Genomic DNA, 115343 nt, shown 5'->3' on the forward strand with positions numbered 1-115343 from the left:
GGCCTACCGGCAATGCCAAAAAGCTGTCGTCCATCTCCACTCCAATTGCGGTTCCCCGTGGATAGCGCACTGCACATGGCCGGTTTAGTTCAACAGCGGTTTTTAACATGTGCTGCAGTTCATTTTCATCCTTCGGCGCCATGATGGTGATGTTTGGAATATGGCGCAAATACGACATGTCAAATACACCCTGATGGGTAGCCCCGTCATCCCCAACGATTCCTGCCCGGTCAATGGCAAATACCACCGGTAAATTTTGCAAACACACGTCATGCAGCACTTGATCGTATGCCCGCTGTAGGAATGTAGAGTATATTGCCACTACCGGCTTATACCCGTTAATGGCTAAACCGGCAGCTAAAGTAACCGCATGCTGTTCAGCAATGCCCACATCAAAAAAGCGCTCCGGATAAGCGGCAGCAAATTTAGACAGTCCTGTACCGCTGGCCATTGCTGCGGTAATAGCTACAATCTTATTATCTTCTGCGGCCAGTTTAACCAGTGTGTCACTAAAGACACTCGTATATGTGGGAATGGCACTCTTTTTAATTACTTCCCCGGACACAAGGTCAAAAGGTCCGATGCCGTGAAACTTATCCGGATTTTCTTCGGCGGGCGGATAGCCCTTACCTTTGGTGGTAATTACGTGTATTAACACCGGGCCTTTTACTGACTTTGCCTTTTCCAGCACATCAATTAAATCATTGATATTGTGTCCGTCAATTGGCCCTAAATAAGTAAAACCAAGCTCTTCAAAAAGCATCCCGGGCACTACCAAGTACTTAAAGCTGTCTTTCAGCCTTTCGGCAACTTTTAGTACCTGCTTGCCCATCGGCAGTTTGCTGAGTAAGTTTTCTATTTCATCCTTGCCTCGGGTATAGAAGGGGTCTGTACGAATGCGCGTTAAGTATTTTTCCAAGCCGCCAATATTTTCGCTAATACTCATTTCATTATCATTGAGCACCACAATCAAATCCAGGCCTAAATGACCGGCATGGTTTAAAGCTTCAAAAGCCATTCCCCCGGTAAGCGCACCGTCACCGATAACCGCAACTACCGAATATTGTTCTTTTGATAAATCACGGGCTGCTGCCATTCCCAAAGCCGCTGATATCGAGGTGCTGCTGTGACCGGTGCCAAAGGCGTCATGGGCACTTTCCGAGCAACGTGGGAAACCGGAAATACCTTCATATTGACGCAGCGTATGAAATAGGTTTTTTCTTCCGGTTAATATTTTGTGTACATAACACTGGTGACCGACATCAAAAATGATTTTATCTTTCGGGCTATTAAAAACACGGTGCAAAGCCAATGTCAGTTCTACCACACCTAGATTCGGTGCCAGGTGCCCACCGTTTTTAGCTACCGTTTCAATAATTGTATGACGTAATTCTTCAGCCAGTTTTTGTAACTGTTTATCATTTAAATTTTTTATGTCTTTAGGATTATTGATCTTATCAAGAAGAGCCAAAGCTGCTAAACCACCTTTTTTTATTAACTCTTTTTATTACGCCGATTTTTCCGATAAGGATCCAATCCCATTAATTTTTCAACATTGGCCATAACTTTACCTGCAAAAAGCACTACTTTGTTAGCATTGTCTAAGGCAATTTTTTTGCCGATAGCTTTCCCGCTAATCGTTAATGAAGCAATTGACGCCGTAGTGACAATGCTCAGCAAAAATTGATCCAGCTCAGGATGCCTCAGTAAAATGCGGGCGACAATGGAAATGCCCATTGCTCCGGAAACCGTCCCGGCAATATCGCCAATCACATCACCGGCGATGTTAGCCACTTTATCTGCATTGCGCAGCAACACTACCCCTTGCTGTGCACCCAATACGCGTTTTGTCGACATAGCATGAAAGGGCGCTTCTTGAGCGGCAGCCACCGCCGTAGCCAATATGTCAGCTACAATACCGAAAAGAATGATCGCAAATAAAAGAATAAAAGCCAAAACTAAATCATTAAGCTTATGTACCAATAATTCTGAGATAACAGCAAAAAGTATTGCCAGAGAAAAAGAACCAATGGCAATAAAAAATATGTAACTTGGCGATCCACTGGTTTTATTATTGCCCAAAAATTACCACCCCATAAGTTAAGTATAATATTTGCTTTTTTGATGATATTTATCAGGAAATGTTGTTATAGTTTCGGTCTGGGTTATTTAGAATAAAGACAAAGGCTGCTTTTTTAAAAAAGCAGCCTCCCGAATTAAAGAGTATTATCCGATTCTTAAGTGACAACTTATCGAGTAAACATTGCGGCTTAGGTCTAGCAGGTTTTCCCAAAAAGCCACTGACTGTCGCCAGATCAGCGGTTTCCCTTTAAGGCTTTTTCCGGCCGTCACCGGTTCCGGGGCTAGATTGCCACTTAGTCCGCACCACAATCCCCGATAAGCCCTGAAAAACTCAGACAGCCTAGGAGTTTTCCTCGACAGAATTGGTCCTTTTCTAGCCTCTTTTGCAGTAACGGTTTCATCCAGACTATATTTAGAATGGGCCCAGACTAAATATAGTCCCTAGCGGAATTCGCCGCTACCACTCAAGGCAGGCTACGCTGCACGCAGATTCGCCACGTGCAGGTTCGTACCCCAAGCCATAGTTTGTCGTTATACGACTCCCCACGCACTTGGGCCTCCGCGGTAACAGGGTCAAGGCCCACATGCCGTTGCAGGTTGCCCTATTACCTTAACTCCCAGTACCAACCCCCAACTGGGCGTCGAAAGCCAGCACCAGGAACTTCATCGATGTGCCCTTTAACGGATTTTTAGCCCCGTCTTCGAAAAGGCAATTCTGACTAGGATACTGCGTCACTTATTTTGCTCAATAAAAATTATAGCATAATTAACAGCTACCAAACAAATACGTTTTTGGGCCACTAATTAACGGATTGAATCTTTAATCTAGCAAAATTAATTGTAGATAAACAACTCTTTGTTAGAATACTTTTTTTAAGTTTTATCTCCCTTTGCATTTAATTAATAATCTCTTTTAATGATAAAATGCATCGTGTCGCGCAAAAAATCCGCTTCTTTACCAAATATATTAAGTGCATTTACCGCATTGTTTGCTGCACTAAGGGCTTTTTCCTTGGCTGCTTTTAATCCGTAAAGTGCCGGATAAGTTGCCTTATGGTTTTTTTCGTCACTGCCCACCGGTTTGCCGATTTTATCCACACTTCCTTCCACATCAAGAATATCATCAGTAATTTGAAAAGCCAATCCTAAGTTTTCGGCATAATCGGTAAGGGCCTTTAACTGTTCTTTTGTTGCGTTGCTTAAAATAGCGCCACAGCGTACCGCTGCCCGGAACAGCGCTCCGGTTTTGCAGCGATGAATGTATTCCAATGTATCCGCGCTTATTTTTCGGTCAGCGGAAAGTGTATCTACAATCTGTCCGCCAATCAAGCCTTTAGAACCGGCGGCGTCAGCTAGCTCGCGAATAGTTTGAATAATCACTTCAGCCGGCACACCCTTTGTTTGCGTCATTAAAGCAAATGCCAGCGTCAGCAATGCATCTCCCGCTAAAATAGCGGTGGCTTCTCCGAATACTTTATGGTTGGTCGGCTTGCCGCGACGCAAATCGTCATTATCCATTGCCGGCAAGTCATCATGAATTAATGAATAGGTATGAATTAGTTCCACAGCACAGGCGGTGGGCAGTACTCGTTCAACATCTCCGCCTACGGCTTCGGCAGCACCGATTACCAAAACCGGACGCAGTCTTTTGCCACCGGCCATTAAACTGTAGCGCATTGCCTGATGAATAATTTCCGGATGATCAGTTTCAGCCGGCACCAACCGTTCTAAAGCTTCTTCAACTAACCGGGCACGCTGTTTTAACTGTTGCACGTAATCCATTGTTTTAGCCCTCCGAGTCCATCAGTTTTTTTAACGTAAACTCTCCGCCTGTACCTTCCACTAACTCGTTAATTGACTTTTCCGCTGCTTCCAATTTCCGGTTACATTGCTTAACTAATTCAATACCCTCAGCAAACAATTGCAATGCCTGCTCCAGCGGCAATTGACCGTCTTCCAGCATTTTGACCACTTCTTCCAGGCGTTCCAGTGCTTCCTCAAAACTTTTTTCATTATTTGGCATGAGAAACCTCCTCATTAAAACCGCTGCGGCGCCAATTCCGGTGTTTTATCTTTAAAACAGCCTTTCCTAACAATTTAGCTAATAAATTACAGTCAGCAGTAATCAAACCGGCTTCTTATTTCGCATCAATTCACCGGCTTGATCACTGCCTGATCATCAGTTTTTACTCGCTACTTATACTGTTTTTGACTGCCAGCTTTATTTAACTATTGTTTCTTTAATAGCCTGCTGCATGGAAATACCTTTAAGCAAATTTTTCAGCATGATCACGGTTGTTAAGCTGCCCACACCGCCAGGCACCGGAGTAATAGCTGCGGCCACTTCTTTTACGCCCTCAAAGTCTACGTCGCCTTCAATTTTGTTGTTTACCTCAGAGATGCCGGCATCTACCACTACCGCTCCCGGTTTAACCATGTCCGCCGTAATCAATCCCGGCTTCCCTACCGCTGAAAAGATAATATCGGCACTTTTGGTAAAGCGGGCAAGATCCGGTGTTTTGGAATGACATACCGTTACCGTGGCATTTTCCAACAAAGCCATATAGATTAAAGGCTTACCTACCGTTTCACCCCGACCGACAATGACAACATGTTTACCCGCCAAGCTAATACCCGACCGACGCAATATTTCCAAACAAGACAGGGGCGTGGCCGGATAAATACACTGGCCGCCGCTCAATATGTAGCCGCGGTTTACCGGATGTAGGCCATCTACATCTTTAGCCGGTAAAATAGTATCCATCACCCTTTGTTTGTCTATATGCTCAGGAAGGGGCATCAAAATCAGAATGCCATGAATATTTTTGTTATGGTTAAGTTCGTCCAGTTTAGATATCACCGTGTCTTCATCCGCTGTAGCAGGCAGTTTTTCTAAATAGCATTTAATATTTACGCTTTTGGAAACTTTATTTAAAAAGTCCGCGTAGGCTATTGATGCCGGTTCATCACCCACCAACAACAATCCTAAACAGGGATTAATACCTTTAGCTTGCCATTGTTGAACTTCTTCTTTCAATTCTTCTTTAATGGTCTTTGCAATTGCTTTTCCGTCCAATATCTTAGCCATATTATACCTCCTGTTCCACTTTATTCACGGTACAAGCTAACTTACCCTGATACAGTACCAAATTAACATTTGAACCGACAGAAACCTGTTCAGCTGATTTAATTAAATCACCTTTTTCGTCAAAACACAAACTGTATCCCCTGGCCAAAGTAGACAGCGGACTTAAGCTTTGCAGTGAGCCGGCTAAATTTCCTAACTGCCTGCCTTTATCCGTCAGCAGTAAACGCACGTTCTTAATCATATCCCTTAACAGTACATCTACGTTTTGTCGCCGAGTATCTAAAATCAGCCTTTCCGGTAAATTTAAGGCCTTTGAATGCCAGGCCTGCATTAAACGCTGTCGATAATGATTGATCTGCTGCCGTAGCGAGCGTTCAGAGCGCAACTGCAGCATCTGCAAATAGCGCTTAATTTCCGGTTTATCAGGCACCACCATTTCAGCTGCCGCAGACGGGGTGGCAGCACGGGCATCGGCAACAAAATCGCAAATGGTGTAATCGGTTTGATGGCCAACTGCAGAAATTACCGGTATTTTTGATGCCGCAACCGCACGGGCAACCATTTCAGTATTAAAGGCCCACAGTTCTTCCAGTGAGCCGCCGCCACGACCGACGATAATCACGTCTGCCCCACCCCAGCGGTTTACTTGCTCTAACCCGCGGCTTATATCCAGCGGTGCACTTTCTCCCTGGACCAAAACCGGCACCAGCACAATTTGGGCCGGCGGCCAACGCTTGGTAATAATTTTTATCATGTCTTTTACTGCCGCTCCGGTAGGAGATGTGATTAAGGCTATTGTTTTGGGATATTGGGGCAGCGGCTTTTTGCGTTCAGCAGCAAACAATCCTTCCTTTTGCAGTTTTTCTTTTAGTTGTTCAAAGGCAAGGTGCAGAGCTCCCAGTCCGTCCGGTTCCATTTCTTCAACATATAGCTGGTAACAGCCATCACGTTCGTAAACCGAGATATAGCCGCGCACCGTTACAGCCATACCGTTAGCCGGTTGAAACAACAGACGGCTCGCCCGAGAACGAAACATTACTGATTTTATACAGCTTAAGCTATCCTTTAGGGTAAAATAAATGTGACCGGAACCCGGCTGTCTTAAGTTAGATATTTCTCCCTTAACCCAGATATTGGTCAAAAGGTAATCATTATCCAGTTTTTCTTTAATGTAACGATTTACGTCCGTTACAGTAAATATACCTATCAATAATAAGCTAACCCCTTTTAAAAATCATATTCTAAATTTTCTGAAGATCTAAAAAAACACTCTACCCCTGCTCAACAGGGTGGGAGTGTTCTGTTTTTGGCTCAGGTTTATATAATTCCGGATTCTGCACTACCCTGCCTAAAATACCGTTTATAAAACGTGCAGATTCTTCCGCCCCAAAAACTTTTGCTAATTCTACCGCTTCGTTAACTGATACGGCATAAGGTATTGTTTCTTCATACATGATCTCATATAAAGCCAAGCGCATAATATTTCGATCCACTATCGCCAAGCGGTTAATATCCCAACCTTTAGATAAGCGCTTAATAATCCCGTCCAACTCTTCTTTATGATCCAGTACGCCTTTAACAAGTTGTCGGGCAAATGCTTGTGTTTGTGGCTTAGCGGCAAACTCTTCAAAAACGTGGCGGAAAGCTTCTTCTACGTCTATTTTCCCCACTTCTACGGCATAGATAACTTGTAGTGAAGCTTCCCTAGCTTTCCTTCTGCTCAAAATTAGTTTACCTCCTGAAAAATACCGAACATGATTAGTTATTATTATTATCGGCCTCGAAACAATCTATCAAAAATGTTTTTGATATTCGCATTGTCATCTGCTCTCTTGCCTATTACATAGCCAACGGCAATGCATAAAGTAACGAACAGGGTTTTAAAAAGACCATAGCATATCGCAAACCAACCAAATGCCAAACCAAGCACTACTCCCAGCGCCTTACCTTGATGATGCGTCAGTATTTCCTGCATGATTTGCTTAAAACCCCCCACAGTCTACACCTCGCTACATTTATTCCACCCGGGGACGGTTGGTTGATATATTTTCTACCATTACTTTGACACTATGTACTGAAATTCCTGTTACCTCAAAAATATAATCTTTCACATGGTGTTGAATTTTCTTAGAAACTTCCGGAATGTTGATATCAGGAGTAACTGTTGCCCGAATGGCAATGCCAATTCCTGCCTTTGAGGAGGTTATGCGTGGTTTAATGTCCCGTACACCTTCTATTTGATAAGCCGCTTTTTTAACCAATTCTTCAATGGCCGGCAGTGTTATGTGCACTTCACCCAGAGAAAATTCATGAACCACCGAACGCTGCTCGCCAATTGGGCGCACTGCCGCGTACAAAAGGCGCAAACCCGCCAAAATAAGTGCTGCCATTGCAACCCATAAAACGGCACTGTCATCGGAAACAAAGGGCACCCTTAGCAGTATATCCAACGGTTCCGACCACCATCCCATTAAGACGGGGACAGCTGCAATTAACAGCACCGTCACAATCAGAGCATAAACTGCTAACAAACCACGGTCAAATAAGCTCACCGGCACACCCCCATAATAATATGAGCTCTAAGTTCTAATCAAACAAGAAGAGAAGTGGGGTGATAATTCTCCCACTTCTTGTCTCACTGTCGTGTTTAATTCTTAAGAGATATTATTTTACCCGCGCAGGTTCTTCTTCACGCCCCTCACTGGGAAATGCTACACCTTGTACATGAATATTTACTTCCACCACGGTGAGACCGGTCATTCCTTCAATGGCTTGTTTCACGTTGTTTTGAATATCGGCGGCTACTTCCGGAATGCGCACGCCAAATTCAACGATCACATATATATCTACCGCTGCTTCTTTTTCACCTACTTCAACCTTAACGCCTTTGGAAAGGTTTTTGCGGCCGAGCATTTCAGCAATTCCGCCGCCAATTCCGCCGCTCATGCCGGCTACACCTTGAACTTCGGTTGCCGCCAGGCCGGCAATTATGCCCACAACTTCATCGGCAATGCGGATTGACCCCAGTGACGTCCGATCATAATAAACATCCCTTTTTTCCAATGCTTCTACCTCCATTAAATATTATCAATTAGCTGATTTAGTGGTTTGATTATACCAAACAATACCAGTTACCGCAACTTTAGATCATCTTCAGCTAAAATTCTACGCTGAATGAAATTGGTGTATACTTCACCGCGGCGATAAAAAGCATTGGATAAAATCCGCTTATAAAATTGTATAGTAGTAGGAACACCTTCGATAATCAGCTCATTTAAAGCACGTTCCATACGGGCAATTGCTTTATCCCGATCAGTATCCCAAACAATCAACTTGCCAATCATCGAATCATAATAAGGTGGCACGCTGTATCCTTGGTAAATAGCGCTGTCAAACCGCACTCCCGGCCCGCCGGGGGCAAAAAAGGCAGTTATGGTACCGGGACGCGGCATAAAATTATTACTGGGATCTTCAGCGTTAATACGGCATTCAATTGCCCAGCCCTTTATTTTAATATCACTTTGCTGATAGCCCAGCTCTTCGCCGGCAGCAATGCGAATTTGTTCCTTAATTATATCAATTCCGGTAACCATCTCGGTTACAGGATGCTCTACCTGCACGCGAGTGTTCATTTCAATGAAATAAAACTTATTGTACTTGTCCAATAAAAATTCCACTGTTCCGGCGTTGTAATAATTTACCGCTTTAGCCGCTTTAATTGCCGCCTCACTCATGCGGCGGCGCAGCGAAGGTGTTAAGGCAACGGAAGGTGATTCTTCCAACAATTTTTGGTTGCGGCGCTGAATAGAACAATCACGCTCACCCAAACTGACTATGTTGCCATACTTGTCGCCTAAAATTTGAAATTCTATGTGCCGGGGTTGTTCAACATATTTTTCAATATAAACCCCGTTATCACCGAAAGCGGCCTGGGCTTCCGCTTGGGCTGCAGCAATGGAGTGCATTAAATCATTGCGGTTATGCGCAATCCTCATGCCCCTGCCGCCGCCGCCGGCAGAAGCTTTAATCAGTACGGGGTAACCAATCTCATCGGCAATTTCCGCCGCTTCCGCCGCATCCCTGATTACCCCTTCGGAACCGGGAACCACCGGAACACCGGCTTCAATCATCGTCCGGCGGGCTAAAGCTTTATTGCCCATTTTTTCAATTGCTTCCGTTGAGGGGCCGATAAAGGTAATACCGCAGCTCTCACATATATCTGCAAAATTGGCATTCTCCGCTAAAAAGCCATAGCCGGGATGAATAGCCTCGGCCCCGGACATTTCGGCAACACTGATAATATTGGTGATGTTTAAATAACTTTTATCGGGAGAAGCCGGACCAATACAGTAAGCCTCGTCAGCTAAACGCACCGGCATACTGTCCCGGTCAGCCTCTGAGTAAGCAATCACAGAGCGGATGCCCATTTCCCGGCAAGCACGTATAATTCTTAAAGCTATTTCTCCTCGGTTAGCAATTAGTATTTTTTTAAACATATTGCCTCCTAATTATTGCTTCTTAATTAAGAACAACGGCTGCCCATATTCAACCGGTTGGCCATTTTCTACTAAAATATCGATAATTTGACCGGATACCTCCGCCTCAATTTCGTTCATGAGCTTCATGGCTTCAATAATGCACAGCACCTGACCGACTTCTACCTGTTGACCGACTTCTACAAAGGGATCGGCATCGGGAGCCGGCGCCCGGTAAAAAGTACCTACCATAGGTGCAGTAACGGTTTCTACATTTTCCAGGTCTGTTTCTTCGGTTTTTGGCGGTGCCGCAGGTGCGGTTACTGCCGGTTTTTCGGTAGCTGCACCGCTGTCAGTTACTTCCGCTTTGCTAACGGTAACGCCTTCGCGGTTAGCTCCTTTTTTAATAGCTACTTTCATGCCGTCACTTTCCAATGACAGCTCAGATATATCAGTTTCATTTAAAATCTTAATCAGTTCTTTTAAATCTTTTAAATCCACTTTTTTAACCTCCTTGGGAGCATCTTTATTCCCCTCTTTTATTTCTTTGCCGTTTACCTTCATAATCCTTGCCAGTTCTTCTTTCGCTCTTTCTGCAAGTTCTCCTCTTGCTCTGGCCTGGAAAAATCGGCGGGCAATTTGGGGGAACAGAGCATAAGAAATGACATCTTCTTCCGATTGTGCCAAATCTTTGATCTCTTCTCTTAGTTTATCCATTTTGGGCTCTAACAAGTCTGCCGGACGGCACTTGATCATTTCCCTGTCACCCAAAACTTTGCGAGAAATAGCAGGGTCAATGGGGGCCGGCGGTTCACCGTAATACCCCTCTACATATGCTCTCACTTCTCCGGGAATTAATTTATAACGCTGGCCGGTAAGTACATTTAATACCGCTTGTGTACCAACTATCTGACTGGTTGGTGTTACCAGCGGGGGATAACCCAATTCCTCACGCACTTTGGGGATTTCCTTTAATACATCATTTAACCGATGCAATGCTTTTTGTTCTTGCAACTGGCTAACTAAGTTGCTAATCATGCCTCCGGGCACTTGGTGTTCAAACACCCGCATATCGTTAATGCGTGTTACCCCACGTTGATAACCTAAGCGCTTGCGCAGGTTTTCAAAATAATCGGCCACTTCAAAGAGTGCCGGGAGTGACAAGCCGGTGTCATAAGGCGTGGCCTTCAAAGCTCTTACCACGGTTTCTACCGGCGGTTGAGATGAACCAAAAGCAAGCGGCACTGATGCGGTATCAACCACATCCACCCCGGCCTCGATAGCTTTCAAATAAGTACCTACTGCCAAACCGCCAACATAGTGACAGTGTAGCTGTATCGGCAGACCGATTTTTTCTTTAAATAATTTTACCAACTCATAGGCCTTATAAGGGGCTAATAAGCCGGCCATATCTTTAATACAAATAGAGTCGGCACCCATTTCCGCTAATTGCTCGGCAGTTTGTAAATAAAGTTCTGTGGTGTGCACCGGGCTGACGGTATAGCTAACCGTAGCCTGTGCATGAGCACCGGCTGCTTTAGTGGCTCTAATTGCCGTTTCCATATTGCGCACGTCATTTAAAGCGTCAAATATTCTGATAATATCTATACCGTTTTCCACCGACTTGTAAACAAAAGCTTCCACAACATCGTCGGGATAATGGGTATAGCCAACCAACGACTGCCCTCTTAAAAGCATCTGTAAAGGAGTATTTTTAACTACCTTTTTAATTTCACGCAATCTTTCCCAAGGATCTTCATACAAATAACGCAGGCAGACATCAAAAGTTGCCCCACCCCAAACTTCCAGCGAATGGTATCCCATTTGATCTAATTTTTCGGCAATGGGCAGCATATCTTCAGTACGCATACGGGTAGCCCACAAACTTTGATGGCCGTCGCGCAACGTGGTATCCGTGATTTTAACCCGATGTTTTTTCATCAACTGTACCCCCTAATTATAAAGCAAAACTTAGCTTGCGCTAAGCATTTTAATTCAGGCAAAAAGTCAAGGACAAAACTATTATATTATAACTATATTTTATTGGGAACCGTTTCGCTGTAAGTATACATAATATTTAAAAAATATTTAAAAACTGTTTTTATTTATAATCTGGGAATAATTACTATATTATTTAGCGATATCCCGGTATTGCGGCTAACTATTTCGGCAATTCTGGCTGCCTGCTCGGTAGTTAAGCTCTCCGCCTGAACGACAACAGTCGCTCCCTGCTCTTTGGTTAAAACCACTGCATCACGAAAACCTTTGGCGCGAATCAAATTTTCTATCTCCATTTCTTTGCCAATATTATGGGTTATGGTGTATAAATCTTCCTGGGCTTTTTGGCGTGTTTCCGCATCGGTGTTGGGATCATTGATAATTTCCCGCAGCAACTCTACTTGTTGACCACGTGTCCGTTCCCTTTCCAAACGGTATTCAATAAAGAAATTCTCCTCTTCAGCGCCAGCCTCCTCTTCTTCCGCTTCCTTTTCCGCTATGTTATTTTCTTCATATTCCTCAGTAATGCTGGCCGTGGTGGTTTCGGTAGCAGGATAATCCCCGATTCCCTTATAGCCGATAGCAATTAACGTCACTGCAAAAATCAGCAGCACCAATAAAAACATTCCCCGTTTCGGCATGATTATTTTCACCGGTATTCACTCCCCCCAGCATCGCGGATTTACTTTCTAGGCAAGATCAGGATTTTTTGGGCTTCTACACCCAAGCCTACTTGAACCGCTCTAAAAAGCTTGGCTTTGGTTTCCGGCTTAGCAGCCCCTTCTGCCACCACCAGCACGCCTGACACTTTAGGAGCGGTTTCCTGCTGCAATACCGGTATTTCCGTGCCGTCTTTGCTTTGAATCAGCACTAATTGATCGCTGTCGTTATCCTCGGTCAATACGCGCGTTCCACCGGCCTGATCTTTCTCTTGGGTAGTTTTGGTGTTGGAAGTAGTGTTTATGGCATATTCAGCGCGGGATGAACTTTGCAGACGCACGGTTACTTCCACCTTTCCCGCTCCTTCCACTTGCTCCAGCATTGCTTTCAGTTTCTCGGCTAAATAACGTTCTTCCTCAGCTATACTGGGCTGTGCCGTTTGTATGTCTTTTACTTGCTCGTTGCCATCATGTGGAGTCACCGGCAGCGGGTCAGCCGGCTTTTCCGACGTATCAAAGGGACTGCCGCCAATTAAGAAAAACAAGCCTACCAGCACGGCAAAAGCAGTAGCTAACCACCTTATTTTTTCTTTTTCTCCGCCCTTGAAAAAATCTTTAAACAAAGCACTTACCTCCCCACTTTATTCCCCATTTTGATATATTACCTGCACTTGCTCATGAGACAGGTTGTAAAAATCAGCAACCGTAGCAACCATTTTTTCTACCGCCTCCATGGTTTCTTTTGTCAGCTTTATTTCTTTTTCCGGCTGTTCCTCTTCGCTCACCGCTATTTCTACCGGCGGAATGGTGCTTATTCCCTCCGATGTCGTTTGCTGCGGCTGCACAACTAACTTAATCATCTGCAGCTGACCGAAGCTTTCTCCTTCTTCGGTATTTACTTCCACCTCGGCCGCTGTTACTTTCACCTGTTGATTTAAGTTGGCCAGGGCTAAAACTTGTTTGCTGATTCCCTGACGGTAGTCTTCTAATGATTGGTTTTTATAATGTTCCGAAAGCTGTTCAGCATCGGCCTGAATTTTTTCCCATGTGTCAAGGGAAGTGGCAGATATTTCCGGTACCTGCATGTTGAAATCCGTACCAATAAAGGCAAACACCGTTTCCAGTACGGCAATCAATACCAACAGCCCCATTACCATCTTGACATAACTCTGCATCGTGCTTGAAGGCAGCAGCAGTTCTAAAAACACCGCCAACATAACGATGATTACCAGGCTTTGCACTAATTGGCGCAGTTCCTCCAGCTTGTGTCACCTCCTAGCGCAGCATTACCGTAAGATTGCCCATCCCCACCACTATGGCAATGGCAAAGAAAAATAAAATACCGACCGTTGCCACTGCACCGAACACGCCAATTAAGCTGTTACCCAGTGAGGTCAGGCAGTCGGCAATTTGTCCGTCACCAATGGGCTGCACTAATGCTCCCGCCAAGCGATATATAAAAGCAATGGCTAATATTTTTATTACCGGTAGCAGGGTGATTAATATAATAATCACCACTCCGGCTACACCGACGGCATTTTTCATTAATAAAGCGGTGCCCATAACAACTTCCAACGCATCGGAAAGCATGCCGCCCACTACCGGGATAAAGGCATCGGTTGTAAACTTAGCGGTTCGCAGGGCCACACCGTCAGCAACTGCCCCGACTACACCCTGCACTGCCAATATTCCGAGGAAAATCGTTGAACACAATCCCAACAAGGTAAAACCGATCGTTTTTAATAAATCGGCCATCCGTGAAACATTAAACTTAGCGGAAACTCCGTTTAAAATGCTGAGCACCGCCGCAAAAAAGAGCAACGGCAGCACGATATTTTTGATCACCGTACCGATAACCGCAATACTTCCTAAAATAACGGGATGAAAAATTGTCGCCGAAGTAATCCCCCCCATCGCCGTCAACAAGGTCAATAAAACCGGCAGCAGCGCCTGCATAAAGGAAACCATATCATCAACCGCCTCACGCCCGATATTAATCGCCAAAGTAAATGAACTTACCGCCAAAGTAACTAAAACTAAGTAGCAAACAAAATAAGCCATCTTACCGGTAGTAGCCTTTTCAAAGGCACTCATTAAGTTTTGCAGTACCGCAGTAATGATGGCCAATACGACAAGCTTGGTCAGTAGTGATACATTGGCCACTACTTCATTAAAGATAAGCTGTAGTGCTCTTTTAAAAAATTCACTAATACTCCACTCCAATTCACCTTGAGCAAATTTTGTCACTAAGGTGCGAAAATCCGTACAGGGCAGCGCCTGCTGAATGGCATCATCAAACTGCTGCACGGCTTCCTCCACTGCATTTAAGTCCAACAGCGAGGTATCAACGACCGTTTCCACAGGTTGTCCGCTTTCAGTTTGCGCTGCGGCCAAAGGTATTTGGGGCAGCGCCGCTGTTAAAAGCAAAATCAAAAAAGTGAACAAAATTGCTGACTTTTTCATATCATCACACCTTAAGCCGGTATAATTTTCAATAAAGCCTGCATCACCGCAACTATGATGGGAATGGCCAATACCAACACCAAAATTTTGGCGGCAAATTCCACTTTAGATGCCAGCGCCCCCTCGCCGGCGTCACGGCAAATTTGCGCCCCAAAATCGGCTATATAAGCGATACCGACAATTTTCAAAATGGTACCCAGGTAAGCCATGCTTATATTTGCCTGAGCGGCTAAATCTTTCAGTACTTGGAAAACTGAGCCAATTGGGCCGATGATAAGGAAGAAGATAATTAAACCGGTAGAGAGAGATATAAGTACACCAAAATCTTCACCAAAATCTTGATGACCGAACTTAATCACACCGGCCAAAATCGTAGCCACCAAAGCTAAGCCAACTATTTGAAAAATTTCCATAAGCTCCACCCTTAAGCGGTTAAAATAAATTAAATACCGACTTTACTTCAGTAATAAACTGATCCAAAAACTGCACAATCCAAATTAAAATCAGCACTACACCGCCTACGGTTGCCCAATGGGCATACTCCTCTTTACCCGCATGTTTTAAAACGGTATGCAGTGCCGCTACAATAATGCCCACACCGGCAATTCTAAAAATGATGTCTATCCCGCCCATGTGTGTCCCTCCCAAGTCTATTAGTTAGATAAAAACAATTACAATAGATAGGCCACCTAAAAAACCTAAATAATTATACAGCTTGACATTTTTGGCAGCTTCTTCCTCCGCCTTTGCTATTTCTATTTTTAACTGCTCTTGGGCTAAATGCAGATGTTTAATTTGATCTTCGCGGTCAGAAATACCTAAACTCATCCCTAACGCCCGCAAAATGGCTGCATCCCCCGCATTAATGGCGCTGTGAGTGTAAAATTTCTTTAGCGCCCGTTCCCACGCTTCACCGGCAGTAACCCCCTCACCGCTTAACAGTGCCTCTCTGGTTTGGCTAAAGAGTTCAGCTACTTCTTTGGCACAACGTGCCGCTACCAGTTCCAAAGCATCGGGAAGGGGTGTGGCACCGTATGCTATTTCCGTTTCCAACATTTGCAGAGCAGAGCGTAAATAATGAAGTTCTCTCGGACGGTTGCGATATTTTTTTGCTATGGTAAAACCGGCATAGCCGCAACCGCTGATAATTAATAATGCACCGATAAGTTTTAGCATTTTTACACCTCCAGCGAGCGATAAGTGTGGCCGTCAATTATTTGTTCCACCGTACCTACCCCTCGGCTGCGCCCTAAAATGACAAAGCGCTCAATTACCCGTAATTTCAACAGTTTATGTAATGCCGGGCGACGCTTTAATTCTTCCAATGACGCCCCGTGCACAGTAGTCAGTACCTTAACACCGGCATTAAACACTTCTTCTAATGCCGCCACGTCTTCATTGCGCCCGATTTCATCGGTGACTATCACCTGCGGCGACATTGAGCGCAGCAACATCATCATGCCGGCAGCTTTCGGGCAAGCATCCAACACATCAGTACGCACTCCTATTTCCAATTGAGGTACCCCGCGGTAACAGCCGGCAATTTCCGAGCGCTCGTCCACTACCCCAACGCTCACGCCGGGAAAGCCCAATTTCGGAACACCGTTGGATAATGAACGCACCAAGTCACGCAGCATGGTTGTTTTTCCACAGCGAGGCGGCGAAATGAGCATTGTATGATAGACTTCACCCTTCGGAGACAATAAGTGTTTAAGCAGTTTATCGGCTGCTCCAAAAACCTGCTTAGAAACCCGAAGGTTAAATCCGGAAATATATTTCATCGTTCTCACTGCACCGTTTTCTGAAATAACCTTGCCGGTAATACCAACCCGGTGACCGCCGGGTAAAGTAATATAGCCGTTTTTCAATTCTTCCTCCAGCGCATAAATTGAGGAGTTGCTTACCAGCTGAGTTATACAGCTAATATCGTCGGCATTAACAACGTAAGCCTGCTCCGGGTAACGGGTCAATCCTCCCTCAATATGCATAAAGTGATCACCGGAATCTGTACATATCAACAGCGGCCGGTTCTGGCGAAGGCGTATTTCCTCTATACTTTCCAATACTTCATTGGGCAACTGTTGAAGCATTAAACGCAAGTGGGAAGGTATGACATTCAGTACCCCAAGCACCGGGGCCAGCAAGTTATCGTGTTTAAACTTTTGTTTGACTAACTCATTTACGGCAGCCACAAGTTGTCCCTCCCTCTCAAAATATATCTATGGCTGCCAATGGCAATTTATGCTATATATGCTGCAGAAACACCGGTTAATAGACACAAAAAAAGCGTGTCGCCAAACTACTTTTGGTAGTTAGCGACACGCTTTTTTAATTTATCCTATTAGTGGTTCGACTGACCTACAGGCTTGGTAGGTTTAACTGATTAAATTATTTTCTTTTAATTTCCAGATCATAGGGCCACATGTTCAGGCCGCCTTCCATTAATTTTACATTTTTAAAACCGGCACCTTGCAGAATTCTGGAAGCATCATAAGCACGAATACCCATTGGACACATGGTAATAATTTCCTTATCTTTTGGCAGTTCAGCCAAACGCTCCCGCAAATCGCCCAAGGCAATTTGTTTTACCCGTTCATCTTTAATGTGTTTCGGCGCAAACTGTTTTTCGGTGCGCACGTCTAACACAATTAAGTCATCCCCGCGCTCCAGCTTTTCTTTTAATTCTTCCGCCGAGACAGTGGCAGCCAGCCCTTCTATCTTGTTGCGGGCTACGTTAGCGTTATGCTGAATGACGTCAATCGGTGAAGAAAAGGGAGGTGCATAGCCTAAATCCAGGTTGGATAAATCCTCCAGCTTTGCTCCTAAGCTGATGGCAGTGGCAATCACATCAATGCGCTTTACCACGTCTCCCTTGCCTAAACCTTGAGCACCTAATACGCGCCTACTGTCGGCATCGACAATCAACTTAAAGTGGGTTACCCCGTGGCGCGGGTGGTAGTGAGTGCGATCCAAACCGGAGCTAATGGCTGTAACTACATTGTAGCCTGCCTTTTTCGCTTGGGTTTCACTTAAGCCGGTACGGCCGACATTCATTTCAAAAACTTCCGCCACACCGGTACCTAATACACCCTTAAAGGTACTTTTACCGCCGGTGAGATTATCGCCTACTACCCGGCCCTGTCTGTTGGCGTATGTTGCCATGGGAGTATATACTTTTTCTCCGGTAATTAAATGGGTATTTTCTATGCAGTCGCCGCAGGCATAAATATTAGGATCTGATGTCTGCAGATACTCATTTACTGCAATAGCGCCGGTAGGGCCAATTTCCAAACCTGCGTCTTTAGCCAGTTTGACGTTGGGGCGTACACCCACGGCAACAACTACCATCTGACATTCAATGCGGCCGTGCTTTTCCGTAACTACCCCTTTGACTTTACCTTCTTCGTCCCCTTCTATTTTCAGCACCTTGTCGCCCAAGCACAATTCGACCCCTTGATCATACATATGGCGCTCCAATTTGGCTGCCATGTCAGGATCAAGCAAAGTGGGCAGTACATGCTGCTGCAGTTCTACAATTGTTACATCTACCATTTTGTTAAACAAAGCATCTGCCGCTTCCATGCCTATTAAACCGGCACCGATTACTACCGCCTGTTCTACATCACCGGTATCAACCGCTTTTTTTATTTTTTCGGCATCCTCAGGATGGTTTAAGCGGTAAACACCCTGCAGGTCTACTCCTTCCATCGGCGGAACAAACGGTGAAGAACCGGTGGCCAAAACCAGCTGATCATACGGGAATTCCATTTCCGCACCGCTGTCTAAATTAACTGCCTTAACTATCTTTTTCTCCCGATCAATGGCCGTTGCCTCAGTGCGGGTGTACAGCTTAACGGCTTTTTCCCGGGAAAAATAATCTCTATCACGGGCTACGCCGTAAGAAGTGGTAAAAAGCTCTTCATAACTGTGCACTTGCCCGGAAATGTAAAAGGGCATGCCACAGCCGGCATAAGAAGTCAATGAACCTCGTTCAAGCATAACTATTTCGGCATCAGGATTGCGGCGCCGGGCACGGGCAGCTGCCTTCGGGCCAGCTGCTACCCCACCGATAATTACAATTTTTTGCTTACTCAAACTTCTATCCCTCCCAAGTTTTCATAATGGTATTTGGATATTTTCGCAAATACTAGATGTATCTTTTTACAAGTACTATTTTATTGTAAAAAGATTATATATTCAAGAGCCGTCTACAAAATTTGTCAATGTTATCGTATTACGTCGAAAAAAGGGATACGATTTTTGTCGTATCCCTTGCTGAAAGTTTTTACAAATCTTCTTCCTCATCATCACTATTGTTTGTAATGTCATTAGTATGAGTAGCTTCTAATGGTTGTTCATCGTTTATAAAAACTATTTCATCACAATTGGGGCAAATTACTTCTATTACATCGTCATCTTCCAAAATGTCGGAATTAAACATCACCGTTTCACCGCAGCCCGGGCAGTCTACTTCTACAAAATCATCATCATCATCTAGCATAAGAGCATCATCATCTTCATCACAGTAATGTAATTGATCATCGCAATATACTTCATCTTCCAATTCATAGAGGTCTTCATCCAGTGTCTCTACGTAATCTTCCAGCTGCTCGTGTTGGTCAGCAAGTTCAGATACTTCTTCAGCAAAATCAGTTAACACATCAATAATCCCGTGAAGCAGTCTGCCTTCTTTGCTTTCAGCGGAAAAATCCAAGCCGCTGGCCAAACCCTGCAGGTAAGCTACTTTGGCCCTTAAGTCACTCATTCTTTCATCCCCCTTTGAGAGCTGATACCATTATTGGTCAATGCTAGTATATTGTTTCTCAAAAGGGGCTTTTTTAGTCAAAAACATCTCCCTTGCACAACGGGAAAGGCCGCAGCAGCGAAGGATAGCAATAAGCAATCATAAAATTTACGGGCAATAATTAAAGGGGTATCACCAATGACACCCCCAATTGCAGTTTTATACTCTTTTAATGTATTCGCCGCTGCGGGTATCTATTTGCAGCACATCACCGACTTCAATAAAGAAAGGCACGTTAACTACAGCACCCGTTTCTAAAGTAGCCGGTTTGCTGCCGCCGGACGCGGTATCACCTTTAATTCCCGGTGTGGTATCTACAACTTCCAGCTCAACGATGTTTGGCAGTTCCACACCAATAGATTGGCCTTTAAACATTAAGTTAGTAATAATCATGTTTTCTTTTAAGTATTTCACAGCGTCACCCAACTGTTTAACACTCATACCAAATTGATCGTAAGTTTCCATATCCATGAAGTAGTATTCTTTGCCGTCATTATACAAGTACTGCACTTCGTGGCGTTCAACACGGGCTCTGGGGATTTTTTCCCCGGCGTTAAAGGTTTTATCTATTGTAGCCCCGGTACGCAGATTTTTCAGTTTGGTACGCACAAAAGCAGACCCTTTACCCGGTTTAACATGCTGAAACTCCACAACCTGGTAGACATCATTATCCAATTCGATTGTTAAACCTGTTTTAAAATCATTAGTAGATATCACTGGATTTTCCCCCTTATAACAAATTTGTTTAGGTGCAATTGGTTTGTACTTTATAAAACCGGTAAGCTGTTTTTGGGTGTTTGGGTTAATATTTGATAACCGTTTTCTGTAACCAGCACGGTATCTTCAATGCGCACTCCACCCCATCCGGGCAGATAAATACCCGGTTCTATTGTTATTACCATTCCAGGTTGCAGAATCAGCTGTTGTTCCCGCCAAGATACCGCCGGCCCTTCGTGAACGGCTAAACCTAAACCGTGGCCGGTTGCGTGACCGAAATAATCTCCATAGCCGTACTTTTTAATGACATCCCGGGCAGCTAAATCAACCACTGCAGCCGGAATACCCGGGCCCACCGCTTCTAATCCGGCAAGTTGAGCTTCCAGGACAATTTGATAAATTTCCAATTGCCTTTGATTGGGCGGCCCAAAAATAAAGTTTCTGGTCATATCAGAGTGGTAACCTTGATAAACAGCCCCGCAATCTACCGTAACCAACTCGCCCGGTTTTATTTGCTTGTCGGAAGCTACACCGTGAGGCAAAGCCCCTCTTTCCCCGGAAGCGACAATAAAATCAAAGGCTCTTCCTTCCGCACCCCGGCGGCGCATTAAGAATTCTAATTCCAGTGCCAGTTCCTTTTCAGTAATACCCGGGCTAATTTGCTCGATCAGCTCTGCCCAAGCTTGATCAACAATATCTACAGCCTGCTTGATGGCTTGTATCTCTTGTTGGTCTTTAACCATTCTTAAGTTTTCAACAATGTTTTTCACCGCAGTTAACTGCACACCGGTTAACTTTTCGCAGTGTTGCTGATAGTTTTCATAGGTAACGTAATCTGCCTCAAAACCAAGCTTTGTTATATTATGCCGCGTTAAGCACTGCATTAATTTTTGGTAATAATCATCGCCGATCTGCACAACGGTAAAATCGGGGCACTGTGCTTTAGCCTGCTCCACATAGCGAAAATCTACAAAAATGTAGGCATTGTTGCTGTCAATCATCAGTCTGGCGGCAGTACCGGTAAAACCGCTTAAGTAACGGCAGTTTTCCGGCTTAAAAACCAGCATGGCTTCAATGTTATGCTTGCTAAAAGACTCCCGCAAGCTGCTTACCCGGTTAATCATCAATTTGCCCCCTCTTTTGGGCCATGGCTACTGCCGCCCGCAAGCCCAGTAAATAACTGTGCACTCCTAATCCTGATATTTGGCCGACAGCCACCGGTGCAATCACCGAGTGACTGCGGAACTCTTCTCGGGCGTAAATATTAGATAGATGCACTTCAATCACCGGTATATCAATAGCGGCAATGGCATCACGCAAAGCCAGGCTGTAGTGAGTAAAAGCACCCGGATTAAAAATAACGGCAGCAAAGCTTTGCCCAGCTTGCTGGATTTTGTCTATTAGTATACCCTCATGATTAGATTGAAAGCATTCTATCTCAACATTTAACTCTCCGGCCAACTTATTTAATGCCTCTTCAATATCTTTAAGCGTATTGTTGCCGTAAATATGCGGTTCACGGGCACCTAACATATTGAGGTTAGGCCCGTTTAAAACCAATATTTTCATATTAGTGCACCCACCTATTAAACCGAAAATATTTTACCATAATATGCAAATGCCTTCAATAAAATAATCATTGAAGGCATTTGTTTACCGTATTTAAGATTTACCGCTGATTGTCATTTGGGCAACACGTATTGTCGGTGCGCCTCTGCTGCCGAAAAACTGCAGGTCACTGCCCACCGCATCAATCGACTTTAATAAGTCAATGATGTTACCGGCAATAGCAATGCCGCGCACCGGCTTAGTTAATTTACCGTTTTCAATCCAAATTCCGGCTGCACCCAGAGAAAAATCACCGGATATGGGGTTAGCAGTATGCATGCCCATTACTTCCGTTAAGTAAAAGCCTTTATCAATGTTGAACAATTCATCGGGGCTGCTCTGCCCCGGCTGAATATAAAAATTGGTAGTACCCACTTCCGGTGTTCCCTTAAAAGAACCGCGCACGCCGTTTCCGGTAGACTTAACTCCCGCCTTTGCAGCAGTATAGGTATTATGTAAATATCCCTGCAGTACACCGTCCTGAATGAGCACTGTTTTTGACGTTGCCACGCCTTCACCGTCAAAGGGAGCAGAAGCAATACCACCGGGGCGGGCACCGTCATCAATAATGGTAATATTTGATGCCGCCACTTTCTGACCGATTTTACCGGCAAAAAGTGACTTCCCCTTTTGCACCGCCTCACCGGTTAAAGCCGGTCCAATTACGCCCAAAAAGTTAGTGACTATATAGGGATCAATTACCACCGGCACCCGCTGAGTGGAAATAGGTTTGGCCCCCAGCATTCGCACTGCTTTTTGGGCGGCCAAACGTCCTATTTTTTCGGCGTCAAGTTCTTTGTATTTTAAACTGTAGTCAATGGCAAACCCGGTTTGGCTGTCTTCTTCCTCACCGGCCACCAAGGCCAAGTATAAGCCACAGTAACCGCCTTTATAACTTGTCGATAAGCCGTTAGAGTTAACAATAAATACCTCCGCTTCACCGTCCTGATAGGTGGAGCTTTCAATAATCTTTACTCTTTTGTCGTAGGCCTTAGCTACTTTTTCCATTTCAACGGCCAGCTTTATTTTATCTTCCACCGTAGTGGCTTTGAGCTCCGGATCGTACAAGTCTAGCTGCGGATATGTACCGGACCTTTGTGGTAATTGATTGTATTCATCCGGTTCAGTATTTTGGGCATTGCTCAGTGCTTGCCCAACCAGCTTTTGCACTCCTTCAAGGGTCAGCTCTGTACTATAAGCAAAACCAACCCGGCCATCCTTAAATAAACGCAGCCCTATGCCGCGTTCCTCTGCTAATTTCATTGTTTCTACAGCAGCATCCCGCACTTCAATGGTTAATTCCTTAGAGCTGACTATATAGGCCTCGGCAGCGCCTGCTCCCTGTTTAACAGCATTTGTAATGGCACTTTCAGCTATATTCATTAATTTTTCACCCATTGGCCCTTCACTGCTCCCTTCTGCCGCCATTTAATATCTCTTTTCTTTTATTTCCTTTTTAAACCTAATTTCCCTCTTTATTATAACCAGACAATATAAAAAACCATCCACAACTTAGGATGGTCAATGTACCGTGACATTTGTCGTTAACGCAAATAATTTTTGAGCTGATACCGGTGAAAGTTCTTTAATGGGGGCTTCAACAATTAAGTTTGGATCCAATAAAGCTAAAATTGCTACCCTTTCCCCGGTGTTTTGGTTGGTGTAAAAACCCAATACACAAAATTTCATATCATCTCCATAAACCTTTTTCGTAACAATATCCCCTACTTTCACCTTCACACCCCCAAACTATATATTAAGACACCTTAAGCGTTCAGCAAAACCATTCTGATGTAACATATGTTACGGGGGCATCAAACGTGTATGGAATAGCTTTGTTGTTTCTATGGATAAAACTGGGTGGGGGGATTTTGAGAGTATACCCGCACACAATTACCTTTTGAGCCACGAAATAATATTTTAAAAAAACGTTCAAACTCTTCTTTTTTCATAGAAATTGGCTGACCGGGCGTTGTTAAAACATTATTGACATAAAAATCAAAGTGCACGTAATGCTCACTTTCCAATACTATAGATAGAACATAACTATCCACAGATTCGCACCACCCTACAGCAAAAATATTTGACTTATTGAGGATTTTTAATGATAAACAACCACCATTTATAAAAAGTATGGATAAATTATTTTTAACAAGGGTTTCCCTAATTAATTAATTCTGATACAATTTTACTAAAAAATGTAGGAGGAATAAACCTATGTTGGCATTCCTTATTTTCTTATCTGTTATTGGTGCTGTTGGCTTGCTCAGCTTTTTTGTCGGCTATATTGAAAAAGGTTACAGCCCTGATGGTTATCGGGATGGCCAAACACTGCGCGGCTAACAGGCACACAATACAAAACCCGGGTTTAGCCGGGTTTTTATATTTTGTTGAATAAGCAAAAATCGATAAGGGCATTGTAATAACAATGGCATAATAATATTCTGCCCTTAAAAATCGCCGGACATAAGGTTCGGTATTTTTTTAATTGCTTTTTTCTAGTATAATACAGTGCAGGGTGGTGAGTATTAACAAATGAACACTATGCAAATTTTTTTTATTGTTTTATTAGTAACGGCAGCCATCGTCAGTTTCTGCGCGGGATACTTTTCAATTAAAAAGAGACAAGAAAAAAGAAATTAGTTATAATTACTGTCTTCTAAATATATCTTAATTCTAAGGGGGGATTTTCGATGTTATCTCCCAGCTTAGAAGATTATTTAGAAGAAATTTATCGCATGAGCCAACGGGGTGAAACAGTGCGAGTAACTGATATCGCCGCTTGCTTGAATGTCAGCTTGCCTTCTGTTACTAAAGCACTGCATAAGTTAGATGAAAACAAATACATTAATTACCGCCGTTACAAGGACATCGTGTTAACCGATCGGGGTAAGAAATTGGGCCATTTTTTAGTGGAAAGAAACCGCATCATCAAAGAATTTCTTACCCTGATTGGTTCAAAGTGCAATATAGATGCCGAAGCAGAAGCCATGGAACACTATCTTTCCCTACCCACCTTATCGGCAATTATCAATTTAGTTAAGTTTATCGAGCAGCATCCTGCTTGGTTGGAGGAATTTAGAAAATTCTGTGCCGAACAAGAAAAAAACTCCTAACTTGCTCCGTTGTAGTCCACTAATACTTTACTTCCTTCCGTTCTGCGCAAAGCAATAATTGCCCCACGAATTTTATAGGCCTTCGGATCTCCCGCCGGACTAATCCGTACAGCCGTCACACGTGTACCCGGAACCAGACCTAAATCCATCATCCTGCGGCGCGTAATTCCTTCTGCCAGTAAGCTACTAACCACTGCACTTTTCCCAATCGGCAGTTCACTGAGGCTTATTTGCATGACCACCCCCGCCTTTTTTAAACTTTGTCAGCCAATGTTACTTTGATATCATCATATGGGCGGCATGCAGCAATTGTTACAGACTTCTAATCCTTTCAATTTGCAGTTTTTTTCAATATCGCCCAGTACCACCAACTGCTGTTTCCGGAATACGCATTGTCAGTTGGGCAAATGACACTCCTGTATTGATTACCTTATTAAAAGCAATAAGGGCTGCTGCTCCAGTCCTATACGCATCAGCCCTTATTAGCACTACTTAAACTTATGTTCTAAAAAGGTATGAAAAACGGCAATAAATACACCCAGCCAAAACAATAGATCGGAAAACAAAACGGGTATAGGCAAAAGGTATGCTGATATGATTAATATAAAAGCAAGCTTTGTCAATGTCTTTTTAAATTGAACAATATTAGAATTGACTGTCGACCACTGATTAATTTTTAATTTGATCTCATCTAAATTTAGCAATGGCCGTACTTCCCCTTCCTTATCTCCCAGGTAAAAAAGCCTTGCTGTGAAATAGAAAGAGTCCTTGCTCCAGGTGGAAGTATTTTATAAGCCCGGCAAATATACCGGCTAATGACATTTACCCACCCTATATTTTGTAAATAATAATTGGCTTGGGGTCAAGATATTCTTTCCAAACACTGCCGGTATATGCTCGCAATTCCACTATAACAAGAAACTTTCTTAAAGCAATTAATACGCTCAATTATTAGCAAAATTACTATTTATCACAGAGAGAATATCAAAAGGGTGCCAACGGCACCCTTTTTTATAGTCTCCTAATTTTATTTTTCCTGCTTGGCTTATCTAAAGTGTATCTTTTAATCTCTCCATTTGGTGATGTTGGCTGAGCGGTGCCGCCAACCACTATTTCCGGAATACGCATTGTCGGTTGGGCATCGTTACCAATAGGACAACTACCTATACTTATGATGCCTAATACAAAGTTTTTCTTCTGCTTATCACAGCATCTATGGCGATGCGGTTTTTCTTATCATGGTATACACGCATTATTGTAGAAAGCGTTTACAGGGCTGAATATAATTGCAGAGGAGCTGAGCCAGCTGCACCGCCATCATCTGCAGAGTCTCGAACTTCTGGCCCTGATGCAGGTGTTCGCCCTAACCCAACTGAAAGCCCTCCCGTAAAAACTTTTCAATTTAAAGTAAGAAAACGCGGCAAGGATTTTGAAACCTTAAAGAAGATCTTTGTCCATCCCTGGCGGGTAGTGCGCATACTTGCAAATTTCATATTGTTTACCCGCAGGGATGACAATACCCTGGTCCCTCATCAACAAACTCAGACCGTACAGCAAACACTGAGCCATGCTGCCAACAGCTAAAAGCAGCAGAGGTTCATCTGGTATACCCACAACACTAGGTATAATTATTTTATTCGGGTACATAACAGTAATACCCTTTTTTCAATTATTTTATTTTTCATCTTTTCTTCACTATTATTTTTATACTTTTTAAACATATTAGGATTGTCTATCGCATCATCTAAATATTTTATTAATTTATCCTCATAATATCTGCTGCTTGGTATAATTTCATTTACAACCGCTTTATAATCGGAAACCCTTAATTTATAAACATTTCCACGCTAGCTACTTATCCTTACTCTTTAGGCTCCGCTAATTGAGAATATATTTATAATTTATTATTATTAATCTTCATTGCTTCCAACATTCTTTTTATTTGTTTTATCTTTTCATCATTTGAGCTTTTAGTTTCAATGTAAATTTTCTCATCTATATTAGGAATGAGTCTTGGAGCAACAATAGCTCTTTTCCCAGTTTCCGCATCTTCTATCTTTGCTCCATTAAAAAGTTTATCTAAATTATAATTCGAAGCATCTTCTTTTATCGCTGAAAATTTTTTAGGATCTTTTTTGTATAGCTCAGACATTAAATTGAGCAATAAATTTACCATTTTATCAGAAATTTTGTGTTCTTTATCATTAAATTTATATTTGGTCACTTTGCAGAAAGCAAATGTATTCCCTGATTTTATATCTTTGCTTAAATTAATCCATTTATAATCTTTAATTTTATAATTATGACGATCGCCTAATTCTTTTCTTGTATTACCATGATTTAAAGCTGTTCCAGTCATATAAGCAATTTTATTTAATAAATCTAATTCATTATTGTTTACTTTTTCTTTTCTTTTTAAAACTTTACATAATGTCACCATAAATTTTTTATTTCCTCTCGATTTTCCTCTAATTCAAGTTTATCAATCATTTCATCAAACCCTGTTTCTGTGTTGCCCGAAATAATACCATTAAAAAAATCTACCGTAATATTATGATTTTCATATGTAAAAATATAGTCATATACTTTTTCATAGAAAAATTGTAAACAAAGAACTGCAAATAACAGTTTTTGTTTATAGGCATCCTTAAGATCATTTTTATATATTAAATTTAAAACTAAAAACGCATTTATAATACGTTTAATTGCTCTTGGATTGTAACCTATTGAATTGATAATTAATTAGTGACTTATATTCCTCAGACCCTTCTGTTAGGTTCATATCTTTTAATAAATTGGCAATATAGTCTTCTAATTTGAAATTTGCTACCGGCATTTTGAATGGCACTTGAATAATTAAAAAATTTTGATTCAATAGATAATACTATTAATGCATTAATTGATTCATTAAGAAATAATGTTAAAATTACATGTTTTTCTAAGGAACTTTTTAGTATGCCTATGTGGAGCCATTATGCCAATAATCACAAAGGATTTTGTATAGAATATGATTTTACCCGATTAAGTTAAGATTGTCCTTTAAATCCTACTGCCATTTATCTAGGTGTGAATTTTGATAAAAATGAAGTACATTCTATAAAAGAAAAATTGAAAATACTTGATATACCTATCTATGCACTAAAAATGAGTAACTCTAAGTTTTTTAGAATGGATTTTGTATCAATCAATTAGCTCCTGCTCCTTCCCGGTGTGGGATGGTGGGATGGCTATAACTAGAAAACAGCTTACTTACTGACTAATTTATCGAGGGAAGGGCATACATGTTTAAGGAATATACAAAATGGATCATTTCAACTTTAATACGTTGCTGTAGGATCTTTGAACCTGTAGTTTTATTTTTTTTAAAAAAAAAAAAGAGCTGTTTGCACAAGAACCTATTGGTTCATTGTGCAACAGCCCCCTTGCTTTATTAGCTATATCTCAAGCTTTAAGAGCAAGGACAGAACTGGGTAGCACCATTAACCTTCATTATTGTTTCTTTACTGATAATAACACACGCTTTAATAGTTGCTGTGACTAATACACCAAAGGTTGCTACATCATCAATCACCGGAATTGCTGTAGCGGTTAAACTTTCTAGTTGCAAATCATGCTTTTGTACGTTGATTGTGCCGTCTGGCACAACGCCGGGGCAAACGACTTCCCCTGAGAAGGGTATTGCCGGTATAGCTACTTCAATCGGAATGTCTACACCAAGAAGTGTAATAGTTAATGCTGCTGGGACTGTACCAACGTTAATGACTTTGCCATCCAAAACTTGTATGCTCTCAATTGTAGGTGCTCCGGTGGCTACTACATCAATGCTGGCAATATCCTCTAATGCTGTGATACCAGCAACCGGGATGGTGACTGAACCTGTTTCCTGGACGCATTCTGAGCAAAGAACCTTTAGTACCTTAATTTTTTGGTTAACAAAATTGTCTGATAGAACCTGATTAACAAAAGCCATTTAAATTACCTCCTTTTGTAATTTAATACAATATATTCCATGAATGTTAAAAATGTGATAATTACAAATTATTTTTTTAAATTTACAATAAATCAAGCCCTTTATCTTTCTATGAGAAGCAAGGGCTTGATTGTTAATTGTATTTATTTGGTTTAAGCAACACAAGTTTTAAGGGCAGGGGCAAAACTGGTTGGCAGCCTTAATTTTAAGAATTTCTTCTCGACTAATAATAACACTTACTTTAACAATCGCTTTTATAATAAGATTTAGGTTTAAAGTGCACTCTTCAGCATTAAATAATCTAATTGGTGATATGACAAGACCTTCTACCTGTAAATCGTGATTTTGCACGTTAATACTACCATCTGGTTCGGCACAAGAACAATCTACGATAATTTGGAAGGGTACTTCTAGCAACTGACATGTTACACAGTTATCAACCAGTAGACGAACAGGGACTATACCCATAATTACTACTTTGCCCATTAGTACTTTAATTGTTCGAATTTGAGGCTCCCCAACAAGTTCTAAAGATACCGGAGCGTTAAGCAGGCCGGTTTCTGGATCAAGGGTTAGGTTTGCAGGGGCAGGAATGGTAATATCACCGGCTACCTGCACACATTCTTGGCAGCATACCTTCAGCAGTTTGACCTTTTGTTCGACAAAATTATCTGGGTTAACTTGGTTAATAAAACCCATCTTTAAAATCCTCCTTCTGAAAAAATACACGATAACTAATTAATTATCACATGCTAGGACAATTATATTTTCCTTTCTAGATATAATTAACTTAACTTCAAGAACTACTTTGATGGAAAAATTTATTCTTTGGGCAGCAGATTTGGGCAAATTATTATCAGGAATCCCGATGACGCTGATAGATTTAATATGCACCTTTTCTTCAATATCATCATCGGTGCATATCCCCTCAATTTGATGAACCGTTTGGATGGGTACAGTAGCTTCTTTAGTAATGCATTTTCTTTCATCACAGTATGGTTCAGTATCTGAAATGTAAGCAATTATTTTTACTTTAACGAACCCTTCATTAATAAGTAGGTTATTTACTATTTTGGGGGTTAATATTACTTCACCCACCGGTATAACTTCTACTGGCACCGTTAACTGGCCGCTTTTAGAATCCATTTTTACGCCAATTGGAGCTGGTACAACACATTCAGCGCATTTTAGAATTTTTTCTTTGTGCAGTACAACCAAAGCTTTTATTTCTTTTTTGATTATATTATCACCAGAATGGAAGTGCTGGTGTTCTGGTTTATTTGCAATTGCAGGTTTAGATTTGGCTTCGATATTTGTGTCTTTATTATACATGCGAATTAAATCATCAAAGAATATTGGTGCATTGCTACCCTTGTTATATAGATCATTAATGAATTCAAAAATACTATACAAAAAACCCCCTCCTTTCACTTTATACCTAGACGTTAATTGCTACTTTATATTATTCCATATTATTAAATGTGTTAATGAAACATTTAGGTATCGTTAAAATCGGTAACTCCTCTTGATTACATAAACAAAAACTTTTTCATCAATGCAGCAAATCCGAACTTTTGGATAAATATAATTTACAATTTAATAATTTTTCTGCAATAATAAAGATGCTACAACGAAAAACAATTTCGTTGTAGCATCTTTATTATGAAAGAAGAGCGTGACATATTAAAAAAAGCAGTGGCCATCTTCTCAAAGTTGCTGAAAATAAGCTGGACTGCCGGTTTGTTGCACTGAACCCAACCATATGTAAGTTGCCGATATTACCTATATACCTACCGGTGAAGGTATGGCTGTAACGCAAATCGTACATACCGACAACTGCTGAGTCGGCATGGAATGATCTGTTCTATGAGCAGGAGAGACAGCTACTGGGATAATACCGTAATGGAAAACATTTTCCACTGAACTGATTAACCAGCGGCAATATAAAACACGTGCTCAAACACGTCGGGAAATATTCGAATACATAGAAATATTCTGCAGCCGTATAAGAATTCATTCATCATTGAATTATATAAGCCCGGAAAAATATGAGAAACAGAGAAAAATAGCTTAACTTACTGTCTAATTTGTTGGAGGAAGATCCCATAGTGGAACTAATTAACTTATACTACTCTGAATCAGGCAGTTTATTTAATGCTTCCTGCCATAGTGCTAAAGCTTCCATTAAACAGCCATTTTCCATAACTACAGCAGCAGCTTTTAAGGTGCAAATTAAATTTTTAAGTCTAGACTGGAATAACTTTTTCTCGTAAGATAGTTAACTTAATTTTAAGAACTACTTTGATAATCAAATTTGCTTTTTGACCGGTAGATTTGGGTAAGGAGTTGTCAGGACTGCCCATAACGGTAATAGTTTCTACTTTGATATTTTCTTTTACTTCATCACCTGGACGTAGACAATCGATGGGGTGTACTGATTGAATTGGTACTACAACTTCTTTATTAATGCCTTTTCTTACATCAAGGCATGGCTCTGGATTTGGTTTTTTGAAAAGCATCTTTATTTTAACGAATCCTTCGTTAATTAATAGCCCTCTCTCTACCTTTGGTGTTAAAATCACATTATCGGCAGGTGCAATTTTTATAGGCGTCATTATCATCCCGGTATTTTGGTCAATCTTCACACCGATTGGTGCTGGTATAATTATTTCACCAACTTTCATGATAGTTGTTTTATAAACCACCACTAGGGTTTTTATTTCTTTTGTTTCTTTAGAATCTTTTTTTTTATCACTATCCATAACGACTCTCCTTTTTGCTAATTTCTAACTTTCTACATAATATACTCTTTGTATTATAAATGTTACTAAGTTGCGCAATTAGGCTGCAGGTAAAATATCTCAAATCTTATTAGAACTAATAAAGCAATGCTCTTCCCCCGGTTTGGTAGACAGCTGATTAAGAGTGTATAGTATAGTATAAATAAATGGGGTGCTGAAAACATTCGCTTCCGGAAATGGTTTAAGAACCATAGCTAAAAATTTGAATGAACGCGGCTGCCGTACTAGAAAAGGATGTATGTGGTCTCATACAGTTATTCGTAATATGCTTGTAAATCCTCAGTATGCCGGCTATATGGTTTGGAATCGTACGCAAAGAAAAGGAACAAAAACAATAAAAAGAGATAAAAGCGAATGGATAATCTCTAAAGGAAATCATGAACCTATAGTAGATAAAAAAACATTTGATGCAGTACAATCTCTTTTAGAAAGTCGGGGCAAAATGTCTATGCGAGAAGCCAGCAGCGATTATGTCCTCAGCGGCTTGGTATACTGCGGCCAATGCGGCCATAAATATCGCGGTTGGTATAAAAATGCTAAAAAGCCCGGAAGAAAAGTTCGATATTACCGCTGCGGAGGCTATAATCAATTTGGTACAAGCTGTAAAAATCCTAGTATACAAGCTCCTGAACTTGAAGAATATGTTTTGCAGGAATTAGAAAAATTAGAGCAGAATGAAAGTGCCCTATTCCATGCTTATAAACATTTTCAAGAACGTGATCTTGGTAAAAAAGAAACTCTTGCCGTTTTATTAAAAGAAACTAAACAAACTTTAGCCAGTATCGGTACTAGAAAACAAAAATGGTTTAATGCCTTTGAACAGGGCATTTTAGAAGCCAATGACCTTAAAGAAAGAATTAATCTTTTAAATAATGAAAAGGAAGAATGTGAAAAACGTTTAGCAGAGTTAGAAGCATCATTGGCCAATATTGAAGCCAGGGAAATTAGTATCAGTAATGCTTTGGAAAGTATTAAAAATGTTCGGCAGCGGTGGAATTTAGCCAGTACCCAGGAAAAGAAACTTTTAATACGCTCAATTATTAGCAAAATTACTATTTATCACAGAGAGAATATCAAAAGGGTGCCAACGGCACCCTTTTTACAGTCTTTTGATTTTATTTTTCCTGCTTGGCTTATCTAGAGTGTATCTTTTAATCTCTCCATTTGGTGATATTGGCTGAGCGGTGCCGCCAACCACTATTTCCGGAATACGCATTGTCGGTTGGGCATCTGATACCGGCACGCCCTGGCCGTCTTTGCCGCAGGTACCGATGGCAAAGCCAACATCACTGCCTACCATGTCAACTATTTTCAGCACTTCCGGACCGTTGCCGGTTAAGGTGGCTCCCCGCACCATTGGCCCGACTTCTCCGTCGCTGATTAAATAGCCTTCGGCTACATCAAACACAAAATCTCCGGTGGTAGTATTTACTTGGCCGCCGCCCATTTTTTTCACCAATAAGCCGTATTTTGTTTCTTTAATTATTTTTTCCGGATCTGTTTTGCCTGCGGCAATGTAAGTATTGGCCATTCTGGGAATCGGCTTGTGCTGATAAGACTGACGCCGGCCGTGTCCGTTGGGTTCTACCCCCTCTTTTTTAGCGGTAAGCCGGTCGTAAAGAAAGTCGGTCAGCACGCCGTTTTTAATTAACTCCACTTTTTGCGAAGGCACGCCTTCATCATCAAAACTGTATGAACCGTATTTATCCTGCAGCGTTGCATCATCAATTACAGTAATCAATTCTGATGCCACCTGCTTGCCTTTTCTGTCAGCGTAAACTGACAAGCCACGCTGTACTAAATCCGCTTCCAGACCATGACCACAGGCCTCATGCACCATGGTGCCGCCTGCTTCTCCGGCCATGACACAGGGCATTTTGCCGGCAGGTGCCGGTTTAGCTTCCAGCATATTCACAGCTCTAATGGCCGCCTTTTGGGCAAATTCTTCCGGATCGAAGCGGTCAAACAGCTCAAAGCCGCACAGGCTGCCCACCGCATCATAACCGGTTTGTATCGTCTCCCCGTCAGAGGCTACCGCATTAACCACCAGTCTGGTACGCATACGCAGGTCATCTACATAGTTGCCGTTGCTGTTAGCATACAGCACTTGCTGCACGGTGTCCCCATAACCGACAATCACCTGCTTAATTCTTTCTTTATCCACTGCCCGTGCCGCTTTTTCTGTTGTCTTCACAATATTAACCTTTTCTTCAGCCGCGACATCTTCAGGGTGTTTTTTAAAATCAAAAGTAACATTTGGTTGCATTTTGGTTAAATCAAGGTTGTAATCCTGTTTGCCGCCGCGGGCGGCATGGCTGACGAGTTTCGCCGCTTCAATCAGCCCTTTAGTGCTTAAATCATTGGTATAACCGTAAGAAGTGTTTTCTCCGGATAACACCCTGATACCCGCCCCGGCCTCATATCCGGAACTGACCCGTTCCACACGCCCGGCTTCCATTCCGATACCGGTAACCTTTTTGTATTCGACAAATATATCGGCAAAATCACCGCCGTTGGACAAAGCCGCTTCTAAAACTTGCTGAAGTACTTTTTTATCCATCACTGTTCACCTCATTTTATTGTCCGCCGTTAGCAAACAATTTATACAAAAATTGCCATTAATATACCGGATACTTTTCCTGTACTTTATATAAAAATCTCGGCAATAAATCAACCATTGTTTGCTCATATGTAAAGGTAAATTGATTCTTAATATCTATCGACGCTGCCACGATTGCCCCGGTTATCGTAGCCATGTTTGTGACAACTAACTCATTTAAAGCAAATGCCAGCAGGGCAACACGCTGCTCGTAAAGATTGTCTTCCTTTCCTAAAATTATATTATTTCCCGATATCAGGCATAGTACCGCCTGTTTATTGTTTTGGCCAATACTGCCGTTACAAGTAATGTCTCCGGTTGCAATGATTGTTATGTGGTTTGAGTAGTCGCCTTCAATCTCTACCGAACCGTTGACAAAATATGTACCGCTTAAATTATCTAAGGTAATGCTTTCTGAACCGGAAATCACCTGCACACCGGGCAGATTTTTATATTCCTGAAGATCATCTAAGGTTAAAGTAATATTGCTGCCCATATTAGGAAAAATTTTGCCGCTTATCTCAACATGCTCCTTGATTTCAGCATCATCTTCGGCCAAGTAAAGATCGGAATTAATCACCGCGGTAGCGCCAATTTTAAAATTCTCGCCGGTGCCATAAATATACATCCCTTTATCAAAATGCAGCCTGTTGGCTATTGTCGTTTGATAATCTGCAATCAATGTTTTGATTACCCCTTGGTGTTCAGCTACCGATGTAATTGTACCGCCGGTATCCCTTGCTTTTACGTCCAACTGCTTAATTACGCCGCCGGCAAAGGGTATGGCGTTTTCTATACCTTGCCAGTTGGGATCTTTTTTCAGCATATTAAGGGCCAGTGCGATACCTGCCTCTGCCGTATAGTAAGCCTGCATTTCCCGTTGATATAAGGTACTTTCTGATTTGGCTTGATAAGCCAGATAAAGGAAAGTGGCAGCCAGCACAATCAGCCCGGACATGGCCATAACAGCAAACACCAGCACATTGCCTCGTTGACTGTTTACTGCCAAGCAAACCAACTCCAATTGTTGCGAATGGCCACCGATGTAAACAGCTTGTGTTCATTAAACCGATACAAATTGTTTGTCTCATTGTCATCAGTGCCGCCAATTAGTTCAATCTCCACCCTGACTACTTGCGCTGCTTTAATGTCATCTGCGGCAGAAACTTCACGGCCATCATAATCATAATACCTAAAGCTAATGTCCTTAATGTTGCTGGCCACCGGCAGCGGTGAACTGGCATAACCGTAACCGCCATTAGGAAGTTTTTTCTTAGTTTGCCTGGTTAATTCCTGCTGATTTCGGTCAAGAGCGTACCGTACCCAGTATTCTGTAGTTCCGTCACCGTCTTTTTTAGTTAAAGAAAATGTCAGCGATTGTTCGTCTACCGCCAACAAACCATTGCAGGTTCTGATTTCTTTTGCCATACGTTCAACGGCAATAGCTGCACTTTGCTGCAGATCTATTGCTTTTTTTCCCTGTTGCCACATAATGTTACCTTGAAAACTTAAGGCAACAATCACAGTCATCAGTAAACCGAAAACAGTAATTGCCACCGTCATTTCAATTAAAGTAAAACCCCGACAGTCTTTGACGGGCATTACAATCATCGCTCCTTAATCATCTCTAAGGTAACTTTTTCTGTCCGGTCTGTCTGGGGATAGCACACTGTTACAATCACTTTTACAAAATTTCCGGCCTCAGAAGCCACAAATTCTCCGGCTTGTTGATCAAATTCTACAATAGTTGTTTCCTGCCGGTACGACCAACCTTCAGCCGGCTTTATCCGCTCCCATTCCACTTGATGCCCCGCCCGAACAGTCTCCATTATTCCTTGAGCCAACGCCGCAGCCTGCAGCCCATTATGCCCGGCAGCAGCTTGCTGTTGGCCGGAAATAAGCATATTTGTTAACGGCATCAGTAAAAGGGAAACGATTACCATTGCCATAACTACCTCTAACAAGGTAATGCCTTGCTGATTACGCAGTATTTGCAAAACTATCACCTCAGTAACCGCTTTCGGGCGGCGTATCGCTTACCCGCACCCGGCCGACAACCGAAGCCACAATCACATATTTCTTTTGTTTTGTGTAGTTGCTTTCTAATGTAATGGTACCGCCCACTACCGGTAATCCGGAAGTGCGAAATTGCAAGCGGTTATCGCTGAAATTCGTTTGTACCAGGTTGACATCACGGTAAAATTTAATTGTCTTGACAAGCTCTTCCCCTTTACTGATTTGATAATAGCTCTCTCCGTCAACTTTAAAAAAACGGATGTAATAAAGGGCTGATTCTTCCGCCTGCGCCACCTTTTGGGTATAACGAATATCACTCAATAACTGATAGGCCTGTGCCTCTAAACGCTGCCGATGGTAATAACTTAAATAATTGGGCAACACCACCGCAGAAATAACGGCAATGATTGTCATTACTACCAGTAGCTCCAACAAGGCAAAGCCATGGCAATTGTTTAATCTTCTCATTAATATCACCGACTAAAGTCAGCGCCCGTCTGCTGCAGAACCACCGGCCCGCTTGCTGTTTCGCTGTAGACATCAGCTGCGGCAAAAGGATTGGCTTTACCAAACTGCCAATTTTGCATCTCGCTTAACGCCAGCTTTCCCTGTGGAGAATGATGTGAATATACCAGCAGTGTAAATTTTGCCCGCACATCACCCTTTGCCAGTATAAAACCATCCGCATCTTCACCGGCGGATGTCAAAGTCAAATGGCTTATTTCCGTCAAATTTGACTGGTTCTCCAGAAAATCCAGCACCTTGATGATATTAAAATAATTGCCGCTCAGTTCTATATCCAGCGGTAAAACCAAATACAAATTTTGAACAATAATTTTTTGGGGACGGTAAGTCAATAAAACAACTCGCTGCTCTCTAAGATATTGACCCAAGCTAACTAAAAACATCCCGTCCAGCATTTGGTTAGAAAAAGTCTTATTTATATCATTCCACTCTTTTTTAGCAATTTCATATTGTTCTCTCTCTTCTTTTTCAGAGGCAATCTCCGCATTGGCAGCAGTAATTTTGGCTCTCAATTCAGCTATCTCGGTTAAGTTATCTTGATACCGGCTAATTTGGGGGGCGACTAAATATAAGTATAGGTAATAAAAGACAGCAAAGCCAATGGCCAACCCTAAAATTAACAGCAGCAATTTTTCTCGCCCGTTCATCATCCGCCGCCCCCTTTTAGTTCCGCGGTGATGATAAAATTAAAATAATTACTGCCATAAGCGGCCTTTATTTCAATGATGTTAATACTTTGAAAGTGTTCCAGCATGTTTAATTGATACACAAATTTACCGATATCATCAACAGTTGCACTTTTACCCTCAATAGTAATCAGATTGGGCATAGAGACCAAGTGTTCGTCCGCCTTCCCTTTGCCTCCCTCATGATCTGCCGCCTCTTTTTGCTCTATCACCATGTTTGTAAACCAAAGGTTTTGCGGCACACACTCATTGATATCGGTAATCAGCTGCGGCCAAGTTTTTCTTGCCGCAATTAAATTTTTTAGCACTGCGGTATCCCGCTCAAGTTTAATTCTTTCCGCTTTCATGCCGGCAACGGCATCCGCCAACTGCTTTTTTTCTACATATTCCCTTTGTAAAGCAGCCAGTTCTTTTTTGGCCTCGGCTTGTTTAATAAACAGCAACCAACCCAAATAAAAACAGCTGCTGAGAATTACTGCCGCTGCCAGTATGGCAGCAAAAATCTTATACAACCGCATTAAGTCAATTTCTCTTTCCTGCAGCTCGGGAGGCAGCAAGTTAACTTTATGGTTCAACGTAACACCTCCCGCAACGCCAAGCCAATGGCAACAGTAAAGGCTGACGAGTATGTTATTGCCTGCCGCTTTCTGCCCAGTGGCAGTACCGGATAACCTATCGCGGTGCTAATCCCCAGTGCCTGTTCAAATAAACCGGTCACTGCAGGCAGTTCGTTTAAACTGCCGATTAACACCAAATTCTGCAAACGTCCTTCCTTATTTTGCAGTTGATAAGAATCTAACGCACCTTTAATTGCGGCGATTAGATCCTGCATTCCGCTATGATTCATAAAATCGGCAGCTCCTGTACCGGTGGCTGACGTACTCAAACTTTGCACAATATTACCGGCGCCTACCGAAAGTACATGTAAATAACTAAGATGCCGGTTATTTATCACGATTAGCTGGCTGTTTGCAAAACCAATTTGTAATACAGCAACACTTTCACTGTATCGAGGTGAACAATAACCGCGGGCAAAAACCCGCCACAGCGCCAAAGCTGGTAGGTCTAAGGCGACAAGTTTTAAATTGGCCCGGGCAAAAACTTCGTAATAAGTATACACCGTTTCTTTGGGTACAGCCGCTAAAAGCACATGATACAGTGACACATCATCTTCCACTGTTTCACCCAGAATCACGTGGCGCAGTTCCAGTTCTTCCAGCGGCGTCATCAAGAGCTTTTCCGCTTCCCAGCGTACCGCACCGGCGATTTCTTGTTTAGGGATTTTTGGTATCTTCAGCTGTTTTAAAATTACCTTGGACCCGTTCACAGCTGAAATCACTTTGCTTCCGGCGATACCGGCACTATCTGCCGCAAATTTTAAAGCATCCGCAACCGCTGCTGTTTCTGATAAATCCGACCCAAAGCCGGGAAAAGCGGCAACCCGGCAATCTAAGCACCTACCCTTTTGGGTAAGGGTAGCAATTTTTATCTCTTGTTCATCTAAATCAATCGCGTTAACTTGCTTATTTCGCCAAACTTTAATCAAGGTATTCACCTTTTTATAAAGTAAGTTATAAATGAACCCGACCTTTTATCAGTCGGGTTGTTAGTTGGTTGCCATTAGTCGGTTAGCTATTGGGTGATTAGTTGTTAAGTGGTTAGTAATTTTGGAAGGTTAAAAGTTATTTTTCTTCTGAATTATCGACAATGACTAAATATACGGTAGTAGGATCATTTCCATCGTCATACCGCACTATTCCACTATCATTATCATCATTGTTTCTATCCAACTGTTTTTCTAAGTTTTTAGCTGCCTTAATCGGAACACCGGTTAGTTGAATATAACTGTCGTTATCAATATCTACAAATCTACTCTCTTTAACACTTAGCGAAATACTGCCTCCCCAAGCATTCTTTTCCGGAAAGCTGTCTAAATATCCCGGTACCAACGCCTCTCTATCTCTTGGCCAATCGTTGTTATCAATATAATAAGCCATTACCGCTGCTTTAATGGAATTATATTCTGCAACGGTAGCGGTAACTTTGCTTTTGTCTACCGAACTAAAGGCTTTAGGTGCCACGATGGCAGCTAATACGCCGATAATGGCAACAACCACAACCAGTTCAATCAGCGTGAAGGCTTTTTGGTTTTTAACGTATTTAAACACTTTCCTCACCAACCGAACAGTTTATTAAGTTAATTCCAGGCTCATACTTTGCATCAGCGGCAAAAGAACGGCCAAAACAACAAACCCTACAATTCCACCTAACAGCACAATCAGCACCGGCTCAAGCATGCCGGTCAGCCTGTCAGTCATTAAATTTACTTCTCGGTCATAAAAGTCGCCCACTTGGGCTAAAAGTATATCTAAGTTGCCGGTTTCTTCGCCAATCGCAATCATTTTTACCACCATGGGAGGAAAAACACTACAGCTCTCCAATGGCTCAGACAATGTGCTCCCCTGCTGCACATTTTGCTGGGCTTGATTAATTGCGGCAGCAACTACGCTATTGCCGGTTGACTTTTTTACAAGCTCCAACGCGGTTATAATCGGTACTCCGCCTCGGTAAAGGGTAGCAAATGTGCGCGCAAAACGAGCAATGATTATTTTTTGCTTAAGCAAGCCAAAAATGGGTAAACGCAAGTTTATCCTGTCAATAAATTGCTTGCCCGCCGGCCATTTCTTTAGTAAAAAGCCGGTCAAGCACAGCAATAAAACCGCCAATATTATCCAATACCAGTAATTAATTAAACTGTTGCTTAAAGACATTACTATTTTGGTTGGCAGCGGCAGCGGCATCCCTATACCTTCTACAACACTGATGATATTGGGCAGTACAAAAGATAATAAAAAAATCACTGCCAATACCGTGAAAGCCAGCACTATTTTGGGATAGGTTAAAGCCGCTTTAATTTTTTCATTCATTTCATATTCTCGTTCAAAATGCCATGCCATACGCTGCAGTACTTCATCCAGCACACCGCCTACTTCTCCCGCTTCCACCATGTAAATAAATATTTCCGGAAAAACATTGCGGTGTCGGGCAAAAGATACTGCCAGCGTACTGCCCGCTTTCAGGTTTTTTTCCACATCCTGCAGGGCCTCACGCAATGCCTTGTTTTCCGCCTGTTGAATGATAATGTTCAAGGCGCCGATCAAGGGAATACCGGCATTAATTAAGGTAGCTAACTGGCGGCAAAAAACAGCCAGTTCTTTTAGCTGTACTTTTCTTCCCGTTAATGACAAATTAATTTCTGTTTGGATAAGACGTGCCCATATGTCAGTTTTAGGCTTGATATCAATGACATATAAGCCCTTATGGCGCAAATTTTCAGCAACATCTTTATCGGAAGCCGCTTCCACGGTACCGACATACAGCTTTCCCTTGATATCCCGTGTTCTATAGGTGTATACCGGCATTTTTTTACACCACACGAGTTTTAAGCTTGATCATTATTATTAATATTGGGAAATTATAGAATATAAAGTATATTTAAACTATATCCTAGCCAGATTTATAAATTTCGTCAACGGAAATGTTGTCGAAGTTTAATATTTGCCGGCAAATTGCATGATATCCGTGGCCTTTAATCTTGCGGTTTCCGCTGTAATAATATTATTTTTCAGCAACTTTTTTAAACACATGTCCATCGTCTGCATGCCATATTTCGTCCCGGTTTGCATATGGGATACAATTTGATGGATTTTACCCTCACGAATTAAGTTTCTAATTGCCGGTGTAACCACCATAATTTCCAAAGCTGCTACCCGCCCTTGCTTATCCCTGCGGGGAAGCAGTTGCTGACAAAGCACTCCTTGTAGGGTGTTGGAAAGCTGCATTTTAATTTGTTGCTGCTGATGAGCGGGAAAAACATCGATAATCCGTTCAATGGTCTGCACGGCACTGGTTGTGTGTAAAGTAGCCAAAACTAAATGTCCCGTTTCGGCAGCGGTCAGTGTAGCCGAAATAGTTTCTAAATCACGCATTTCACCCACTAATATCACGTCGGGATCTTCGCGCAACGCTGCCCGCAGTGCTGCACTAAAGGATTTAGAATCTTGGCCGATTTCCCGCTGGTTTACCAGTGACTTTTGATGATTATGTATGTATTCAATCGGATCCTCCAGCGTAATAATGTGGCAGGCTTGTTCGCTATTAATTTGGTTAACCATCGCCGCCAGGGTGGTAGATTTACCGCTGCCGGCCGGCCCGGTAACTAAAACCAACCCGTGTGGTTTTCTTGTCAATTGAGCCACTGTATCCGGCAGGCCCAACTCAGCAATGGTTGGAATATTGTCGCGAATTAACCGCACCGCCATCGCCACCGTACCCCGCTGCTTGTAAACATTAAGCCGGAACCGACCCACACCGTGGATAGAAAAAGATAAGTCCAGCTCTCCTGCATCACTGAATTTCTGATACTGAGTTGGACTTAACAATTCCTGAGCCATGTTTTCAATTGCCTGTGGTGTGAGACTTTTCTTCAAATCATCGCTAACTTCCAACTTGTCCAGCGACAGCAAGGTACCGTCTATTCTAAGAGTAGGCGGTCGACCGGAAGTTAAATGCACATCTGATGCATTTGCCGCTGCCGCAAATCTTAAAATTTTTTCTAACTCGCCCACTTAAAAAGCCCCTTTCTTTGGCAATTAATCATCATCTTGATAGCAGGCGCGCATTACTTCTTCTACGGTGGTAATTCCCTGCAATACTTTACTAATGCCGGATTCTTTTAAAGTAATCATTCCGTTTTTTATGGCTTGAACCTTTATTTCTGATGAACTGCATTTATTCTTGGTCATTTTTTTCAATTCCGTGTCAACAGCCATTACCTCTTGAATGCTGGTTCGTCCGCTGTAGCCTAAATTGTTGCAGGCGGAACAGCCAACCGCCCGATATAGTTCTATATCCTCATTTACCGGCAGACACATGAACTCTCTGGCCGGATCATTTGGCGGCAAAGAATATTTTTGTTTGCAATGGGGACACAGTATTCTCACTAAGCGCTGAGACACTACGCCTAAAACCGAACTGGCCACTAAAAACGGTTCCACACCCATATCTACCAAGCGGGTAATCGCTCCAGCCGCATCATTGGTATGCAGCGTACTAAACACTAAATGTCCGGTAGATGCCGCTCTGACTGCTATTTCCGCAGTTTCTGTGTCCCTGATTTCTCCAACCATTATAATATCGGGATCCTGTCGCAGTATTGAACGCAACCCATTAGCAAAGGTTAGCCCTGCCTTGATATTAACCTGAGTTTGGTTAATACCCGGCAGTAGGTATTCCACCGGATCTTCTACCGTCACAATGTTCTTTTCGTTATTGTTTAATTCAGATAGCGCTGAGTACAGGGTAGTTGTTTTGCCACTGCCGGCCGGTCCGGTAATTAATATCATGCCGTAAGAATGCCTAAGTAACCGCTTAAACCGACTTAAGTTATATTCGTCAAAGCCTAGCTGCTCTATTTTCCGCAGTGATGCATTTTTGTTTAGCAAGCGCAATACAATTTTTTCACCATGTACTGTAGGTAACGTAGAAACCCGCAAATCTACCTCATCGTGGTTACATTTAAAGTTAAACCGACCGTCCTGCGGCAATCTTTTTTCCGCAATATCCATTTGGGCAAGAATTTTTATCCGCGTGACCAGTGAAGGCAGAATATTTTTCGGCAGCGTCTGCACCGTATGTAAAATACCATCCACTCGGAAGCGTACGCTAATGTTGCTTTCCCTGGGTTCAATGTGTATATCACTGGCCTTTTCATTTACCGCCTGCACCATGATATTATTAACAATTCTTACTGCCGGTGACTGTTCAGTATCAGCGGTATCGAAAGCAAACCGCTGTATGCCGTCATTTGTATGATTGGGGTTAGCTGTGGTATCCATCAAGCGCTGCTGCCATTCTACCGGACCGTATTTAGAAAGGGGCATTTGTCATCCTCCTTAACTAATCAATAAACATCTGCAAATACCAATTAATGATTTCTTCTCCCCGTATTAGGGCGATCATTGCCGCTGCACCTAAGTGAGGGGCAAAAGGCATTGCCGACTTAATACTCTTTTTTTGCCCAAACATCAGCACCATACCGGTGAGCGAACCGATAAAAAAGGCCAGCATTAAAGCTAACAATATCTTGGGCCACCCCAGATACAGGCCCAATACCGCCGCCAGTTTAACATCGCCGCCGCCCATACCGCCGCGGGAAATAATTGCAATTGCCAGCAGCACTGAAAAACCTACCATACCGCCAATAAAGCCCGACATTAAAAGCTGCTCTGACTGCAAGGCTAAAAGAGCTGTTCCGGTCAGCAGCATTAATAAAATTACTTTATCCGGAATAATTTGATACTCAAGATCAATTAGTGAGCAAACCATTAAACCGCAGAAAAAAATCACTTCGGTAACCAATTGGCTTGTCCACCCCGAATTCAAATATAAGCAGAAAAACCCCAAAGCCGTTAACATTTCTACCAGCGGATAACGGGCGGATATTTTGCCGTGGCAATAGCGGCATTTACCTTTTAAAAGCAAATAGCTGATAACGGGTATTAAATCGATTATATGCAAGCGATGATTGCAGTGGATACAGCGGGACGGAGGATAGACAACTGATATTTCCCGCGGGATACGGTAAGCACAGACATTTAAAAAACTGCCGGCCACCAATCCCAATACAATTACTAAGGGTGTCAAACTATTCACTTGCCCCTCCTGCCCATATAAGTGCCTCATGTATAATTTCCGGCGCGGTATCTTTGAACAAAATTCCGTGACCGATACGATCAATTAATGCCAAATTAAGGCGCTCGTCAATCACTTTTTTATCTTTGTACATGGCCGCTAAAATTTGCTGCGGTTTTAATGAAGCCGGTATCACAGTTGGTAAGCCGGCCGCCGCAATTAGCTCTTTAATTTGCTGCCGCTCAGCCGTACTGATCAAGCCCAGCATTTCCGCAATCCGGGCTTCCGTTACCATGCCGATTGCGACCGCCTCACCGTGCCGCAAACTTCCGTATCCGGTCAACATTTCTAAAGCATGGCCCACGGTATGACCGAAATTTAAAATTGCCCGCAAGCCCTGCTCAACTTCATCAGCGGCCACCACTTCCGCCTTAATGCGGCAGGAAGCTTCCACGATATATACTAAGGCCTTTTTTTCTAATGCCAGCACCTGAGCAATATTACCTTTCAACCAGTTAAAAAATGCCTCATCACTGATAATGGCAGATTTAATCACTTCGGCCAATCCTGAAAGCACGTCTCTTTGCTTAAGTGTACTTAACGTATTGATATCCGCCAGCACCAGTTTAGGTTGATAAAAAGCACCAATGATATTTTTGCCGCGCGGATGATTTACTGCCACTTTTCCGCCCACACTGCTGTCTACCTGTGCCAGCAGCGTGGTGGGTATTTGAATAAAAGGTACACCGCGCATATAAGTAGCGGCGGCAAAACCCGTTAAATCGCCTACTACGCCGCCGCCCAAAGCCAAAACCCCACTGTTCCGATCCAAGCCAAAATCAAACATGGCATTATATAGTTCTGATACCTGCTCTAAGGTTTTTGCCCTTTCACTGTCGGGAACCTCAATAACCAGTACTTGATAACCACCGGCTTTAAGGGACTGCAGCAGTGTTTGCAGATAAAGTTTGCCAACCGTTGGGTTGGTCACTACTAAAAGCTTTGTACTCAAGCCCAGCGGCTTTAAGTATTCAGCCACCTGCCGATGCAGGTCCCAACCGATCACGATATTATAACTGCGTTCCGCTAAATTAACCGGTAGTACTGTCTGCACTTAAATACTCCCTCTCTTTTAGATACTGAATAATTTGCTCGACAACCTCATTCACGCTGTATTTACCGGTATCAATGCTAAACTCGGCAACATTATAAGCTTCCGACCGTTCTTTTAGCAGCTCGTTAATGCGTTCTCTTAAGTTACCTCTGTTTAACAGCGGTCGATTGCGCTTGCCTTTTACCCGCTGATAAATAACCTCCGGATCAGCGTAAAGATGAATCAGTACCCCATCCGCTTTTAACAGCGCCACATTTTCCGGGTTAAGCACCATGCCGCCGCCGGTAGAAATAACCAAATTCCGCCGACCGGCCAGTTTGCGAAGCAGAAGGGTTTCTTCACTGCGAAAACGAACTTGACCGTCTTTAGCAAATAACTGCACAATTGATTTTCCGGTAATTTTCTCAATTTCTTGATCAGTATCAATATGTGTTAATTGCAGCATCGATGCCAATTTTCTGCCCACTACACTCTTTCCGCAGCCCATAAATCCAATTAACACTATGTTGCGCAATATCTACACCTTCTTTACATACTCATTATGACTTTGCACCGCTTGTTTTAAATCTACCATATTGTCACAGCCAAACTTTTCTATAACCGCCGCTGCCAACTCAAAAGCAACTGCCGCTTCCCCCACTACAGCGGCAGCGGGCACGGCACATACGTCCGACCTCTCTACTGAAGCGGTAAAAGTCTTTTTGCTGTGTAAATCAACACTGTTAAGGGGTTTATATAATGTGGGTATGGGTTTCATTGCCGCCCGCACTACAATCGGTTCTCCGTTAGACATTCCGCCTTCGATGCCGCCGGCGGCGTTCGTTTGGCGGTAAAATCCCCTCTCCGGATGATAATATATTTGGTCATGTACCTGCGAGCCGGTAAGCTCTGCCCCTTTAAAGCCATAACCTATTTCTACGCCTTTAATGGCTTGAATACTCATTAACGCTTTAGCCAAAGCACCGTCCAACTTGCGGTCATAATGCACGTAACTGCCTAAGCCAAGGGGTACGTTGTAAGCATGAATTTCAAACACCCCACCCAGCGAGTCCCCCTCTTTTTGGGCACGGTTAATTTCGTTAATCATCTCTTGTTCAGCTGCCGGATCGGGACACATTAACTGAGACTGAGAAAGGATTTTTTGCAGTTGTGGATAGCTTAAGTCAACATCTTTTATCGCAGTACGGCCAATTTGCCGGACAAAACCAATAATTTTGACGCCCAGTTCCTCCAACAATCGGCGGGCAGCACTGCCAACCGCTACCCGGGCGGCAGTTTCCCGGGCACTGGCTCGTTCCAACACGTTGCGAATATCACTGTGGCGGTACTTGATGGCCCCCGTTAAGTCAGCATGGCCGGGACGCGGCCTGGTAACTACCCGCCCACCGTCAACTGCCCCAGGCGCGGGATTCATCACCTTTAACCAATTAACATAATCTTTATTTTCAATCAGCATTGCTACCGGACTGCCTAATGTCACGCCGCCCCGCACACCGGCCAATAATTTTACGGTGTCTTTTTCTATCTGCATGCGGCCGCCCCGTCCGTAACCTTTTTGCCTGCGCGCAAGATGGTAATTGATATACTCTTCCGTTAACTCCAGTCCGGCCGGCAGGCCCTCTATAATAGCGGTAAGTGCCGGACCGTGAGATTCACCGGCTGTTAAAAATCTAAGCATTTCGACCTCCGATTTGCACCGTTAATGCCTCTCTCATTACATCAACCGGTGCTTTGGTTTTAGTCCAAAGCTCAAACGCTAATACACCTTGATATAACAGCATGCCCAAGCCGTTAACAGTTACCGCCCCGGCTGATTTAGCCAGCTGTAAAAACTTTGTTGCCACAGGATTATAAATTAAATCACAAACTACTTGATTTTTATGTAAAGCGGCATCAGGTATTGGCAGGCATTGTTCCACATGAGGATGCATGCCCACTTTGGTGGCCTGCACAACCAAATCCGCCCCTCTTAACACCTCTAACAGCATGGTTTCCTGTTCAAAGGTGAGCACCGACACCTTAACATTGTGCCGCTGCAACAAAGTTTTTGCTAAATTTTCCGCACGACTCAAGCTGCGGTTTACCACCGCGATTTCTTTTATTCCTTCAAAAGCCAGCTGCACCGCTACCGCCCGTGCCGCTCCTCCCGCACCTAAAATAACGGCGCATTTGCCTTTTGGGGTAAAACCGGTTTCTTCCCGTAGGGCTTTGGTAAAGCCGGCGCCGTCGGTATTGTCGCCTATTAGTTTTCCCTTTTCATTTATAATAACATTTACCGCACCGATGGCATCAGCTGCCGGTGTCAATTCATCTAGGTACGGCAAAACCTCTTGTTTATGCGGCACAGTCACATTCACACCGGCTAAGTTCAGCGCCCGCACCGCAGCCACTGCTTGCTTCAAATGTTCCGGAGGAACATTAAAGGGCAAATAAACCCAATTTAAATTCAAATCTTGAAAGGCAGCATTATGCATTTTCGGTGAAAATGAATGAGCCACCGGGTAGCCAAATAATCCACAAAGGGTGGTATCTGCGGTAATCGGCAAACTGCATCACCCACTCCGTTATGTATAATGCTTGCGTTTAAAGCGGCGCAACACCAGCTTTTCAAACTTGCGATTTATCCGTGTACCGATAAATTCATGGCTGCTGAGCGGCCTCACTAAAATAGTGTATAAGCCCAAACGATTAGCGCCCAATACATCAGTAAAAATCTGATCTCCTACCATTGCCACCTCATTCGGACGCACGTTTAATTTGCGCATCGCCTGCCGGAAAGCTCGCCGACTGGGTTTTGCCGCTTTATGAATTCCCGGTATGCCCAGCCGACTGCACAGCTTACTCACTCTGTTTCTGTTGCCGTTGCTGATCACACAGGTTTTAAATCCGGCATCACGCAGCTTGACAAACCACTGCACCGTATCATCAGTTAAATCCTCACTGCCCCAAGGTACCAGTGTGTTATCTAAATCAAAAAATAAGGCCTTGATACCCTGTTTTTTTAACTGATCGAGATTTATGTGTTTTAAATTGCTAACATACATATCCGGGTAAAATATCCGCAATTTTATGTCCCGCCTTCAATTAATTTTTTCGCCAAAGCGAGTTCTTTAGGAGTATTGACATTGTAAAATACCAGCTCAAGATCCGTTACCGATGCAATTTCTTCTTCGCTTACACATTTTACCTTTACCTCCGGAAAAATGTCAATCACGCGCCGCTTGCCCTGAGCAATACATTTTTCTATCACCTTAATGCAAGGTTTACCGTAAAGGGCAAAAAGCGGTTCATAATATCCGTCTACTTTGGGAACAACCACGTCAAAATCGCTTGCTATATTAATCATATATTGCGCCAGCTTGGCATCTATAAAAGGCATGTCACAGGCTACTATCAGCACCAAGGGATTTTGAGCATGCACTAACGCCGAGTGTATTCCCGAAAGCGGACCATAGCCCGGTAAAATATCGGCAACTGTGCGCACATTTATATCATTATATACTTCCGGACTGTTGGTAATCAGCAGCACATCGTCACTTACTTGATGCAGTTCATTTAATGCATGATCTATTATTCGACAACTGCGCACTTCCAGCAATGCCTTGTTTTTACCCATGCGCGAACTTTTGCCGCCGGCCAGTATGGCAGCAGAAACTTTCATTAAATTTCCTCCCACTGTTACTCTTGCTGTTACCTATTCATTATTTCATTCATTTTCTTAAATATCCTGCAATTGCGCTAATTTATTCTATATCTAATACGAAAAATAAAGAAGACCCTGCACAAAAGGCGCAGGGTTTTCCGTCGGCAACCGGTGTAGTTTACAAAGCACCATTTTCACCGTTCCTACTCTTTTTCCGATTTTTTTGAGGTTTTTTATTATTTTCGCTAAGCTCTTCCGAAACTTCAAAAGCCAGTGCCGTACCGGGTTGTCTGTAGGCAGGAAATTCCGCTGCTTTAATCCGTACCTTGACTCTCTCTTTGACAAAACCATAAACTAAAGCCCCCAAAAGCAATAATCCGGCAAAGCCTACAGCCGGGAAGAGCGTACTGACAAGGTTGGAGAAACCGAACTGGGCCAACCCAAAGGCAACAATACTGGCACCAATGGTGTACCATTTATATTTGGCTGTCCCTTCCTTACTCAGTCTGGCGACAAATCCGTACAAACTGCTTACCGCTGTAGTATATATTTCAGCCAACAACACGACAGTATAGCCAACAGCAATGACCGGTGATATTGTTGAAGCTATATAAACCATAGGAATTTCATAGCCTGAAGCTTGACCAATATGAGTAAGTATCGCCAAATTAATAAGTACAGCTCCTAAACCTAAGCCAATACCACCGAGAACGGCTCCTTTTTTTAGTTTTTCCGGGCCGGCCATAGTTCCCAGGGGCGCCAATATTGCTACCGCCAGTACCAAGTTATACGAAGCAAATAATAATGCGGTTAACTGCCAATAGGGCAGTGGAGCAGATGTAGGATTTGAATACCCGCCTAAGGCGGCCAATAAAGAGCTGTAATCAGTAGCGATCACATAACCGGCCACACCCAGTACGGCAACCAATAAGATTGGTACGACAAAGCTGATTGAGCTCACCACACCACTGATACCAAATAGAACGGTGCCCAAAGAAATAACAAGCATCAACAGACCGCCCCACAAGGCGGAAAAACCGAACTGTTCAGTAAAAATGGCCCCAGCACCGGCAACCATGGTAACCAGGCCGCCAAATAAGAAGAAGGTAATCACCCAGTCAATAATTGATCCCAGCCATTTACCGCCGGCATATCTTATTACAGGCAAATGCGAATCAGCTTTAAGCCTCCTTCCCAATTCTAAAATCATATACCCAAAAACCGCAAAAAGTACTGTAGTAACGCTTATGCCAATAATGCCCGCCAGACCAAAATAACTAAAAAACTGCAGTATTTCCTGTCCGGAAGCAATACCCGCTCCGACAAGTGTTCCGATGTAAGTTGCCGCAATTCTAAAAACGGACAGTTGTTGTTTATTTGTTTTTTCTCCTGCCATGTTCTTAGTGTGTAAAGTTTCGCTTAAAGATACCCAGTTAACATTTTCATTAATAAACTTGCTTTGGCAGTAATGTTATCAAAAAGTAATACAAAAAAGAGATGTTAGTCCTAAAAAAATTAAGACTATATTTTCATATAAAAAAGTCGGATTTTTGGGGAAAGTATAGTATAATGTATTAAACTTAATGACACAAGACCACCGAGTCAAGTGCTCCCTTCCTCATTGTTCTTCCCTTATAAAACATGTTTACAGATGCTAAAACAGCATGCAAACAAAAAGGCCATTTTTGGTCTTTTTGTTTTTGGCTATAATGATTCTACGTAAAGCTATATGCACCGCAATTTTATATATAGTAACAGGAGTTTTTTAATGTTCTAAAAGAATGGCGTTTTTTTTCAGTAAAAAAACCCGCGGTATCAGTTGCCCTGGCTGTATTAAATGCTTTAAAGCATTTACAGAGCGTAACGGTGAATTTTCCCGTTATCAATTGATTAAACAGCTCTTTAGTTTAGAGGGCTGTTTTTTTATTGTCTCCGGAAAACAATTGTTCTGTAAAAAGTTAATTATGTTTTAGTTCTTAAGCCATACCGCAAATAAAAAACTGCAGCGGATTCTTTTGACTCCGCTGCAGGTTAGATTTTATCTCGGTTCTAATTCTACTTCTTTGTAAGTAGTCAAGGGCAGTGGTTCCTCAAGATCCCTGCCGGGTTGATATTCAAAGAGATTCTGTATCTTACTGCTCATTACTTGGAACAGAGTGCCAATCGGAATATTGCTGGGACATGCCGCTTCGCACTGCCCACAGCCTACACATGATGAACCCATGTGATTGACACGGGTTAAATGAAACAGCAGTGTATCAGTAGGCATTTCAATACGGCCTTTCCGATCTGCCAAAGCCAAATATTTTTGAGCATCATATTGGAATGTCGGGCTTAAAAATACGCATTCGCGGCAGAAGCAAATCGGACATGCTTGACGGCAGTTACTGCATTTTAAGCAAATGGAAAGCTCCTCCGTCAACTTATCCATGTTATTAAATTTATTGCCAAATTCAGTGAATACTTTTTCTTTTTCCGAAGCACGCTCTTTCTTTAGACGTTCGATAGTGTCCATACGCTGGGTTGATTCGTTGGTTTCCGTCAAGCCCAAGCCTTTAATCCCTTCAGCCAGCTCTTCATTCACACTAATTAACAATTCAGCATTAGCATCTACGCCAACCCAACCAATGTGTATTTGTGCATGTTCGGTAGTAATATGATCGCAAATTTGACAAGCCTTGCGGACATCAAAATTATCTATGGCAGTTTGCCCCACTGCCGCCTTGGCAACCCAATTAGTCGGTTGTAACTTTCCATCGTTAACTAACTGTTTGTAATCGGCAGGATGGAAAGTTCCCAGGCAGTCTACACCGATAATAACTATGTTGTCTATGTTGGCCTGTTGCAGCTTAACCAGTTCAATCAGTGCCCGTGCTTCGCAAGAACGCAGTACTACACCGACCTTTTGTTCAAGGCCGCGGTAAGTAAGGTCAGCCACTAAACGCGCTGCATTCTGCAAACTGATTGGTGCCAGAGGGTTGACATCGGCTACCGCATCCGGATCTTTAACCAATGTTTGAACGGCAATTTGCCCACTGCCCATTTGCTGCACCATAAGTGCATCGACAACACCTTCAGTCAGTAAACCTTTCATAAACGGAGCCAGGCTGGCTGCCGGGTTATTATTTTCAACCTTTAAAGCAAAGTATTTCACGGTTACCTCACCTCCTTAAGTTTGCCAGTTTTTGCGCATTTTATTCGGCCCCAGCTGTTTCAACTTGTCAACCATTTCCGTAACCGTTTCACCAAACTTAATACCCTCTGAAGCACTGATAAACCTAAACCACAAACGGTCTTCTTCTATACCGTACTGTTTCAATACTTCTTTAGCCATCGCAATCTTGCGACGGGCTTTGTAATTGCCACTACCATAGTGGCAGTCACCGGGGTGTCAGCCACCCACCAGTACACCATCAGCACCTTCTAGCAGTGGACGCAAAAGATACATCGGGTCAACGGATCCGGTGCACATTACCCTAATTATGCGCACATTGGGTGGGTACTGAACACGAGAAGTACCAGCCAAATCCGCACCGGTATAAGCGCACCAGTTACACATCAAGCCGACAATTTTTGGTTCAAACTGGGCGTCTTTTTTTTCTTCCGGAATGCTCACAGTTGCAACCCCCTTTAATCAATTTGTGTTTCTTCGATTCAAAAGATTATTAGCCTAACGCAGCATCAAGCATCGCAATAATTTGTTGTTTTTCAAAGCTATTTTGTTGGCTGGCATTACTGGGGCAGGCAGCAACACATGCACCGCAACCCTGACACAACACTTCCCGCACACGAGCTACCTGTTTGCGTTCATCAATATAACGGGCATCGTATGGACATACTGATACGCATACCCCACAGCCTTTACACCATTTTTCATTTACCGTAGCTACGATACCCAGACTTTCCAGGCGATCCTTTGAGAGCAGGATCGACGCTCTAATTGCCGCAGCGTTAGCTTGGGCTAATGACTCACCAATCAGTTTTGGCGAGTGAGCCAAACCGCATAAATATAAACCGTCAGCAGCAAAATCTACCGGACGCAACTTCATATGTGCTTCCGAATAGAAACCGTCTGCATTTAAGGCTACCTTAAACATTTGGGACAGCTTTTCATTGTCCGCCCTGGGAACTATACCGGTGGAAAGCACCAGTAAGTCTGCATCAAGTACCAGCTGTTGTTTCAAAATCGGATCGGTAACTTTTACTTCAATCTTGTCAGCTTTTTTCGAAACATTCGGTTTGCTGTCCAGATCATAGCGGATAAAGATTACACCTTTTTCCCTTGCTTCCCGGTAATATTTTTCTTTCATACCATAGGTGCGAATATCGCGGTACAATACAAAAACATTAGCATCAGGATTATTTTTCTTAATTTGCAAAGCATTCTTCATGGCATGGGTACAACAAATTCTACTGCAGTAAGGGCGTCCTTCCTCTCTTGAACCCACACACTGAATCATGACAATGTTTTTAATATCTTTGACGGCACCGGCAGCAATTTTTTCTTCCAATTCTCTTTGCGTAACTACCCGGTCGCTTTCCCCATACAGGTATTCATTAGGTGTTGCCTGTTCTGCACCGGTGGCAATGATTACCACCCCATGTTCAATAACCTGAGACTCATCTCCGGTTTGTATGGTAGTTTGATAATTACCTAAATAACCGGAAACATTAGTGATTTCCGTGTTGGTAAATACCTTAATCAGCGATGTTTGATTAACTTTTTCAGTTAATTCCTTAACTAACTGCTGAGGATCGGAGCCCTCAATAGTATATTTCAGCTGTCTGGCATTACCACCCAATTCAGCATCCCGCTCAACCAGGTAAACACCAAAACCTTGTGCCGCCAAGTTCAGTGCAGCAGTCATTCCTGACACACCGCCACCTACAACCAGAGCACTGCGTTTTAAATCCGAGAAAGAAGTATGTACCGGTTTTGCCAGTTTAACTTTGGCTACGGCAATACGTACAAGCTCTTTAGCCTTTTCCGTGGCTGCTTGCGGATTATCTCGGTGTACCCAGCTGGCATGTTCACGAATATTGGCCTGTTCAAACAGGTAAGGGTTTAACCCCACTTCACGAATACTGGACATAAACAAGGGTGAGTGGGTACGCGGCGTACATGAGGCCACCACTACACGGTTTAAGTTATGCTTTACTACTGCCTCTTTGATGCGTTCAATGTTATCCTGTGAACAGGAAAATAAAAATTCTTCTGCATGAACAACGCCGGGTAGAGTTTTGGCGTACTCAACAACTTCCGGAACCTTTACAACTGAACCGATATTAATCCCGCAGTTACAAATAAATGCACCTACGCGAGGTTCCTCACCAAGCACATCTTTTTCCGGCGGATATTCTTTTTTCTGGGCAAGCGTACCTCTGGCTTCTGCCAAAACAGCCGCTGCTTGAGCTGCGGCACAACTTGCATCACCTACGGTTTCCGGAATATCCTTCGGTGCCACAAAAGCTCCGCTGGCATAAACACCGGGCTTAGTAGTGCCACTGGGATTAAATTCTTCGCACTTGCAAAATCCATGTTCATCCAGTTCGATGCCGACAGCCGCTGCCAGTTCTTTGTTATGCGCACTTGGTTTTAAACCGGCACACAGTACAACCATATCAAACTCTTCTTCTTTAAAAGCGCCATCGGCCGTTCGATACCTAATGATTAAATTCTTAGTTTGCTGCAGCTCTTTAATAGAAGAAATCATACATCTTTCATACTGCACGCCATACTGCAACCGAGCGCGATCGTAATATTTTTCAAAATCCTTACCATAGGCCCGGATATCCATAAAGAACACTTTTGTTTCCAAGCCGTCAATGTGTTCTTTGGCAATAATTGCTTCTTTGGTACCATACATGCAGCAAACCGCCGAACAATAACTTTGACCACGATTAACATCCCGTGAACCTACACATTGAATAAAGGCTATCTTCTTAGGCTCCTTGTGATCAGAGGGGCGTTCAACGTGACCCTGCGTTGGACCTGATGCCGACAACATCCGTTCAAATTGAATACTGGTTAGCACGTTGGGATATATACCCCAACCATATTCACCGTAAGCACTAACATCTAAGGGCTCAAAGCCAGGTGCTAAAATCACCGAACCAATTTCCAATGTTAATTCCTGATCCTGCATACTATGATCAATGGCTCCGGCATCACATACCTTAACACATTTACCACAGGCTTTAGGGTTCCTTAACTTCAAGCACTTTGCCGGATCAATAGCGTAAGCGTTAGGTGTTGCTTGGGCATACAACTTATAGATCGCCTTGCGAATTCCAAGTTCGCCGTCAAACTCACTTTTTACTTTAACGGGACACTCCTCAGCGCAGCGACCACAGGAAATACACTTATCTACATCAACATATCTGGCCCTTTGCAGTACCTTAGCCTTAAAGTTACCCGGCTCTCCTTCCAGGCCAAGAACCTCCGCATTGGTAATAATTTCAATATTTAAATGTCTGCCCACATCAACCAGTTTTGGCGACATGGTACACATGGCGCAATCGTTAGTCGGGAAGGTTTTGTCCAGCATAGCCATAGTACCGCCTATTGCCGGCTTTCTTTCAACTAAATAAACTTTATATCCGGCTTCGGCTAAATCTAGCGCCGATTGCATACCGGCTATACCGCCACCAACCACCATTATTGCACCGGTTAAATTTCCTTTTGCATTCATAAATTCACCAGACCTCCAGTCTTCGAGTTTGGTCCGGATGCCTTAGCCCATCAGGCCCAAAGAATTTAGTACTGATGTTGGGTTTACAAAATGCTGTTTAAACCATTTTTTAGTTTCTGGCAATCCAAAAGCTAACCCCATTAATTCGGTAAAATAAAATACCGGAATAGTTACATTAGCATCACGGCGTGTTTCCAAGTTGGTTTGGCATAACGGACAGGTAGTAACTATGGCATCTGCCCCAGCCTCTATTGCCGCATTCAATATTCTTCCCGTCAACCCGTAAACCACTTCTGCATTGGTAATAGATAAACTTGCTCCGCAGCATTCCGTTTTATAGGACCAAGTCAAAGGCTGTGCACCTAGGGCCTTAACTAACTTATCCATGCTTTGTGGGTTTTCAGGATCTTCAAAAGCCACAATATCTTTGGGACGAGATGTTAAGCAGCCGTAATAGCAAACCACCTTTAACCCTTCTAGCTTCTTAGTTACTTTCATGGAGATTGCCGGTATGCCGACATCATTGACAAATGCTTCCAGAGCACTTTTGGTTGTGACTTCACCGGTAAATTTATGTCCCAGTAAATTTTCCAGTTGAGCCTTGACCTTTTCACTGGTCTTTACTGCATGTTCAGCTGTTTTCAAACGATTATAACAAGCTGAACAGGGCACTATCGGGTCAAGCTTCATCCTTTCGGCAATAGCATAGTTTTGGGCAGGTAAAGCAATAGCTAAGTTGCGTGAAGTGGCATGTGCGGAAGTTGAACCGCAACAAATCCAGTCCGGCAACTCAACTAGCTCCACATCAATTGCCTTGCTCACAGCACGAATGGAGCGGTCAAATTCTATCCCGGTAGCTTCCAAAGAACAACCCGGATAATAGCCAAACTTCATAATATTTAACTACCCCCTTTCTAAATTTGCTTATAATACTTATTCATGTAAATCTACCTTATCAATGTTATTAAATATTTTGCGCAATTGATCTTTTGCCCGGACTCTACTTGGCAACAGGGGTAGCTTACCTCTGGTAAACAAGTCAAAGCCCATTTTTAAATCAGAAAACAAGTCGCCACTTTTTAATTTATAAAATCCCAACATAGAAATTTCGTGTACTCTTCCCCAGGATTTTATACTATTAATGAAATTGTTATGAAAGATTGGTATGTTCTTAACCGCTGCCGGTACCTGCTCTTTCAACGCCATCTCCCTTAATGTATCAGTAATTGCGGATATTGATATATTGTTAGGGCAGCGAGCACCGCAAGTATCGCAATTAACACAAAGCCAGATCGCTCTGCTTTTTAGTAGCTCATCCTTCAAACCAAATTGGATCATACGTATAATTTGGTTAGGAGTAAGATCCCCGTAAGCAGACATCTGGCATCCGGAAGCGCATCTCTGGCATTGAAAACACAAATTTATCGGCTGGTTGCTGAGTTCAGACACTTCCTTGGCAAAATTAAAGTCCAGTGCCTTGGTGTCACTATTTGTGATTATATTCACTATTTCTGCCCCCCTTTTGCGAAGCCTTCAAAATTAAATTTTATATTACCTAAGGAAATTTTAACATAGATTTGTCCAAAATTGTACCCCAAATTATGCAAAATTTAAAATTAGCAAAATATAATTTAACTATAGCAGAAAAATATTTTTTATATAATTTAATATTTTTAACAAAGGGAAAAAAATACACTTATTTTATCAATATATTTCGCTATATTTTTTTAACCTTGTTTGATTAGGTGCAATATTTAAAAAATTTTAGGGCGCAAAGTTTGTCGAAATGTGTCATTTTTCACAACCTAGAGTTCACCATTCAGTTGTCAAAAAAAAGACTAAAGCACTGCCAATCTTTAAATCGCAGCACTTCAGCCTTTAAAATAAATGTTTATTCTTCGTCCTTAACTAAAACATCATACTCTATATTATTTATCACTAGATTATTAGAACCTACCGAAATCCGCACATTGGAAAATGCCTTACCTATCTGCACCGGTTTGCCGGATGTCTTTATTAAGGTTTTGGCCCCCATCTCCGAACCGGCCACTTTAATTTTTACTCTTCCCGAACTGTTAATTGCGCCGCCGCGAAACACTGCATCGATAATTACATCTCCCTTAGCAATGATGTTTGTATTTATGCAGCCTTTACCGTCCACCCTTACATCGCCCGACGCCTCGATAGTGGAGTTAACTGCGTACGATACCCGTACATCCCCGTTTTTTTCTTTACTTAATATTTGCAATGATTGTATCGCAGCATTCGTACGCGATTGCAGCTTTTCAACTTCCTCAATTTTGTTAACTTTTAGCCAGCCCAAGCGCTTAAATTTAAGTTCTAATTCTCGCAGTAAATCCTCTATTTCCGTTGACACTACAAAGTGCCTTTTTCGTATCAGCGTATTCATTTTGTCTACTACAACGGGAATATTGGAGAAATTTTTGTTAATCAAAGCAACGATCATTTGCCCTAAGCTAAATTCCTTATTTAACTGTTCACATCTTTCTTTTAACACTTTTAACAGTTGAAGCATATTTTTGAAGGCTTGGTTAACATAAATTAAATTTTCTTCCAATTGCTCTAACTGCTTAGACACCCCGCCGGCAACAACAGATGAACTAATTAAATTTCTGCTTATTGTCACATTGCCAAAAGAATATATTTTGGCACCATATACCGAACCGCCAATGTCTATATTTCCACCGGCCAACAACGACATTCCTTCGGTTACATCCTTGGCAACGCGAATATCTCCGTTAAATTCTAAATTTCCGGTACTTAAATTAATTTCATCCAGTTCGATTACCGGCGTTACTCGAAAGATGTAGGTATTACCGGATTTAGACAACAGAGGGCAACCTCGCTCAGTGGCGACAACACTCATACCGTCTTGCTGTAGCATTGCTCCCGGTCCGGCTTTTAAGTTTATTTTTTTCATTTCCCTAACGGGGATAGAATTACCGTCCACACCCACACCCGGTTGTCCGGGTTGCCCGGGAATTTTAACTGCCAGTACTTGCCCCTGCTCAACGGCAATTGTCCGTTTCTTTTTATAGTCCACCCTGCCGTCTGCTAAAATTTGCGGCCGAGAATCACTTTCGGTATCAATAAGTATATTAACCGTTTCATCTACCGGCGGCTTTGGGGGGCTACCTTTAGCAACCAGTAACGGTGATTCCGATTGCGTTGCCAACAGCTCCACTATACTTTGTTCATTAATCCCATAAACAACACCGTGTTTGGTTAATTGTTCCTTCAACTGCCGTATCTCAAAGGGAAAGAATTTTTTTACCGTTGTTGTAACTTTAATTAACAAGTCATCATAAATTTTCTCTAATTCAATAGCAGGTTTTTGTTGCAGGGCTGGTTTGAGCTGCAAGTAGGCGCTTAAGCGATCTTCTGAAATGTCAACAATCACTTCAGCCGGCTTCATTTCTGACTTGGCAGTTAATAAAATTTGATCGCCCTTTTTTACTTCGCTGGTTTCCACAATCAGTTTACCGTTTACTTCACACAAAACATCTGGATGAGGAACTAAAAATAATCTGGCATCGCAATCCTCAGGAATGATAACCTTTGTATCATCTTGTAAGTAAATGTCGGTAGCAGTCATAACAATCAGTCCTTATTTAGTACAAAATTACTTTTTTTCTCTTAATAGTATCCTATATCATAAACTAGCAATAAACAAGAGTATAAGATAAAACATAAAAAGTTCGGCTCTTCTTTGAAGAGCCGAACTTTTTTATAAAGGAATTAATTTTACCTGACCGCGGACAGCCATTTTATCGCGATAAATAGCCAAAGCACCGGATACACCTTTAATTGCCAGGGCAAAATCTACCGCTGCTTGTAAATCTTCAGCGCTTTTAACTAAATTTGCCGCTGCAGTAGCTACTGCGTCTGCTAATACAGCCGAAGGAGATAAAATCGTCACCGCATCTGCCTGCCCGAAACTTAAAGAATGACCTACTGTACCGGAAGACGTACAGATGCCCAGCGGGGTTTGCTCAGGCAAAATTTCCAAAGCTATGCGCTGGCTGAAGGGAGATTCGCCGGCAAAAATACCGATCTTTCTCTTTTTGGCCGTGCGCATATATATATCTCCGCCGTTTTCAATAATAAACTCCTTAGTGTGCCGGGATAACCACTCGCCGACATACTGCGAAAAGGCTCCGGCAACGGCAGCCATGGGGCCAACGCCGGCTAAATTCGCAGCCTTTATCATATCTTTCACTATCGGTGGAGCGGCTTGAGCCGGCCGGTAAGGTTCCAAGGCCTTAACAAACTTACTGTCTTTTCTAATGTATTCTTCCAGCTGCTGCCTAAATTTTTTCACCACTTCTTCAACCCGGGCTGCCAATTCCGGACTAAATCGCTCCCGATTCACGGCAATATCCAGATCGGTTTGCTTTACAATTACCTGAAAATGCACCAAATCTTTTTGACTGTGCCATTGACGATAGTTTCTTTCCACATATTTCAAAGTTAAAAGCAAACCTCCATCGCTTTCATCGGGCAAATTTTTACACAAAGCTGACAAACTATGCATTTATCACTGTCAAATTTAACTACCATGTCCGGACGTCTAAGTGACAGTGCCCCGGTGGGGCAGGCATCTGTGCAAGTCCCGCAGTTAGTACAGCGAGTTTCATTGTTGATTACTTTTTCAGCTAACAGCTGAACTGTAATGTTTTGCTCTTTTAAAAACTTAATACCTTGCTCATAATTTTCTCCGGTTAACTCTAAAATTAAAGTGCCCTCTTTTTTGGGATTAATGCGGGCTTTGATTATATTAACCACTAAGTCAAAATCCTTTACCAAATGATAGATAATTGGTTTATCAGAAGTATCCGCTTTAAACCCTAAAATTATTTTTCTAGACATAACTCTCTCCTTTTCTATTAATCAACATCTAAAGTTTTAGCTGTGATATTGTCTTTAGCAGTCGGTATTGACTGCACCGGTTCAGTTAACAAAAAGCGACCGGCCTTTATCCATTCTTTTAACTTAACGGCTATCTCTACTGCCATTGGATAGCTGGACATTGGGGCGGTTTTTACCCTTTTACCCATCACCGTGATTTCACCGCTTTTAAGATCTGCATAGCTGACAAACCCTAAATTTTTTCCGGTGCGTTGCGGGTAATCAGTGCTGTAATCGACAATAGGCGCGTACAACTCTTTATCCGACCGGGAAGCCCAGCGCATTACTTCCTCATTTAAAATTGGAATCGGTATACCGATGCCTACCGCCAAACTACAGCCGTACCCCAACATGCTTACACCTCTTACGTAGCGTGGCTTCATTTGTTTCAGGTCACCAATGACCGCCAATGTACCGCCGGACGGATGTAGTTCTACACCGGCAGCATTAATTACTTCAGGAAAATGTTGTGTGCCGTGCCAAGCCACATAGCCAACCCCACCTCCCAGGAAAATGCGGGTACCAATACCAATAGTCATAAAATGTGGGTCTTTTAAAAGCGGACTTAACTGTCCTGACGTACTATAATGAGCATTGGCTAATTGGGGCTGCAACATGCCCATATAGGTGTATATGGTTTTATCACTTGTGTTAACCGCGCAATTATAATTTTGATATGCATTGCGAGGATTAAACATAATTGCTTCATTGATGTCATCCAAGGTGATATATGTCTTTAATTCACGGCGCGGGTAGCAGTCCGTGCCGTATGACCATGCTCTCAACTCAACCGGTTTGCGAGCAATTAAATCTTCTATTACGTGTCCGCCGCCGTAACGAAACTCTCCTGGGTAATCTTTATTTAGCGGATCATCTTCAGAAGGTTCAGTAGCACCTAAATAAGCATCGGCAGCAGCAATGCCGGCATAGGCCGGAACATTATTCAGCCACACTTTACCGATCTTCATCCGTGGCTTGGTGTGACCAAAGTTTAAAAAAACACCGGAGGAACACATCGGTCCAAAGGTACCGGTAGTCACCACATCTACTTCTTTTGCCGCTTGAGCAACACCCTTTTCTTCAACAAGGGATATTACTTCTTCTGCTGTTAATACTACTGCCTGACCGCGCCTGATCTTGTCGTTGATCTCGTCATATGTCTTTTGCACAGACATTATTCTTTTTACCTCCTCTTGGTGTGCTCTTTTTTTAGCAAACCAAATAGAAAAACCTCTTCGTTAATAAATTAACAGAAGAGGTTTCATCTACTTGCTACGCTACACCTCTTATCTGCCAAGAGATTACTCTTGCAGGAATTAGCACCAAGTCCATTAACAGAATGTAAACGGTTAATGCCGTAGCAACATTAACCTCTGTTAATGCGGTTGCCGGGTTTCATTGGGCCTGTTCCCTCCACCACTCTGGATAAGAGCACACTTTAATTATTTAATTAATATGGTAATTGGTATTTTAGCAGCTTAAAGCGGCAATGTCAAACAATAATTATGAAAAAATTTGATAATGTTTAAGGTGAAAAACCGGTCTATCAACAACATTTGACAAAATAATACATAAAATGATGTATTTGCATATAAAAAATAATAAATTTTTTAGTATATTATTTATGTCATCTTAATTTTAAAGTAAAGGGTGTAGCTAAATGGGTAAAAACAAAAAAGACATTTTAAAATGGACCTTAAGCCAAATGGTAAAAGCCATTGCCGACTATAAAATGATTGAAGACGGTGACAAGGTAGCAATAGGGCTTTCCGGAGGTAAGGACAGCAGTGCACTGCTGTACGCCCTGGCTTATTACCAAAAATATTACCCTTACAACTTTGAACTTCAACCCATTCACGTTACTATGGGTTGGGATATGGATCTTACCCCTTTACAGGATTTCTGTAATTCCTTAGGGTGGCCTTTATACCTGCAGAATGCAGAGATCGGCCGCATTGTATTTGATGCCCGGCAAGAAAAAAATCCTTGTGCTCTTTGTGCCACCCTCCGTCGCGGCGCTTTAAACAATGCCGCTAAAGAGCTGGGCTGCAATAAAGTAGCATTAGCCCATCATTTAGATGATTTCATTGAAACCTTCTTTATGGGGTTATTTTATAACGCACAAATTAAAACATTTTCCCCCCGTACTTTTTTAAATCGGACACAACTAACTATGATTCGCCCCTTTGCCTATTTAACGGAAAGAGACGTAATTAGACTGGTCAATAAAAAAAATATACCGGTAATCGAAAACCCTTGTCCGGCTAATCGTAAAACCAAGCGTGAAGAGGCGAAACAGTTTGTGAGTGAGCTCTCTCGCACCTATCCTAACATCAGGGACAATTTTATTGTGGCCTTAAAAAACTTCGACAGCAAAAATTTGTGGCCTAAGCCAATGAGATAATTATTGTCTATCAATCACCGTTTTCTTTTTCCTTGCATACTATACAGAAAGCCCAGCCACGTTTACTTTTTGCTGGATGTTTTTGCGGCTGACCCCCAGTAGGCAGCCTTTTTTTCTTGTTAAAGGGAGGATTTGGCTTGGCAGTTAAGGTATATAAAGTTTCCAACCGGCGAGAGTTTGATCTCTTCATCCGCATGCCATTGGCAATTTATTACAACGACCCTTATTGGCCACCACAATCGTTGGATCTGGCTGCAGACTCACTACTGCAGATACCGCCGCAAAATTGCACGTTACTGTTAGCGGTGAAAAATAACGAGCTAGTAGGGCGAATAGCAGGTATGATTAACCCCATGCATACCGAACATGACACCGCGTTATTTGGCTATTTTGAGTGCATCAATGACAGCACGGTAGCCGCTAAACTGCTGCAAAGATTAGAGAATTGGGCTAGGCAAAAAGAATATCGATATTTAATCGGTCCGACCAGCTACAATACAAACGACAGCATCGGATTGCTCATTGAAGGCTTTAACCGCCCCGCCCAATACAGCATGCCCTATAACAAAAGCTATTACCCCCAATTGCTTGAGCAAGCCGGCTTCGGCAAACATCTTGACTTGCTGGCTTATTTGTGGACTGCCCAGCCATTGCCGGAAAAACTAACCCGCATTGCCCGGAAAGTTATAAAAACCAAGGGATTAGTGCTGAGGACTTTAAATTTAAACAACATTGCCAAAGAAGCTGCTTTTCTGGCCAGTGTGCACAATCAAACAATGCTTGATAACTGGGGTGCAGGAAAACTTTCAGTTCATGATGCCGCTAACTATTTACTCACCTATCGTTTATTTGCCGATCCGGATTTACTTTTGGCGGTTGAAATTAACGGTGAACCGGCCGGAATTTGTTTAACTATCACCGAAAGATCTTTTGGAGGGGCGTCAAGCTGCCGGGTAGCTGTGCTGGCAGTGGTACCGAAGTTTCGCACTAAAGGTGTCGCTGCCTTATTGATGCATGAAACCGCCAACAGATTGCGACATAAAGGATACCGAGAAGCAGAAATATCATTAATACTGGAAAACAACCGCATGATGAACCGCATTTTACAAAAAACCTTCGGTTTTGAAATTATAAAGCGATTTCGGGTTTATAAGAAAACTTTGGAATAAGCCTTTGCCCAAGCATATATCTCACAGTCAAAACTTAAAAAAACCGGCAGTTAATGCACTGCCGGTTTATTTTTCTTTCGACCGTAAATAATGGCCACAACACTGATGATTATTAATATTAAACTGACCAATTGAGCCACTCTGAATGGGCCAAGCATTAAACTATCGGTACGCATACCCTCGATAAAAAATCTGCCTACCGAATACAAGCCCAAATATAAAAAAGCAACCTCACCGTTAAAACCTTTTTTATTCCAATATAAGTATAAAAAACCAAAAACAGCTAAATTCCATAGGGATTCATAAAGAAAGGTTGGATGATGGTACTGTCCGTTAATGTACATTTGATTTTGAATAAAACCGGGGAAATGTGCCATAAAACTTTCGCTTACCGGCCCACCGTAAGCCTCTTGATTGATGAAATTGCCCCAGCGGCCGATGGCTTGTCCCAAGATAACACTGGGAGCACAAACATCAGCCACCTGCCACATAGGAAGCTTTGCTTTGCGTATATAGAGATAGCCGGCCAGTATACCGCCAATTAACCCGCCATGAATAGCCAACCCGCCATGCCATACTGCAAATACCTCAATTGGGTTAGCGGCATAATTTTCCCAAGAAAAGATAACATAATACAATCTGGCTCCGACAATAGCTGCCGGAATAATTAAAATCACCATGTTAATAATATGATCGTAATCAATACCTACTTGCTCAGCACGGCGGCATGCTAAGAAAATACCAACGATAAAAGCAGTGGCAATGATTATTCCATACCAATAAATCGGCACCGAACCGATATAAAAGGCTACCGGATTGATCAAGCTCTTTTCACTCCTTAATTTTTTATTATCGACAAGAAGGAATTAAACAATAATACATAGAAGTGTTAGTAGGTTTAACAAAATTTGAGTTTTTTCTAATTATAGCACAGTATAGTAAAAATATTGCTCGATAATGTTGTAAAAATACATCACTTTTGTCCAGTGCTTATTAAGTCATTTATTTGAAGGAGGAATACTTTTGAGCAAAACAACTGTTGTCAAGCATCCGGTAGTTGAACATTGTTTAAAAATCCTCAGAGATCAGGATTCAGATATTGTTGCTTTCCGTAGCTCACTAACCCGATTGGGATTTTTTTTGGCTGCAGAAGCAACGAAAGACATTCCGACTAAAACTGTAGAAATAATAACACCGCTAAATATCTCCACCAAGGTTTCTGAAATTATCGATGACAGCGTATTATTAGTACCTATTCTGAGAGCCGGCTTAGGCTTTGTAGAAAGCTTTTTAGAGCTTATTCCGCGGGCTAAGGTTGCTCATATCGGCATGTCACGTGATCATGAAACACTGGAAGCTAAAGTTTATTTACGTACACTGCCTGACAATGTAGCTGACTATAAAAAGGTATTTGTTCTTGACCCAATGTTAGCTACCGGTAACAGTTGTGTAAAAACTTTGGAAATCTTAGTAGAGGCAGGCGTAAAACCGGAAAACCTCGTAGTAACCTGTGCCTTTGCTGTTGAAGAAGGCATTGAACAAATTAAGTCAAAATACCCGGAAGTTAAAATAATTACGGCCGCAATTGACGAAAAGCTTAATGAATTTGGTTATATTGTTCCCGGATGTGGAGATGCCGGTGACAGGTTGTTTTTAATTTAACTTTTTTTATAATTCTTCCTTTTAATTCGACAAAAAGTTTGCTATAATCTTAAAGACAACTTAATAATTACCTTTAATTTAGTCCAGAGAGGCTAAGAAGGTAGTAGTGGTGCTTTTTGCCGGTTTTTAACCGGTTAGATGGTTGGCTGTACGCTTCTATCCTCTTGGATAGAAGCTTTTTTATTTATCTAAGGGAGGGAATTGTTTTGATAAAAAGAGAAATTCAAGTAGAAGAAAAATTACCCCTATTACAAACATTGCCCCTATCACTTCAACACCTGTTTGCAATGTTTGGAGCAACCGTTTTAGTACCGTTTATTTTCCAAGTTAACCCGGCTACCATTTTATTTATGAACGGCATCGGCACCTTGCTGTATATTTTAATATGTAAAGGCAAAATACCGGCTTACTTGGGTTCCAGCTTTGCCTTTATTTCTCCGGTGACGGTAGTTTTAGCAAACGGCAGTTATGAACAAGCCCTGGGCGGATTTGTTGCCGTAGGTATAGTTTTTTGTTTGGTGGCCTTACTGATTGGTGCTGTTGGCACAAAGTGGATTGACGTATTATTTCCCCCGGCTGCAATGGGGGCAATCGTAGCAGTAATTGGTTTGGAATTGGCACCCACCGCTGCACAAATGGCAGGATTAATTTTACCGGCCGATGCTGCAGCGGATGCAGTGAGAGATCCGCAGGCCATTATGGTTTCCATGATCACGTTAGTAGTTACCGTTATCGGTTCAGTAGTATTTAGAGGCTTTTTGGCAATCATCCCTATATTAATTGGCGTAATTACCGGTTACTGCGTCGCCCTGGCTATAGGTATGGTTGACACTCAAGCGGTTGCTGACGCAGCATGGTTCAGTTTGCCCACTTTTTACACTCCTCAGTTTGATTGGACGGCCATTTCCATAATTCTGCCGGCTGCGTTAGTTGTTATTGCCGAACACGTCGGCCACTTATTTGTTACCGGAAATATCGTCGGCCGGGATTTAGCCAAAAAACCCGGCTTGCACCGCTCACTGCTGGGAAACGGTATCTCTACTTTAATTTCCGGTTTCGTCGGTTCCACCCCTAATACAACTTACGGTGAAAACATCGGTGTCATGGCTATCACCAGAGTATACAGTGTCTGGGTAATTGGCGGCGCGGCGGTTATGGCCATTATCCTCTCTTTCATCGGTAAATTGTCGGCATTAATCATGAGTATTCCCTCCCCGGTAATGGGCGGAGTAAGTTTGCTGTTATTTGGCACCATTGCCGCCTCCGGTTTTCGCATGTTGGTAGAAGCAAAAGTCGACTACGGCAAATCAACCAACCTGATATTAACCTCTGTAACTATGATTGTCGGGCTTAGCGGTGCTGAGGTAACAATGGGAGCAGTGAGCTTAACCGGTATGGGCTTAGCAACGGTAGTAGCAATTTTGTTGAGTTTATTTTTTAAACTGCTGGACATTACCGGCTTGAAAAATGAAGCATAGTCTGTAGATATAAAAAAGGCTGAAGCACGGTGAACTTTTCGTCATTGTGCTTCAGCCCCTTTTCTTTGACCTACTCCGGACGGATAATTTTGCCTCCTTCTTCCCTATCATTATTTACTTGACTGTGAAATAATTCTTCTAAGTTTAAATCATCGGGCTGATATTTTACTTGAGAAATTACTTCTTTCACCCCGCGGGCTTTGGATGCCGCTTTGATCGCCGCATTAATTTCTTCTTTGTCATCACTGCTGCCCACTAAAAACACTTTACCGTCCACACTTTTAGCCCCGATATGCTTTAAGTTTACTCTTGGGTCAGCATTTAGTTCTTCGGCTACTTCAAATTCAACGTCTCGATCGGTAATTTGGCCGTCGGTAGCTATAGAAATACCGTTTTCAATCCGCTTAATCCCTGCAACCTGCGATACGATTTCATTTAAGCGTTGTTTTTCGGCCAGACTGTCAACGATTCCGCTTAACTGCACTTCCCCGTCAATGACATCGGCCCGAATATCATAACCCTTCATATCGGTATGGCCATTTATGGCTGCTTGCACTTGCTCTTTTAGATACTCATCTTTTCTACGACCCATCTTTATCGCCCCTTTTAAAACAGATCTAATTTTTTTTATTATTCCCGCCTCCTGTTGCTTCATCGAAGTAATCTATTTCCATTACTTTAATTGCTAAATTTTATATATAATACTATTGCTTTACTTCTATAAAAATAATCGCTATATTTAATAATGTGAACTAAGGAGGTAAAAAATGAAGTACACATCTGTTTTTGATATAGTGGGCCCGGCGATGATTGGCCCATCCAGTTCTCATACGGCAGGAGCAGCCAAAATCGGTTTAATGGCCAGAAACATCTTTAATGCCCAGCCGGAAAAAATAAAAATAATTTTTTACGGTTCTTTTGCTAAAACTTACCGCGGGCACGGCACAGATTTAGCAGTGGTCGGCGGGCTGTTAAAATATCCCGTTGATGATCAGAGAATTGTCAATTCCTTAAATGATGCTGCCACACTGGGCATCAAAGTGACAATCACTACCAGCGAAGAAGAGACTGACCATCCTAACACCGTTAAAATTATTCTTGAGCTTCAAAACCGAGTTTTTGAAATTACCGGTATCTCTACCGGTGGTGGACGTGCGGAAATTGTCGACATCAACAGATTTAAAGTTAAGACTGCCGCTAACTCCAACTCCTTATTGGTCTTTCACTATGATCGCTATGGCGTAATTGCTTCGGTAGCAAATCTGTTAGCCGCACACCGCATCAATATCGGTCGCATGGAAGTAGCAAGAAAATCTAAAGGCCGTGAAGCACTAATGGTAATAGAAACGGATCAGGATGTACCAAAGGAAATTAAGTTGGAAATGGAAAAACTGCCTAACATTACCGATGTGATAATATTCAATAATTAACCTTAATACTTAGGCAACAATATACCTGGCATTTTCGGTAAGGTTTTGTTGCGGAAAAGGGGTGTAAAAATGCGCTTCACATCAATAGAAGAGCTTGTTAGCTTAGCGGAAAAGTCCGGTCTGAGAATTTCCGATATTATGATCAAGTATGAAGCTGCAGTCCAGGAAAGGGATCCCGAGCTAATTTATCAAAATATGTCAAATAACTTAACCGTTATGGAACAGGCTATCGAACGGGGGTTAACAGAAGAACTGAAATCCCGTAGTGGCCTAGTAGGGGGAGATGCAAGGCTGTTGGCCAAATACCAAAGTCAGCAACCTCTAAGCGGAGCCATAATGATTGATGCGATAACAAAGTCCTTGGCAACCGCGGAAGTAAATGCCTGTATGGGGGCAGTAGTGGCCGTGCCAACGGCAGGCTCATGCGGTATTGTTCCGGGCTGCGTATTGGCAGTGGGTTCTCATCTGAAATCCAGCCGTGATGATTTAATCCACGCACTGTTTACGGCCGGTGCCATCGGGCTGGTTATCGCCAACAACGCCTCAATATCAGGCGCTGCCGGTGGCTGCCAGGCAGAAGTAGGTTCTGCGGCCGGTATGGCAGCTGCTGCCGTTGTACAACTGGCAGGAGGTTCACCGAACCAGTGCGCACACGCAGTAGCCATTGCATTAAAAAGCATGTTGGGCTTGGTGTGCGATCCGGTAGCAGGGCTGGTAGAAATACCTTGTGTTAAAAGAAACGCTACCGGTGCAGCCATCGCCATCACCGCCGCAGATATGGCACTGGCAGGAATAAAAAGTGCAATACCCTGTGATGAGGTAATAGATGCTCTCCACAGGGTAGGCCGTTCACTGCCGGTAACCTTAAGAGAAACTTCTATGGGCGGCTTGGCCACAACTTCAACCGCAAAGAAAATTGAAGAAGAAATATTTAAATCTAGTTGAGCTAACAATAAGGCTGTTTAGCGGAACTGTAATATGTCAAAAGGCGCTCTTTCCAGCACAAACGGTAAGGGCGCCCGCATCTAAATTTAAATTACATATTTAGTTGTTGTTGCTTAAGGGCCGCTTTAGCGTAAATTCTTTCCATCAGGTATATTGTGCAAAAGGTATGATGCACTTGAATAGCTACACTTTCCACTGAATTTTCATCATCAACTAAATCTTCTTTAATAATTGTTTCAAAACCATACTCCTCTTCTAAATAAGATTTAATTTGCTGCAGCACCTCTTTCCTAACTTCGACATCACCTATTTCCCGCCAAGGCATAAAAGGGTCAATGTCTGCTTTTCCTGTCACTTTTTTCGTCAAATCTAAAAAAATATCTCGAAACTGAATAAACGAAGGTTGACGTTTATCTAAAACTTTCATTATTGTACAAACCCCCAGTAATAAATTAATTTCCAACAGCATAAGTTTATCAAAACACCTAATTTACTTTCAATATCCTTCCAAAGGATGTTTTTTACATATTTTTAGTCATTTACCATTTTCAGAATAATTAAAAATTTTTTTGTTGATTAGCAGGAAATGCAAAGTCAAGGGAGAATAGTATTTTTAAAAATAGGGCTGAGGGATTGCTGGGGGATTAATTGATTGAATATTTTAAAAACAAATTCTAAGGAGTGATGCTTTAAAAATGGACTTCTCTGAAATTATAGGTACACTTAGTGATTTTGTTTGGGGACCCTACATGCTGGTATTAATTGTAGGTACCGGTATTTTCTTAACTATTCGTCTTGGATTCATACAAGTAAAAACTCTGCCCTATGCTTTAAAGCTGGCTTTTAGCAGAAACCAAGACAAAACATCACAAGGGGATATTTCCCACTTCCAATCCCTAACGACTGCTCTCTCAGCTACTATTGGTACCGGTAACATTGCCGGTGTAGCAACCGCCTATGTGCTTGGTGGTCCAGGCGCTATTTTTTGGATGTGGATTACCGCCGTTTTCGGTATGGCCACAAAATACAGTGAGGCTATACTAGCGGTAAAATATCGGATTGTTGACGATAACGGTAATATGGCCGGTGGCCCGATGTACTACATCGAAAGAGGTTTGGGCTGGAAATGGCTGGGTTGGTTATTTGCCTTCTTTGGCGCCGTTGCTGCCTTTGGTATCGGCAATATGGTACAAACCAACTCTGTTGCCGATGTTGTACAGTCTAACTTCGGCGTATCACCGATTATCACCGGTTTATTGCTAGCGTTTTTCACTGCATTAGTTATCCTCGGCGGTATTAAGAGTATTGGTAAAGCAACCGGTTTTATCGTGCCCTTTATGGCTCTGTTCTACATTATAGGTGGTTTGGCAATTATATTTATTCATATTAACCTGGTTCCTGAAGCTTTTGCTTTAATTATTAAAGACGCCTTTACCGGCGAAGCGGCTGCCGGCGGTGCCCTGGGCACTGTAATTCGCTGGGGGGTTGCCCGCGGTGTATTCTCTAACGAAGCCGGTTTAGGTTCGGCTCCGATTGCTGCCGCAGCAGCTATCACAGACCACCCCGGCCGTCAAGCCTTGGTATCTATGACCGGTACTTTCCTGGATACTATTTGTGTATGTACTATCACCGGTTTAGGCTTAGTAATTGGCGGTATAACCGGTTTGGTTCCGGAAGGTTTAGAAGGTGCTTCTCTCACAGCCGCTTCTTTCAATGCACTGTTACCTGGTAACAACCTCGGTGCATATTTAGTTACCATTGGATTGATTTTCTTTGCCTATTCCACAGTTCTCGGCTGGTCTTATTACGGTGAAAAGTGCTTCCAATACCTGTTGGGCACCAAAGGTATTACAGTTTATCGCTGGGCTTTTGTCTTAGTAGCTTTCTGGGGTGCAACTGCAAAATTAGATGTTGTATGGGGTATCGCTGACGTATTTAACGGTGCCATGGCTATTCCTAACTTAATTGGTTTGCTGCTCTTATCCAATGTAATTGTATCTGAAACCAAAGACTTTAATAAATTGCGCCAAAAAGAACTGCAGCAATCCGCTCAAAACATCAGCGCCTAACTGTTAAAAGAAAAATCAATTTATTCTGAATAACACAAAAAAGGGCGTGTCGTTTGGCGACACGCCCTTACAATTTATCACCATTTTTTTCGGTTTTTATAAGGGCAGGAAAGCATGCTTGCCCGTTTACCATCAAGTAAACATTTCCTTTACGAGCCGGCGCAGAGACCGGCCCCACAAAATTATTTGGTAATATTATCTTTGGCCTGTATGGGTAGTATCCCGCCTTGTCCATCCTCGCAGTTTTTTAACTAGTTAACTCTGATCACTGAAAACCCGGCATCTTTTAAAGCCTTAATAACTTCCTCCGGCTCTACGGTGCTTAAACGTAGCATTACCTGCACCCGATCTTTGGTTTTTTCCGACACAGCAATTCCAATCAAATTGACATTACAATCCCTTACTATGCCGGTAATTTGCGCAATTAACCCCATACGGTCTTCAGCTTCAATAACTATACGCGTACCGACCTTTTTAAAGCCAAACATTTTAATCAATGCGTCAAATAGGTCTGTTTGGGTGATTATGCCAACCAGCGCTCCGTTTTCTTGAACAAGCAGGCAGTTAACTTTGTGTTCCCTCATTATTAAAGCGGCTTCTTCAATAGTGCAATCGGGAGAGACAGTAATCGGATCTTTAATCATTACATCGCCAACAACTAATTTAGACATTAGATCTTTCATTTCATAAACACTTAATGTGGTAGCCGGCGAAGGTGAAACGGCAAGCAATATCCGCTCAGTAATTAAACCCACTAATTTATTTTGTGATACTACCGGCAGCTGTCTGATTTTATGTTTTTTTATTATTGCCAGCGCCTCGGTAACCGGTGTTTGTTTGCGAATGGTAATCGGTGATGTGGTCATGTAATCCCCCACAAACATAAGAACACCCCCTTTTATCAAAAACACTTAACTTCGTTTACTACTTTAAATGTACGAAATATAGCATCTTATTGTCAATATATTCAGGTGATATGAAATTATTATAGTACTAGGTGTAATGCTGAAATTTATGGTATAATTATAATTATTTGAGAAAGGGGTGTAATGACCGGATGTTAGATGTAATTTGCTACCGGCTGAAAGGACATTTGCAGTATCAAGCAGAAATTGTACCGGCAGGTACACCTGTAAATGATGCTGTTGAAAATATTCAAAATGTGGAGGAAATCCTGCGTTTTACAGGGTTTGCGGATCAAAAAGAGGCGCAAAAATTTATTGACAAATTCCAATCAGATTCCAAATAACAACCTGATTGGAATTTGCCTTTTTTAAAATAAAAATCCACGGTATTTAGAAAATTTCAGTGTGTACAGCAATTATGTCTGCATCACCCTGAGATTCAATAAACTTAGTAACCTTACTTAACATGCTTTGAGCATGTGCCGTTTCATTGCTGACGCATGCTACCCCCAGTGTAGAACGCTGCCAGGCATCTTGATTTCCGACCTCTGCTATGGAAACATTAAACTTTGCTTTTACTTTATCTAATATACTCCTTAAAACCCGCCGTTTATCTTTAAGAGTGACGGACGAACCGATAAATAATTCAATCACCAGCGTGCCTACGACCACGGCTTTTCCTCCTCCCCGGAAAAAATAAAAAATAATTCACTTTATTGACAGGCAAAAAATACCTCCTTCTGTCATACGACATCAGAGGTATTTATAAACCGGATAATTATTTAATCCGGGCAGTAAAATATAAACCCTACTGTACCCGGGCCTACATGTGTCCCTACCACCGGACCTACTTGAATAGTAATGTATTCAGCAATATTTAAGTTAGCAAAGGCCTTTTCCTTCACCTGTAGCAACCCGGTTGGATCTGAAGCATGGAGAAAACAACCGACTACTTTTCTTCCGCCGCTTTTTTGTACAGCCGCTTCAATCATTTTATTAATCGCCTTATTCTTGCCGCGTACTTTTGCAAAGGGCTGAATTATTCCCTCTTTGACCGTTAATATCGGTTTAATATTTAATACACTGCCCAATAAGGCTTCTGCCTTGCCAATCCGCCCACCACGCTGCAAATATTCCAGCGTGTCCACAATAAAGTACACTTCCATTTTCCCCATTAGATCTTGTACTAAAGAAAGCACTTCCTCTTTACTACAACCGCGGGCTGCTGCTTTAGCGGCAGCTAAAACAATCAGCCCCAAAGCACCATGAACATATTGAGAGTCAATAACTGTTATATCTGCATCCGGCAACATATTGGCGGCAACTTGAGCTGTTTGAGCAGTGCCACTGAGTTTTGATGAAATGTGAATAGAAATAATTGTTTCTGCCCCATCATCAAGCAACTTTTGATACACTTTTAAAAAATCTCCAGGGGAAGGTTGGGAGGTAGAAGGCAAATCATCTGTGCTAATTAAGCGATTATAAAAATCTGTCGGAGATATATCAACGCCATCTCTAAATACTTGCTGGCCAAACAGCACTTTTAGAGGAACTACCTCAATATTGTTTTTGCTGTATAAATCCGGGTTAAGATCTGCCGTGCTGTCTGTAACAATACGAATTAATGACATATATATACACCCCGCATCAATCACTCCGCTGAAATGACAAAATGATAAAATGGCTGTCCCCCATAATAAACCTCAAACTCTATATCGCTATATTCTTTTTGTAACTTAGCCACTATATCCTGAGCATACTCATCATTCAGTTCCTCACCGTAATATAAGGTTACCATTTCTTCCCCATCGGTTATCATTTCTTTTATCAACTGTTTTAAAACTTTAAAGAGGTCATCTCCCTCAGCTACAATTTCCTCATCTGCTACTCCGATATAGTCTCCGGCCTTAATCACTTGATTGTTAATACTGACATCTCTTACTGCTTTTGTCACTTCACCCGTTTTTACTGCCTTAATCGCCTCATGCATTCGGGCAACATTTTCCGCCATATCGGCTTCACTATCTAAAACCAACAGTGCTGACAAGCCCTGAGGAATCGACTTAGAAGGAACTACCCTCACATTTTTTGACGACATAGATGCAGCCTGTTCCGATGACATAATGATGTTTTTGTTATTAGGGAGTATAATTACGTTGTCTGAAGGCACACTGTCAATAGCTTGTAAAATATCTTCGGTACTTGGATTCATTGTTTGCCCGCCGGTAACAACCACATCTACTCCTAAACTATCCATCACTTTGGTAAAACCTTCGCCTACCGCCACCGCTACTACTGCCAATGGCTTTTTAACAGATACCGCTTTTAAATCTTTGTTTTGCTGTCGCATGTTATTAATTTGTATTTCATGCAGCGAACCGTAGTTTAGGCAAGTTTCTATTACCAACCCAGGGTGGTTGGAATGAATATGTACCTTAGCAACTTGAGAGTTGCCCACTACCATTAGGCAGTCACCATACGGCCTTAATTCAGTTTTTATTTTTTCTATCGGCAAGTTATTGCCTTCCAGTATAAACTCAGTACAATATGTAAATCTTATATCACTGTCAATATCTTTAAAATTTACTTCAACCAAACGTTTCTTTTGATTAACAGCAAAATCTTGTAATAAATCAAAATCTTCTGACCTACGTATAGCATGCATAATTCCCTGTAAAATCACGAGAAAACCTTTTCCCCCGGCATCTACTACTCCTGCTTCCTTTAGTACAGGTAGTTGTTCCGGTGTTTCCTCCAGCGCTTTAGTTGCCTGACGGATAAGTGCAATCATAAAACGCACTAAATCAGGACTGCGTTCCGCTGCTTGCTGAGCGGCTTCCGCTGTCTTTCTCAGCACCGTTAATACCGTACCTTCCTTCGGTTCAGAAACAGCCTGGTATGCAAACTTAGTAGCATCTTCGAGGGCTCGAGCAATATCTTGTGCAGATGCCGAAGTCTTTCCTTTTAAGGAATTTGCGAAGCCTCTAATAATTTGTGAAAGAATTACACCGGAATTACCGCGTGCACCCATCAAGCTACCCCGAGCAGCAGCTTCCGCCAATTCTTCTAATTGACCGCTTTCTACCTTCTTAGCTTCTTTTGCCGCTGCTAAAAGTGTTAAATGCATATTGGTACCGGTATCACCGTCCGGTACCGGAAAGACATTTAATGCGTCAATTTCAGGTTTGAATCTGGCCATAAGCTTAATACTGCCCGCCAGCATATATTTGAATCCTTCGCCGTTAAGTGTATAGATACCCAAAACAACTGTCCTCCAAATCTCTATTTGCTGTAACTTTAACCTATTTCTAGATTTACTTAAGCTTTCCTGCTATATTTAAATATTTCCAACTAATTAAATATTTTTTCCAAGATTTAAAACCGTAAACTTTAAAGAGTTTCTTCCCAATATTATTTATATATATTATATTTTTTACCTTTTTATATTTTAGCATAGCTTAAACAAAATGCCCATGATCACTTCAGAAAATACATTAAAGAAGCTTAGACCATAAATCATATTTAGGTTAACCATTTTTCCAGTTTTTCCCGATCAGTAATATATATATACCTACCTTCTGTGTTAATACTTTTTTCCTGTTTAAAATTATTCAAAGTAGATGTTACCGTTTGACGCGATGTACCAATCATATTAGCCAATTCCTCATGAGTTAAACGTAAGTCTATTTTAATGCCTTTTTTAGTTTTAACACCGACCTGTTCAGACATTTTGAGCAGCATTAGCGCCAACCTGCTGGGCACTTGCCAGCATACAAACTCATGAACAAGGGCTTCTGCCTCCCGCATACGGGCACCCAATGTTTTAGCTACTTTAATGGCCAGCTCCGGTTTCATTCTTAATATATCTTCAAAGTCTTTTTGCTTTACTACTACCGCTGATACATCATTTATTGCCCCGGCAAAACAAGTTCTGTTTCCATGATAAAGTGTTTCTGCCAATCCCATTAATTCTTCCGGCTTGCGGATTGCTCCTACCGTCACTCTTCTACCGTCTCTGGCAATACGATATATTTTTACATACCCCGACTCAATCATATAAACTCGATCCGCTATATCACCGGCGGCGAAAAGTGTATGCCCCTTGGGATAATGCATTAAAACACCTTTTTGCCGGATTAATTCTTTTTCTTCCTCCGTAACCGTGAGCGCCTTTACATCGTTATCCATTAATTACCACCCTCTAAACCCGGTAACGTAATTAGTTCATTAACTTAAGCTTTGTCAATGCCTCAGATACATAGCTCTTAATTCTTTGCGCATTGGACAGGGCCAAAGTTTTAGATGCGATTCTCAGCGCATTTTCATCATCTAAATTTTTTGCTAAATTAGATAACTTGGTTATATTTTTGGCCTTAACGATAGTATTTCTTATTCCCAACCCTTTGAATAAAGGAATTGCATAAGGCAACGCCGCCAGTTCACCGCATACGGAAACATTTAGCTGATTTCGTTGTTTAGTAAGCATAATGTTTTTAAGCGCCCACAGCATTGCCGGATGCAAAGGATCTTTTAATATTACCTCACTACAGTTGTCATCAGCACCCATTAGCAATGGTAACAGCCTATCGCTGTCTACAATAAAAAAGTTAATATCATGTACTAAAATTGAAAAATTTATCACCGCTGCAGGTATTTCTATCATTATGCCAAGCGGAATATGATTGAATTTTAATCCTTCAGCTTCCAGTTGTTCTTTTACTGCATTGAACTGTTCCTTAGCCCATTTAAAATGTTCTATGTCTGCAACTCCGGGAAACACAATACTCATTTTACCATATACAGCTGACCGGAGCAGTGCTTTAAGCTGGGTTCTAAATATTTCCGGATGATTTATGCTGTATCTGATACCCCAATCACCCAGCATCGGTAGATTAGGCCCCCCGTCAAAGGTACGAACGGTAATACCCCTATCACCGGCTGCTTTTACAGCCTCACTGTAATAACGATATTGCTCTTCCTCACTGCAACCGCCTTTACTGTTACAAAATAAATGTTCTGTACGCAAAATGCCAATTCCTTCAGCGCCATTGAGCAAGGCTCGGTGTAGCTCCTCTATACCGCTTACGTCAGCCAGCACGTTTAGCTTAAAACTGTTCGCTCCCAATCCACACACCCCGTTAAACTATATCAAAAAAATAAATTTCTTGCCAGTATAGTTAATGTAATTATAAAAAACAAGCCTTGAAGCTGTATAGAGCCTCAAGGCTTGTTATAAAATTTTATTTCGGCGGCGACCTACTCTCCCAGGGCTCAAGCCCAAGTACCATCGGCCCTGCAGGGCTTAACTTCCGTGTTCGGGATGGGAACGGGTGTACCCCCTGCGGTATTGCCACCGAAAATATTGTTTTCATTCTTAGGCAGGCCTGTCTTACGGCCTGTTCGCTAGCGGTCTGCCAAGGCATTTACGCTCCGCAAACACGCCGGCACATATACTTGTACGAGCTCCGCCGCCTCCGGGTGCCTGCGGAACTCGGAGCAAAGCTCCTCGAACAGTCCTCGGCACTTACCCTCCGGCGGCGTCGCTCTTTGAATGCGCCGGCTTATCGTTTGCTCCGGCAAATGCCTTGGCGTTCAGTATCGTTGCAGGATACCATGTCTGCTGTTCCTTCAAAACTGTACAGCGAGTCAAGAAAAGCTTTCAGGTCAAGACCTCGACCTATTAGTACCGGTCAGCTAAACACATTACTGTGCTTACACATCCGGCCTATCTACCACGTAGTCTTCGTGGGGTCTTACTCTTACGATGGGAAACCTCATCTTGGAGGGGGCTTCGCGCTTAGATGCTTTCAGCGCTTATCCCTTCCGGACATAGCTACCCAGCTATGCCTCTGGCGAGACAACTGGTACACCAGCGGTCCGTCCAACCCGGTCCTCTCGTACTAGGGTCAGCTCTCCTCAAGTTTCCTACGCCTGCGACGGATAGGGACCGAACTGTCTCACGACGTTCTGAACCCAGCTCACGTACCGCTTTAATGGGCGAACAGCCCAACCCTTGGGACCTACTCCAGCCCCAGGATGCGATGAGCCGACATCGAGGTGCCAAACCTCCCCGTCGATGTGAACTCTTGGGGGAGATAAGCCTGTTATCCCCGGGGTAGCTTTTATCCGTTGAGCGACGGCTCTTCCACTCGATACCGCCGGATCACTAAGCCCTACTTTCGTACCAGCTCGACTTGTCAGTCTCGCTGTCAAGCTCCCTTTTGCCTTTACACTCTCTAGGCGCGATTTCCGTCCGCGCTGAGGGAACCTTTGGGCGCCTCCGTTACCCTTTGGGAGGCGACCGCCCCAGTCAAACTGCCCACCTGACACTGTCCTCGTACCGGCTTACGGCACTAAGTTAGAATTCCAATATCTCAAGGGTGGTATCCCACCGTCGACTCCACAAATACTGGCGTACTTGCTTCTCTGTCTCCCACCTATCCTGTACATGAAATACCGAAACCCAATGTCAAGCTGCAGTAAAGCTCCACGGGGTCTTTCTGTCCTGTCGCAGGTATCCGGCATCTTTACCGGAACTTCAATTTCACCGAGTCCCTCGTTGAGACAGTGCCCAAATCGTTACGCCATTCGTGCGGGTCGGAACTTACCCGACAAGGAATTTCGCTACCTTAGGACCGTTATAGTTACGGCCGCCGTTTACCGGGGCTTCAATTCAGAGCTTCGGGTCATTTCCCTAACCCTTCCTCTTAACCTTCCGGCACCGGGCAGGCGTCAGCTCCTATACGTCAGCTTTCGCTTTAGCAGGAACCTGTGTTTTTGCTAAACAGTCGTTTGGGCCTGGTCTCTGCGGCCTCTTCTCGCTCCGTTTGTTCTAACTTCACGATAATGAGGCACCCCTTCTCCCGAAGTTACGGGGTCATTTTGCCGAGTTCCTTAACGAGGGTTCTCTCGCGCGCCTTAGGATTCTCTCCTCGCCTACCTGTGTCGGTTTGCGGTACGGGCACCAACTTCCTCGTTAGAGGCTTTTCTTGGCAGTTTGGGATCGGCTACTTCGCTACTTTTTTTTCGCTCCCCTTCACCTCTCGGGCTTTTTGATAAGCGGTTTTGCCTACTTATCACCCTACGGGCTTGGACGCACTTTTCCAACCGTGCGCTTAGCCTACCCTCCTGCGTCACCCCATCCTTCAAACGGTCGTTGGTGGCATCGGAATCTCAACCGATTGTCCATCGCCTACGCCTTTCGGCCTCGGCTTAGGTCCCGGCTTACTCTGGGCGGACGAGCCTTCCCCAGAAAACCTTAGGCTTTCGGCGGGCAGGATTCTCACCTGCCTTTTCGTTTACTCATACCGGCATTCTCACTTCCCAACGCTCCACAGCTCCTTTCGGTACTGCTTCCGCGCGTTGGCAACGCTCCCCTACCTCTGAATGGTCCATACCATCCAAACCAAAGCTTCGGTGCATGACTTAGCCCCGTTACATTTTCGGCGCAGGGTCACTTGACCAGTGAGCTATTACGCACTCTTTGAATGATGGCTGCTTCTAAGCCAACATCCTGGTTGTCTCTGCAACCCCACATCCTTTCCCACTTAGCCATGCTTGGGGACCTTAGCTGTTGGTCTGGGCTGTTTCCCTCTCGACTACGAATCTTAGCACCCGTAGTCTGACTCCCGGGATTCAAGTGGCCGGCATTCGGAGTTTGATTGGGGTCGGTAACCGGTGAAGGCCCCTAGCCCAGTCAGTGCTCTACCTCCGGCACTCATTCCCGAGGCTAGCCCTAAAGCTATTTCGGGGAGAACCAGCTATCTCCGAGTTCGATTGGCTTTTCACCCCTACCCACAGCTCATCCGCCGTCTTTTTAACGACGGTCGGTTCGAGCCTCCACTGAATTTTACTTCAGCTTCACTCTGGCCATGGGTAGATCACCCGGTTTCGGGTCTACTTTAACGAACTATGCGCCCTCTTCAGACTCGCTTTCGCTACGGCTCCGGCATTCCCTGCCTTAACCTCGCTCGTTAAAGTAACTCGCCGGTCCGTTCTGCAAAAAGTACGCCGTCACGCTTTTAACGCGCTCCGACTGCTTGTAAGCACATGGTTTCAGGTTCTATTTCACTCCCCTCCCGGGGTGCTTTTCACCTTTCCCTCACGGTACTTGTGCACTATCGGTCGCTTTAGGTATTTAGCCTTGGCAGGTGGTCCTGCCGGATTCCCACGGGGTTCCACGTGTCCCGCGGTACTTGGGATCCCTCTTTGGTTTGCTTATCTTTCGCTTACAGGAGTGTTACCTTCTGTGCTCCAGCTTTCCAGCTGTGTTCAGCTAGATAAGTCAAATCCAATTCTTGAGGTCCCGCAACCCCGGCAATGCAAGCATTGCCGGTTTAGGCTGTACCCCTTTCGCTCGCCGCTACTTAGGGTATCGAGTTTTCTTTCTTTTCCTCCGGGTACTTAGATGTTTCAGTTCCCCGGGTGCCCCCCGTTTAGCTATGGATTCACTAAACGGTGACGGGAGTTCGCTCCCGCCGGGTTGCCCCATTCGGAGATCTGCGGATCAACGCTTGTTTGCAGCTACCCGCAGCTTTTCGCAGCTTACCACGTCCTTCATCGGCCTAAAGCGCCTAGGCATCCACCATGTGCTCTTACTATCTTGACCTGGTGAAATTGTTTCTACCTACTTCTCGCTTCTCTTACTCGCTGTGCAGTTTTCAAGGAACATTTCTATCTAATTCGCTTTATTGAAGGCTTTAATCCTTCAAAACTGAACAGTGCAAAGAGATGAATGATCGACCTAGGAGTGAGAGGTAACACCTTGTCTCCTCTCAGTTACTCCTTAGAAAGGAGGTGATCCAGCCGCACCTTCCGATACGGCTACCTTGTTACGACTTCACCCCAATCATCGACCCCACCTTCGACGGCTCTCTCCTCTTGCGAGGTTAAGTCACCGGCTTCGGGTGTTGTCGACTTTCGTGGTGTGACGGGCGGTGTGTACAAGGCCCGGGAACGTATTCACCGCAGTATGCTGACCTGCGATTACTAGCGATTCCTACTTCATGCAGGCGAGTTGCAGCCTGCAATCCGAACTGGGACCTGCTTTCTGGGATTCGCTCCGCCTCACGGCTTCGCTGCCCTCTGTACAGGCCATTGTAGCACGTGTGTAGCCCAGGGCATAAGGGGCATGATGATTTGACGTCATCCCCACCTTCCTCCGTTTTGTCAACGGCAGTTCCGTTAGAGTGCCCAACTTAATGATGGCAACTAACGGTAAGGGTTGCGCTCGTTGCGGGACTTAACCCAACATCTCACGACACGAGCTGACGACAACCATGCACCACCTGTCTCTCCGTCCCATAAGGGAACTCCCTATTTCTAGGGATGGCGGAGGATGTCAAGCCCTGGTAAGGTTCTTCGCGTTGCGTCGAATTAAACCACATGCTCCACCGCTTGTGCGGGCCCCCGTCAATTCCTTTGAGTTTTAGTCTTGCGACCGTACTCCCCAGGCGGAGTGCTTAACGCGTTTGCTACGGCACTGAAGGGGTCGATACCTCCAACACCTAGCACTCATCGTTTACGGCGTGGACTACCAGGGTATCTAATCCTGTTTGCTCCCCACGCTTTCGCGCCTCAGCGTCAGTTACAGGCCAGGAAGCCGCCTTCGCCACGAGTGTTCCTCCTGATATCTACGCATTTCACCGCTACACCAGGAATTCCACTTCCCTCTCCTGCACTCAAGCTAACCAGTTTTAGAGGCATGCTGCAGGTTAAGCCTGCAGGTTTCACCTCTAACTTAGTTTGCCGCCTACGCGCCCTTTACGCCCAGTAATTCCGGACAACGCTCGCCCCCTACGTATTACCGCGGCTGCTGGCACGTAGTTAGCCGGGGCTTTCTCGTATGGTACCGTCATTATCTTCCCATACAACAGAGGTTTACAGTCCGAAGACATTCTTCCCTCACGCGGCGTTGCTCCGTCAGGCTTTCGCCCATTGCGGAATATTCCCCACTGCTGCCTCCCGTAGGAGTCTGGACCGTGTCTCAGTTCCAGTGTGGCCGGTCACCCTCTCAGGCCGGCTACCCATCGTCGCCTTGGTAGGCCTTTACCCCACCAACTAGCTAATGGGACGCGGACTCATCTATCAGCGGTATCCCTTTCAACATCAGAACTTGTGTCCCGATGTTCGTATCCGGTATTAGCCCCTGTTTCCAAGGGTTATCCCGGTCTGATAGGCAGATTATCCACGCGTTACTCACCCGTCCGCCGCTAAGTAATCGGCAATTCCGTCCGAAAACTTCATTGCCGATCCTTCGCTCGACTTGCATGTGTTAGGCACGCCGCCAGCGTTCGTCCTGAGCCAGGATCAAACTCTCCGTGAAAAATTATCTCAGAAAGCTTTTTCCAAGCTCTGCGTTATCCTGAATTACTCATCTTCTTAAACGAGTGTTTCCTTGCATTCATCTCTTGCTCACTGTTCAGTTTTCAAGGATCTTTCTCACTGCCATATTTTGTTTGCCGCTCCAGCGCGGCAAGCTTTAGTTTATCAGTTTTTTTGTTTTATGTCAACTGGTAATTTATCTCTGCCGTTCTTAAGCGGCAACGCTTTTTATTTTAGCACTGCTGTCGGATTGTGTCAACTAAAATTTTTAATTATTTTTTTTGCTATTTTATAATGATGCAGTTGCTTTGAGCCGCCCACAGAATATTTTGGGCAACCGATTCAGCAACGTTTTATATGTTAGCACCGAGTATTAATTTCGTCAAGCATTTTTTAATATTCAATTTCATGTAATGCATTGGGGTTAAACCGAACTAAATTTTAGCCTGAATTTGTTGTTTTATAGCAAAATATTTGCTACATTATTAAATATTGTACATACATTAGGTAGGTGCCATTTCTATGACAGTAGTTGATAATATTTTAGAGACCATTGGCAAAACACCCTTGATTAGGCTGAATAAAATAGCCGCAGATTGCCCGGCAAATATTTACGCCAAAGTTGAAATGATCAATCCCAGCGGCAGCATCAAAGCCCGTACCGCTTTAGGATTGATCACCGCTGCAGAAAAAGAAGGAATCCTTAACAAAAACTCTACCATTGTTGAGCCAACCAGCGGCAATCAAGGCATTGCCTTGGCCATGATCGGAGCGGTGAAAGGTTATCGTACTATAATTGTCATGCCGGAATCTATGAGTGTGGAAAGACAAAAGTTAATTAAAGCATACGGTGCAGAACTGGTATTAACACCGGCAGCACAAGATGTCGACGGTGCAGTAAAGAAAGCTAAAGAAATTGCGGACTCTATACCCGGAGCGTGGATGCCAAATCAATTCGAAAATCCAAACAATCCAAAAATTCACGAACAAACTACTGCCATCGAGATCTTAGAACAAATAGATAGGCCTATTGACGCTCTGGTAGCAGGAGTTGGCACAGGCGGTACACTTTCCGGAACTGCCCGTATACTAAAAAAGCATTATCCTAATATGAAGGTTTATGCTGTAGAACCGGCTAACTCTGCAGTAATCAGCGGAATGCCGCCCGGCCCTCATAAAATTCAAGGTATTGGCGACGGCTTTATCCCAAAAAACTTGGATCTAGAACTCCTTGACGACTGCATTTCTGTGACAGACGAGGATGCTATCACAACCGCCCAAAACATTGCCAGCAAAGAAGGAATTCTTGTCGGCATATCAAGCGGAGCAAATATATGGGCTTCAATCCACTTGGGCCATAAGTTAGGTCCCGGAAAAAACATAGTTACCTTTTTAGTTGATACCGCTGAAAGATATTTAAGCACCGATTTGTTTGAAAAAGCCTAAGGTAGATAAAACCTAGGCTTTTTTGCATTTCATCCCGTTTTTAGAAGCAAAACGAAGTTCTTTGGCCACTCTGTTCGCCCATACTTCTGCAATTTCCACTTCTATCTCCACCCCGTCAGACTGATAATTCTGATGTAAAACACGCCCATAGTCATGCAGCAGGGTGATTAGCGAACTATTAGCAAATGGAACAAAAAATTTATAGCGCACCCTGCCTGCGGCCAGCCATTGTGCTATTAAATCAAGCAGCCCATTGATGTTATATCGGTATTTTGCAGATATTTTTATCACGTGATCAAAATATTTAGCATTAGCCAAGTATTCTAAATCTTTAGTTTGCCGGTCAATTTTGTTTAACACTAAAATCGTTGGTTTTTGGGCGGCGCCTATTGATTCCAGCACTTCCTCTACAGCTTGTATTTGCTGCTCTAAATAGCTACTGCTGGCATCTACCACATGCAATAACAAATCAGCCTCAACCACTTCTTCCAGCGTTGCCCGAAAGGCAGCCACTAAATGGTGCGGAAGATTTTGAATAAAGCCTACGGTATCTGTTAATAAAATTGTTTCATTATTGGGTAAGACAACTCGCCTGGTGGTTGGATCTAAGGTAGCAAACAATTTATCCTCGGTAGCTACAGAAGCTCCGGTTAAAACATTAAGCAGCGTGCTTTTGCCTGCGTTAGTATATCCTACTAGGCTAACCAAAGGCAGCGGTACAGCACGACGGCTTTTTCTGTGCAGTTGTCTGTGCTTTTTCACTGCTAATAATGCTTTCTTTAAATCAGTAATGCGTTGATGAATTCTTCTGCGATCAAGCTCCAGCTTAGTTTCTCCCGGCCCTCTGGTGCCAATGCCCCCGCCTAACCGTGACATTTCAATTCCCCGTCCCGTCAGACGCGGGAGAAGATAGTTAAGTTGAGCCAGTTCCACTTGCAATTTTCCCTCTTTTGTTCGCGCCCGCTGGGCAAATATATCTAAAATAAGTTGGGTGCGGTCTATAACCCTTACCCCTACTACATCTTCAATGTTGCGTTGCTGAGTGGGCGTTAATTCTTGCTCAAATATAAGTAAGTCTGCGTTTTCCTCTGCACAAACTTGAGCTGCTTCTAATATTTTGCCGCGCCCTAATATATACCTCGGATCCGGTTTGTCCTTCCTTTGAGTAACCGTACCTACCACTTCTGCTCCTGCGGTCTCAGCTAAACGACGCAATTCATTTAACGATAACAATTCGTTATTATCATCGGCACAGCCATCAATCAAACCGGCTAATACGGCCTTTTCTCCAGAAGTTTTTCCCATAGCAAACCTGCCTTTTACCCATTTATTTATTTGCCCTTATTATATTTATTTTTTCTTCCCTGTGTAAGTATCAAAAACCCTTTCAAATCTGAACATTATTTTTGTTCAAACGGAATATCTATTATTTAGACAATTGGCCGAGGGGGGCTTTTTGATGAAAAAATACTTAATTGTTTTTTTATTAATTGTTTTGTTTTTACCTTTCACCGCTACAGCAGAAGCAGCAAGAGAGCAAATTATAATTAATAAGGGAACCAATCAGTTGGCTTATTATCAAGATAATAAGTTAATAAAAGTGTTTCCCATTGCTACCGGAAAAAATATCAATTTGACACCGGAAGGCAATTTTTATATAACCAGTAAAATTGTCAACCCTCCCTATTATAAGAAGAATATCCCGGGCGGCAGCCCCTATAACCCCCTTGGACCCAGATGGCTTGGCCTTTCTATCCCTGGCGGAGCTTATGGCATTCATGGAACCAATAATCCTGCCTCTATCGGCACCTATGCCTCGGAAGGATGTATCCGCCTTTATAATCAAGATATTATCTGGCTTTTTGAACGAGTATCCATTGGCACACCGGTTAAGATCATTAGAAGCAATACCGATCTGGTAAACTTATCAGCGCCTGAAGATCTTGTGTTAACCGTTAACGGTAAATCCGTTTTAAATAATTGTCCGACAATGATAATAAATAATGACCTGTGGGTTGCCCTGCGACCGGTTGCCCAGTCCCTTGCTTACACTGTTTACTGGGACAATGCAGCGCAAAGTATTATAATAAAAAATAGCGAACATATTGTTATATTGAAAATTGGCAGTCAAGAGCTTTCGTTAAACGGTAAAGCAATAGTTTTAAGCAAAGCACCCCGTACATGGAACAACAACGTTTATGTACCAATAGATTTTTTCAACCAGGTCTTTGGCATGACGGTTTCTTGGCATGAAAAAGATAAGCGACTTGATCTGTTCAATCCTCAACAGTATTTGCCGCTTCAATAACGCAGCTGTAATTTATTCCAGTTGAATAAATTATGATTTTTGAAGCTTTCCCGCTCACATTTTTGTATTATATAGATAGAAGCTTGAGAAATTAACTAAAGTAACAACTTAAAAAACTAATGCTCACACTATTTCAGTATCAATAAAGGAGGAACAGTAATTTGGATTTAAAAACAATTCGCGAAGAAGCAAGAAAAAAGTTAAAAGGCTACTGCCGAGTTTGCCCCATTTGTAATGGACAGGCTTGTGCCGGGGAAGTTCCGGGTATGGGTGGAGTAGGTACCGGTGCAGCATTTAAAGCTAACTTAAAGGCATTAAATCAGTACCGTTTAAACATGCGCACAATTCACAATGCGAAAAATGTAAGTACCGGCACTACTTTATTTGGTCATCAAATTGATACACCGATACTGGGTGCACCGATGACCGGAACCCCTTACAATATGGGAGGAGCACTTAGCGAGCGCGAATTCATCGGCATGATAATTTCCGGCTGTCAACAGTCAGGAAGTATAGGTTTTTCCGGCGACGGTGCTGACCCGGCAATGTATATTTCCGGGCTGGAAGCGATAGCTGCGGAAAAGGGCTGGGGGATACCGATCATTAAACCGAGAGAGCAAGATGAGGTGATTAAATATCTCCGCAAAGCGGAAGAAGTCGGCTGTATTGCCGTTGGCGTTGATATTGACGGTGCCGGACTGGTAACTATGGCCCTGAAAGGTCAACCGGTAGGCCCTAAAACTAAGGAAGAATTAAAAGAAATTATTTCTGCCACTAAGTTACCTTTTATTTTAAAGGGAATTATGACTGTAGATGAAGCGGAAACTGCTGCCGAGGTTGGCGCATCTGCTATTGTAGTCTCTAACCACGGAGGAAGAGTTTTAGATCATACTCCCGGGGTAGCCGAGGTTCTTCCCCAAATTGCCAAAGCAGTAGGTAACAAATTGACAATCCTTGCTGACGGCGGTGTACGTTCCGGTGTAGATGTTCTTAAACTACTTGCCCTTGGTGCAGACGCAGTGTTAGTCGGTCGTCCGTTGGTTATCGGTGCTTTTGGCGGCGGTACTGACGGTGTAAAAGCAATTATCGATCAATACACAAATGAACTAAAACAAGCTATGATTCTAACCGGCTGCAGTTCATTGGATGATATTAACGACAGTATTATTTATCAAGGATAATATTATTATGGGGATTTTTTGAAAAAAGGTTTATACCGCAAAAAAATAGCCGACAACTATTGGCGAGGTATTAAAAAGAAGGTTTTAAATGAGAAGAACCGGTTAGTTTGCTACCGGTTCTTCATTTTGTAGCTTATTTTCCTCTGTTTTATCTGTATTTTCATCTATTTCGTTATCTTCATCGGCTTTAGTTTTGTTAGCATCACTACCGGCTTGATCAGATGCCCGCTGCTCATCCTCCGGTACACTTTTCTCTAAATTGTCAGCATCCTCAGGATTTAAATAATTTTCTTTAGGCAATAGTTTTTCTGCACTTTCCTGCATCGGTGGGGTAATTACCGGTTTTGGTTGGGCAGTACCAACCGCTATGATTTTATTTACTGCATTATAACGACTGATTGGCAGCTTATCTTCTCTGATGATCACACCGTCTTTCAACACTACTCTTTTTAAGCTGGCTACATATCCTTTGCTCCCCGCCTGTTTAACCACTTGCTGTCCCACTTTTAAATTTTCGTCCGGCTCGTAAATCACCTTGGGTTCTAAAACCTTTTCGATGTTGCTTTCCAGTATCACCTTATGCTTATGTGATGTGTCGCCAAATATTTTTATGGTTAATACTCCGTTTTGAACTAAAGTCTTTATATAAAGACAGCGTCCGGTATTATTGCGAAATTTAAAGTCCACCGCCCCATAAACCACTGTAGCATCTCGGCCAATAGGTACATAAGAAACAGGCAGCGAATGGTTACTGCGCTCCGTTACTTCGATATCGGCCAGCAAAACCGCATTATACAGTGTGGACGATACTTGGCATACACCGCCTCCCAAGCCTTCTACCATCTCGTTGTTTATGATCACACCCGCACTTTTATAACCGGCCTCCGAACTTCGCGGTCCTACAACTTCATTAAACGACACTTCCTGACCGGGTGTAACTAATAATCCGTCCAAAGCATTGGCCGCTACCCTTATGTTGTAAGCGCGGTTAGTCATTTTGGGATCAAATTTTGTGCTGTAGCTGGATAACAGGCCGGTAATACCCATTTCTTTTATTTCTTCGGTAGTGTAATCAGGCGGCACTGTTACCACCGGCAGCAATAAATTTATTTTATCAGGGGGTGTTTTGTCCTGCAGTTCTTGTAACAGATTTTTACAAAGCTGATCTACATCAACTTTACGTCCGTCCTTGGAAGGCGTAATCAACACTTGGTCATGCTCATCAACAGTAATTGTAGCATTTTGTGGGGGGACATTAATCTGATCGGCAAAACTACTTACTGCTTCTGCCAGCTTATCTTTATCGACTGTTAGCACCGGCGGCATAACCAGACCGTGCTTGGCAATATGACGCCTTTTTTGCCAACGTTCAATGATAGAGCCTTGATTGTTTAGCTCAAGGGCATTTTTTATCGTCTGTTCTTTATCAACGCGGAAATCAACGGCTTTTAAAGAAAGGCTTATAGACCGGTCTTGGTAAGATATTGTCACCGGTGTAGTCATAAGTTGCCGTTCAAGTTGTTTTAATTTATTTATCGCTTCATCAACGCTTAAACCACCGATATCAACACCTTGAACGGAGACCCCTTCTAATATTTTTCCGGCAGCACTTATGTGCATACCTCCGGCATAAGCGACAGCTGATAATACTAATATAGGTATAAGTAACAGGGCAGCAAGTTTGAGGGTTCTAAACACCAGAACACCCCCCATTCGACGCAACGTGGTCTAAATTTATTTATATATTATAATTTAAGCTTGTTTGAAATATTACATGCCGTCAAAAGATTATCTAGCCATACCGGTAATATAAAAGTAAAAGGATGCAATATGCTGCATCCTTACTGTTCTTCTTCATCTTCATCTTTTACTACCAATTGTTCCCAGGCATCGGCAACTTTCTCCCATTCTTCATCTGAATCTATCTCTACTAAAATTTCATTACCGTCTTCATCTTTATCAAATTTCAAAATCACTGCTTCGTCAGTGTCTTCGTCATTGGGTAATAAAATAGCATATTCTGTGCCTTCAACCTCAATGATATCTACAACCACAAAATCATGTTCGTTATTATCCTCATCTACTAGAGTGATGACTTCATCATTCTCGAGCAACATTATCACCTCGTTTTTTGAAAGTATTATCATACTATACCAAATGTAACCATTAGTCAAGAGTTTTATACTTTTGTGCTGCCTAGTTACGACAAATTAGATTGCTGACGATCTAAATAGCCTTGAAGAATTAATACTGCAGCCATTTTATCGATTACCTTCTTACGCTTTCCCCGACTGACATCCGCACCGATCAGCATTTTTTCTGCCGCTACCGTTGTTAAGCGTTCATCCCAAAATACAACAGGCAGGTTAAAGGCCGCCTCCAGCTTTTTAGAAAACTGCTGTACTTTTTCCCCTTGGGGGCCAATTGTTCCATCCATATTTTTCGGCAACCCGATAACGATTTTTTCTACTTGGTGTTGAACAATAATTTCTTTTAAACGCTCCAAATCTTTACTCATTGTGGTGCGGCGTATAACTTCCAAGCCTTGGGCCGTCCACCCCATCAAATCACTGAGAGCAACACCGATTGTTTTTTCTCCCACATCTAAACCCATTATCCGCAAACCAATCACCTTAAATAACTTTTATACAAAATTCCGGGCATACTGGAGCGCAATACCCGCATATACGGCATTTTTCTTTAATCACTATAGCTTTGCCGTTTTCCAACTTTAACGCCCCGGCCAAGCAGCGTTCTACACAAGCTCCGCAGCCCTGGCACCATTCTTCGATGAGCAGTTTTCTTGGCTTTCGCCGCACGCGCAAACTTAATTCTTCAGGTATTTCTTCCCCATTAAAAACTTTAATATTATAATCAACTTCATCAAAGCTTTGCATACCCACTGCTACCGCAGAAAGTTCATCAATTCCCAATACGAAATTCATCGCTTGGTCGTAGCGGGATAACAGGTTACCGCCACCCAGCGCTTTCATCCCATAAAGACCTTTACCTTGCCGGTATGCATATTTAATTGCTCTAAGCATATCCTCAACAGTACCGTCTTGAATGCCGATACCGTCGATATTGATAATCGGATGTATGACATCAATTTCCGGAATATCTGCCGCTGCCAGTACGGCAGCAACGCAGTGAGTTGATATGCCTATTGCTTTCACCGCACCGGCTGCTTTTGCCTCCATAAGATATTCAACTGCATCCCAATGACCTTTAATCGTATGCAGCGATTCTGTTTCATGGAGCATAAAAATATCTATGCATTCCCGATCCATCTGCATTAAAGCTTTTTCTAAGCTTTTTTTCATGCCCTCCCGGGTATATGCATAGCTTTTCGAGGTTATGTATACTTTATAAGGCCATCCTTTTAAAGCTTCTTTAATATAAGGATAATTATCATAGTACTCCGCAGTGTCTATAAAATTAACGCCTTGTTCCAATGCCCGGCGCAGCACCGCTGCACCTTCCCGTACCGACAAATTGGCCTGCATCGGCGCAATAGTCAATGAGCCAAAACACAGCCGAGAAACCCTCATACCGGTGCTTCCCAGTTCACGATAGTTCATAAAAATACCCCCCTTGCGGGGAAGTTTAATACCCTAGCTGTTTTTGTTTATATAAAATTTAACCAGTTCTTCCAGCAATTCGTCTCTTTCCAAATGTCGAATTAAACTGCGAGCATTGCCGTGGCTGGTGATGTATGCCGGATCCCCGGACAGCAAATATCCCACAAGCTGATTGATCGGATTATAACCTTTTTCCTTTAAAGCCTGATAAACAGACATTATGATTTCCTGGGCCTGATTTACTTCTTCAGCCTGAACCTTAAACATCACCGTGTCTTGAGAGAAATCACTCGCCATGGCACACCCCTCCTATCTGTAATATTGCCCATTTTATTATCTGTATTCGCCAGTATAGTACTCTTTTCCTTTTTATGCAAGAAATATTGTATTGCAGATTTCTGGTAACTTAATTAAGCAACAAGAACCGACACCATATAAAATGGCATCGGTTCTCATTTTTATATGGGTTATTTAATTTGTTTTTCCACAACATCATATGCTTTTTCCATGGCTTCCTTAAGTTTAGCCGGGTTTTTTCCGCCGGCTTGCGCCATGTCCGGTCGGCCGCCGCCACCGCCACCTACAATCTGCGCTATTTCTTTAATTGCCTTACCGGCATGTATACCCCTGCTGATTAAATCCTTGGTTGCCGCTGCCACTAAGCTGGCTTTGCCGCCGGTATCGGCACCCAATATCACTACACCGGAACCCAGCTTATCCCGCAGCATATCGGCCATCGTTCTTAAACTGTCCATGTCCTTTACTGATACCACTGCTGCCAAAACCTTCACACCTTTAATGTCTCGTGCTTGTTCAATAATATTGGCCGCCTCTTGCTGAGAAAGTTTACCGGTCAATACTTCCAACTCATGTTCCAGTTCTTTAATTCGGGCTTGCATGCCCTGAACACGCTTAACAACTTCCGCCGGTGAGGACTTAACTATTTCCGCTACTTTCTCAATTTGTTCTTCTTTAGCTTCTAAGTACTTCAGTACACCCTGACCGGTAACGGCTTCAATGCGGCGTACCCCGGAACCGATACTGCTTTCCGATAAAATTTTAAACAAACCTATTTCTGCAGTGGTGGTAACATGTGTCCCACCGCATAATTCCAAACTGTAATCGCCTATCTTTACTACGCGTACTTCCTTTCCGTATTTTTCCCCAAATAAAGCGGCGGCACCCATTGATTTTGCCTTAGAAAGAGAAGTCTCAAAAATTTCTACCGGCAAATTACTCAGTATGGCGCTATTCACTTGCTGTTCTACTTTTTTCAACTCTTCGGCGGATAATGCCGCATAGTGAGTAAAATCAAAACGCAAGCGATCCGGTTCTACCAATGACCCGGCCTGATTAACATGCTCGCCAAGTACTTCTTTTAATGCTTTATGCAGCAAATGAGTAGCAGAGTGGTTGCGGGCAGTGTTACTGCGCCGCCGGTAATTAATTTCTGCCTCCACTTTCTCATGGCGGCGGATTTTTCCGGCTACTACTTTACCGCGATGTACAATAAAGTTTTCCACGGGTTTAAAAACAGAAGTTACCTCTACTGCAAAATCCTTACCGGTGATTCGTCCGTAATCAGCTACCTGGCCGCCACTCTCGGCGTAAAAGGGTGTTACATCCAAAACTATTTCCACTTCTTCACCGGCATCCGCAGACAATTCTTGCAAACCGTCCTTTAATATGGCCAATACATTAGCTTCAGCCTTTAACTGACTGTAGCCAACAAAGTGGGTATCACCCAACTCCTCATGCAGTGCTTTATACATTACGCCTTGTTCAGAAAGATAATCTGTTCTCACGCGGGCACTGCGCGCTCTTTGCCGCTGTTCTTCCAAAGCCTTGGCAAAACCCTCTTCATCTACTGCCAAACCTTGCTCTCCTGCAATTTCTTTGGTTAATTCCAGCGGGAAACCATAAGTATCGTATAATTTAAATACATCATTACCGCTAATTTCCGTTTGACCGGAAGCCTTAGCTTCTGCCATCAATTGATTTAAAATTTCCGTACCCTGCGCCAGTGTTTCCAAAAAGCGCTCTTCCTCAGTTTTTATTACGCGGATAATATGTTCCTCATTTTGTTTTAACTCCGGGTAGGCTGAAGACATTTTATTAATTACTGCCTTACCCACTTGATAAAGAAAAGTGCCTTCCATACCAATTACCCGACCAAAGCGCACCGCCCGGCGCAGCAGCCTGCGAATTACATAGCCGCGGCCTTCATTGGATGGCAAAGCCCCGTCACTGATAGCAAAGGTTACCGCCCGAGTATGGTCGGCAATTACTTTTAAGGCTAAATCAACTTCTGCCTTAACCCCATATTGAACATTGGTTAACGAAGCGGTAAAGTCCATAATATCGCGCAACAGGTCAGTATCAAAATTTGAATGTACATTTTGCATCACGGAAGCAACCCGCTCCAACCCCATGCCGGTATCAATACCCTTATCCTTAAGGGGGGAGTAATTGCCCTCTTCATCACGGAAATATTGAATAAATACCAAGTTCCAAATCTCTAAAAAGCGGTCACAATCACAGCCGACAGCACATTCCGGGCTGCCGCAGCCTCGTTCTTCACCCAGATCAATATATATTTCCGAACAAGGCCCGCAAGGACCAACGCCAATTTCCCAAAAGTTGGTATCTTTCCCCATGCGCACAATTCTTTCTTTGGGTAAGCCAATCTTTTGATGCCAAATTTCAAATGCCTCATCATCATCATGATAGATCGTAACCCAAAGCTTGTCTGACGGTAATTTAAGAACTTCCGTTACAAATTCCCAAGCCCAAGGTATTGCGGTTTCCTTAAAATAATCCCCAAAGGAAAAATTGCCAAGCATCTCAAAGAAAGTATGATGGCGGGCGGTTTTTCCTACCTCCTCAATATCGGGAGTGCGTAAGCACTTTTGACAGGTAGCAACCCGTTTCACTTCCGGCACAGCCTGACCGGTAAAATACGGTTTGAAAGGTACCATTCCGGCTGCTGTCCAAAGGATGCTGGGATCATTATGTGGAATCAGCGATGCACTGGGAAGTATTTTATGTCCGCGTTCTTCAAAAAATTTTAAAAATTTCTCTCTAATTTCTTTACCGGTCAAGACGGCATTACCTCCTACTAAAAGCTTTCAAAAGCAGATTTCAAAATGCAGATAGTATATTAAAAAACCTTTCCCTCCCAGTATCCGTCTTGGGGGAAAGGTTTAAGCCCAATTTCTGCACAATAATTATACAGAAAATTCCTTACTTATGTCAAGAATTGTATTTAATCGGTAAGTACAGCAAAAATAAAGGTTAGGAGTACCCCTCTGTGACATCAAAATTCATCTAGAACAATAACCACAGAAATATACCCCGCCGACAAAAAGATAAAATTTTTATCCAACAACTACCCGGATAATTACCCGCAAAATTGCCGTCAACGGTACGGCAAGAAGCATACCTATAATACCGTACAGCTCAGCCCCAACCAACAGCGCCAGTATTATCGTCAAAGGGTGTAAACCGACGCTATCCCCCAATACCTTGGGAGCAATCACGTTTCCTTCAATTTGTTGTACAATTAAAATTGCCAATATTACCTTTAATACCATCCATTTAGACTGCATTAAGGCGATCATTACTGCCGGAATGCTGCCGATAAAGGGCCCAAAATACGGTATTAACTCGGCAATTCCGGAAATGATCCCCAGCATAACGGCATAAGGTAATCCCAATAAAGCCATGGCCGTGCCGGTCATTAAGCCAACTATCAATACCAGCAACAGATGCCCGCGAATAAAACTGTTTACCACTTTATTAATTTCACAAGTTAACACCCACAAATTAGGAAAACGCTGCGGCGGCAGCCACTCTTCTACTTTGTTTTTAATTTGTTCCCAATCTTTTAAGATATAAAAGGCCACTATTGGGGCTAAAATAAGATTAAAGGAATAGCCAACCAAGCTTATTAGCATTTCTACCGTTTTCTTGATACAACTTTGCAGCATCGCTTCTATGTTGCTAATTTGTTGATCTACTGCCTGGCGCATAACCTCAGGCAATTGTGTTTTGTAGTATGTATTTTGAATATCCCGTAAGATCGCCTCAACCTGGGCGGTATAGGTTGGCAGCATGTCTACCAGCATATGCAGTTGGGTTACCAAACGGGGAATACCGTACATGAGAAAGGCAGCGGAAACGATTAAAACCCCCAGATAAGCAATAAGAATTGCCGGTACCCGGGAAGCACCTCTGGCTTCCATTGCCGACACCAAAGGATGAATGATATAAACAAATACAATTGTAATTAAGAAAGTAACCAAAAGTCCCCGAATTAAGTAAAGAAAGGCTGCCAATAAAACAAATAATATAATATACAAAAGGTGATGAATTATTTGCTTGTTATACCTTAATGCCATGTTTTCATCCTACTCGTCTGTGTTTTGCATATAAAGAAAAGTGAGGTTATCAACCTCACTTTTTACTTACCTCATCAGTTCCCTAAATGTTCTAGAAGCTCCCCGCAGCATGCGGACAGTTTGTTTGCGCCTTCTTGGTCCCATAAAGTTGCGGCGGCGTTTTTTATCCTCGTTCATATACATGCTCATGGCAGCAGCAATCATACCTCCGGCCATCACGCCTCGCCAGAACCCGCTCATAAACGCCACTACCTCCTTTGAAAATTTTATAGCAGCATGGTTTGATTATTAGGGTCGAAGGCCACTAAACTACCGTCATCGGCCACCTCGTAAATTTGTACGCCATCTTTAGTTTTATGAAATTCCAAACAGCAATCCCAACAATAATATTGCTCCACGCCAACTCTACCTGTTGCCTTTCCACCACATACTGGACAATTCAAAGCATGTTCCTCCTTAAAGTTTAGCACTAGCAATATTGTTGCCGTTTTTTCTGCAAAAAATTCAAAAAAAGAGCGCGCGCAAAATTAATTTTAAATAGCGGCATGCTCAAGCGTTCACTACGTTTTATCGCTAATATTGCCTTTGGCCTGTAAGTTTAGGAAAACATGCCTGTCCAATCAACCAAATGCAAGGCTGTTTGTAGCGCCAAGCATTTGACCTTATGCTTTCAATTAGCCGGCTTATTCAAAGAGCATTGCTAACGGAGGATTAGCGCCGAGGACTGCTTGAGCGTTAGCGAGTTCGCTTTCATCTGATTAAAAATTAAAGATGAAAGTACACGGCCGCCCGCCCGGAGGCAGCGGAGCTCGTTCATTATATGTGCCGGCGTGTTTGTACTATCTAACTATCATAAGTACTAAGGTAGATAGTATAAGAAAACTAGAGCTTCCGTCTGCGCCCTTTTGCCTTGCCGGAAACTAAGTTTTCTTTACGTAGCTAAATGCCTTGGCGGCCTTTACCGCAGTTGCGTTTATTGTAACGTTTCTTTAAAGGACCGGCGCGGAAAGCTGTTTTTCCATTATGTTAACCAACTAACCCCTAAATACAAAAAGGGACTTAAGCACTGTGAAAGCTTTAGCTAACAGTACTTCAGCCCCTTTTAGCATGATCAACTACTTTTTCAATTGTACCGCCACCAAGCAAATAGTCGCCTTTATAGAACACAACCGCTTGTCCGGGTGTAATTGCTCTTTGCGGATTTTCAAAATGCACATGCATTTTACCGTCCGGCAACGGAGTAATTATCGCCGGAGAGGGTTTAGCGTTGTAACGCACCTGGGCCATTACTTCCAAGGGTTGAGCCAATTTTTCATATAAAATCAGATTGATGTCATCAGCTATTAAATCATGTTTTAATATTGCTTCCTCCGGCCCTAAAATTATTGCGTTTCTTTCCGGGTCAATGTCAACAACATACATTCTTTCCCCGGTAGCTATGCCCAAGCCCCGCCGCTGACCGATAGTGTAAAAGGGAATCCCTTGATGCTCGCCCAACACATTACCTTGTAAATCTAAAAAAGGTCCTTTTTCAAATCCGCTGCCGGTGCGTTCTTCTAAAAAGCCACGGTAATCGTTATCAGGAACAAAACATATTTCTTGGCTCTCAGGTTTAGTAGCGGTAGAAAGCCCTAATTTTGCAGCAATTTCGCGCACTTCATTTTTTGTTAATTCAGCTAGCGGCATCAAAGTATGGGCAATTTGATATTGAGTCATGTTAAACAAGACATATGTTTGATCTTTTTTTTCGTCCTTTGCTTTTCTAATTGTCCATCTGCCGTATTCTTGATCATAACCTAGGCGTGCGTAATGACCGGTGGCAATATAATCCGCCCCCAATGATACTGCTTTGTTCAACAAAGCCTTGAATTTTATGTAGCGGTTACAAGCAATACAAGGATTAGGAGTGCGCCCTTTTAAATATTCATCCGTAAAGTAGTCGATAACTTTGGCCTCAAAAATGTCACGGAAATTTAATACATAATAAGGAATGCCCAATTTATCGGCCACTCTTCTGGCGTCATCAACCGCATACAAAGAACAGCACCCGACATAATCATCATTTACTGCCGTTACATCCGGATCCCAAATCTGCATCGTTACACCAATGCACTCATATCCCTGTTGCTGTAAAAGAGCGGCGGTCACGGAACTATCCACGCCGCCGCTCATTGCCACTAAAACCTTTTTCTTAGCCGACAAATTTTTTCACCTACGCACCTTTTTGTTTTAAATAATTTTTAATGGCATTATGCAGTGCATCCGCTGCCAAATTAGAACAGTGCATTTTTTGCGGAGGTAGTCCTTCCAGTTCTTCGGCCACTTGCTTATTGGTAATTTTCAATGCTTCCTCCAGTGTTTTGCCTTTAGCCATTTCAGTAACCATACTGCTGGTGGCAATTGCCGCTCCGCAGCCAAAGGTTTGAAATTTGATATCTTCAATTCTATTATCTTTAATCTTCAGATATATTCTCATAATGTCGCCACAAGTAGGGTTGCCTACCTCTCCTACGGCGTCGGGACTTTCAATTGTACCCACGTTACGCGGATTAGTAAAGTGGTCCATTACCTTTTCAGTATACATAATATACCCTCTCCTCCCCTAGCTTATTGGTTCGAAATTAATTATTTTCACAGGGTGTACCGGCGTATGGGGTACAATTTTGCCCTGCTAAAGGAGACATTGCTCTTAAGCGCTCAACTATCGGAATTAAATTTTCTATAAAGTAATCTACATCTTCTTCCGTATTTTGACGCCCCAGTGTAATTCGCAAACTGCCATGAGCAACTTCGTGGGGTATACCCATCGCTAAAAGCACATGTGACGGTTCCAAAGAGCCTGATGTACAAGCAGAACCACTGGAAATGGCAATTCCTTTCATGTCTAAAGACAGCAACATGGACTCACCTTCAACATACTCAATACAGAAACTGGCGTGCCCGGGCAAACGTTTAGTGGGGTGACCGTTTAAGCGCACATTTGGAATTTTGCTTAACACCCCGTCAACTAATTTATCACGTAACTTAATCAGTCTGGCATATTCTTCTTCCCGGCGGGCTTCGGCTAATTCAACCGCTTTACCCATTCCGATAATGGCCGGTGCATTTTCAGTTCCCGGGCGACGACGGCGCTCTTGACCACCGCCATAGCTAATCGGCTGCCACCAGGTTCCGCGACGCAGATACATTACACCTATTCCTTTGGGGCCGTATATTTTATGACCGGATAATGTTAACAAGTCAACATTTAGCTCGTCCACATTAACCGGAATTTTACCAAAACTTTGCACAGCATCCGTATGGAAAATTATCTTAGGATTTTGTTTTTTCAGCATCCGGCCAATTTCTGCAATGGGCATTATTGTACCCACTTCATTATTGGCATGCATGATGGAAACTAAAATAGTTTTATCAGTTATGGCATTTTGTACATCCTCTACGCTGACTAAACCATATTCATCCACCGGCAACACAGTTAATTCAAAGCCTTCCTTTGCCAACTGCTGACAAGTTGTCAGTACCGCATGGTGCTCAACGGCAGTGGTTATAATATGGTTCCCTTTTTGTCTGTTAGCATATGCAGTGCCACGCAGAGCCATATTATTTGCCTCGGTACCGCCACTGGTAAAAGTAATTTCGCCCACATGAGAAGCACCGATTGCTTTTCTCACTTTTTCACGGGCTTCTTCAACCGCCTTTCTTACCGTGCGCCCGAAGCCATGTATACTGGACGGGTTACCGTAATGTTCGGTCATATACTTCATTACCAGTTCAGCTACTTCAGGATCTACCGGAGTTGTTGCTGAGTGATCAAAATACACTTTGCGCATTTGCTTTTATGTCCCCCCTCGTTTGTCAGGCATTACCCCTATTTCTGGATTCGTTCCACTTTTTCAGCTTCCCGGCACATATCAGCTAAAGTAATAGAATCCATTACTTCACTCATACTATCCCGAACCTTTGCCCAAACATTTCGAGATATACAATAATGAAACTGTTCGCACTGCCCGGGTTTTTCTTCATTAACACATTCCAGCGGAGCTATCGGTCCTTCCAGCACTCTGATTACATCACCGACCGTTATTTTGTGTGGCTCTCGCGCCAAAATATAACCACCTTGAGCACCGCGGATACTTTTTACCAAACCTGCTTTGCGCAACGCCGCAATTAATTGTTCAAGATAGCTTTCAGACAATTGCTGCCGTTCAGCCACAGTTTTTAAAGGTATGGGATCATCACCATAGTTCATGGCCAATTCAAACATAGCTCTTAAGCCGTAATGCCCTTTGGTGGACAGTTTCAAACAACCACCTCCCGGCAAAAAATATAATTCCCAGTAATGCACTTGGTTTTTCCACTGAGAATATCTTAGCACTGTATCAGAGTATGTGTCAATAAAAAATTCCTAGTGCAGCGGTTGGTTTTTTTGGCTTAAATAATTAAAACATTTTTACATATCTTTCCCAAGTTATGACCTTTAGATTACAAAAAATATATCATTCAATATTATTATGATTGTCATTTGTATTATTTTCTTTGCCCATATTCCTTCTCATTTTTTTCAGTAAATCAAGTTTCTCTTTCATTTTGGCTTCCAGCCCGTGATCAGTGGGTATATAATATTCCGTTCCCACCAGTTCATCAGGCAGGTATTGTTGACTTACCCAAGCGCCGGGGTAGTCATGGGGGTATTTGTAACCAATTCCGTGCCCTAATTGTTTTGCACCCTTATAATGTGCATCTCTTAGGTGCAGCGGTACCTCTCCGCAGTTTTTCTCCTGCACGTCGGCTATTGCCCGGTCAATTCCCATATATACGGAGTTGCTTTTCGGGCATAAAGCTAAATAGGCAGCTACTTCGCTTAAAATTATCCTTGCCTCGGGCAAGCCTACAAAATGCACCGCTTGAGCACCGGCCACCGCCAGCTGCAGCGCACGGGGCTGCGCCAATCCAACGTCCTCTGCAGCACTGATTACCAGCCGCCGGGCAATAAAATTAACGTCTTCCCCGCTGACAATCATCCGCGCCAAGTAATGCAAAGCGGCATTCGGATCACTGCCACGGATTGATTTAATCAGTGCAGATGCCACATCATAGTGATTGTCTCCCGATTTATCATATTTTATCCTGCGCTGCTGCAAACATTCTTCGGCCACTGCCAACGTAAATGTAATTACCCCCTGCTCATTGGGTTCAGTAGTTAACACGCCCAATTCCAAAGCATTTAACGCTACTCTGGCATCCCCGCCACTGGCTTCCACTAAATGACTCATCGCATCAGGCTCCATTATTACCTGGTAGTTTCCCAGACCGCGCTCTTTATCATTTAAAGCATTAAGTAAAATTTTTTTAATGTCTTCATCTGTTAGCGGGCGGAACTGAAATATCGTGGACCGTGAACGCAGCGCATTATTAATTTCAAAATAGGGGTTTTCTGTAGTAGAGCCAATCAGAGTGATTAGGCCCTGTTCAACATATGGAAGCAATGCATCCTGCTGGCTTTTATTTAAATGATGAATTTCGTCCAAAAACAAAATCACCGGGCTTCCCTGCCGTGCCTTTTCCGCAATGCGGCGAATATCCTTAACACCACAGGTAACGGCATTTAATCTTTCAAAAGGACGATTTGATGTAAGTGCTACTATTTCCGCCAACGCCGTTTTGCCTGTGCCCGGCGGTCCGTAAAAAATAGCTGAACCCAATCTGCCGGCCTTTATTGCTCGATATAATAATTTGTCTTTTGCTAAAATGTGCTTTTGGCCAACAAATTCATCCAGACTGCGGGGCCGCATTCTGGCCGCCAGCGGCAGATGTTCCGGATAAAACAGCACGCTATATACCTCCCTAAAATTAAGCCTGTAATTAAAAAAGCCTATACAGTAAAGAGCACGTACATATTCAGTACGTGCTCTTTAAGACAAGTTATTATGTAATAATTATAAGTGCTTTTCTACCAATTTCTTTAACTCATCTTTTTTCCGGAAACCGATTACACGTTCAATTTCTTTTCCCTCTTTAAATAAAATCATCGTCGGTATGCTCATTACTTGATATTCGCCTGCAATGCTGCGATTTTCATCCACATTTAATTTAGCAATTTTAGCTTTACCGGCCATTTCGTCAGCTAACTTTTCCACTTCGGGGGCAATCATTTTGCACGGGCCGCACCATTCCGCCCAGAAGTCAACCAAAGTTAATCCATCGCCGTTAATGGTTTCTTTAAAGTTTGTCTCATTGAGAGTTATTACATTTCCGCTCGCCATTGTATACGCTCCTTTCCGGATGAAAATTATACCAGAAGAAGTTCAGTCTATTACTGCCTGCCTCCTACATTGTCTTATTATAATACCTGCTAAAACAGCTTGTCAAATTTTTAAATTTTCGGATTTATATAGCAAATCCCGCACCACTACACTTGCTAAAATCAAGCCGGCTGTTCCCGGTACAAAAGAAATACTTCCCGGAGGCTGTCGGCGGCCTGTTTGCTTAGTTGCATAGGGTTTAACCGCCGGCTCGGTGGAATAGACAACTTTTACTCCTTGAGTAATGCCGGCTTTTTTTAATTCCCGCCGCATTACTTTCGCCAGCGGGCACACGCATGTTGCGGATATATCAGCGACTTGAAACTTTGTGGGATCTAACTTGTTGCCGGCACCCATGCAGGACACTATCGGAATGTCATTTTGCACACATCTTTTAATTAAATCCAGTTTACTGCTCACACTGTCAATGGCATCAACGACGTAATCTAAATCCGAAGTAAGCAGTTCGGTGGCGTTTTCAGCACTATAAAAAGCCTTCACTGCCCGCACCCTTATTTCCGGATTAATAAGCTTTACCCGTTCAAGCATTAAATCTACTTTAGCCTGACCGACCGTATTTTCTAACGCATGCAGTTGTCGGTTGATATTGGTAATATCAACATCATCAAAATCAACCAATACCAATGAGCCGACCCCGGCCCGGGCTAACGCTTCTACGGTGTAAGAGCCTACACCACCTAGGCCAAACACTGCCACTTTGCTGTTTTTTAGCTTTAATAAACCCTCGGAACCGATAATCATCTCCGTGCGGGAAAAACGATGTGTTTCCATTTGCCTTTACCCCATTAAAAAAGCTTACGTTATAATAATTTACCGTAAGCCTTTTGACAATTCAATATAAATTATTAAACCCCACAAATGCCGTTTCAACAAGAGTTTTTGAACCTGCTCTCACAGGTGGGTGCCCTCCTGACTGCTTCATGTTTCCTGAAAACAGGCATACAATCCACAGCCAGAGCCCAGGCTCCCTTTCACTATTTGTTGGCTCAAAACTTCATGATGAAACGGTCACAGCAGGGCGGTAAATTTCTTAATGTGAAATCTTTATTTAGCAATATGTTAGCATAATATTCATATGTTCGTCAAACCTTTTAAGACTGTTTATTATTACCTTTCTTCTGGAAGGTGCTTTTAATATGCAGTTCCCTTAACTGTTTAGCATCTACTTCACTTGGCGCCTCCGTCATTAAGCAAGCGGCATTGGCAGTTTTGGGAAAAGCAATTACATCTCTGATGCTGTTTTTACCGGACAGCAGCATAATTAAACGATCAAAGCCAAATGCTATACCGCCGTGTGGAGGTGCCCCGTACTCAAAAGCATCCAGCATAAAACCAAATTTTTCGGCAGCGTCTTCCGGCGTTAAGCCGATGGCTTTAAACATCTTTTCTTGTACTTCCCGTCGATGGATTCTGATGCTGCCGCCACCGATTTCTACACCGTTTAAAACTAAATCATATGCTTTAGCTCGCACCTTTTCCGGTTGCTCTTCTAACAGGGCAATATCTTCATCCCTCGGGGCGGTAAAAGGATGGTGCATAGCGGTAAAGCGCTTTTCATCGATGTCGTACTCTAACAGCGGAAAGTCCACTACCCAGATAAAATTATAGCTGTCCTGCGGTATTAAATTCAACCGCTGAGCTAAATGTGTTCTCAGGGCAGCGAGTGCTGCGGCAACTACATCCGCTTGATCTGCTACAAAAAGCAGCAAGTCACCGGGTTGAGCCGCCATTTTATCTAAAATGGCATTGATTTCTTCCTCATTAAAGAACTTAGCAATTGGAGATTTAACCCCATCTTCTTTTACAATAAAATATGCTAAGCCCTTGGCTTGGTAATTGGCAACGTATGCGGTTAAATCATCGATTTCTTTACGGCTGAAGCTGCCACAGCCTTTGGCATTGATTCCCCTCACCTGACCGCCGTTTTTAATTGCAGAGCTAAATACTTTAAAACCGCATTTTTCTGCTATTGGCGAAATATCCTTTAATTCCATGCCAAAACGAGTATCCGGTTTATCTGTGCCAAAACGATCTATAGCTTCTTGATAAGATATTCTAGGAAAGGGAGTCTTGATATTAACGCCAATAGTTCGCTGATATAATTCAGCAAGCATTTCTTCCATCAAGGTAGTTACATCATCTACATCCACAAAAGACATTTCGATATCTATTTGCGTAAATTCCGGCTGACGATCCGCCCGCAAATCTTCATCCCGGAAGCAGCGCACAATCTGAAAGTAGCGGTCAATCCCCGACAACATCAAGAGTTGTTTAAATATCTGTGGCGATTGAGGCAAAGCATAAAACTTTCCGGGATTAACCCTGCTAGGCACTAAATAGTCACGGGCTCCTTCCGGTGTGCTTTTGGTTAACATTGGCGTTTCCACTTCAATAAACTGATGACGATCAAGAAACTCACGAACGTACATGGCCGCTTTGTGCCTTAAAATCAAGGACCGCTGCATTTCCGGACGGCGCAAATCAAGATAACGATATTTTAAACGCAGGTTTTCATCAACAGTAATACCGTCCTCAATATAAAAGGGCGGAGTTTTAGCCTTATTTAATACTTCTAAAGATTGAGCGTATACTTCGATTTCCCCGGAAGCTATTTTCGGGTTAACGGTGCCTTCCGGGCGCAAAGACACTTTACCTTTTACTGCAATTACCCATTCATTGCGAATCCCTTCAGCCAAATGAAATGATTCTTCATCAACTTCCGGACTGAATACCACTTGCACAACTCCATAACGGTCGCGCAAATCTACAAAAATAAGCCCGCCATGGTCACGGCGGCGTTGTACCCAACCCGATAGCACAACGGTTTCGCCATTATTCTCTCGTCTTAAATTACAAAAATGAGTGCGTTTCAAACTCATACCTATCTTCCTCCTAAAACCGTAAATATTTCCCCTTGGGGTATTTCTTGCTGTTCGCCGCTAGTCATGTTTTTCAGCATTACCGTATTGTTTTGCAGCTCATTTTCTCCGATAATGGCGACAAAACGAGCATTAAGTTTGCCGGCATATTTCATCTGCCCTTTCAAACTGCGGCCGAGATAATCTTTCTCAACTGCATACCCTGATTTGCGCAGTTCAGCCACCAGTTTAACGGCGGTTTTTTCCGCCTCCGGTGCAGCCGTTGCCACAAATACATCGGGGCACGGGTCGGCGGGAAAAGCAATTCCCTGCTGCTCCATCACCATTAATATCCGTTCCAGTCCCAAGGCATAGCCAATACCAGGTGTTGTCGGACCGCCACAGGCTTCCACCAGTCCATTGTAGCGGCCGCCACCGCCGACTGAACTTTGTGCGCCAATACCTTCTGCCATCACTTCAAAGGCAGTATGGGTATAATAATCCAATCCGCGCACCAACTTATGATCTATTATGTAGTCAATGCCCATTAATTCTAAATTTTGTCTGACTTCGGCAAAATAATCTGCACAATGGTCGCAGTGGGAATCCAGCATGGTTGGCGCCCCGGCAGCAAACTGACCGCATTTTTCATTTTTACAATCCAAAATGCGCAGCGGATTGCGCTCGAATCGCCGCTGGCAGGTGGGACAAAGCTTATCCAGATTGGGCCGGAAGTAGTCCTGCAGGTTCTTTCTTAGATTAGGTCGGCATTCAGGACAGCCCAAACTGTTGATATGCAGTTCTAACCCTTTTAAACCAAGTCGGTTGTAAACTTCCATCGCCATTGCCATTACTTCGGCATCTAAGGCAGGGTTGTGCGCCCCCAAAACTTCCACCCCAAACTGGTGAAACTGACGGTAGCGGCCGGCCTGCGGGCGGTCATAACGAAACATCGGCCCAATATAATAAAGCTTTACCGGTTGGGTTCCCGCATACAGTTTATTCTCCAGGTATGCTCTTACCACTGATGCAGTACCCTCCGGACGCAAAGTAATACTGCGATCGCCCCGATCTATAAAGGTGTACATTTCCTTCTCTACAATATCAGTTGTTTCACCCACACCCCTCTGAAACAACTCAGTATGTTCGAAAATAGGGGTGCGAATTTCTCTGTAACCGTAAATACGGCAAACTTCTCTAATTATCTGCTCGATGTACTGCCATTTTTCCACGTCTCCGGGTAAAATATCGTTAGTACCACGAGGTCGGTAAGTGAGCACAAACAATCACCTTACTTTCTAAAGTTATCCCTTCGCTATAAATACATAAAACCGGCTTCCGTTCAGAGGAAGAATGAAGCTATTGATAGTATTGACCAATCAGCAAATCATTAAATAATGCGGTCATGCTTAGATTTATGATACTTTCAAATATAAAAAACCGCCCCCAGCTATGCATAAGCATACCCAGGGACGGGATTTCCCGTGGTGCCACCCTGTTTGAACCGACAGGTTCCACTTTGCGGCAATAACGGTGCCTACCGGACTGGCCTAATAGATTTAAAAATCGTTCAGCAGTCACTCTCAGGTGTTCTTCAACGCATTCACTGTAGACAAGCTCACAGTCTACGACTTGTCCTCCCTGGACAGGAAATTAACGTCTACTTTTCCTGATCATCGATTTAACATTTTTACACTAAAGTGATTTTATTAAAACCGCCGTTATTTGTCAACAATTCGCAAAATAATTTTTGCCAGTTCCCTGTCCGGTTCAATTAGTTGCCCGGCAAACAGTTGTTCTCCATAGCCGATATTATCATCTAAATTATAATAAAAGGTATATTCTTTGTCATTTTCAAGCCGCAGCCTTACAACATGAGTAACGTTAATTATTTCTCGCACGGCATCCTGTTCCTTGATTTGCGCCTCGTTAATGGCAGCGGCCAGCTGCATCAGCGTTTTGGACTCTTCACTATCAATGACATAACTGCTGCCGTCTTCTTTTATTATTATTTCTGCCTGTACAACTTCACCGGGCGGAATAGCAGCAGCCATTAAAGGCACTGTGTAAACCGTATCAGGCACTGATGAAGGGTGGCTTAACGGTTGGATTTCTTTCAACGACCGCTGATCTAAAGCAATATCTTCCACCGGCGGGGATTCAACCATCGCATCGGCATTTTGAGCTGAGTCAGTTACTGTCGTCGATGTCACACCGACCCTTTCTTGTTCGGCAACATCTTCTTTCTCACTCATCTCTCTCGGCATCTGTTCTTGTTGCTCTGCGGTCATTAATATTTGTTCACTTTTGGGGATCGTATCTTTAGACTTGGTTTCAAACCAATACCCCCATGCCCCTAGGCAGGTAACCACTAACAATATTGACACTGCCGCCTGCAACCGGCGCGGCTTCTTCAAATTAACGCTTAGTGACTTTTCAATATTTCGTTCTAAATCCGACGGAATTTCAATATTATCCGCCCACTCTTTTAAGCTGCCGACTATTTGCTGCAAATGCATGTATTCGGCCCGGCATTTTGCACACTTTTTCAGATGACGATTGACTATTTTTGCTTGCTCAGGAGGTAGTTCGCCTAACATATAATCTGTCAACAAATGATAAACTTCAACACAGGTCAATAGATTCACCTCCTGAATTATCGTTCCGGGACATGACAAATTTCAGTTTATTTAATGCCCGATGCAGGCGGGACTTTACCGTACCTACCGGTATATCCAGAGTAGCGGCAATATCATTTAACGTCATATCTTGAAAAAAACGCAAAATCACCACCACTCGATGCTGTTCATCCAACTCGGCCAGTGCCCGTCTGATATCTAATTTTGTATCACTGATGTTTTCTACCGTATCAGCAAGCCAAATGTCTTCTACGGGGGTGGTGCGCTGGCGCTGACGTAAAATATCGATACAGCGGTTGACTAAAATGCGATACAGCCAACTTTTAAACTGCTGTGGTTGGCGCAGTTTGCCGATATCACGATAAGCTTTTAAAAGGGTTTCCTGTACGGCATCAGCTGCATCATGCTCGTTTGCCAGCATCCCCAAAGCAGTGCGGTACATGCCGTCGTGAAATTGCCTGCTTAGTTTTAAAAAGGCCCGCGCATCACCCTTGACTGCTTTTTTTACCAATATTTCATTAATCATCAAATCATCCTAATCGCTTACTGATTTTAATCACCTATATGATTAGGCGTTTAATCCGTTAAAAAAGTTCTTAAAAAAGTAAATTTCTTGGATATAATAGATCAATGTAATAGTTAAATGAGGTGATATTTTTGATAACTAAAGAGCTGATCAATAGAATAAATGCCTTAGCGCGAAAACAGCGCACTGACGGATTAACTGAAGATGAGAAAAAAGAGCAGCAACAACTGCGCCAAAAATATTTAGCGGCTATCCGCCAACAAGTAATTGAGCAATTAGAAACGATTAAGGCCAGCCAAAAAGAGGAGCCAAGTAACTGCTCTTGCGGCTGCCATCATAAGCACCGTCACCACTAATAACAGAAAGGATATCACTATGTTTAAGGCTGTACTTTTTGATTTAGACGGAACCTTACTGCCAATGGATATGGAAATATTTATGGAGGAATACTTTAAGCGGCTCACGGATGATTTTAGTGATTATTACCACCCTGAAAGTTTCAAATCTTATATCGGACAAGCCACCCTGGCAATGATTAAAAATACGCAACCTGATAAAACCAACCAAGAAGTATTTATGGAAACATTTATTCCATTGGTTAATCATAGGGCTGATGAGCTAATACCAATGTTTGATCGCTTTTACAATCAAAAATTTAATGAATTAGCAGGCTATACCAAGCCAAGCCCACTGGCGGCAAAAACGGTAGCGGTTTTTGTTGCCAAAGGCTGCCGACTGGTGCTGGCCACCAATCCCCTTTTTCCCGCCGTGGCCACCAAAGCGCGCATGGGCTGGGCCGGAATTGCCCACTTTCCATGGGAGTTGATTACCACCTATGAAAACAGCCATTTTTGTAAGCCAAACCCCGCTTATTATAAAGAAATACTGCAAAAGTTAAACTTAAAAGCGGAAGAAGTATTAATGGTAGGCAATGACCCCTTGGAAGATTTAGCTGCCGGCGAGCTGGGAATAAAAACTTACTTAGTTACTGACTGCTTAGCTAACCGTATAGATTCACCTTATAAACCGGATGCCTCCGGCACATTGGAAGACTTGTATCATGCCGCCCAAAATGATTTCAAAGGCGTCTTTTAATGTTAAAAGAGCATAGACACCGCCATCTTCAATACAAAAAGGGCTGAAGCACAGCACCACGAATCTTTATACGCAGTACTTCAGCCCCTTTGTTATGCCAGGAAAGGGTTGTGTCTTTTTTCTTGTCCAATCAATGTATCCGGTCCATGGCCGGGATAAACTCTGGTTTCATCGGGCAGGGTAAGCAATTTTTCTTTAATCCCCTTAACCAACAGCCCATGGTTGCCGCCGGGAAAGTCAGACCGCCCGATTGAACCGGCAAATAACGTATCTCCGGAAAACACTGCCGTCGGTGTTTTCAGACAAATACCACCGGGAGTGTGGCCGGGTACATGCAGCACTTCCAGTTGAACCGTACCGATATCAATGACATCGCCTTCTTTTAAGATTATGTCTGCCGGCTGGATACTGATTTTCTCACCCATAAATACCGAAAGATTTTTTTGCGGATCGGTTAACATTTCAGCATCAGCACCGTGGATCATTACTTTTGCTCCGGTGGCTTTTCTAATTTCATCCACCGCGGCAATGTGGTCAACGTGACCATGGGTGCAAACTATATACTTTAGTTTAAGTCCCAGCTTTTCTGCCTTCTTAATAATCTCCTCAGCGTCACCGCCCGGGTCAATTACCGCCCCTGCATGCGATTCTTCACAGCCAATTAAATAACAGTTCACGTCTAAATGGCCAGCTATTACGGTTTCTAAAATCACAGGGTAAAACCTCCCAGCAAATTATTAAAAATTCTTCTTACTGTCCAACAGCAAAGTTACCGGACCGTCGTTAACTATATTTACCACCATGTGGGCTTGAAATTGACCGGTAGCCACAGAGACACCTAATTTTTTTACTTCTTCCACAAAGCTTTCATAAAGGGCTTTTGCTTTTTCCGGCGGAGCCGCATCGGAGAAACTGGGCCGCCGTCCTTTGCGGCAGTCTCCATACAAAGTAAATTGGGAAACAGCCAATAACTCTCCCTGAACATCTATTAATGAATAGTTAAATTTACCTTCTTCATCTTCGAATATTCTTAAATTAACTATTTTCCCGGCTAAATATTCAGCATCTTTTATCGTATCATCAGTTTCTACACCAATCAGTACCACCAATCCGCGATTGATTGCCCCAATCACTTCATTTTCTACAGTTACCGAGCCCTTAATAACCCGCTGTACTACCGCTCGCAAAATTTACTACCTCCATTTTTAATGGTGCGGTGATTGGCCGCTGGCTACCCTCCGCACATTATAAACGTCCTTTATTTTATTTATTCTTTTCTGTAAAAACTCTAACTGCTCTAAGCTCTTCAGATGAAGGGCAAGCTCAATGGTAGCCATCCTGTCTTTTCGTGTTCGGGCAGTTACCCAGTTAGTATTTATTTTCATGTCTAAAAGAACATTGAGCACATCATTTAACAAACCGACACGATCAATTCCGTACACCTCTAATTTAACATGGAAAGGTGATTTGAAGTCCTTATCCCAAGCCACCTCTACCATGCGTTCCGGTTCTGCTTCTCTAAGGCTCTGCAGATTTCGGCAATCTTCTCTGTGAATGGAAACCCCTCTGCCCCGTGTAACATAACCGACAATGGGATCACCCGGCACCGGGTTGCAGCACTGTGCCAACCTAATTAGCAAGTTATCAATTCCCTTTACCCGAATACCTTGGGTGGGTTTGCCCCATTCGGCTTTGCTCGGCTGCTTCGACACAAGATCTTCCGCAGTGAGCGGTTTTTTAACATCGATATCTAATCCTTCTTTTAACTTGCCCAGCACTTGCTGAGCGGTAATTTGCCCCACACCGATAGCAGCATAAAGTTCATCTAGGTTATAAAAACTGTTCTTTCTACCTATTTCTTGTAATTTATCTATCTTTAGTATCGCTAAATCCAGGCCTTGTTTGATAACTTCCCGTTCCAGCAATTCCTTGCCCTTGGCAATATTTTTTTCTTTTTCCTCACGCTTAAACCACCGACGAATGCGCGCTTTAGCCTGAGATGTTTTTACTATGTTCAGCCAATCCTTACTGGGACCGCTTTGTTTACTGGTAATAATTTCAACTATGTTACCGTTTTTCAATTTATAATCTAACGGAACAATGCGGCCGTTAACTTTAGCGCCAATGCAGGAATGGCCTACATCGGTGTGAATGCGATAAGCAAAGTCTATCGGCACCGATCCGGCAGGCAGTTCTACTACGTCACCTTTAGGAGTAAACACAAAAACGGAATGAGCAAATATATCCAGTTTAAGGCTTTCAATAAACTCCCGGGCATCAGGTAAATCCTGCTGCCAATCCATTAACTGCCTTAACCAGGCTAATTTTTCATCGAAGTTTTTGTCCCCTTTGCCACCTTCTTTATAGCGCCAGTGTGCGGCAATACCGTATTCAGCCGTACGGTGCATCTCATAAGTGCGAATTTGAATTTCAAAGGGTTCGCCATGGGGTCCAATCACTGTGGTATGCAATGACTGATACATATTAGTTTTAGGCATGGCAATATAATCTTTAAATCTGCCGGGAATCGGTTTCCACAGTTCATGGGCAACACCCAAAGCGGCATAACAATCTTTTACGGAATCTACTAATATGCGCACTGCCAACACATCGTAAATTTCAGTAAAATCTTTACGCTGATCCTGCATCTTTTTATAAATAGAATAAAAGTTCTTCGGCCGCCCGTGAATTTCCGCTTTAATACCAATCTGATTTAGGCGTTCACTTAAAATATCAATTACTTTTTGAATAAATTCTTCCCTTTTTGCCCTGGTAGCAGCTACCAGCTCTTTTAATTTGTAGTATTCCTCAGGATAGCGGTATCTGAAAGAAATATCCTCCAGCTCCCACTTGATTTTGGATATGCCCAATCGATGCGCTAACGGAGCAAATATTTCCAAAGTTTCTTCCGCTTTTTCCCGCTGCTTTGCTTCAGATTGGTAATTTAAAGTGCGCAAATTATGCAGCCGATCCGCAAGTTTTATTAATACCACGCGGATATCTTTCGCCATTGCCAAAAACATTTTCCGTAAGTTTTCCGCTTGGCGTTCTTCTTTAGATTTAAATTCGATTTTTTTCAGCTTTGTTACCCCGTCAACCAACAAAGCTATATCTTTGCCAAATTCCGCTTCAATGTCAGCCAAAGTCACACCGGTGTCTTCCACGACGTCATGCAGCAGGCCGCCAACCAATGTTTTTATATCCATTTGCAGATCAGCTAAAATCATCGTCACCGCAACCGGATGAGTAAAAAAATCCTCTCCGGAATTTCTCTTTTGGCCAAAGTGTGCCCACTCTGCATAACGATATGCTTTTTGGAGGAAGGCGATGTCCGCAGTCGGATTATAACTTTTAACTTTTTCTATTATTTCTGTTAAGGACACCGAAAACTCCTCCTTTGCCTACAAATAATGATTTTAAATGTCATATTGAGCAAGAGTAATTATATCATAATTACCTAACCTCGCTCTACCGTTTAAATCAGTTAATTCTATGATAAAAGCCGCACCGACCACTGTACCGCCCAGCTGCTCAACCAGCTTTTGCGCTGCAGCCACCGTTCCGCCGGTAGCCAGTAAGTCATCTACCAACAGCACTCTCTGACCCGCCTGAACCGCATCTTTATGTATTTCCAAAGCATCTTCGCCGTATTCCAACGTATATTTGGCCTGCAGCACCTCTGCCGGCAACTTGCCGGGTTTGCGCACCAGCACCACTCCGGCTCCCAATTCATAAGCCAAAGGAGCGCCCAAGGCAAATCCTCTGGCCTCGGGGCAAACAACTAAATCAACCTTTAACGGACGGCAGCGTTCTGCCAGTTGTTGAATTGTCAGTCGAAAGGCTTGCGGATCTTTCAGTAGCGTAGTTATATCCTTAAAACTAATGCCCTTCCGTGGAAAGTCCGGTACAATTCTGATGAAGGATTTCAAGTCCAATACGGTATCCCCTTTCAATTTATAGGTAAGGTAGTTTGGTAATGCGTTTTAAATCGCCGCTAACCATTATAGTAACAAATTGCAGCCCTTCTAAAGCAACATCATTTGCCCAACAATAAGTTTTAGAGATATCTAAATCCAACTTATGGTCCGGTCTGGGAAGCATTCTCACTTTATAAACACCGTTTCGATAGCTAAATTTTAATAAGCCAAGTTCACTAAAAATTCTCATTGCCAGGGCTAAAGTATAATCTTCAACTAATCCGCCGCCATCCTCATTTAACAGTTCCTGCAATTGGTCAGCAGGCAGTGCTACCGCTTTCCCCATGCCAACCCGACGGATTAAGTGTTTATATAAGGCCACCAGGCAATCCCTTTCCGGAGCCAGCGTAGTTAACACCTTGCTGGCAGAAGAAATGTCCTCGGTGCTGAACATCAGATAAAGATCACCGCCCGAACCGGCCGCTTCTGCCGCAAACTGCAAGCCCTTTGCGCTGTACGGAGGATAATACAGTATCACTTTGCCTATATTTTTGATCCCCAATTGTTCAATCAAGGCCGGCGTTGTTACCAACACTGCCCCGCTGTCCGCCTTTGCCAGCTGCCTGATGTAACTTGCGGTTTCATTCGGGAACCCTCGGCAGTAATACACAATCCGGTGGGCAAGTTCAGGCTTTCTTAATGCCATGGAATGGGCCAGTTCAATCACCTGGTAACCGCTGGTCACCAAAATAACAACCGCTTCCTCACCGATTAAATCTATTAAGGTATCAAATCTATTTGGGCATTCCCGCAAATCATGTAGGTTTATTTTGTCCCAAAATTCTACAGACATTTCTTTGGTTTCGGTTTTAACCGGACCGTTTTGTTTATAGGTCTCCAGCCTTCTAAGAATATAATCCGGGCTGGATAAACGCAGTTCCTTGTTTTTTAATAACAATTGAGAATAACGAGTTAAATCTTCTGAAAAATACTCACAATAGATATTATTGCTGCGAATCTGTGCCCGTTTGACAATATCCTTTACCTTAAGTTGTACTGAGCGTCGCCCGTTCCATTCATTTATTTCCGGTTCAAAAGCTATATCCACATTGTCCGCGGTTGCCAGCATTTCTTCATAAGCTGCCAGATTAAAGCCGATTCCGTCCACCACTTTTCTTTTTCCCCGCACTTTAATCTTTAAGTGATTTTGTTGTTCGCCTACCTTGCGCCAATTTAACATCTGTAAATCCCGACTGCCGAAGACAGGGCTGGGATTACAGTGCCCAAAGGGTGCCAGCAGTGCTAATTGCTGTACCACATCTTCTGATAATTCATCAACGGAAACAATGGCATCCAAATCTATAGTGGGAGTTAAATCCTCAGGGGTGAGCACTTCATCAGCGTAACGGTTAATTTTTTGCCGGAATTTCTCAATATCGGCTACGCGAATAGTAAATCCGGCCGCCTTACAATGACCGCCAAAATTTATTAAGCAATCTTTACAGTGTTCCAACGCATTGTATAAATGAAAATTATCTATACTACGGGCAGATCCCTTGCCTATTTCTCCGTTTATGGACACCAGCAGTACCGGACGATGATAGATTTCTAACAGGCGTGAGGCAACAATACCGATTACCCCATCATGCCAATTTTCCGCTGCTAAAAGCAAAACTTTATCCTCAAGCAGTTCCGGCTGCTGCTCAATCATTGCCAAGGCTTCTTCCAGCACTTGGTTTTCAATAGTCTGCCGTTGTTGATTATAACGATCCAGTTCCAAAGCAATTTCTTTAGCCCGCTCAGGTTCAGGACACAATAAAAGATCTACCCCCAAACGCGGGTCACTTACTCTGCCGGCAGCATTGAGCCTAGGCGCTAATGCAAAGCACACACTGCGGGTATCAATACTGCGATTTGCCACACCACTTACTTCTTTTAAAGCACTTAATCCAATATTAGGACTGTTGGCCAATTGCTCTAAACCGCTCTTAACAATAACCCGATTT

The 115343-nt window shown here is 43.0% G+C and carries 114 protein-coding genes, 3 rRNA genes, 1 other RNA gene, 2 pseudogenes, 1 riboswitch and 1 other annotated feature (2 of these 122 cut by a window edge); of the genes and pseudogenes, 18 read left to right on the plus strand and 102 right to left on the minus strand.

Annotated elements, in window-relative coordinates:
• The 28 genes from dxs to ACZ5NG_RS07795 form a co-directional block, all read right to left on the minus strand.
• Positions 1-1471 carry the 5' portion of a 1-deoxy-D-xylulose-5-phosphate synthase gene (dxs, locus tag ACZ5NG_RS07660; RefSeq protein WP_464251228.1) on the minus strand. Its footprint begins 425 nt before the window's first position, so 1471 of the gene's 1896 nt are visible here — the first part of the coding sequence; its start codon is at positions 1469-1471; the stop codon falls past the left edge of the window.
• A 23-nt stretch (positions 1472-1494) separates the two neighbouring features.
• Entirely contained in the window at positions 1495-2082 is a 588-nt protein-coding gene (locus ACZ5NG_RS07665; protein WP_464251229.1) for a hypothetical protein, read from the minus strand.
• A gap of 900 nt (positions 2083-2982) precedes the next feature.
• A complete protein-coding gene (locus ACZ5NG_RS07670) occupies positions 2983-3864 on the minus strand; it encodes a polyprenyl synthetase family protein (protein WP_464251230.1) in 882 nt (293 codons plus the stop codon).
• A gap of 4 nt (positions 3865-3868) precedes the next feature.
• The gene (gene xseB / locus ACZ5NG_RS07675) at positions 3869-4105 is read right to left on the minus strand and encodes an exodeoxyribonuclease VII small subunit (RefSeq protein ID WP_464251231.1); all 237 of its coding nucleotides are present in this window, start codon (positions 4103-4105) and stop codon (positions 3869-3871) included.
• A 198-nt stretch (positions 4106-4303) separates the two neighbouring features.
• On the minus strand, positions 4304-5170 hold the full coding sequence (locus ACZ5NG_RS07680) for a bifunctional 5,10-methylenetetrahydrofolate dehydrogenase/5,10-methenyltetrahydrofolate cyclohydrolase (protein WP_464251232.1): 867 nt from the start codon (positions 5168-5170) through the stop codon (positions 4304-4306).
• A 1-nt stretch (position 5171) separates the two neighbouring features.
• Entirely contained in the window at positions 5172-6380 is a 1209-nt protein-coding gene (xseA, locus tag ACZ5NG_RS07685; RefSeq protein WP_464251233.1) for an exodeoxyribonuclease VII large subunit, read from the minus strand.
• Between the two features lie 61 nt (positions 6381-6441).
• Positions 6442-6894, minus strand: a complete 453-nt coding sequence (nusB, locus tag ACZ5NG_RS07690; protein ID WP_464251234.1) for a transcription antitermination factor NusB — start codon at positions 6892-6894, stop codon at positions 6442-6444.
• Between the two features lie 47 nt (positions 6895-6941).
• Entirely contained in the window at positions 6942-7145 is a 204-nt protein-coding gene (locus ACZ5NG_RS07695) for a DUF2273 domain-containing protein (protein WP_464251235.1), read from the minus strand.
• A gap of 40 nt (positions 7146-7185) precedes the next feature.
• Positions 7186-7722: an alkaline shock response membrane anchor protein AmaP gene (gene amaP / locus ACZ5NG_RS07700; RefSeq protein WP_464251236.1), complete on the minus strand. Its 537-nt coding sequence runs from the start codon at positions 7720-7722 to the stop codon at positions 7186-7188.
• Positions 7723-7834: 112 nt separating this feature from the next.
• Positions 7835-8233 carry an Asp23/Gls24 family envelope stress response protein gene (locus ACZ5NG_RS07705; RefSeq protein WP_464251237.1) on the minus strand — a complete coding sequence of 133 codons (399 nt, stop codon included), beginning with the start codon at positions 8231-8233 and terminating at the stop codon, positions 7835-7837.
• Between the two features lie 68 nt (positions 8234-8301).
• The gene (gene accC / locus ACZ5NG_RS07710) at positions 8302-9666 is read right to left on the minus strand and encodes an acetyl-CoA carboxylase biotin carboxylase subunit (RefSeq protein ID WP_464251238.1); all 1365 of its coding nucleotides are present in this window, start codon (positions 9664-9666) and stop codon (positions 8302-8304) included.
• 12 nt (positions 9667-9678) lie between these two features.
• The gene (gene accB / locus ACZ5NG_RS07715) at positions 9679-11586 is read right to left on the minus strand and encodes an acetyl-CoA carboxylase biotin carboxyl carrier protein (protein ID WP_464251239.1); all 1908 of its coding nucleotides are present in this window, start codon (positions 11584-11586) and stop codon (positions 9679-9681) included.
• A gap of 164 nt (positions 11587-11750) precedes the next feature.
• Positions 11751-12296, minus strand: a complete 546-nt coding sequence (locus ACZ5NG_RS07720) for a SpoIIIAH-like family protein (RefSeq protein WP_464251240.1) — start codon at positions 12294-12296, stop codon at positions 11751-11753.
• Positions 12297-12325: 29 nt separating this feature from the next.
• A complete protein-coding gene (locus ACZ5NG_RS07725; RefSeq protein ID WP_464251241.1) occupies positions 12326-12925 on the minus strand; it encodes a hypothetical protein in 600 nt (199 codons plus the stop codon).
• Between the two features lie 18 nt (positions 12926-12943).
• Positions 12944-13543, minus strand: coding sequence for a stage III sporulation protein AF (gene spoIIIAF / locus ACZ5NG_RS07730; protein ID WP_464251242.1), 600 nt, complete (start codon positions 13541-13543; stop codon positions 12944-12946).
• Positions 13544-13577: 34 nt separating this feature from the next.
• A complete protein-coding gene (gene spoIIIAE, locus ACZ5NG_RS07735) occupies positions 13578-14765 on the minus strand; it encodes a stage III sporulation protein AE (RefSeq protein ID WP_464251243.1) in 1188 nt (395 codons plus the stop codon).
• Positions 14766-14776: 11 nt separating this feature from the next.
• On the minus strand, positions 14777-15178 hold the full coding sequence (gene spoIIIAD, locus ACZ5NG_RS07740; protein ID WP_464251244.1) for a stage III sporulation protein AD: 402 nt from the start codon (positions 15176-15178) through the stop codon (positions 14777-14779).
• A 19-nt stretch (positions 15179-15197) separates the two neighbouring features.
• The gene (gene spoIIIAC / locus ACZ5NG_RS07745; protein WP_464251245.1) at positions 15198-15398 is read right to left on the minus strand and encodes a stage III sporulation protein AC; all 201 of its coding nucleotides are present in this window, start codon (positions 15396-15398) and stop codon (positions 15198-15200) included.
• Between the two features lie 24 nt (positions 15399-15422).
• A complete protein-coding gene (spoIIIAB, locus tag ACZ5NG_RS07750; protein WP_464251246.1) occupies positions 15423-15941 on the minus strand; it encodes a stage III sporulation protein SpoIIIAB in 519 nt (172 codons plus the stop codon).
• 2 nt (positions 15942-15943) lie between these two features.
• Positions 15944-16855: a stage III sporulation protein AA gene (gene spoIIIAA, locus ACZ5NG_RS07755; protein ID WP_464253133.1), complete on the minus strand. Its 912-nt coding sequence runs from the start codon at positions 16853-16855 to the stop codon at positions 15944-15946.
• 298 nt (positions 16856-17153) lie between these two features.
• Positions 17154-18860 carry an FAD-dependent oxidoreductase gene (locus ACZ5NG_RS07760; RefSeq protein ID WP_464251247.1) on the minus strand — a complete coding sequence of 569 codons (1707 nt, stop codon included), beginning with the start codon at positions 18858-18860 and terminating at the stop codon, positions 17154-17156.
• Positions 18861-19050: 190 nt separating this feature from the next.
• Entirely contained in the window at positions 19051-19530 is a 480-nt protein-coding gene (locus ACZ5NG_RS07765) for a CD1247 N-terminal domain-containing protein (protein WP_464251248.1), read from the minus strand.
• Between the two features lie 198 nt (positions 19531-19728).
• Positions 19729-20286 carry an elongation factor P gene (gene efp / locus ACZ5NG_RS07770; protein ID WP_464251249.1) on the minus strand — a complete coding sequence of 186 codons (558 nt, stop codon included), beginning with the start codon at positions 20284-20286 and terminating at the stop codon, positions 19729-19731.
• Between the two features lie 50 nt (positions 20287-20336).
• Entirely contained in the window at positions 20337-21410 is a 1074-nt protein-coding gene (locus ACZ5NG_RS07775) for a M24 family metallopeptidase (RefSeq protein WP_464251250.1), read from the minus strand.
• A complete protein-coding gene (aroQ, locus tag ACZ5NG_RS07780) occupies positions 21403-21855 on the minus strand; it encodes a type II 3-dehydroquinate dehydratase (protein ID WP_464251251.1) in 453 nt (150 codons plus the stop codon). The genes ACZ5NG_RS07775 and aroQ overlap by 8 nt, the downstream gene beginning before the upstream one ends.
• A gap of 93 nt (positions 21856-21948) precedes the next feature.
• Positions 21949-23322, minus strand: a complete 1374-nt coding sequence (locus ACZ5NG_RS07785) for a TldD/PmbA family protein (RefSeq protein ID WP_464251252.1) — start codon at positions 23320-23322, stop codon at positions 21949-21951.
• 93 nt (positions 23323-23415) lie between these two features.
• Positions 23416-23628 carry a hypothetical protein gene (locus ACZ5NG_RS07790; RefSeq protein WP_464251253.1) on the minus strand — a complete coding sequence of 71 codons (213 nt, stop codon included), beginning with the start codon at positions 23626-23628 and terminating at the stop codon, positions 23416-23418.
• Positions 23629-23738: 110 nt separating this feature from the next.
• A complete protein-coding gene (locus ACZ5NG_RS07795) occupies positions 23739-23948 on the minus strand; it encodes a hypothetical protein (protein ID WP_464251254.1) in 210 nt (69 codons plus the stop codon).
• Between the two features lie 163 nt (positions 23949-24111).
• Between ACZ5NG_RS07795 and ACZ5NG_RS07800 the strand changes: the two genes are divergently transcribed.
• Both ACZ5NG_RS07800 and ACZ5NG_RS07805 read left to right on the plus strand, forming a co-directional pair.
• Entirely contained in the window at positions 24112-24237 is a 126-nt protein-coding gene (locus ACZ5NG_RS07800; protein WP_464251255.1) for a hypothetical protein, read from the plus strand.
• A gap of 350 nt (positions 24238-24587) precedes the next feature.
• Positions 24588-25010: a metal-dependent transcriptional regulator gene (locus ACZ5NG_RS07805; RefSeq protein WP_464251256.1), complete on the plus strand. Its 423-nt coding sequence runs from the start codon at positions 24588-24590 to the stop codon at positions 25008-25010.
• On the opposite strand, the gene ACZ5NG_RS07810 is transcribed toward ACZ5NG_RS07805, so the two are convergent.
• Entirely contained in the window at positions 25007-25246 is a 240-nt protein-coding gene (locus ACZ5NG_RS07810) for a FeoA family protein (RefSeq protein ID WP_464251257.1), read from the minus strand. The two genes, ACZ5NG_RS07805 and ACZ5NG_RS07810, sit on opposite strands and share 4 nt — an antisense overlap.
• A gap of 1658 nt (positions 25247-26904) precedes the next feature.
• The gene (locus tag ACZ5NG_RS07815; protein WP_464251258.1) at positions 26905-27450 is read right to left on the minus strand and encodes a hypothetical protein; all 546 of its coding nucleotides are present in this window, start codon (positions 27448-27450) and stop codon (positions 26905-26907) included.
• A gap of 521 nt (positions 27451-27971) precedes the next feature.
• On the opposite strand from ACZ5NG_RS07815, the gene ACZ5NG_RS07820 reads away from it, so the two are divergent.
• Entirely contained in the window at positions 27972-28040 is a 69-nt protein-coding gene (locus ACZ5NG_RS07820; RefSeq protein WP_464253134.1) for a DUF2971 domain-containing protein, read from the plus strand.
• 418 nt (positions 28041-28458) lie between these two features.
• On the opposite strand, the gene ACZ5NG_RS07825 is transcribed toward ACZ5NG_RS07820, so the two are convergent.
• The 3 genes from ACZ5NG_RS07825 to ACZ5NG_RS07835 form a co-directional block, all read right to left on the minus strand.
• Positions 28459-28980 (minus strand): hypothetical protein, encoded by a 522-nt coding sequence (locus tag ACZ5NG_RS07825; protein WP_464251259.1) that lies wholly within the window; start codon positions 28978-28980, stop codon positions 28459-28461.
• Between the two features lie 168 nt (positions 28981-29148).
• Positions 29149-29679, minus strand: a complete 531-nt coding sequence (locus ACZ5NG_RS07830; protein ID WP_464251260.1) for a hypothetical protein — start codon at positions 29677-29679, stop codon at positions 29149-29151.
• 39 nt (positions 29680-29718) lie between these two features.
• The gene (locus ACZ5NG_RS07835) at positions 29719-30393 is read right to left on the minus strand and encodes a hypothetical protein (RefSeq protein ID WP_464251261.1); all 675 of its coding nucleotides are present in this window, start codon (positions 30391-30393) and stop codon (positions 29719-29721) included.
• Between the two features lie 505 nt (positions 30394-30898).
• Between ACZ5NG_RS07835 and ACZ5NG_RS07840 the strand changes: the two are divergent.
• Positions 30899-31054: pseudogene (locus ACZ5NG_RS07840) on the plus strand (IS3 family transposase); the annotation flags it as partial.
• 172 nt (positions 31055-31226) lie between these two features.
• Here the strand turns inward: ACZ5NG_RS07840 and ACZ5NG_RS07845 are convergent.
• Entirely contained in the window at positions 31227-31742 is a 516-nt protein-coding gene (locus tag ACZ5NG_RS07845; protein WP_464251262.1) for a hypothetical protein, read from the minus strand.
• A 190-nt stretch (positions 31743-31932) separates the two neighbouring features.
• Between ACZ5NG_RS07845 and ACZ5NG_RS07850 the strand changes: the two genes are divergently transcribed.
• Entirely contained in the window at positions 31933-32922 is a 990-nt protein-coding gene (locus ACZ5NG_RS07850; RefSeq protein ID WP_464251263.1) for a recombinase family protein, read from the plus strand.
• On the opposite strand, the gene ACZ5NG_RS07855 is transcribed toward ACZ5NG_RS07850, so the two are convergent.
• The 29 genes from ACZ5NG_RS07855 to ACZ5NG_RS07995 form a co-directional block, all read right to left on the minus strand.
• Positions 32881-34344, minus strand: coding sequence for a TldD/PmbA family protein (locus ACZ5NG_RS07855; RefSeq protein ID WP_464251264.1), 1464 nt, complete (start codon positions 34342-34344; stop codon positions 32881-32883). The genes ACZ5NG_RS07850 and ACZ5NG_RS07855 overlap by 42 nt on opposite strands.
• Positions 34345-34399: 55 nt before the next feature.
• Positions 34400-35389, minus strand: coding sequence for a hypothetical protein (locus ACZ5NG_RS07860; protein ID WP_464251265.1), 990 nt, complete (start codon positions 35387-35389; stop codon positions 34400-34402).
• Positions 35380-35982, minus strand: a complete 603-nt coding sequence (locus ACZ5NG_RS07865; RefSeq protein WP_464251266.1) for a prepilin-type N-terminal cleavage/methylation domain-containing protein — start codon at positions 35980-35982, stop codon at positions 35380-35382. Before ACZ5NG_RS07865 ends, ACZ5NG_RS07860 begins: the two co-directional genes overlap by 10 nt.
• Before the next feature lie 5 nt (positions 35983-35987).
• Positions 35988-36377, minus strand: coding sequence for a type IV pilus modification PilV family protein (locus tag ACZ5NG_RS07870; protein WP_464251267.1), 390 nt, complete (start codon positions 36375-36377; stop codon positions 35988-35990).
• Between the two features lie 10 nt (positions 36378-36387).
• A complete protein-coding gene (locus ACZ5NG_RS07875; protein WP_464251268.1) occupies positions 36388-36864 on the minus strand; it encodes a prepilin-type N-terminal cleavage/methylation domain-containing protein in 477 nt (158 codons plus the stop codon).
• A gap of 5 nt (positions 36865-36869) precedes the next feature.
• Positions 36870-37571: a type 4a pilus biogenesis protein PilO gene (gene pilO, locus ACZ5NG_RS07880; RefSeq protein WP_464251269.1), complete on the minus strand. Its 702-nt coding sequence runs from the start codon at positions 37569-37571 to the stop codon at positions 36870-36872.
• On the minus strand, positions 37568-38182 hold the full coding sequence (locus tag ACZ5NG_RS07885) for a PilN domain-containing protein (protein ID WP_464251270.1): 615 nt from the start codon (positions 38180-38182) through the stop codon (positions 37568-37570). The genes pilO and ACZ5NG_RS07885 overlap by 4 nt, the downstream gene beginning before the upstream one ends.
• Positions 38179-39153 (minus strand): pilus assembly protein PilM, encoded by a 975-nt coding sequence (gene pilM, locus ACZ5NG_RS07890; protein ID WP_464251271.1) that lies wholly within the window; start codon positions 39151-39153, stop codon positions 38179-38181. The genes ACZ5NG_RS07885 and pilM overlap by 4 nt, the downstream gene beginning before the upstream one ends.
• 136 nt (positions 39154-39289) lie before the next feature.
• Complete coding sequence (locus tag ACZ5NG_RS07895) at positions 39290-39775, minus strand: type II secretion system protein (RefSeq protein ID WP_464251272.1); 486 nt, start codon at positions 39773-39775, stop codon at positions 39290-39292.
• Between the two features lie 24 nt (positions 39776-39799).
• Positions 39800-41029, minus strand: a complete 1230-nt coding sequence (locus ACZ5NG_RS07900) for a type II secretion system F family protein (RefSeq protein WP_464251273.1) — start codon at positions 41027-41029, stop codon at positions 39800-39802.
• Between the two features lie 129 nt (positions 41030-41158).
• Entirely contained in the window at positions 41159-42235 is a 1077-nt protein-coding gene (locus tag ACZ5NG_RS07905; protein WP_464251274.1) for a type IV pilus twitching motility protein PilT, read from the minus strand.
• A gap of 24 nt (positions 42236-42259) precedes the next feature.
• Complete coding sequence (locus tag ACZ5NG_RS07910) at positions 42260-43549, minus strand: GspE/PulE family protein (RefSeq protein WP_464251275.1); 1290 nt, start codon at positions 43547-43549, stop codon at positions 42260-42262.
• Between the two features lie 16 nt (positions 43550-43565).
• Positions 43566-44321: a prepilin peptidase gene (locus ACZ5NG_RS07915; protein ID WP_464251276.1), complete on the minus strand. Its 756-nt coding sequence runs from the start codon at positions 44319-44321 to the stop codon at positions 43566-43568.
• Positions 44314-45414, minus strand: coding sequence for a 3-dehydroquinate synthase (gene aroB, locus ACZ5NG_RS07920; protein ID WP_464251277.1), 1101 nt, complete (start codon positions 45412-45414; stop codon positions 44314-44316). The genes ACZ5NG_RS07915 and aroB overlap by 8 nt, the downstream gene beginning before the upstream one ends.
• Positions 45392-45928, minus strand: a complete 537-nt coding sequence (locus tag ACZ5NG_RS07925) for a shikimate kinase (RefSeq protein WP_464251278.1) — start codon at positions 45926-45928, stop codon at positions 45392-45394. Before ACZ5NG_RS07925 ends, aroB begins: the two co-directional genes overlap by 23 nt.
• A gap of 3 nt (positions 45929-45931) precedes the next feature.
• A complete protein-coding gene (gene aroC / locus ACZ5NG_RS07930) occupies positions 45932-47092 on the minus strand; it encodes a chorismate synthase (RefSeq protein WP_464251279.1) in 1161 nt (386 codons plus the stop codon).
• A complete protein-coding gene (locus ACZ5NG_RS07935) occupies positions 47085-47960 on the minus strand; it encodes a shikimate dehydrogenase (RefSeq protein ID WP_464251280.1) in 876 nt (291 codons plus the stop codon). The genes aroC and ACZ5NG_RS07935 overlap by 8 nt, the downstream gene beginning before the upstream one ends.
• 18 nt (positions 47961-47978) lie before the next feature.
• Positions 47979-48479: a YqeG family HAD IIIA-type phosphatase gene (locus ACZ5NG_RS07940; RefSeq protein ID WP_464251281.1), complete on the minus strand. Its 501-nt coding sequence runs from the start codon at positions 48477-48479 to the stop codon at positions 47979-47981.
• Between the two features lie 2 nt (positions 48480-48481).
• Entirely contained in the window at positions 48482-49075 is a 594-nt protein-coding gene (gene mobA, locus ACZ5NG_RS07945; protein ID WP_464251282.1) for a molybdenum cofactor guanylyltransferase, read from the minus strand.
• A 160-nt stretch (positions 49076-49235) separates the two neighbouring features.
• Complete coding sequence (locus ACZ5NG_RS07950) at positions 49236-50453, minus strand: YkvI family membrane protein (RefSeq protein ID WP_464251283.1); 1218 nt, start codon at positions 50451-50453, stop codon at positions 49236-49238.
• A gap of 642 nt (positions 50454-51095) precedes the next feature.
• Positions 51096-52211, minus strand: coding sequence for a Coenzyme F420 hydrogenase/dehydrogenase, beta subunit C-terminal domain (locus ACZ5NG_RS07955; protein WP_464251284.1), 1116 nt, complete (start codon positions 52209-52211; stop codon positions 51096-51098).
• 15 nt (positions 52212-52226) lie between these two features.
• Positions 52227-52616, minus strand: a complete 390-nt coding sequence (locus tag ACZ5NG_RS07960) for a hydrogenase iron-sulfur subunit (protein ID WP_464253135.1) — start codon at positions 52614-52616, stop codon at positions 52227-52229.
• Between the two features lie 106 nt (positions 52617-52722).
• Entirely contained in the window at positions 52723-55749 is a 3027-nt protein-coding gene (locus tag ACZ5NG_RS07965; protein ID WP_464251285.1) for an FAD-dependent oxidoreductase, read from the minus strand.
• A 42-nt stretch (positions 55750-55791) separates the two neighbouring features.
• On the minus strand, positions 55792-56643 hold the full coding sequence (locus tag ACZ5NG_RS07970) for a CoB--CoM heterodisulfide reductase iron-sulfur subunit B family protein (protein ID WP_464251286.1): 852 nt from the start codon (positions 56641-56643) through the stop codon (positions 55792-55794).
• Positions 56644-56682: 39 nt separating this feature from the next.
• On the minus strand, positions 56683-57255 hold the full coding sequence (locus ACZ5NG_RS07975; RefSeq protein WP_464251287.1) for a 4Fe-4S dicluster domain-containing protein: 573 nt from the start codon (positions 57253-57255) through the stop codon (positions 56683-56685).
• A 385-nt stretch (positions 57256-57640) separates the two neighbouring features.
• On the minus strand, positions 57641-59365 hold the full coding sequence (locus tag ACZ5NG_RS07980) for a flagellar assembly protein A (RefSeq protein WP_464251288.1): 1725 nt from the start codon (positions 59363-59365) through the stop codon (positions 57641-57643).
• A 132-nt stretch (positions 59366-59497) separates the two neighbouring features.
• Positions 59498-60238, minus strand: a complete 741-nt coding sequence (locus ACZ5NG_RS07985) for a UPF0280 family protein (protein WP_464251289.1) — start codon at positions 60236-60238, stop codon at positions 59498-59500.
• A 2-nt stretch (positions 60239-60240) separates the two neighbouring features.
• Positions 60241-60639, minus strand: coding sequence for an NIL domain-containing protein (locus ACZ5NG_RS07990; protein ID WP_464251290.1), 399 nt, complete (start codon positions 60637-60639; stop codon positions 60241-60243).
• A gap of 17 nt (positions 60640-60656) precedes the next feature.
• The gene (locus tag ACZ5NG_RS07995) at positions 60657-61853 is read right to left on the minus strand and encodes a homocysteine biosynthesis protein (RefSeq protein WP_464251291.1); all 1197 of its coding nucleotides are present in this window, start codon (positions 61851-61853) and stop codon (positions 60657-60659) included.
• A gap of 108 nt (positions 61854-61961) precedes the next feature.
• Positions 61962-62110, minus strand: a riboswitch (SAM riboswitch).
• A gap of 228 nt (positions 62111-62338) precedes the next feature.
• On the opposite strand from ACZ5NG_RS07995, the gene ACZ5NG_RS08000 reads away from it, so the two are divergent.
• On the plus strand, positions 62339-63082 hold the full coding sequence (locus ACZ5NG_RS08000; protein WP_464251292.1) for a tRNA 2-thiocytidine biosynthesis TtcA family protein: 744 nt from the start codon (positions 62339-62341) through the stop codon (positions 63080-63082).
• A 137-nt stretch (positions 63083-63219) separates the two neighbouring features.
• A complete protein-coding gene (locus ACZ5NG_RS08005; RefSeq protein ID WP_464251293.1) occupies positions 63220-64251 on the plus strand; it encodes a GNAT family N-acetyltransferase in 1032 nt (343 codons plus the stop codon).
• Positions 64252-64301: 50 nt separating this feature from the next.
• Here the strand turns inward: ACZ5NG_RS08005 and lgt are convergent, their stop codons facing one another.
• Positions 64302-65075 (minus strand): prolipoprotein diacylglyceryl transferase, encoded by a 774-nt coding sequence (gene lgt / locus ACZ5NG_RS08010; protein WP_464251294.1) that lies wholly within the window; start codon positions 65073-65075, stop codon positions 64302-64304.
• Between the two features lie 199 nt (positions 65076-65274).
• On the opposite strand from lgt, the gene upp reads away from it, so the two are divergent.
• Both upp and uraA read left to right on the plus strand, forming a co-directional pair.
• Positions 65275-65913 (plus strand): uracil phosphoribosyltransferase, encoded by a 639-nt coding sequence (gene upp / locus ACZ5NG_RS08015; RefSeq protein ID WP_464251295.1) that lies wholly within the window; start codon positions 65275-65277, stop codon positions 65911-65913.
• Positions 65914-66119: 206 nt separating this feature from the next.
• Positions 66120-67391, plus strand: a complete 1272-nt coding sequence (uraA, locus tag ACZ5NG_RS08020; protein ID WP_464251296.1) for a uracil permease — start codon at positions 66120-66122, stop codon at positions 67389-67391.
• 70 nt (positions 67392-67461) lie between these two features.
• On the opposite strand, the gene ACZ5NG_RS08025 is transcribed toward uraA, so the two are convergent.
• The gene (locus tag ACZ5NG_RS08025) at positions 67462-67983 is read right to left on the minus strand and encodes a BON domain-containing protein (protein WP_464251297.1); all 522 of its coding nucleotides are present in this window, start codon (positions 67981-67983) and stop codon (positions 67462-67464) included.
• 235 nt (positions 67984-68218) lie between these two features.
• Between ACZ5NG_RS08025 and sdaAB the strand changes: the two are divergent.
• Positions 68219-68821: pseudogene (gene sdaAB / locus ACZ5NG_RS08030) on the plus strand (L-serine ammonia-lyase, iron-sulfur-dependent subunit beta); the annotation flags it as partial.
• A gap of 69 nt (positions 68822-68890) precedes the next feature.
• Positions 68891-69766, plus strand: coding sequence for an L-serine ammonia-lyase, iron-sulfur-dependent, subunit alpha (gene sdaAA, locus ACZ5NG_RS08035; protein WP_464251298.1), 876 nt, complete (start codon positions 68891-68893; stop codon positions 69764-69766).
• 91 nt (positions 69767-69857) lie between these two features.
• On the opposite strand, the gene ACZ5NG_RS08040 is transcribed toward sdaAA, so the two are convergent.
• Positions 69858-70193, minus strand: coding sequence for a hypothetical protein (locus ACZ5NG_RS08040; RefSeq protein ID WP_464251299.1), 336 nt, complete (start codon positions 70191-70193; stop codon positions 69858-69860).
• A 268-nt stretch (positions 70194-70461) separates the two neighbouring features.
• On the opposite strand from ACZ5NG_RS08040, the gene ACZ5NG_RS08045 reads away from it, so the two are divergent.
• Positions 70462-71835, plus strand: a complete 1374-nt coding sequence (locus ACZ5NG_RS08045; RefSeq protein ID WP_464251300.1) for an alanine/glycine:cation symporter family protein — start codon at positions 70462-70464, stop codon at positions 71833-71835.
• A 251-nt stretch (positions 71836-72086) separates the two neighbouring features.
• Here the strand turns inward: ACZ5NG_RS08045 and ACZ5NG_RS08050 are convergent, their stop codons facing one another.
• The gene (locus ACZ5NG_RS08050) at positions 72087-72719 is read right to left on the minus strand and encodes a CBS and ACT domain-containing protein (protein ID WP_464251301.1); all 633 of its coding nucleotides are present in this window, start codon (positions 72717-72719) and stop codon (positions 72087-72089) included.
• Between the two features lie 173 nt (positions 72720-72892).
• On the opposite strand from ACZ5NG_RS08050, the gene ACZ5NG_RS08055 reads away from it, so the two are divergent.
• The gene (locus ACZ5NG_RS08055; RefSeq protein WP_464251302.1) at positions 72893-73084 is read left to right on the plus strand and encodes a hypothetical protein; all 192 of its coding nucleotides are present in this window, start codon (positions 72893-72895) and stop codon (positions 73082-73084) included.
• 46 nt (positions 73085-73130) lie between these two features.
• Here ACZ5NG_RS08055 and ACZ5NG_RS08060 read toward each other — a convergent pair whose 3' ends face one another.
• The 8 genes from ACZ5NG_RS08060 to ACZ5NG_RS08095 form a co-directional block, all read right to left on the minus strand.
• A complete protein-coding gene (locus ACZ5NG_RS08060; RefSeq protein ID WP_464251303.1) occupies positions 73131-73412 on the minus strand; it encodes a DUF503 domain-containing protein in 282 nt (93 codons plus the stop codon).
• Between the two features lie 110 nt (positions 73413-73522).
• Positions 73523-74371 (minus strand): DegV family protein, encoded by an 849-nt coding sequence (locus tag ACZ5NG_RS08065; RefSeq protein WP_464251304.1) that lies wholly within the window; start codon positions 74369-74371, stop codon positions 73523-73525.
• A 20-nt stretch (positions 74372-74391) separates the two neighbouring features.
• Positions 74392-76002: a DAK2 domain-containing protein gene (locus tag ACZ5NG_RS08070; protein ID WP_464251305.1), complete on the minus strand. Its 1611-nt coding sequence runs from the start codon at positions 76000-76002 to the stop codon at positions 74392-74394.
• A 260-nt stretch (positions 76003-76262) separates the two neighbouring features.
• Positions 76263-76928: a Crp/Fnr family transcriptional regulator gene (locus ACZ5NG_RS08075; protein ID WP_464251306.1), complete on the minus strand. Its 666-nt coding sequence runs from the start codon at positions 76926-76928 to the stop codon at positions 76263-76265.
• A gap of 31 nt (positions 76929-76959) precedes the next feature.
• Positions 76960-77865 (minus strand): putative PEP-binding protein, encoded by a 906-nt coding sequence (locus ACZ5NG_RS08080; protein WP_464251307.1) that lies wholly within the window; start codon positions 77863-77865, stop codon positions 76960-76962.
• A 118-nt stretch (positions 77866-77983) separates the two neighbouring features.
• Positions 77984-78098, minus strand: a 5S ribosomal RNA gene (gene rrf / locus ACZ5NG_RS08085).
• Between the two features lie 302 nt (positions 78099-78400).
• Positions 78401-81348, minus strand: a 23S ribosomal RNA gene (locus ACZ5NG_RS08090).
• 181 nt (positions 81349-81529) lie between these two features.
• Positions 81530-83064, minus strand: a 16S ribosomal RNA gene (locus ACZ5NG_RS08095).
• Together the 16S, 23S and 5S rRNA genes form the textbook arrangement of a ribosomal RNA operon.
• Before the next feature lie 521 nt (positions 83065-83585).
• Here ACZ5NG_RS08095 and cysK point away from each other — a divergent pair.
• Positions 83586-84509 carry a cysteine synthase A gene (gene cysK / locus ACZ5NG_RS08100; protein WP_464251308.1) on the plus strand — a complete coding sequence of 308 codons (924 nt, stop codon included), beginning with the start codon at positions 83586-83588 and terminating at the stop codon, positions 84507-84509.
• A 12-nt stretch (positions 84510-84521) separates the two neighbouring features.
• Here the strand turns inward: cysK and hflX are convergent, their stop codons facing one another.
• Complete coding sequence (hflX, locus tag ACZ5NG_RS08105; RefSeq protein WP_464251309.1) at positions 84522-85814, minus strand: GTPase HflX; 1293 nt, start codon at positions 85812-85814, stop codon at positions 84522-84524.
• 154 nt (positions 85815-85968) lie between these two features.
• Between hflX and ACZ5NG_RS08110 the strand changes: the two genes are divergently transcribed.
• Positions 85969-86817 (plus strand): L,D-transpeptidase family protein, encoded by an 849-nt coding sequence (locus tag ACZ5NG_RS08110; RefSeq protein WP_464251310.1) that lies wholly within the window; start codon positions 85969-85971, stop codon positions 86815-86817.
• Between the two features lie 161 nt (positions 86818-86978).
• A complete protein-coding gene (locus tag ACZ5NG_RS08115) occupies positions 86979-87998 on the plus strand; it encodes an alpha-hydroxy-acid oxidizing protein (RefSeq protein ID WP_464251311.1) in 1020 nt (339 codons plus the stop codon).
• Positions 87999-88100: 102 nt separating this feature from the next.
• On the opposite strand, the gene ACZ5NG_RS08120 is transcribed toward ACZ5NG_RS08115, so the two are convergent.
• From ACZ5NG_RS08120 to ACZ5NG_RS08220, 21 genes are all read right to left on the minus strand, one after another.
• The gene (locus ACZ5NG_RS08120) at positions 88101-89696 is read right to left on the minus strand and encodes a VanW family protein (protein ID WP_464251312.1); all 1596 of its coding nucleotides are present in this window, start codon (positions 89694-89696) and stop codon (positions 88101-88103) included.
• A 143-nt stretch (positions 89697-89839) separates the two neighbouring features.
• Complete coding sequence (locus tag ACZ5NG_RS08125; RefSeq protein ID WP_464253136.1) at positions 89840-90112, minus strand: DUF1292 domain-containing protein; 273 nt, start codon at positions 90110-90112, stop codon at positions 89840-89842.
• Between the two features lie 86 nt (positions 90113-90198).
• On the minus strand, positions 90199-90621 hold the full coding sequence (gene ruvX / locus ACZ5NG_RS08130; protein WP_464251313.1) for a Holliday junction resolvase RuvX: 423 nt from the start codon (positions 90619-90621) through the stop codon (positions 90199-90201).
• Positions 90622-90631: 10 nt separating this feature from the next.
• Positions 90632-91579, minus strand: coding sequence for an aldo/keto reductase (locus ACZ5NG_RS08135; RefSeq protein WP_464251314.1), 948 nt, complete (start codon positions 91577-91579; stop codon positions 90632-90634).
• Positions 91580-91612: 33 nt separating this feature from the next.
• Positions 91613-91876, minus strand: a complete 264-nt coding sequence (locus ACZ5NG_RS08140; protein ID WP_464251315.1) for an IreB family regulatory phosphoprotein — start codon at positions 91874-91876, stop codon at positions 91613-91615.
• 170 nt (positions 91877-92046) lie between these two features.
• Positions 92047-94680, minus strand: a complete 2634-nt coding sequence (gene alaS, locus ACZ5NG_RS08145; protein WP_464251316.1) for an alanine--tRNA ligase — start codon at positions 94678-94680, stop codon at positions 92047-92049.
• Positions 94681-94956: 276 nt separating this feature from the next.
• Positions 94957-95979, minus strand: coding sequence for an AI-2E family transporter (locus ACZ5NG_RS08150; protein ID WP_464251317.1), 1023 nt, complete (start codon positions 95977-95979; stop codon positions 94957-94959).
• 66 nt (positions 95980-96045) lie between these two features.
• Positions 96046-96219 carry a hypothetical protein gene (locus ACZ5NG_RS08155; protein ID WP_464251318.1) on the minus strand — a complete coding sequence of 58 codons (174 nt, stop codon included), beginning with the start codon at positions 96217-96219 and terminating at the stop codon, positions 96046-96048.
• Positions 96220-96245: 26 nt separating this feature from the next.
• Positions 96246-96422 carry a hypothetical protein gene (locus ACZ5NG_RS08160; RefSeq protein WP_464251319.1) on the minus strand — a complete coding sequence of 59 codons (177 nt, stop codon included), beginning with the start codon at positions 96420-96422 and terminating at the stop codon, positions 96246-96248.
• A 649-nt stretch (positions 96423-97071) separates the two neighbouring features.
• Positions 97072-98181, minus strand: a complete 1110-nt coding sequence (gene mnmA, locus ACZ5NG_RS08165) for a tRNA 2-thiouridine(34) synthase MnmA (protein ID WP_464251320.1) — start codon at positions 98179-98181, stop codon at positions 97072-97074.
• Positions 98182-98191: 10 nt separating this feature from the next.
• Positions 98192-98563 carry a Fe-S cluster assembly scaffold protein NifU gene (gene nifU, locus ACZ5NG_RS08170; protein WP_464251321.1) on the minus strand — a complete coding sequence of 124 codons (372 nt, stop codon included), beginning with the start codon at positions 98561-98563 and terminating at the stop codon, positions 98192-98194.
• A 37-nt stretch (positions 98564-98600) separates the two neighbouring features.
• The gene (gene nifS, locus ACZ5NG_RS08175; RefSeq protein ID WP_464251322.1) at positions 98601-99809 is read right to left on the minus strand and encodes a cysteine desulfurase NifS; all 1209 of its coding nucleotides are present in this window, start codon (positions 99807-99809) and stop codon (positions 98601-98603) included.
• Between the two features lie 38 nt (positions 99810-99847).
• Positions 99848-100282 carry an RrF2 family transcriptional regulator gene (locus ACZ5NG_RS08180; RefSeq protein ID WP_464251323.1) on the minus strand — a complete coding sequence of 145 codons (435 nt, stop codon included), beginning with the start codon at positions 100280-100282 and terminating at the stop codon, positions 99848-99850.
• Between the two features lie 193 nt (positions 100283-100475).
• A complete protein-coding gene (locus ACZ5NG_RS08185; protein ID WP_464251324.1) occupies positions 100476-101810 on the minus strand; it encodes a replication-associated recombination protein A in 1335 nt (444 codons plus the stop codon).
• Positions 101811-101915: 105 nt separating this feature from the next.
• Positions 101916-102242, minus strand: coding sequence for a thioredoxin (gene trxA / locus ACZ5NG_RS08190; protein WP_464251325.1), 327 nt, complete (start codon positions 102240-102242; stop codon positions 101916-101918).
• A 102-nt stretch (positions 102243-102344) separates the two neighbouring features.
• The gene (locus ACZ5NG_RS08195; RefSeq protein WP_464251326.1) at positions 102345-103073 is read right to left on the minus strand and encodes a tRNA threonylcarbamoyladenosine dehydratase; all 729 of its coding nucleotides are present in this window, start codon (positions 103071-103073) and stop codon (positions 102345-102347) included.
• 74 nt (positions 103074-103147) lie between these two features.
• Positions 103148-103325: non-coding RNA, 6S RNA (gene ssrS / locus ACZ5NG_RS08200), on the minus strand.
• Positions 103326-103393: 68 nt separating this feature from the next.
• Positions 103394-105181 carry an aspartate--tRNA ligase gene (gene aspS, locus ACZ5NG_RS08205; RefSeq protein ID WP_464251327.1) on the minus strand — a complete coding sequence of 596 codons (1788 nt, stop codon included), beginning with the start codon at positions 105179-105181 and terminating at the stop codon, positions 103394-103396.
• 2 nt (positions 105182-105183) lie between these two features.
• On the minus strand, positions 105184-106440 hold the full coding sequence (hisS, locus tag ACZ5NG_RS08210; RefSeq protein ID WP_464251328.1) for a histidine--tRNA ligase: 1257 nt from the start codon (positions 106438-106440) through the stop codon (positions 105184-105186).
• A 185-nt stretch (positions 106441-106625) separates the two neighbouring features.
• Positions 106626-106846: a binding site (T-box leader), on the minus strand.
• A gap of 35 nt (positions 106847-106881) precedes the next feature.
• Positions 106882-107799 carry an anti-sigma factor family protein gene (locus ACZ5NG_RS08215; RefSeq protein ID WP_464251329.1) on the minus strand — a complete coding sequence of 306 codons (918 nt, stop codon included), beginning with the start codon at positions 107797-107799 and terminating at the stop codon, positions 106882-106884.
• Entirely contained in the window at positions 107786-108325 is a 540-nt protein-coding gene (locus ACZ5NG_RS08220) for an RNA polymerase sigma factor (protein WP_464251330.1), read from the minus strand. Before ACZ5NG_RS08220 ends, ACZ5NG_RS08215 begins: the two co-directional genes overlap by 14 nt.
• Positions 108326-108456: 131 nt before the next feature.
• Here ACZ5NG_RS08220 and ACZ5NG_RS08225 point away from each other — a divergent pair, with 131 nt between their 5' ends.
• The gene (locus ACZ5NG_RS08225) at positions 108457-108681 is read left to right on the plus strand and encodes a DUF896 domain-containing protein (RefSeq protein WP_464251331.1); all 225 of its coding nucleotides are present in this window, start codon (positions 108457-108459) and stop codon (positions 108679-108681) included.
• Between the two features lie 19 nt (positions 108682-108700).
• On the plus strand, positions 108701-109420 hold the full coding sequence (locus ACZ5NG_RS08230; protein ID WP_464251332.1) for an HAD family hydrolase: 720 nt from the start codon (positions 108701-108703) through the stop codon (positions 109418-109420).
• Positions 109421-109512: 92 nt separating this feature from the next.
• Here the strand turns inward: ACZ5NG_RS08230 and ACZ5NG_RS08235 are convergent, their stop codons facing one another.
• The 5 genes in view from ACZ5NG_RS08235 to recJ are tightly spaced (at most 33 nt apart) and all read right to left on the minus strand, a layout consistent with a single transcriptional unit that may run on beyond the window.
• Positions 109513-110133 (minus strand): MBL fold metallo-hydrolase, encoded by a 621-nt coding sequence (locus tag ACZ5NG_RS08235; protein WP_464251333.1) that lies wholly within the window; start codon positions 110131-110133, stop codon positions 109513-109515.
• 24 nt (positions 110134-110157) lie between these two features.
• Positions 110158-110607 (minus strand): D-aminoacyl-tRNA deacylase, encoded by a 450-nt coding sequence (gene dtd / locus ACZ5NG_RS08240; protein WP_464251334.1) that lies wholly within the window; start codon positions 110605-110607, stop codon positions 110158-110160.
• 18 nt (positions 110608-110625) lie between these two features.
• Entirely contained in the window at positions 110626-112803 is a 2178-nt protein-coding gene (locus ACZ5NG_RS08245) for a RelA/SpoT family protein (RefSeq protein WP_464251335.1), read from the minus strand.
• Positions 112804-112836: 33 nt separating this feature from the next.
• Positions 112837-113355, minus strand: a complete 519-nt coding sequence (locus tag ACZ5NG_RS08250; RefSeq protein WP_464251336.1) for an adenine phosphoribosyltransferase — start codon at positions 113353-113355, stop codon at positions 112837-112839.
• Positions 113356-113374: 19 nt separating this feature from the next.
• Positions 113375-115343, minus strand: the 3' portion of a protein-coding gene (gene recJ / locus ACZ5NG_RS08255; RefSeq protein WP_464251337.1) for a single-stranded-DNA-specific exonuclease RecJ. Its footprint extends 731 nt past the window's final position; only the last 1969 of its 2700 coding nucleotides appear in the window; its start codon lies off the right edge, out of view; the stop codon is at positions 113375-113377.

It is taken from the genome of Desulfovectis peckii (assembly GCF_055391705.1).

What these genes read in the sequence shown, in the direction of transcription:
- ACZ5NG_RS07670 (WP_464251230.1), bottom strand. Translation starts at nt 3,864, where the DNA reads ATGGATTACGTGCAACAGTTAAAACAGCGTGCCCGGTTAGTTGAAGAA.
- xseB (WP_464251231.1), bottom strand. Translation starts at nt 4,105, where the DNA reads ATGCCAAATAATGAAAAAAGTTTTGAGGAAGCACTGGAACGCCTGGAA.
- ACZ5NG_RS07680 (WP_464251232.1), bottom strand. Translation starts at nt 5,170, where the DNA reads ATGGCTAAGATATTGGACGGAAAAGCAATTGCAAAGACCATTAAAGAA.
- ACZ5NG_RS07695 (WP_464251235.1), bottom strand. Translation starts at nt 7,145, where the DNA reads ATGCAGGAAATACTGACGCATCATCAAGGTAAGGCGCTGGGAGTAGTG.
- accC (WP_464251238.1), bottom strand. Translation starts at nt 9,666, where the DNA reads ATGTTTAAAAAAATACTAATTGCTAACCGAGGAGAAATAGCTTTAAGA.
- accB (WP_464251239.1), bottom strand. Translation starts at nt 11,586, where the DNA reads ATGAAAAAACATCGGGTTAAAATCACGGATACCACGTTGCGCGACGGC.
- spoIIIAE (WP_464251243.1), bottom strand. Translation starts at nt 14,765, where the DNA reads ATGAAAAAGTCAGCAATTTTGTTCACTTTTTTGATTTTGCTTTTAACA.
- spoIIIAD (WP_464251244.1), bottom strand. Translation starts at nt 15,178, where the DNA reads ATGGAAATTTTTCAAATAGTTGGCTTAGCTTTGGTGGCTACGATTTTG.
- spoIIIAC (WP_464251245.1), bottom strand. Translation starts at nt 15,398, where the DNA reads ATGGGCGGGATAGACATCATTTTTAGAATTGCCGGTGTGGGCATTATT.
- spoIIIAB (WP_464251246.1), bottom strand. Translation starts at nt 15,941, where the DNA reads ATGCTAAAACTTATCGGTGCATTATTAATTATCAGCGGTTGCGGCTAT.
- spoIIIAA (WP_464253133.1), bottom strand. Translation starts at nt 16,855, where the DNA reads ATGCTTCAACAGTTGCCCAATGAAGTATTGGAAAGTATAGAGGAAATA.
- ACZ5NG_RS07765 (WP_464251248.1), bottom strand. Translation starts at nt 19,530, where the DNA reads ATGAGTGACTTAAGGGCCAAAGTAGCTTACCTGCAGGGTTTGGCCAGC.
- ACZ5NG_RS07775 (WP_464251250.1), bottom strand. Translation starts at nt 21,410, where the DNA reads ATGATTAACCGGGTAAGCAGCTTGCGGGAGTCTTTTAGCAAGCATAAC.
- aroQ (WP_464251251.1), bottom strand. Translation starts at nt 21,855, where the DNA reads ATGAAAATATTGGTTTTAAACGGGCCTAACCTCAATATGTTAGGTGCC.
- ACZ5NG_RS07785 (WP_464251252.1), bottom strand. Translation starts at nt 23,322, where the DNA reads ATGGCGGCAGAAGGGAGCAGTGAAGGGCCAATGGGTGAAAAATTAATG.
- ACZ5NG_RS07800 (WP_464251255.1), top strand. Translation starts at nt 24,112, where the DNA reads ATGTTGGCATTCCTTATTTTCTTATCTGTTATTGGTGCTGTTGGCTTG.
- ACZ5NG_RS07805 (WP_464251256.1), top strand. Translation starts at nt 24,588, where the DNA reads ATGTTATCTCCCAGCTTAGAAGATTATTTAGAAGAAATTTATCGCATG.
- ACZ5NG_RS07810 (WP_464251257.1), bottom strand. Translation starts at nt 25,246, where the DNA reads ATGCAAATAAGCCTCAGTGAACTGCCGATTGGGAAAAGTGCAGTGGTT.
- ACZ5NG_RS07815 (WP_464251258.1), bottom strand. Translation starts at nt 27,450, where the DNA reads ATGGTGACATTATGTAAAGTTTTAAAAAGAAAAGAAAAAGTAAACAAT.
- ACZ5NG_RS07825 (WP_464251259.1), bottom strand. Translation starts at nt 28,980, where the DNA reads ATGGCTTTTGTTAATCAGGTTCTATCAGACAATTTTGTTAACCAAAAA.
- ACZ5NG_RS07830 (WP_464251260.1), bottom strand. Translation starts at nt 29,679, where the DNA reads ATGGGTTTTATTAACCAAGTTAACCCAGATAATTTTGTCGAACAAAAG.
- ACZ5NG_RS07845 (WP_464251262.1), bottom strand. Translation starts at nt 31,742, where the DNA reads ATGGATAGTGATAAAAAAAAAGATTCTAAAGAAACAAAAGAAATAAAA.
- ACZ5NG_RS07865 (WP_464251266.1), bottom strand. Translation starts at nt 35,982, where the DNA reads ATGCCCGTCAAAGACTGTCGGGGTTTTACTTTAATTGAAATGACGGTG.
- ACZ5NG_RS07875 (WP_464251268.1), bottom strand. Translation starts at nt 36,864, where the DNA reads ATGAGAAGATTAAACAATTGCCATGGCTTTGCCTTGTTGGAGCTACTG.
- pilO (WP_464251269.1), bottom strand. Translation starts at nt 37,571, where the DNA reads ATGATGAACGGGCGAGAAAAATTGCTGCTGTTAATTTTAGGGTTGGCC.
- ACZ5NG_RS07900 (WP_464251273.1), bottom strand. Translation starts at nt 41,029, where the DNA reads ATGCCGGTATACACCTATAGAACACGGGATATCAAGGGAAAGCTGTAT.
- ACZ5NG_RS07910 (WP_464251275.1), bottom strand. Translation starts at nt 43,549, where the DNA reads ATGCCCCTTTCTAAATACGGTCCGGTAGAATGGCAGCAGCGCTTGATG.
- aroC (WP_464251279.1), bottom strand. Translation starts at nt 47,092, where the DNA reads ATGCTTAGATTTTTAACAGCCGGTGAATCTCACGGTCCGGCACTTACC.
- mobA (WP_464251282.1), bottom strand. Translation starts at nt 49,075, where the DNA reads ATGAAAGTTTCTGCTGCCATACTGGCCGGCGGCAAAAGTTCGCGCATG.
- ACZ5NG_RS07950 (WP_464251283.1), bottom strand. Translation starts at nt 50,453, where the DNA reads ATGGCAGGAGAAAAAACAAATAAACAACAACTGTCCGTTTTTAGAATT.
- ACZ5NG_RS07965 (WP_464251285.1), bottom strand. Translation starts at nt 55,749, where the DNA reads ATGAATGCAAAAGGAAATTTAACCGGTGCAATAATGGTGGTTGGTGGC.
- ACZ5NG_RS07970 (WP_464251286.1), bottom strand. Translation starts at nt 56,643, where the DNA reads ATGAAGTTTGGCTATTATCCGGGTTGTTCTTTGGAAGCTACCGGGATA.
- ACZ5NG_RS07980 (WP_464251288.1), bottom strand. Translation starts at nt 59,365, where the DNA reads ATGACTGCTACCGACATTTACTTACAAGATGATACAAAGGTTATCATT.
- ACZ5NG_RS07990 (WP_464251290.1), bottom strand. Translation starts at nt 60,639, where the DNA reads ATGTCTAGAAAAATAATTTTAGGGTTTAAAGCGGATACTTCTGATAAA.
- ACZ5NG_RS07995 (WP_464251291.1), bottom strand. Translation starts at nt 61,853, where the DNA reads ATGTCTGTGCAAAAGACATATGACGAGATCAACGACAAGATCAGGCGC.
- ACZ5NG_RS08000 (WP_464251292.1), top strand. Translation starts at nt 62,339, where the DNA reads ATGGGTAAAAACAAAAAAGACATTTTAAAATGGACCTTAAGCCAAATG.
- ACZ5NG_RS08025 (WP_464251297.1), bottom strand. Translation starts at nt 67,983, where the DNA reads ATGGGTCGTAGAAAAGATGAGTATCTAAAAGAGCAAGTGCAAGCAGCC.
- sdaAA (WP_464251298.1), top strand. Translation starts at nt 68,891, where the DNA reads ATGCGCTTCACATCAATAGAAGAGCTTGTTAGCTTAGCGGAAAAGTCC.
- ACZ5NG_RS08040 (WP_464251299.1), bottom strand. Translation starts at nt 70,193, where the DNA reads ATGAAAGTTTTAGATAAACGTCAACCTTCGTTTATTCAGTTTCGAGAT.
- ACZ5NG_RS08045 (WP_464251300.1), top strand. Translation starts at nt 70,462, where the DNA reads ATGGACTTCTCTGAAATTATAGGTACACTTAGTGATTTTGTTTGGGGA.
- ACZ5NG_RS08050 (WP_464251301.1), bottom strand. Translation starts at nt 72,719, where the DNA reads ATGTTTGTGGGGGATTACATGACCACATCACCGATTACCATTCGCAAA.
- ACZ5NG_RS08055 (WP_464251302.1), top strand. Translation starts at nt 72,893, where the DNA reads ATGTTAGATGTAATTTGCTACCGGCTGAAAGGACATTTGCAGTATCAA.
- ACZ5NG_RS08065 (WP_464251304.1), bottom strand. Translation starts at nt 74,371, where the DNA reads ATGTCATTAATTCGTATTGTTACAGACAGCACGGCAGATCTTAACCCG.
- ACZ5NG_RS08075 (WP_464251306.1), bottom strand. Translation starts at nt 76,928, where the DNA reads ATGGATAACGATGTAAAGGCGCTCACGGTTACGGAGGAAGAAAAAGAA.
- cysK (WP_464251308.1), top strand. Translation starts at nt 83,586, where the DNA reads ATGACAGTAGTTGATAATATTTTAGAGACCATTGGCAAAACACCCTTG.
- hflX (WP_464251309.1), bottom strand. Translation starts at nt 85,814, where the DNA reads ATGGGAAAAACTTCTGGAGAAAAGGCCGTATTAGCCGGTTTGATTGAT.
- ACZ5NG_RS08110 (WP_464251310.1), top strand. Translation starts at nt 85,969, where the DNA reads ATGAAAAAATACTTAATTGTTTTTTTATTAATTGTTTTGTTTTTACCT.
- ACZ5NG_RS08135 (WP_464251314.1), bottom strand. Translation starts at nt 91,579, where the DNA reads ATGAACTATCGTGAACTGGGAAGCACCGGTATGAGGGTTTCTCGGCTG.
- ACZ5NG_RS08140 (WP_464251315.1), bottom strand. Translation starts at nt 91,876, where the DNA reads ATGGCGAGTGATTTCTCTCAAGACACGGTGATGTTTAAGGTTCAGGCT.
- ACZ5NG_RS08150 (WP_464251317.1), bottom strand. Translation starts at nt 95,979, where the DNA reads ATGGCATTAAGGTATAACAAGCAAATAATTCATCACCTTTTGTATATT.
- ACZ5NG_RS08155 (WP_464251318.1), bottom strand. Translation starts at nt 96,219, where the DNA reads ATGAGCGGGTTCTGGCGAGGCGTGATGGCCGGAGGTATGATTGCTGCT.
- nifU (WP_464251321.1), bottom strand. Translation starts at nt 98,563, where the DNA reads ATGTATACTGAAAAGGTAATGGACCACTTTACTAATCCGCGTAACGTG.
- nifS (WP_464251322.1), bottom strand. Translation starts at nt 99,809, where the DNA reads ATGCGCAAAGTGTATTTTGATCACTCAGCAACAACTCCGGTAGATCCT.
- trxA (WP_464251325.1), bottom strand. Translation starts at nt 102,242, where the DNA reads ATGGCGAGCGGAAATGTAATAACTCTCAATGAGACAAACTTTAAAGAA.
- ACZ5NG_RS08195 (WP_464251326.1), bottom strand. Translation starts at nt 103,073, where the DNA reads ATGGAAACACATCGTTTTTCCCGCACGGAGATGATTATCGGTTCCGAG.
- aspS (WP_464251327.1), bottom strand. Translation starts at nt 105,181, where the DNA reads ATGAGTTTGAAACGCACTCATTTTTGTAATTTAAGACGAGAGAATAAT.
- ACZ5NG_RS08220 (WP_464251330.1), bottom strand. Translation starts at nt 108,325, where the DNA reads ATGATTAATGAAATATTGGTAAAAAAAGCAGTCAAGGGTGATGCGCGG.
- ACZ5NG_RS08230 (WP_464251332.1), top strand. Translation starts at nt 108,701, where the DNA reads ATGTTTAAGGCTGTACTTTTTGATTTAGACGGAACCTTACTGCCAATG.